Genomic DNA, 113,464 nt, shown 5'->3' with positions numbered 1-113,464 from the left:
TCATTGATGCCATCCGTACGCCTTTTGGTCGTTATGCCGGTGGTTTAGCCCCTGTCCGTGCGGATGACTTAGGTGCAGTGCCATTAAAAGCGTTAATGGAACGTAACCCTTCTGTGGATTGGAATGTCGTCGATGACGTTTTATTTGGCTGTGCCAACCAAGCCGGTGAAGATAATCGTAACGTCGGTCGTATGTCGGCGCTTTTAGCAGGTATTCCTTATACAGTACCTGCAACCACAGTCAACCGTTTATGTGGTTCATCACTCGATACTGTGGCAATGGCCGCGCGTGCCATTAAAGCTGGTGAGGCTGACGTGATTGTGGCAGGTGGTGTTGAATCTATGTCACGTGCCCCATTTGTGATGGGTAAATCTGAGAGTGCATTTGGTCGTAGTCAAAAGATTGAAGACACCACCATGGGCTGGCGTTTTATCAACCCGAAGCTTAAAGAAATGTATGGTGTTGAAACCATGCCGCAAACGGCTGAAAACGTGGCTGAACAGTTCAACATTAGCCGCGCTGATCAAGACCAATTTGCTTTAACCAGCCAACAACGTACGGCTGCAGCGCAAGCACGCGGTTTCTTTGATCAAGAAATCGTGCCTGTGACTATTCCACAGCGTAAAGGTGATGCGGTTGTGGTGGCAAAAGATGAACATCCTCGTGCCTCAACCACTTTAGAAGCGTTAACCAAGTTAAAACCTGTTGTAAAAGCAGACGGTACAGTAACCGCAGGTAATGCATCAGGGATTAACGATGGTGCTGCTGCGATTCTGATTGCTTCTGATGCAGCTGTAGAAAAATATGGTTTAAAACCTCGTGGCAAAGTGATTGGTGCAACCACCGTTGGGGTTGAACCTCGCATTATGGGCTTTGGTCCGGCACCTGCGATTAAAAAGTTACTGGCTCAAACAGGTTTAACACTAGAGCAAATGGATGTGATTGAGCTGAACGAAGCGTTTGCAGCACAAGCATTGGCGTGTACACGTGACCTAGGTTTAGCCGACGATGATGCACGTGTAAACCCAAATGGTGGTGCAATTGCATTAGGTCATCCATTGGGTGCATCAGGTGCGCGTTTGGTGACGACTGCTCTCAACCAACTAGAGGCAACTGGTGGCAAATATGCATTGTGCTCTATGTGTATCGGTGTGGGTCAAGGTATCGCTTTAATTATTGAAAAAGTTTAACAGCAATTTTTGGAAAGACGCTTTATGGTGAAAAACATGATGAAGCGTAATAGGGATAAGTTATGAGTCAGTTATATGCAAGTTTGTTTTATCAGAATGATGTGAATATCATATTTAGTGATGAAGCACTCGTAAAATATATGTTGCGTGCAGAGGTTGTACTGGCTCAAGCTCAAGCTGAAGTTGGTGTTATTCCCTTAATTGCTGCTGAAACGATTCAACGTGTTGCAGCACAAGAAATTCATTCCATTATTAATTTTGATCATTTGGCACAGTCCAGTGGTCTCGCTGGCAATATTGCAATTCCATTCGTAAAGCAATTCACTGCTGCTGTAAAAAAAATCAATGAAGATGCTTCCCGTTATGTGCATTGGGGTGCGACCAGCCAAGATATCATTGATACGGCCTTTATGCTGCAAGCTCAAGATGCGTTACAGTTGATCGAAAAGCAACTTATTCAAGCTATTCAGGCAACTAAAAAACTGACGATTCAATACCGTGATCAGGTGATGATTGGACGTACATGGTTGCAACAAGGTTTACCGCTTACCTTTGGACATAAAACAGCACGGTGGCTCTCTAGTTTAGATCGAGATTTAAAGCGTGTTAAGCAGTTACAGCAACATGTCTTAACAGCGCAGTTAGGTGGTGCGGTAGGTACTTTAGCTTCATTAACTGGATATGGTTCGGCTGTAGTGAGTACCTATGCACAAAAACTTGGTTTAAATACACCCGTATGTACATGGCATGGGGAGCGAGATCGTGTAGCCGAAATTGCACATGTACTTGCAACGATTACAGGAAACTTGGGCAAGATGGCCCGTGACTGGTCACTCATGATGCAAACAGAAATTGCAGAAGTGTTTGAACCGAGTGGTGCTGGGCGTGGAGGATCATCGACGATGCCTCATAAGCGTAATCCTGTTGCAGCTGCTTCAATTCTAGCTGCTGCAAATCGCGTCCCTGCATTAATGTCAAGTATCTACCAAAGCTTAGTACAAGAACATGAACGAAGTTTAGGTGCATGGCATGCTGAATGGCTAGCGTTACCAGAGTTATTTCAACTGACGGCGGGTAGTTTAAGTAGAGCAATCGATGTATTTACGGGATTAGAAGTAGATCCTGAAAATATGTTAAGAAATTTAGAGTGCACGCAAGGATTAATCATGGCTGAAGCACTGATGATGTCACTCGCACCTCAGATGGGGCGATTGAATGCACATCATCTTGTGGAAGCTGCTTGTAAGCAAGCAGTTGCCGAACAACGACACTTACTCGATGTTGTACAAAATAATCCAGAAATATTAGCTATTTTTGATCTAGATCAACTCCGTCAGATTTTTAATCCGCAACATTATCTAGGAAATACTCAAGCACAAATAGATGCGGTACTAGAGAGCGTTCAAGGAAGTACACCATAATGATATTAATCAATAATCGTAATGGTCAGCAGCTTGCTGTCTATCGTTTTGGTGACGATACAAAACCAAGCATCATTTTTTCAAACTCACTGGGCACTGATCATGGCATGTGGCAAGCCCAAATTGATTATTTTTCCAAAGATTATGATGTGATTTGCTATGACACACGTGGTCATGGAAGAAGTAGTGTCATTGAAAATACTACAATCATTGATTTGGCCAATGATGTACTTGATGTACTCAATCATTTCTCTATAGAAAAAGCGCATTTTTGTGGTATCTCCATGGGGGGAGTTACTGGGATTCAATTAGGCATAATTGCACCAGAGCGTTTTAACTCTATTACGATTGCAAATTCAGCAGCAAAAATTGGAAATGCCGAGGCATGGTTGAGTCGTGCAGGTGCGGTTGAACAAAATGGTTTGGCTGATATCGTCAGTACTACACATACGCGTTGGTTTAGTGAACAGTTTGATTATTTACACGATGTGACAGCTCAAAAAACCATTCAGAGTTTGTCTGTCACTCAGCCTAAAGGCTATGCAGCCTCTTGTCGTGCTTTAGCTCAGACGGATTTACGCAATCAACTTGGAAAAATTATTGTGCCTTGTTTGGCATTATGTGGCGGCTTAGATCCTGTGACCACAGTGAATGATGGTGAGTTTTTAAAACAACATATACCTGACTGTCAACTTACAGTCATAGATGCATCGCATTTATCCAATATTGAGCGACCAGTTGAATTTAACCAAGCATTGCTTGCTTTTATTCAGTCTTAAGCACATCTGAACATCAAATAATTTCAATTTTAAAGAGGAACAACCTCATGAATGATGAAGAACGTTATAAGCAGGGGCTAGAAGTCCGTACTGAAGTCTTGGGTGAAGCTCATGTCGGGCGTTCACTTGAAAATTTAAATGAATTTAATGCTGATTTTCAAAACTTCATTAGTCGTTTTGCATGGGGTGAGGTTTGGTCACGACCAGGATTGCCAAGACATACACGTAGTTTGGTGACGATTGGAATCTTACTTGCATTGGGGCGTGAAGCAGAGCTCAGAATGCATATTCGTGCTTGTTTCAACAATGGCGTTACTAAAGATGATCTTAAAGAATTATTTTTGCATGCGTCTTTATATGCAGGACTTCCTGCAGCCAATGCTGCAATGCATATGGCAGAAGAAGTATTTGCAGAGTTAGGCATTTCGCCTGAGAAAATTAAATAAACGGACGATATTTTAAATTGAATAAGGAGAGATTCATGTCTCAAATTCTGATGGGTGCTTATGCACAGCGAAATACAGATGATCATCCACCAGCATATGCACCGGGATATAAAACCAGTGTATTACGTTCCCCGAAAAATGCACTGATTTCGATTGCGCAAACATTAACCGAGGTTACTGCACCTCACTTTAGCGCAGACTTATTGGGTCCTAAAGACAATGATTTAATTTTAAATTATGCAAAAGATGGTTTACCTGTTGGTGAACGCGTCATTATTCATGGTTATTTACGTGATCAATTTGGTCGTCCTGTCAAAAATGCTCTGATTGAAGTATGGCAAGCGAATGCCTCAGGACGTTATCGCCATCCAAATGATCAGTATGTGGGAGCTATGGACCCTAACTTTGGTGGTTGCGGTCGAATGCTCACAGATGAAAATGGATTCTTCATTTTTAGAACGATAAAACCAGGACCTTATCCGTGGCGTAACCGTATCAATGAGTGGCGTCCAGCACATATCCATTTTTCTGTGATGGCAGATGGCTGGGCACAGCGTTTGATTTCCCAGTTTTATTTTGAAGGCGATACATTAATTGATAGCTGTCCAATTTTAAAAACTGTTCCTTCAGAACAACAGCGAAGAGCTTTAATTGCGCTCGAAGACAAGAGCAACTTTATTGAAGCAGATAGTCGTTGCTATCGTTTTGACATTACTTTACGTGGTCGTCGTGCGACATATTTTGAAAATGATTTGACTTGATAGGGAGCATCAGGATGAATGGCTGGAAATTTGAAGAATTACATGAAACACCATCTCAAACAGGTGGTCCATATGTCCATATTGGATTAATGCCTAATCAAGCTGGTATAGAAGTATTTGAGCATAGCTTCAATAATCAAATGGTGAAAGATGGCACTCAAGGTGAACGTATTCGCCTCGAAGGGCAAGTTTTTGACGGTTTGGGTTTACCACTTCGCGATGTACTCGTAGAAATTTGGCAAGCTGATGCCAATGGTGTTTATCCAAGTCAGCAGGATACGCAAGGGAAGCAGCCAGATCCAAACTTTTTAGGTTGGGGTAGAGCGGGTGCGGATTTTGACACTGGTTTTTGGAGCTTCGATACGATCAAACCAGGTGCTGTTCCTGGACGTAAGGGTTCACAGCAAGCACCACATATCGCGCTGGTTATTTTTGCGCGTGGTATCAATTTAGGTTTACATACTCGAGTTTACTTCGAGGATGAAGCTGAAGCGAATGCGAAAGACCCAATTTTGAATGGTATTGAGTGGGCGCCACGTCGTCAAACACTCATTGCTAAGCGTGAAGAGCGTGATGGTCAGATCGTTTATCGTTTCGATATTCGTATTCAAGGTGAAAATGAAACTGTATTCTTTGATATTTAAACTTTGAACAAGAAATTAAAAAGGTCAGTGATTTCACTGACCTTTTGTTGTTTCTATCAATAGATTTTGATGAAACAACTTATCTTAAAAATACAAAGTTATATATCCGTGAGCATAAATTATTGAGGCTCTTTTTGTAAAACGACATATGGTGTATTTACTACGGATCTTTGTTTTAACTTATAGATGATCAAAATGGCAATAGCCGCTAAAACAAATGCAAAACCAAAATTTCCGTACAATTCTAAAGGCGAGTTCCCTAGGTCTAAAAAGTATCCCGCAATGATTGGAGAGAAAATACCACCAAAACGACCAACACCAGTTGCAATCCCCACGCCTGTTGATCGTACATCTGCCTCATAGAGCTGTGTAGAAATGGCATAGATTCCAGCTAAACAGCCATTAATAAAGAATCCTAGCGTTGTGGCAACGATAATTAATATATTTAAATTATCTGTATTGTTCACAAACAATAAAATACATACGTACGTGAGGATTAAAAAGGCAATTTGATTGATGTATACGCTGACTTTAGAACTAAGAACACCAATGATAAAACTACCTAAAATACCACCCACGCTGATCATCATGGCAGTTTTAATAGATAGTGAGTTATCTAGACCAGAGCTATTGAGAATTTTAGGTGTCCAGCCCATCACGAAATAAAAACCAAAAAGAATAAAGAATATAGAAACCCATAATACAAGGGATTTAACTAAATACTTGTGGTTAAATATTTCTACGTAAGAAGACTTTTGATTTTCTTTATATGCTTTAGGGAGTGTGAGAATTGGTTTTTTATGCATTTTAGAGAAAATTTGATTCAATTTTTCCAAAGCATGTTTTGGTTGTTTTAGTAATAAATAATCGATCGATTCTGGTAAAAATTTTAATGAGCAAAGAAAAGCAAATGTAGTAACGAATCCACCAATTAGAAATACTTGTCTCCAACCGATACTTTCTAAGCTATATACAGCAAGTAGTGCTCCGCTAATTGCTCCAATCCCATAACCGGCAGATAATATACCAACACTAAAACTTTTATATTTAGTCGGAGAATATTCACTGGCCAAAATCATAGCACTGATTTGAACACCACCAATACCAACACCAGTGAAAAATCTGCACAGAACCAATTGTTTAAAATCGGTGGCAAATGCAGATGCAAACATGCTCAGACCACAGATTAATAGACAAAGGTTAATTAAATTACGTCTACCGATTTTATCTGCGAGAGGTGCAAGTAAAAATGAACAGACGGTCATACCAATTAAACCAGCACTAATTAAAGTTCCTATATTAGTACCAGTTAATGAAAACTCATTGGCAACTGAACTTGCCAAATAAGCCATTATCATGAAATCGAATCCATCGATAATGTATAAAATAAAACAGAAAAAAACGACGAATTTTTGATATGAACTTATTTTGTCATTATCGACACAATCCTTTAATTTTAAGATATCCATTCTTTTTTAATCCTTATAGAACCATAAATGCAGCACTGGTTTTTGCCACTAACTTTCCATGCTGCCAAGCTTCACTCTCAAGGCTTAAAATTTTACGTCCTTCTTTAATGAACCACGCTTTTGCCAATACTTCACCAACTTCACATGGTCTGAAGAAATCAATTGTTAAATTAATTGTGGCAGCTGGTTTTTCTGTTTGATTTAAGGCAGCTAAAATTCCCATTGCATCATCAAGCATGGCGCAGATCATGCCTCCTTCAACACTTCCCCTAGGATTGGTAAAACTTTCAAGAGCAATATATTGAACTGAAATTACTCGCTTTTCCTTGTCCCACTGAAGTTGATGACCACCCAATAAATGATGAATAGGGGGTAAATTAGATAAAACTTGTTCGTCCATTGAAAAGTACTCCTTTTAATATTTATTTCACTGCAAATGCATCATAGATCACGGCTTTTCCGAGACGCATTGCGCTTCCAACTGCAATTGTCTGATTTAACCATGCATATTTTTCTGAGCTAGTTTCAAACTGCATGGTTAATTTGAAGTAATACTGAGTGGGATTAACATCTTCGCCACGACTTAATTGTTCTAGTACTTGTGGTGAAGCATGGCGATAACCTTTAGTTTGTAAATAAATCAGAGCACCATCATCAGTTTCTAATAAATAGCGCGTATCTATATATGCCAAACCTTTGCTATCGACCTTTTGCCAATCTGCACCATTGTTAAGAATACGCCCCTTCAAACTTGGTCCAGAAAAAGTTCCTCCAGTGATTGGGATTATGCGTCTTTGCCCTAAATCTGAAGTTTTACCTAATTCCCAAACTGGGGCTGTGAGTTCAACATTGAATGTCGCAAGGGGTTCAAGTTTTATGGGTTGTGGTGAATATTGGGTATTTGCCAAACTTAATGCACTGGTGGTATAGACCAATAAGCCGATTAAATATTTCATACTTATTATCCTTAGAGAGGGTAGGGTTCCTCAGTGAAGAACCCTTTTGTTATTATTTAAATTTCCACGTGTAATCAATATTGATACGAGTTTCATTGGCTGGCTTAATATTGGCGGTAATTGGCATATCATTATCGTAGATCGCGTAACGCGCGCGTAAACCTAAATTTTTTAGTGGACCATTTTGAACTGTGTAAGCCAGATCAAAATCCAATTCATCTTCCGAAAAATCTGTACCACCCAACTGTGGTGCGTAAATATTGCTACCATGGGTATAGCGGGTCATAAAACGAAGACCTGGAATATAGTCTTTAAAATCGTATTCATAACGCAGGCTATAAACACGCTCTTTCGCATTCAAAAACTCACCAGTCCAAGTATCAATTGCTAGTCCAGTTTCTCCTCCAGTTAAGTACGGAAAAGCAGTATCTCCAAAGTGGTGAAATGTAGAAAAGATAAACTTATGGTTTTGGTGTTGAAGTTCTGAATGGCTATGAAGTAAATTATTGTCAACTAAACCCGCTTTAGCAGTCCCATCTTCATCGCTAATGTAGTAACGCAACTGTGTTGTAAAAGTGGATTGATTTGAGATTGGATATTTATAGGTTATGCCTAACAACGATTGGCGATATAAGTCGTTAACATCCATATGAAATGCAGTCAACCGCAATGGATTATGAGTCAAGTCATAATGTCCACCTAAGTAATACAAATAATCTGTTTCTTCAGAAATATAACGACCATTTACTCCAGAGATCTTTATAGCTTCATAATTTGTAGAATCACGTTGATTGACTTCATCAATATAGGATGCTTGGAGATCCAGACCTTGAATATCTTTAGATTGAACTGCAACACCTCGATACGTTTGAGGTAAAAGTCGCGCTGGAGAGCCGACTAAAACAGGAGTCATGGGTTGAAGAGTCCCTATACGTACCTCGGTTTCAGAAACTTTAGCTTTTAAAGTGACTCCAACTTCACCATATTGATCTGCAGGCTCATTGGTTGCCAAGGAACGAATTAAGTTTCCTGTACCTCCATATTTAGCATCAGCATCCAGTTTAAAACCTGCGGTCGCTAATAGATCTAAACCAAAACCAATCGTTCCATCGGTGAATCCAGATTGCGCTTTAAAGATAAATCCTTGTGTCCAGTCTCTTAATGCGGGGTATCTATTCTCAACTTTAAAGTCACGGTCAAAGTAGAAGTTACGTGCAGTTAATTCGACTTTACTTTGGTCGATAAAATTATTTGCAAATGCTGGAGCGGTACATAATAGAAGTGGTGTGATCCATAATTTTTTCATCTTTATTTCATCCTGAAATAGTATTAATACATAGAGGTAATCTTTGTGTTATTTTCCTAAAAGTTCTCTTGCAACGATTTCTTTCATAATTTCATTGGTTCCCCCATAAATTTTTTGAACACGTGCATCGACATAAAATCGAGATATTGGATATTCCCGCATGTATCCATATCCCCCGAACAATTGCAGAAGTTGATCAATGACTTCACATTGGGTATCAGTGATGAAGCATTTCAATGCCGCAACTTCGCTTACATCCAATACTCCCTGTTGATAAAGCGACTTACATTTTTCGACAAAGGCTTCGGCTGCTAGAGTTTTAATTTTGGCTTGAGCGATTACAAAACGAGTATTTTGAAATTGTGCAATTGATTGTCCAAAAGCTTTACGTTCGAGGACATATTCTTGAGTAATTTCTAAAGCACCTTGCAAAGCGCCTAATGCCATGAGAGAAATACTCAAACGCTCACGTGGAAGTTCTTGCATGAGATAGCTAAAGCCTTGACCTTCCTGACCTAATAATTGGTCTTTAGGAACTCTGACTTGGTCAAAAAATAATTCGGCAGTGTCTTGAGATTGAAGTCCAATTTTTTTTAGACCACGACCTTTTTTTACTCCATCTAAATGAGCATCCACCAATAAAATCGAAATACCTTTAGCTCTTGCTTGAGGATCAGTTTTAGCAACTAAAACTATGAGATCTGCATGTTGACCATTCGATATAAACGTTTTTGAGCCATTTACCACATAATGATCGCCATCTAATAAGGCTTGAGTGCGGATGGCTTGTAGGTCTGAACCTGCATTGGCTTCAGTCATTGCAATAGCTGTAACAACTTCACCGGATACCATTTTAGGTAACCAATATTGTTTTTGATCTTCACTTCCAATATTCTGGATATAGGGTGAAACAAGTTCACTCTGACCACCGATTGCAACGGCTAACGCAGAGAAGCCCGCTCGAGCCGTTTCTTGAACGATCATTTGTGAATAATATATCGGTGCGCCGTAACCTCCATATTGTTCAGGCACATCGACGCATAAAAATCCATTTTGTCCAAGTTGATCCCAAACTTGTCGAGGCATGAGTCCTTGCTCTTCCCATGACTCATAATATGGGGCGACAAACTCTGCTAGGAAGCGTCGATAATTGTCCCGAAACAGCTCAAAATCACTATCTTTCTGCATAGCGTTATCCTAATTTTGAATGCAACTGTCTAAGCAGCGTTTGACTAAACGCTGCTGAATAAAAAAGTTGAGTTAATTTCTAAGGGTTGGAATGCGAATAATGAGTGGATTATTGATGTTTTTTTCGTATAACTCTTCCACCATTGCTATGCGACGTTTCAAGATACCACTTTGATTGAGATTGCCTTTATCAGTGGTTTCTCCTGCATCAAGAAGTGGAGGTTCAATCATGAGGTAAAGCATTGAAACAGTGTTTGAACTACCTGTCGCATCTTTGTTGAAATCAATTAAAAACTGCTTGAACCATTGTTGAACTTTAGGGTGTAGAAGCACCTCTTTAGCACCAACTAGACTTAAATCTAATCCTGCATACTCAGCGCAATCTGCAATTTTGGGAAATATTAAAAATCCAATCGCACTTAAATTAGAACCGGTGATACATACATCTTGAATAAGTCGATTACCTGTAATGAGAACTTTATTGCGTAAAGTTCCAACATTGACAAAGGTACCTGTATTCAACTTAAAATCTTCAGCTATACGGCCATCATACATGAGTCCTTGACTTGGATCGGATGGATCCACTAACTTCACAGCATCCCCGGTGCGGTAAAAGCCTTCATCATCAAAGATGTCAGCTTGTTGTTCTATAGGTAGACGCCAGTAATGTTTCATGACATTTTTACCACGAACACAAAACTCAAGTTTGTCACCATAAGGCACTAACTTCACTTCACAACCTGGAGCTGGATATCCAATGAACCCAGCCATTACTTTGGGACCAGTTGTAAACACACATGATGGTGCAGTCTCAGTCATCCCCAAACCGCTCATGATACGAATACGTTCTCCACAGTGTGACTGCGCGATTTGGTCAAGTCTGTTCCAACCAGCTTCTGATAGTGCAGCACCAGCAAAAAACAAAATTTTAACTCGACTAAAAAATTTTTCGCGTAACTCAGCATCTCGTTCAAGAGCTACGGTTATTTCTTCCCATCCTTTAGGAACGTTTAAATACACAGTAGGTGCAATTTCCTTAAGATTCCTGATGGTTTCTTCCATCTTTCCTGGAACTGGCTTGCCGTCATCAATATAAATTGTGCCGCCGTTATATAATGCGATTCCTACATTATGACTGCCACCAAAAGTATGATGCCATGCTAACCAATCAACTAATACTGGGGGGGTCTCTTCAAACTCAGGGAAGGTCTGAAGCAGCATCTGTTGATTGGTACATAGCATTAGATGCGTTGTAGGTACCGCTTTCGGCATTTTAGTTGAGCCAGATGTAAATAGAAATTTCGCTATTTGATGTTCATCAATGGTCTCATAATGATCTTTAATATCACTAATTTCAGAGGAGAGGAATGAAGAGAAAGCAAGGCAATTTTTCTCACCAAATTTTCCAGAATTCGTAACTATCACAATATCATCTGTATCGCAGCAATGTTCAATCGCTTTAGCAAAAGCTTGACCATCATTAGCAAAAACCAAACCTGGTGTTAGAACATCAAACACATGTTTGAGCTTGCCAAAATCTTTAGAAATAAGTGAATAGGCAGGAGAAATTGCAGAGAATGGAATTCCTGCAAGCATTGCTCCCATTGACAAAGTAAGATGCTCTAGATCATTTCCAGATAGAATGACAATAGGACGTTCAGTTGAAAGATGTGAATATTGTTTCAAACTTTGTGCAATACGCCATGCTCGATCTAATGTTTCTGCGTATGTAAGCTTAATCCATTCATCATCATGACCACGTTTTGCTGCGAATACACGATCGGGATGTGTTTGAGCATATTGAATTAAACGGTCAGTAATTTTTTGTGGGTATGGTTTAAGTTGTTCTTTTGGGGAAATATACAAAGTGCCATTTTTAGATTGAAACTCAATCTCGTGACTGCCTAATTTAACAAATCGCTCAGGATATTTATGCGTATGAACCGTCATATTCGACATTGTTTTCACTCCATGTATTTTTAGCTATTCTTTTCCAACGAAAAGAGCTGACTTCATGTCAACTCTTTGAAATATTCGTTAAATAGGGTAGTGACGAGTTTTGGTTTGCATGGTGATCCAACGCAGCTCAGTGAACTCTGCAACTGAGACTTTACTCCCAAATCGTCCATAACCACTTTGTTTCACGCCACCAAAAGGCATTTGCGCTTCATCATGAACGGTAGCACCATTAATATGACAAATACCTGATTCGATACGTTTAGCAACATCTAGAGCTAGGGATAAATCTTGACTAAAAACTGCTGCAGATAATCCAAATTCTGAGTCATTTGCTAAATCGATTGCTTCATCAACAGTTTTAAAACGTTGAACGGTGCACACAGGACCAAAAGACTCTTCGGCATAAATCTGCATATCTTTTGTGACGTCAACTACGATAGTAGGTTGCATCATAGCACCATCAATGCTTAAACCTAGTGGTAAATATGCACCTTTTTCACGTGCATCTTCAATTAAATTTTTGATTCTTGTTGCAGCTTTTAAACTTTCTAGAACGCCCAGGGGTTCTTGACTCTCAAGTGGATTTCCTGCTCTGATATTCTGAACTTTATTGATCAATTTTTCGATGAATTGGTCTGCAATTTTTTCATCCACAAGAACACGCTCTGTCGACATACAGATCTGTCCCTGATTGAAAAAAGCGCCGAAACTGATGGCATTAACGGCTTCGTCCAGGTCCGCTTGCTCCAATACAATGACCGGTGCTTTGCCACCAAGTTCCAGCAACACTGGTTTGAGGTATTTCGCTGCAGTTTGTGCAATTATTCGTCCTACATGCGTTGAACCTGTAAAATTAATTCTTTTAGTCAATGGATGACTGATTAAACGCTCTACAATCTGTGGAGCATCTTGCGGAGCATGAGTAATGACATTGACAACACCATCGCCAATACCTGCTTCATGAAGTACTTCCCCAATTAATCGATGTGTTGCAGGGCAAGCTTCAGATGCTTTAAGTACGACTGTATTCCCACAAGCCAGAGGCATCGCTAAGGCACGAGTGGCTAAGATAACAGGAGCATTCCACGGCGCCATACCAACGATGACACCACATGGAACGCGAACACCCATAGCGATATTGCCAGGAACATCTGATGGAATAATATTTCCATCAATTTGTGTAGTCATGGCTGCCGCTTCTCTCAGCATATTGGCAGCAAGATGGACATTAAAGCCATACCACGTCGCAGTTGAACCTATTTCATGTATTGCAGTTTGAATAAACTGTTCAGTTTTTTGATCCATCAAATCTGCAGCTTTAAGCAATTTTAAACGTCGGTCTGTTGGTGATAGAACAGACCAAGTTTTGAATGCTTCATGCGCTGACTCAATTGCACGATCAACATCGCTTAAAGTCGCTGCTGCACTCGTTGATGCGATTGAGCCATTAATTGGACTGATTCTTTGAAAAGTTTGTCCTGAACTTGCTGCAACAGATTGGCCGTGAATAAGTAACTGTACGTTTTGCATGGTGAATGTTTCCTTACATGTCCATCATGACGAAAAAAGTAGATTCTGCTTAAGCAGGACGTTTATAAGTTTGAAGACCTGGTTTGATTGTTTTGTCATCCAAGAATTGCTTCATACCTTGTGCACGACCACCTTCATCATCACGGTAGTTGCATTGATCCAGTTTGGCGTATAAGTAATCTTCGTTTTGCTCCCAAGTCAGCTCACGACAGCGCTTAAAACCATTCTTCGCTGTACGCAGTACAACTGGATTCTTTTCAAGCAAATTATTTGCCAATTCAGTTACTTCTGCACGTAATTGAGCAAGTGGAACACTCTTGTTCACTAAGCCCATATTTGCAGCTTCAACACCAGAGAAGGTTTTGCCTGTCATGATGTAGTACATAGAAGCACGATGACCGACTGTATCAGCCATAGCTTTGCTCACTAAGTTACCTGGAGGAATTCCCCAATTCACTTCAGACAAGCCAAATGTAGCTTCATCTGCTGCAATGGCTAGATCACATGCGACTAGTGGTGAGAATCCACCACCGAAGCACCAGCCGTTTACCATTGCAATCGTTGGTTTTGAATAAAAACGAAGTAAATGCCATTGCCAACGTGATGCATCACGACGAATTCGCTCTTGGAAAATTTCTGGCTGGCTGTCAACCTCACGGAAGTACTCTTTCAAGTCCATACCTGCTGTCCAAGAATCCCCAGCACCAGTGAGTACCAAAACACCTGCTTCTGGATCGAGTTCAAGCGTTTCAAGTACATCAATCATTTCTTTATTTAAGGTTGGACTCATCGCATTTTTCTTTTCTGGGCGATTTAAAGTGACCCAAGCAATGCCAGCTTCAACTTTTACATCTACAGTGGACCAGCGATTTTGATAAGACATGATAAGCTCCTTAGTGTTTGTTTTATGTCCTGTTGGAATTAAGATAATATCAGTTAAACTTACATACAAGTGTTTTTTTGAATTTTTTATAAAATTTTTATAATCTATTGATATTTAATAAAATAATATTTTAAATGAATTTTATTTAAAAAAAAATATTGATTATTTTATAAGTTTAGGTGATATTTTTTGAGTTGCCTGGACGGAGGCAATACATAGGATGTGTATTTTTTTAAAAGTATTTTAAAAGCTCTAAAAGGGACAATAAAAAATGGAACAAAGTGTAAGTAGTAAGACTAAAGCTACGCTTACACTCGTACTGTGTTTCGCTATCGCTGTATTTGAAGGTTTCGATCTTCAATCAATGGGCGTAGCAGCACCACGGATGCGAGCAGAGTTTGGCTTAGATAATACTCAAATGGCATGGGCATTTAGCGCGGCAATCTTGGGTACTTTACCTGGTGCATTATTAGGAGGTCGTTTCGCTGATAAAATTGGGCGTAAGGCAGTTCTATTGACCAGTATTTTAATTTTTGGAGTGATGTCAGTTCTAACGGCATATGCTTCTGATTATACACTGCTTTTAATCATTCGTTTCTTAACTGGCTTAGGGATGGGTGGCGCTTTACCAATGATGATCACCATGGCATCTGAGGCAGTATCAGAGAAACATAAAGGCATTGCAGTCAGTATTATGTATAGCGGTATTCCATTTGGTGGAATGTTGACATCATTCGTGGCAATGGGTTTAGCTGGTGATGCGCAATGGAGACATATCTTCTACATTGGTGGCTTCGCTCCAATTCTTTTAATCCCTTTGCTAATGAAGTATTTGCCGGAGTCTAAAGACTATTTAACAGCGACGAAGAATAAAACTTCTACCCCATTCTTTGAAGTGTTGTTTGCAAAAGAACGGCGTTTTTCCACGATTCAAATTTGGATCAGTTTTTTCTTTACGTTAGTTGTTTTATATTTTTTACTCAACTGGTTGCCACTATTGATGGGTGCACAAGGTTTAGGAAAAACAGAAGCGAACTATGTTCAAATTGGTTACAACATCGGTGGTATCTTCGGGTCGATTCTCATGGGAACTTTACTTGATAAGATTCGCATGAGTACTGTAATTAAATTTATATATATTGGCATCTTGTTATCACTGTGCTGTCTTGCAATCTCTCCAACTGTTGCTTTACTTGTATTGTCTGCTGTGGGTTGTGGTCTATTTATTGTAGGTGGCCAATCAGCGCTCTATGGATTGGCAGCGATGTTCTATCCAACAGAAATGCGTGGCACGGGTGTAGGCGCTGCAGTCGCAGTAGGGCGTATAGGATCTTTTGCAGGGCCCCTATTTGCTGGCATGCTACTGTCGTTAGGTTCTAGTTCAGCAATGGTCATTGGTGCAAGTATTCCCCTGATTTTATTTGCAGCTGTTGCGGCATTAATGCTTGTACGCAAGCCACGAGCAGAGCAGTCTGATGCTGTTCTAAATATAACTACACGTTAAACATATGTTAAAAGTATGATTACGACAGTAGTCATACTTTTGTTCATCTATTAAGGAATATAAAATGTCAGAAGTTAATCATTCGATTCCGACACTGAGCTATATAATTGCAAGGGTTGATCGTATTGTGAGTAAACTTTTAACTGAACGTTTAAAAGACTTAGATATCACCTTATCTCAGTTTACAGCATTGTCAGTTATCGCTGCGAAAGGCAATCTATCTAATGCAAAACTTGCAGAACGTTCATTTATTAAACCGCAATCTACCAATAAAATTCTACAAGATTTACAAAACCAGGATTGGATCAGTAGAGCTTCAGATCCCTCACATGGACGAAGAATTTTAATTAATGTAACGCCTAAAGGATTTGAAAAACTCGAACAATGTCGAAACATTGTTAATGAGATAGAACAAAAAATGTTAGATGGGGTAGATATCCATTTAGCTTATTTAATTCGAAACAATCTAGAGTTAATGGCAACCAATCTTCAAAAAATAAATATTGATGATACGAACTCATAATCACCTCAGTTATCAAAAATAGAATAGTGAATTTCCGGCCTAAAAGAGTCCTTTAAGTCAACAGAGATTGATATTCCAAATCTGACTCGTTAGGATCAATCATGATCAAAAAAATTGAGTAGTTATATGTCTTCAGGGCAGCAAGTGTTAATTGAACTTCGAAAAATGATTATTTCTGGGGAGATTGCAGGAGGTTCTCGTTTGGCTGAAATTCCGACTGCTGAAATGCTAGGTGTATCTCGTCAACCTATTCGAATGGCTTTTCGGCTTTTAGAGCAAGAAGGCTTACTCGTTAAAAATCCAACTCGAGGCTATACTGTTCGAGAAATTTCATCCAAATTAGTTCATGATGCGTTGCATGTACGTGGCGTTTTAGAAGGTCTTGCTGCAAAAACGCTTGCTGAAAAAGGCATGACGTTAGATCAACATCAAACACTTTTGAATTGTATTACGCAAATTGATTCCATATTCAATAAACCAGAATTAACAAGCGATGATTTAGAAACCTACCATCATTACAACACTATTTTTCACAATACTATTATTCAAGGCTCGGATAATGTCGCAATTGTGCAAGCACTCAGTAAAAACAATCAGTTACCTATGGCATCTGCACAAGCACTGACTTATGATAAAAATAATGCGCTGTCTGAAATTCGTCGTTTGCAATATGCGCATATCCAACACTGCTCAATATTCAATGCATTAAAGCAACAAGACTCAGCACGCGCTGAAAGTTTAATGCGTGAGCATAGTCATGTGGTTACTTTAGGGGAGACTATGCGTTCAATATTTCATACAGATGGGTCTATATAAAAAACCCTTCAATTAATGAAGGGCTACACTTGAAAATCTATCGATCCAAATTAAACATCAATGATAATTCGTTGAGATTTGGCTCTTGAGCAACAAGGTGTGAATTGATCATTTGCAGCTTGTTCCTCTTCAGTTAAATACATATCTCTGTGATCAATTTCACCTTCAACTACATTTACTAAGCAAGTGCCACAAATACCTTGTTCACAAGATAAAGGGATACAGATTCCAGCATGTTCTAAAGCTTGTGCTGCAGATTGATCAGCTGCGACATGAATACGTTGCCCTGTTTTTAAAATCTCAATTTCAAAACTCCCATCTTGACTGGTATCAATATCTTGTGCGCTGAAATGCTCTTTATGTACTTGATGACTAGGCCAAGAGAGCGTATCTGCGGTATGGATCACATAGTTCATAAAACCATCTGGGCCACATACATAAATATGATGATCGATATGAGGAGAGGCAAAGACTGTATTCAAAAGAATATGTGTTTCAGGTTCATCATCAATATGGATGTGGACGGAATCTCCTAGAGCCTCTAAATCTTGTTGGAATGCAATAGAAGCTCTCGTTTTCACAAAATACAGTAATTGGAAGGGCTGATTATTGCGTTTAAGCTCTTTAGCCATTGCTAAGATAGGAGTGATACCGATTCCACCTGCACACAAATATGCATATTCTGTCTCAGGAACCAAGGCAAACAAATTTCGTGGTTCACTAATCTTGAGCTGCTGACCCTCACGAAGTTGTTCATGAATAAATTTAGAACCACCACGTGATAAAGGATCATTCAGGACACCAATGACGTAACGGTGCTGCTCTGAACTACAATTTGCCAAAGAATACTGTCTAATTAATTGATTACCTAAGTGCACATCAATATGTGCACCGGCTTGAAAAGCTGGTAATAATTCACCATGGGTGTTTACCAGTTCGAAAGATAAAATGTGTTCATTATGACGATAAATCTTCTGAATAGTCACATCCATGTGAGTATCACTCCTTGGTAAAATGAAAAACTGATAAAATGTGGGTTTACTTTAAACAACATTCAAAGTTGTAATTTTCTGCTCATCATTCGTTTGCTCTAAGCTGATCAAGCGGTCTATTACTTTTCGAGATTGAACACCGCCTGCATCAATATTCAGCATCAGCAATTTACGATCAGGATGTCTCAATAAATTCTGTTGCTGTTGTTCAAGCATATCTAAATCTTCCGAGAAAATTTTGCCCTGTCCCTCACGAATTTGGTTAGTTAATTCGATGTTGTCAGGTTGGAAGTGTCGAGCCATTCCCCAGAAATACCAGTGAGACGTTTCCGTTTCAGGGGTAATAAAATCTACAACGATTGAAGACACTTTTTTATTTTCCGGTGCGTTGTAACCACCATGTCCTGCGTGGGCAACACCAACTTCAATATGAACATTGCTAGGTGCATGAAAGTGACAAATTTGCCAACGGTCTACTAGAACATCTGCAGCGAGATTATTACCTTTTAGAGCCATTTGCCAAAATGGAGGTGCATAAATGTTTTCCATATGACGTTCAGTCACAACGTGGTCACCATCAACACGAGTGGTTGGTGCAGCTTCATCGATTTCTTTTTGACCAATGCTGTTTGCATGAACATATGTTTCATGGGTGAGATCCATTAAGTTATCAATCATCAAGCGGTAATCACAGTTGATGTGGAATAGTCCACCACCATAGGCCCATTCTGGATTTTCAGCCCACTCTAAAGTTGGGAGTTGATCTTCACTTACAAGCGATTGGTCTCCTGGCCATACCCAAATAAAGCCAAATTTTTCAATTGCGCGATAGCTTTTATTGCAAGGAAAGCCACGTACACGTTGCCCAGGCATTGAAACCGTTTTGCCGTCACATCCCATCACTAACCCATGATAACCACAGACCAGTTGACCATCTTCAACAAAGCCTAATGACAAAGGTGCACCGCGATGTGGGCAAAAATCTTCAACGGCATGTATTTGGTTTTCTTTTCCACGATAAAAAACCATTTTTTCACCGCAAATTTGTCTTCCTAGAGGCTTATCTTGTACTTCTTCAGGTCGTGCCGCCACATACCAAGCATTTTTTACAAACATGAGTTGATCTCCTTATCAATTGGATCCAATAATTCTATTTTTTAGATAGAAAGTCAATAATAATCTTTAAAAATAAATATTTTGGATCCATTTTTGAGAGAGCATTTAAATAATAATTATTTTTGAGCAAAAATGATGGCAAATCACCATCCAAGAATATGGCGAAATTGATTCATTGTCAGAGAGGGCACGAGGGTTAATTTATTAAACAAAAAATGCTTAAACTTGATCGATTATTGGGATTTAATTTTTAGCTTCATTAGAAAATTAAAATTGACCTAATTTTTTCATTTGACGACGACGTCTCGTGAGCCCCAAGATTTCTTGGCGATCTTGAATTTCTTGAGCAGAATAAGGAAGCGTCTGTTGCAATGCTTCGAGTTGAAGATGACTGTTTTCAATGAGGAAGCAATCATGCTCAACTGGCCATGCACTGGTAATGGGTTTGCGTTTACGGGAATAGTTCATGGTTAAATTATAAAATTTGAGAAAAGAATAGTGTAGATGCGTATCAAGTTAAACGACAAAAAATGTCGTAATGATTTAGAACACTAAGATTTTAAACCCTATTTTAATGAGAATCTTTCAACGTACTTTTAAGTCATATTAATTGAATAAAATTACCTAGATTTACACGGTTTACATAACATGTGGATTTTGAAATGAGTTGTTACGTTTCGTGCCATCCCTCTACTGGTTTTTAAGTTAATATTTTAAAAGTTAAAACTTAATAACACCAAGAAAATTAACAATAAAAATAAAGAAATAATCATTTCTGTAATGAACGATTCAATGAATAATCATCGGAATGAGTAAAAAATATGATGCTAATCGTGGTGTGTTTTGCTTTGGTCAGTTGCTATGCCGTATGGCGACTATTATTACAACCTAAATTGATTATGGGGAATACGCAGAGGCACTTTGATTTAACAAAACTCCTCAAGCCTACTGATCTCAGCCAGCCGGCGCGCTTGGTGTATGATACGGATTCTGTCGAAGATATTCGTATGTTTGATGAGGTTGCAAAATTACTGTTTGAGAAACGTGTAAATCATCGTGATATCAAGTTTGCTCAGCAAATTCAATATGAGTTTTTGAACAAGATGCCATCACGAACTTTATGTCAGATCAATCAATTTGATTTAGGTGAGTGGTCGATTTTATGGGAATATCGTAATCAATCCCTTGAATACTATGTGAGTCAATATGGCATCATGTATCGACATACTGACGCACAAGGGGTAGAGCATCAATCTGACTTTATTCAGTAATTTAGAATTTAATCATCAACTAAATTGAGATAATTTTGGAGCATGTCATCCCAAATTTTTTCTGCGCCTTTTTTGAAATATCCCATGTGTCCAATTGCAGGCATTTGATACTGTTTGGCTGTGATATCAATGTAGCGCATATCAGCAGAACGATAATGTTGCATAAAGGCTTGCCTCGAATTTGGGAGAGCCCAATCATCATCTAATGCTGAAACAGCATAAATTTTGGTTTTAACACTTGCATATTGTGCTTTTAAATCTTGTTGCTCGGGGTCAGCGAAAAAATATAACGGATTTTTGCACCAACGACGCCACTGTTGATATACCCCTAAAGGCAGATCAGAGCCCATATTGAATTTACTCCAAGGTAAATAACCTGTGACTGCGACAATGGGTGGAAACACAATACTCCACATCACGGATACTTTGAATCTTTCTTTGAACGGCATATATCCTGCCCAACCTGCACCTGTACCGTAGCAACACATGGCACTGACTTGATGATGATTAGGGGTAAGTCCCAAGGCTTGACCACCATAAGAGTGTGCAGTCACAAATAAGGGGAAAGTATCGCTAGAAAAGTATTCAATGGCACCAGCGAGATCAAGTTTCCCCCAATCCAAATAACTCATTTTAAAACCTTTGAGTTGTGCTGGAGATGATGCCCCCACACCACGATAATCAAAGGTTAGCACTTCAAAACCACGTTCTGCAGCATACTCTGCAAATCTGCGATAAAAAGGTTGGGGAACCGCTGTCGCTGAAGCCACAATAATACGTGCAACAGTCTTCACACCAGATGATAGGTAGCGAGTGCCGGTGAGCATATAGTTATCTAAGGCAGGAAACTGAACTTGAGTTTTATTGATGCTTCTTGGCATCTGGTTCACATTTGGAATAGCTTGCATGTCTATATTTCCCGATATTGAACTATTGACCTTTAAAGCGAGGTTGACGTTTTTCGCTCATTGCTCGCATACCTTCGACTGCATCTTCAGATTGTATTAGTGGAAGAAGATGAGTCTTTAACTGATTAAAAGCGTACTGCTCATCATGTGAAATCGCTTCGTGAGCAGCCGTCAAGGTGGCTTGAACAGCGAGTGGAGCAGCTGAAGCGATGGATTCGGCGAGTTCAATAGCACGGTCAAGCGGATCTTGTTCTGTTACTTCGGTAATTAAATGAAGTCGATATGCAGTTGCAGCATCAAAAAAATCCCCCGTCAATAAGTAGCGCATTGCATTAGACCAACCTGCAGTTTTAACGAAGCGTGAAGTTGCTCCGCCAAAGGGGAGGATGCCACGTTGCACTTCAAGTTGAGTAAATTGGGTATTTTGATGGGCAATACAGATATCGGCATTCAACATCAATTCTATTCCAGCAGTAAAACAATACCCCTTCACAGCGACAACGACTGGTTTTTTTCGTTTACGACCAGTCGTGCCCCATGGGTTAATCAGATTCATATCTTCCGAAAATATACCATCTGACATACGCGGCTGAAGCTCAACCAGATCTAATCCTGCCGTGAAGTGCTCTCCATGTGCATAAATCACAGCACAGCGTAAATCGGACTGGTCTTCATAGGTGGTAAGTGCTTGTGAAAGTTCATCAATCATATGACTGTCGAATGCATTGCGCTTCGCAGCACGGTTTAAACCAATCAGCATCAGATGATTACGAATTTCAATAGTTATTCTGGTCATTTGAGTTGTATTCATCATTATTATTTTCCATTGAGGATATTCTATTTTTAGAGGAGTTTAATGGTTAGGTCAAAACTGTGCAGTTCAAATTGAACAGCGCTAAGTCGTGTTCGTTAAGAATCATGTATGGTGCCATTCAATATACGTTAGGATAGACGTATTGAATAAACCACGATCATTTTAAGTAGTGTATGAGCCTTTTAGAAATTATTTCAGTATTGATGAGTGTATTGGGTGTAACCCTCACGATTCGTCGTAATATATGGTGTTGGCCTGTGAATCTCGTGGCTTATGGCTTATATGCAAAGTTATTTTATGACTATCAACTCTATGGTGAAACGATATTGCAATGCGTGTTTATCGGTTTAGGACTGTATGGTTGGTGGATATGGAAAGCTCAGTTTAAACAACAAGAGCAACTTGCCATCAATCGTATTCAAGGGTTGAGAATTATCAAACATGTGTTTTTTACGATGTTGGCAGGATTTATTTTTGGTTTAGGTCTGGATTATTTTACGGATGCTTCCATTCCTTATTTAGATGCTCAATTGGCAAGTTTAAGTCTGCTCATTACATATTGGACGTCTAAACGATATTTGGAAATTTGGCCTGCTTGGATCGCGGTGGATATCATCTATGTGATGATGTTTATGTATAAAGATCTATACTTGACGGCTGGTCTTTATGGCGCATTTATTGTTTTAGCCTTATTAGGTTATCTTCAGTGGAAGAAAAAATATCAAGTTCAACAGCAAACCGTCTACTCACTCTGAAAAATTTACATCCTTGGACATTGATTTGAATGATTCGATCTGCAAAATAAAGCAGATCGACGTAACAATGAAATTGAATTTAACCAGTAGACTTTAAATGTATGATTATCCACTTTTGGGAAGCTCGATTTCTGCAATTTGTAAAATCATTACAACAGCATCCTCATCGTTATCTTAACTTTGAATCCGTTGCCGATTTTTATCAAAGTCAGTGGTTAAAAACGCTTCCTCCTCATACTGAATATTTTTGTACTGGATTAGACGATGGTGCAGAGCAATTTGATATTTTGATTCAATATTTGCATCATCAAGTCAGTATTCACATTGCACAAGAAATTAAAGTTATTTATCGAGAACTCGATCTCTAAGAGTTAGGAGTGTGCTTAGCAATTTTTAGCTGAGTCAAATTAAAATGCTTGAGCGTATCCTTAGCTGGATTTAAGCAAAAAAAGCTTTAAAAAAAAATAGAATAAATGGTAAAAAAACCTTGATAAATCCTAATCTTAAGGTTAGATTGTGATAATAAGTGCAATTATAATAAAAAATATGTGATTTTATTCACTATATTTTGTAGGGGTGAAATAGATTTAATGATTACAGAGTTAAATGAAAATATAGTTTATTTTGATGAGCTGTTTCAATTGAGTTAGTTCATTATGTTAAGACTATTCAATCGAATTTTTCGCCCCTATACACTTCATTCATTTATGAATCAAAGTGTGTTGATGAATTGGAGTAACTTAAATAAATGTATTCTGGTCATGGTATTGGGCGGGCTTGCACATATCACCTGGATTACATGGTATTTATTTTCATTTCATCATCCTGCATTACATCATTGGCTCAATCCTGATTATTATTATTTTCACCTATCACGGATGTTGCTGTGCTGTGTATTACAGTTTTTGCTGATCATTCCTTGTGTCATATGGCGTCATAAAGAATGGGTGAGACAATATTTACCTTACTTTATTATTTTGGTATTTTCCGTAAGCTTTATTTATGGTGGCTATTCGGTTGGTATCAGTAGTCCTGCTACCGTTGCGGGATTTATCAGTATTTTAACAGTTGGTCTGGTTTTATTTGAACGCAAGATTGTATATCTGCTTTTTTTACCAGTCACTGTATATATGCTCATTGCAATTGTCAGTAGTGCATTGGGTTACATGACCTACGCACCGGTCTTTAGTGATCAGCTCAATTATTCAGTCATGGTATTTAATGAATTCTGGGTTTATTCACAACTTTATTTTTACGTGCCTATTTTTTTTGCGACTTTTGTATTGTTTGAGATTTTGTTGACGCAATGGAGAAATCGAGAAAAACAAATTAATTTAATGAGTCAAATGGACCCGCTTACGGGGATTTATAACCGTCGAAAAATAGGTTTAGAACTCAATGAAATTCAATTACAAGAACGAAAATTTGCTCTCATTCTGTTAGATCTTGATCATTTTAAGAGTATTAATGATAACTATGGTCATGATATCGGAGACAACGTCTTAAAGCGTGTTGCCAATGTACTACGTCAAAATATACGTGATACAGATATTGTCGGGCGATTTGGTGGTGAAGAGTTTGTGATGCTGTTGCAGAATAAAAACCTCAGAGCTGCGATGGAGGTCGCAGAGCGGTGTCGCAAAGAAATTGAAAATGAGCTCTTTTATATCGATGAACGTACGACGATCAGAGTGACAGCAAGCTTTGGTATAGCCATTTCTGAATTTAATTTAAATAAAGAAGCGGTGATTCGTCATGCAGATCAAGCATTATATCTGGCAAAAAAACGTGGTCGTAATCAGGTTAGACACTACTACGAACTTCAGGATGCTGATGTCATACAAAAAAGTGAAACTTGAGCCGTAAAATTATCAGGTCACAAATTCGTCATTTAAATCAGTTTTACTTCATCTTGAAATGCTTTAAGATTGGTTGACTATTAATCAAATATTTGATTTAAAATTTAAAAAATTATGAAGATCAAATTCTTATCATAATTGAGATGAACGTATTATGACGATACTACCCGTTGCTCAAAAAGGTGAAGTGATCCTTGAATTGGTTGCATCGCCGGTAAGTGAACTTGAGTTTAGTAGTAGCTGGTTAACGCATCTGGTTGAAGCAATGAATTTTACGATGCAACAGCGCAATGGTGTCGGTATTGCTGCACCACAAGTTTATGTCTCTAAAAGGATTATTATCGTCGCTTCAAAACCCAATATACGGTATCCCGATGCGCCTGAGATGGAGCCTATTTACATGATTAATCCTGAAATATTGGAGCGTTCTGATCATGTTGTTTTAGGAGAAGAGGGATGTTTAAGTGTAGAGAATCGACGTGCGGAAGTAGCTCGAGCTTCATCAATCCGTGTCCGTTATCGTAATATGCAAGGACAGGAAATTACTGAGACTTTTTCAGGATTCCCTGCACGAATTATTCAACACGAAATTGACCATCTTGATGGGATCTTGTTTGTAGAGCGAGTTCACGCTGCTTAAAAAGACAATATAAAAGATAAAAGGACAGAATGAAGTTAATCAGGAAGATTCAACATATGATTAAGCGATTGTATCGTATGGCCAATACGTACATCCTTGATCCTCAAAATATGCTGATCAATTGGAGTGATTTTAAAAAGGGACGGCTTATCCTCTTTTTTGGAATTCTAAGCCAACTTGAGGTCGCTCGCTGGTTAATTGTGGCTTTTTATACCCCTGAAAAAGCACAGTGGTTAAATCCTGACTATTTTGAATTACGTGTTACCCAATTGTTGGTGACCTCCGTGATTTATCTTGTCCTGTTTTGGAGTTGTTTCAAGTTTCAGCATATCGCTAAGTTTCAAACCTTCATTGCTTACTTTGCCCCTAGTTTCTTTGGAATGACCATGATTTATTCAGGGTATTCGATTGGAATTTATAGCCCTGCAACGATGGCAGGGTTCATCAGTATTGTATTGGTCGGGTTGGTATTTTATAGCCGTAAAATTATTTATGGGATTGCAATTCCAATTACGATATACACGTTATTAACGTGTTACTTGACGCATATCGATCGAATTCGTTATGCACCTATGTTTAGTGATGAGTTGAATAAAAGTATCGTTTACCAAAATGATTTTTGGGTCATGAGCATGGTACAGCTCTACGTGCCTATTTTACTTATGAGTGTTTTATTCTTTGAGATTTTACTCACTCAATGGCGCAGTCGTGAAAAACAATTCGAAACCAGCAGTAAATTTGATGCGCTGACGAACGTTTATAACCGTCGTCAGATCAATGAAGTGTTATCACATTTTCAGCAGGATCGTGCTGATTATGCTGTGATCTTATTGGATTTGGATCATTTTAAACAAATTAATGATCAATATGGTCATGCAGCAGGAGATGAAGTCCTGAAACAGGTGGCGACGCGTTTGGAATATCATGTTCGTATTGGTGATACGGTTGGACGTTATGGCGGTGAAGAATTTATATTAATTCTGGACAATCTCAGTCGTGATCAAGCGGTTGATATCGCAGAACGTTGCCGTAACGCGATTGCACAGCAGCCGATTGTGCTGGATGATGGAACCTCGTTAAATGTGACGGCAAGCTTTGGTATTGCACTATCCCATGAGTTATCTGATCAAGACGTCATTACGCATTGTGCAGATCACGCTTTATATATTGCCAAAGAAAGCGGACGAAATCAGGTACAGTTATATCAGCCAGCTTAGTTGAATGATTAAATTTCGGTTTTGGTACTACTAACTATAGAGAAACATACGCTTAGGTTTTTTTTATAGCAATGCTTTTGTTTTGGTCAGTGATCATCAAATTCATACCATAAATTGATCTGAACGATAAAGCAGTCTTTTTAATGCTTAAAGCGCATTGACATGATCGCTGAATACATCCAAATTTTAATAAAAATAAATATGAATATTCGATAATACAATTAGATGATGACTCGAGAGAATGAAGTACAACAACAGCGCAGTTTATTGCAAGCTATCAAATATGTCTTGTTAGAATCTGATCGTTCTATTATTAACTGGTCCAACTTTAATAAAGGGATTCTGTTACTTATATTTGGGCTGTTGATGCTCATTGGTCATTGGTTGTGGTACTACCTAACTTTCAATTCAGAATATCAAATTTGGTTAGATCCAGAATATTATCCTCATCGGACATTGACCACATGTTTACAAGTGATTTTGACCACGTGTTTTCTGATAATCGCTTTAATGCTTCGAAAAAATGCTACTGCTCGCCGAATCTTGGGCTATTTAATCCCCTTATTTTATGGATTGCTTGTCATTTTTTCGGGATACACGGTTGGGATTTATAGTCCTGCGGTGATGGCGGGAACGGTCAATATTGTATTAATTGGTTTTGTGTTATATGAACAGCGCATCATCTATAGCGTCTCTTTTATTATTGCTTGTATTATCGTGTGGTTGGCAGTACTGACGGCCAATGGTCAACTGACTTATGCACCATTATTTAGTGATGCACTGAATCAATCTAATTTGTATGCCAATCCTTTTTGGCTGAAAAGTATGGCGGTACTATATTTACCCATACTGTTGTGCTCAGCAGTTTTTTTTGAGTTGATCTTGTCACAGTGGAGACGACGGGAGCGTAAGATTGAAATACTAAGTCAGAAAGATGCGTTAACCAACCTCTATAACCGTCGTTACATCAATCAGTTTACTAGTAAGTTAATTCAACAAAATCGCAGCTTTGCTTTCATCCTCTTAGATCTCGATTTCTTCAAGCAGATTAATGACAATTATGGTCATGATGTTGGTGATCTTGTACTTAAACGTATTGCTCTCGTTTTAAAACAGCAAACACGAGAAGAGGATATAGTGGGACGACTCGGTGGTGAAGAGTTTGTTCTAGTACTTAAAGATGGTGATATCGACGAAGCATTAATCATCGCAGAACGCTGCCGTCGAACGATCGAAAGTGAAAAAATTGAGATTAGCCCAGCGACTTTTATTCAAGTGACCGCAAGCTTTGGCGTGGCGATGTCACAAAATTTACCATATCTACCCACAGACGAAGTAAAGCAAAGGATTTATAGTGCAGCGGATAGAGCACTATATATTGCAAAGCAAAATGGCCGTAATCAAGTCAAATGTGACACGATATCGACAGCTGAATTTAACATTTGAGATCTTATTTTGGGTCTCCATTGATCACCAAGAGAATAAAAATGAAGACACCTATACCTGATTATCTTGCCCATGTATTGGACCAATGTCATGCGAATACCGAAGGAGCATTGGCTGACTATATTCCAGAACTGGCAGCTGCCAATCCAAATCGTATCGCTTTAGCACTTTCAACCATTGATGGTACGATTTATTCTTCAGGGGATGATGAGGTTGAGTTCACGATTCAATCAATGTCTAAACCATTTGCTTATGCGTTAGCGATTCAAGAACATGGTTTGGCTCAGGTATTAGAAAAAGTTGGTGTTGAACCTTCGGGGGAAGCATTTAATCAAATCTCATTAGAAAAAGAACGATCGATTCCCAAGAACCCAATGATTAACTCGGGTGCGATTACGACACATTCTTTATTACCTCATAAAAAGACTGTTTCTCGTGCAGAACATTTACGACGTTTCTTAAGTGAACTGTGTGGGCGTGAATTAACCTTTGATGAGCAAGTCTATCAATCTGAACTCAAAACAGCATTTCGTAATCTTTCGATTGGATATATGTTGCGTACCGTCGGCGTGCTAGAAGAAGACCCAGAGCATATTGTTCATGGTTATATTCTACAGTGTGCGATTAAAGTCACCGTGAAAGATTTAGCGCGAATGGGCAGTGTATTAGCGAATGGCGGAAAAGACCCTGTTACGGGAAAATGTATTTTAGATCGTCAGGTATGTCGTCAGGTACTTAGTGTCATGATGACGTGTGGTATGTACGATGCAGCTGGAGATTGGTTGACCACCGTTGGTATTCCTGCCAAAAGTGGTGTGGCAGGGGGGATCATTGGTGTCTTGCCAGGTCAGGTTGGAATTGCGGTTTTTTCGCCTAAATTAGACAGCCACGGCAATAGTGTTCGAGGTGTGGAAATCTTTGAACGTCTATCAAGTGATATGGGATTACATTTAATGGAGGGAACCCCTTCAGCACAAACCATTATCCAAAGTCGCCGTGAGTATGATGATGGCATGGTGGTGTATGAGCTACGTGGTGTCTTGCAATTTACAGAGACTGAAATGTTCTTGCGTGAGTTACAGAATGAGCCTGTAGGTAAAAATAAAGTAGTGCTTGATCTTACACATCTGACCTTAATCCATGATGTCGGTGCTCGAATGTTATTTGAAGGTGTGAAACGTCTACAGGATGATGGTCACAAAGTGGTGGTCTTAGATGCGGAATCATTGTTATCGGAACAACAAAGTAAAGGACACAAACGCGTCATTGTCCAACAGCATTTGCATGATTATTTAAAGTGATCAGCAAAGATGATGCACTTTAAGATGCGTGTATAATATTGAAAATTGTATACCGTTTTTTGGGAATGTTATGAAGTCTGAAGTCCAGCAAGGAAAAATTAAAATTTATCATGCCGATAAAGGTTTTGGTTTTATTGGTGGTGCAGGTGAGGATATTTTTTTCCACATTTCTGACTTTCCTGCAGATGAAGGTGAGCCAAAACGCAATGACCGAGTCAAATTTCAGGTTGTTGAAAATCAAGGTAAATTAAAAGCAGTCAAAATTCAACGTGTAGCTGACCAGTCAGCGAAAGCGAAGAAGTCTCGTGTGGCATCACATAATCAGGCGATTACCAGCGCATTATTATCAAGTTTTAAAAAATAAAAAGCAAAAAAAGCCCTGAATCATCAGGGCTTTTTTGTAGAACAGATCAATCATTCATGTCATGTTTAGATGTTATTTTAGATGATCGGCAATATCGGTAAAAATCACACCTAAACCATATGCACCTGCATCAGGATAGCCTAAGCTACGATCCCCGACAGTACCTGCACGACCCATACGTGCAACAATCTCTTTGGTCGATTCTGCGCCTTGAACAGCAGCTTGAGCACCTAAGATAAAGTTTTCCTTAAAGCTTTTGTCGGTGTTGTTTGACCATGAATCTGCGCATGGCACTAAAGCATCGATCAACGTTTTATCACCGACAACAGCGCCACGTCCAAATGAACGTTCGCCTGTAGTTTGAATACCTTTTACTGCGGCTTGCAGCATATCGGCAAAATCCACCACGCTTAACGTGGTTTTACCTTGAATGGCTTTACTTGCGGCACGGAATGCAGAACCCCAGATGGGACCCGAAGCACCGCCACAATGTTCCATAATGATCATGGAGCTATTGAGCAAGAATTCATCCATCTGCTGTGCTTGGATCAAGCTTTGCCATTCTTTCTTGAGTTGTTTAAAGCCTTTAGCCACACTCATGCCGAAGTCGCCGTCACCTGCGTGCGCGTCTAACTCACAAAATAGCACTTCATTTTTAATAATACAGGCAGCCATGACATCGACCACATAGCGCATGTTTTCAATGGTAAATTGCTCATTTTGAATTTCAGCATGTTCTGCTGCAGTTTCAACTTGGCTGTTGCCTTGATGTTGGGTAGCCGTATCTTTTATCGCAAACTCAATGGCTAAAGCAGGTGAACCATCAAGTTTAAAGGCAGGGGTGTTGGCTTCAGCATCTAAGTATGTTTTGAGTTCATCATCCAATTCAAGTAATGAAATGGATGCACCATTCATGTCGATACTGGTCATGTAGTTGCCGACAAAAGTACGGTAAATTTTGATGCCCTTATGTGCAAGGTGTTCACATACATCATGATTAAACAGATACAGTTCTTGCATTGGGGTAGAACCAAAGCCATTGATCAATACTGCAACTTCTTTCATGTCTGGACGATCTAAAAACAGGTCATCGACCATACGTTGTGCCAGTTCTTTTGCTGGCAAGATTTTTTCACGACGGATGCCTGGTTCACCATGAATACCGACGCCGTATTCCATTTCATCATCGGCAAGGGTAAAAGTTGGTGTACCTTTGGCGGGAACAGTACATGAGCTATAGGCAAAACCTAAACTGATGACATTGGCTGCGGCTTTCTGTGCCACCGCTTTAACTTCACTCAGCTCTAAGCCTTTTGATGCGGCAGCCCCTGCAATTTTATGTACAAAGACTGTGCCTGCCACACCACGACGACCGACAGTATAGAGGCTGTCTTTCACCGCTATATCATCTGCAACTTTCACAAAGTCGACTTGAATCCCGTCTTCAGTGGCTAAAGCTGCACCATTCTGGAAATTCATCATATCGCCAGAATAGTTTTTGATGATCATCAACACGCCTTTGTCGGTTGCGACGTGTTGTAATGCTTTATAGACCTGAATTTGTGACGGTGATGCAAAGACATCGCCACACACAGCAGCGTCTAACATGCCTTGACCTACAAAGCCCGCATGTGCAGGTTCGTGACCGCTACCGCCACCACTGATGAGAGCAACATTATTATGTTTTTCTTTTCTTGAAATAATTTTATGTGACTCAGTAAATGCGAGTTCAGGGTGAGCAAGGACAAAGCCTTTGCACATGTCGACAACCAAGTTTTCAGGGTGGTTGATGAGTTTTTTCATGGAAATATCAAACTTTTGGTAATTTCATTAATAAGTTTTAATTATTCACTAAACTTGAAATATTTGCTGATCTAAAAATGTTAAAACGGATGATTTGGGGGGGGCTATTTTCACCTCTCCCTAACCCTCTCCTAGAAGGAGAGGGTATTTTCTTTATCGAATTTATAGTGGTTTTAACTTCACAATGAATGCTCCGTCTCCTATTGGGATGTGAAGCAATGCTTCGCAAGGGGGGAGGGGAGTCAAGAAAATCAATTTAGGTTATTAAGTATTCAAAAAATTAAGTTATATTATTGTTTTAAAATTATAAAATTGGGGCTATGAAAAGTACAATTTACACAGAACTTCAAAATTTTTTCTTAGATACTCCTTTTGTGTTATTTGGTACAGGTACCTCTTGTGCACTTGATACTCGTTTCGGTATGGGAGCATTACAACAATATTTAGAAAATGAGTTTAGTACTCTATCGGGTGTAATGTTAGAAGAATGGCAGGCTGTTCTTGATAAACTTAATAGTGGAATAGATTTTGAAAATTCTATGAATGAAGTTAATTCAACTGAATTAATTAATAGGATAGTTGAAAATACAGCTAATTTTGTAGCCTCAATAGATAAAGAATATTCAACTCAAATTTTGGATGGCAAAGTTTCATGGAGCTTAAGAAAAATAATTAATAAATTATTTAATTCTATTGGCGAAAATCAAGTCTTGAATGTGGCAACCCCTAACTATGATTTACTTTGTGAATATAGTCTAGTATCAGACAATATTGCTTATTGCACCGGATTTAGCGGAGGTGTTATTAAATATCTAGATTGGGAAAAGTCTTGCAATCATCATCAGCATATTACTCCGTCAACTGGTCGCAGACCACCGAGAAAAGCCTTAAAAAAGCATATTAAGTTTTATAAGCCTCACGGGTCTCTTAATACTTTTTTATATAAGGATAAAGTTGTTGAGAGTGATATTTGGACACATTCGAAGCCTCTTACAGTTGAGCGTATATTGGTAACACCTGGTTTATCAAAATATGAAAAATTACATGAGCATAGAACTTCATTGTTAAGTGCTTATGATGCTGCAGTAAATGGGTCAAGTTCATTTTTATTTTTGGGTTTTGGATTTAATGATATGCAGTTAGTAAATGGGACAATAAAGAATAAAATTCAAAATAATAAGAATAATGCTTTAGTTATTACAAGAGATTTAAATGAAAGAATTGAAGAGTGGATGAATAGCTCTGAAAATATGTGGGTAATTTGCAAACAAGATTCAAATGATAATGCAAGAGTCTTTAATAAAAAACTTGGTAGTTGGTATGAGCTTGATATTAATTTATGGGAATTTTCAGTTTTTAGTAAAGAAATTTTAGGGACATAATTATGTTTTCGTTTGATGAATCTTATTATCTAGGTGATGTTAGAGAAGTAGATACTAGAAAAGTATCAATATTAGTAGAAGACAGTAATAATTTAAAAAAAGCACGAGTAAATCAATTAATCGCTGCTAAATTAAATATTGCTTACGATTATTGGCTGATTGGTATGATAGATAAAGTTATTAAATCTATTGTAGTAAGTCCAACTAGTATAACGGAAGAGGAAGAAGAATTAGAATATTTGGAAGAAACGATAGTTAATACGGTTAAAGTAACTTTGATGGGTGCTCTAAAATGGGATGCGAGTAAACAAAAAAATATATTTACTAGATCAGTAGATCATGTGCCTGAAATTGATACTCAATGTTTTGTATTAAAAGATGCAAATTTAGAAGTTTTTATGGGTCATTTATCTGATGGTAAAGATTCAAAAAGCTTACTAGAGTTAGGGGTTTTCAAATTAGATGATAAGGCGAAAGCGTTATTAGATGGAAATAAACTGTTTCAACGTCATGCTGCTATATTAGGAAGTACAGGTTCAGGGAAATCTTGGACAGTCGCTACTTTACTAGAAAATACCTCCAAATTACCCTCCTCTAATATCATTGTTTATGATTTGCATAGTGAATATAAAAGTCTAGCCTATGCTAAGCAACTTAGAATTCCTGGTCCAGAAGATGATATTTCTTCACTAGAAAATATATATTTGCCTTATTGGTTACTTAATAATGATGAAATTCAGACACTTTTTGTAGATGGTAGTGAGTTTACTGCTCATAACCAAGTTGTTTTAGTTCAAAATACTATTTTGGAGTTAAAGAAAAATTTTTTAGAAGATAATAATAAAGGTGATCTTATAGAAACTTTAACATTTGACAGCCCTATTCCTTATAGAATTGAAGACTTATTAGATCGATTAGAATATTTAAATACAGAAAGAGTTCCGGGTGCTAATAATAAAGATAAAAATGGTCCCTATCATGGAGAATTAACAAGGTTACTTGTAAGGATAAAAAGTCGTGTTAATGACAAAAGATACTCCTTTCTGTTTCAAAATGATTCCTCATATCTTCAATACGAATCCTTATATCATATTGTTGCAAAATTAATGTCATTTGCTGAAAGAAATATAAAAGTTGTTGATTTTTCTGATGTGCCTGCTGATATTTTGCCAACTATTATCGGATTGGTTTCTCGACTAACGTATCAAGTACAATTTTGGAGTGATTCTGCTAGTAGAAGACCTTTAGCTTTTGTATGTGACGAAGCACATCTATATTTACCAAACTATCCTAATAGCCCATTAGAAAAACGAGCAGTTGCAACTTTTGAAAAGATTGCTAAAGAAGGACGAAAATATGGTGTTGCTTTATTAATTGTGAGTCAACGGCCTTCTGATGTTAGTACTACGATATTAAGCCAATGCAATAATATTATCTCGTTAAGATTAACAAATTCTGATGATCAGAGTGCTGTGAGAAGTGTTTTGCCTGAAAGTTATGCCAGTTTATTAGAGCAATTACCATTGCTGGATGTGGGTGAGGCAATGGTTGTTGGTGATGCGGTATTACTTCCTAGTCGTATTAAAATTCATGAACCAACTCAGAAACCACTCAGTGCTACGATTGATTTTTGGACAAAATGGTCTGAGGAGGTTAAAGAAACAAACTTTGAAAAATCAATCGAGAATATGAGAAGACAAAACAGAAATTAATATTTCAATAAAAAATCCCCTCACTCGAGGGGATTATTTTTTCTAAACTACGAGATTCTTAAACAATAGAATCATCCAAATTCGGCGCTAACCAACGTTTCGCTTCATCCAACGTCCAACCTTTACGCTTCGCATAATCTTCCAACTGATCGCCAGAGATTTTACCCACGTTAAAGTATTCAGTTTCAGGGTTGGCGTAGTAGAAACCGCTCACTGATGAAGGTGGCCACATTGCAAAGCTACTAGTTAAGTAAGTTCCAATCTTTTCAGTCGTACCTAACCAATCAAACAACGGCGCTTTTTCAGAATGTTCAGGACAAGCAGGGTAGCCCGGTGCAGGACGAATACCCACATACTTCTCTTTGATCAACTCTTCATTCGAAAGCTGTTCATCGGTTTGGTAGCCCCAGAACTCTTTACGAATACGTTGGTGCAAGTGTTCAGCAAATGCTTCTGCAAAACGGTCACCCAAGGCTTGAACCATAATCGCGTTATAGTCATCACCTTTGGCTTTGTATTCTTGCGAAAGTTCTTCCGCACCAAAGATCGATACAGTGAAACCACCCAAATAATCTTGCGCCACGTCTTTCGGCGCTACAAAGTCAGCCAGTGAGAAATTCGCTTTGCCTGTCACTTTGTCAGACTGCTGACGAATATGCTCAAAGGTATGCGTCACATTGCCATTTTCATCAGTTACCGCAACAGTGTCTGCTGCAACACGGTTGGCAGGGTAAAGACTGAAAGTAGCGCGCGCATCGAAACGTTTATTTTCGATGATGTCTTTGAGCATCGCTTGTGCTTGTTCAAACAAATCACGTGCAGCTTCACCCACAACTTCATCTTCAAGGATTTTCGGGTATTTACCCGCCAAACTCCAAGAAATAAAGAATGGTGTCCAGTCGAAGTATTCCACCAAAGTTTCTAAAGGATAGTTGGTGAATGTTTCAGAACCAATAAAGTTTGGTTTTACAGGTGCATGCTTTTCAAAGTCAATTTTGAAGCCATTTTCAACTGATTCAGCATAAGACAGTTTTGCAGCTTTCGGTTGCTTATTCGCTAGACGTGTACGGATTTTTTCATAATCCGCTGCATAGTCCGCTGCCAATTGAGGCTTCATATCAGCAGATAAAAGTTGCGTTGCAACACCGACTGCACGAGAGGCATCAGCAGTGTAGTACACGCCATCATTGTGATATTGCGGCGCAATTTTCACGGCAGTATGCGCTTTCGATGTTGTTGCACCACCAATCATGAGTGGAATGTTAAAGCCTTTACGTTGCATTTCTTTCGCAACAAAGACCATTTCATCGAGTGATGGTGTAATCAAACCTGACAAACCGATGATATCAACTTTCTCATCAATCGCAGTTTGTAGAATTTTCTCACACGGTACCATCACGCCAAGGTCAACGATGTCATAACCGTTACAGCCAAGTACCACACCCACGATGTTTTTACCGATGTCGTGTACGTCGCCTTTAACAGTAGCAAGCAAGATTTTACCTTTGGCTTCGCCTTGGGTTTTTTCTGCTTCAATAAATGGGTTCAACCAAGCCACGGCTTGTTTCATCACACGTGCAGATTTCACCACTTGTGGTAAGAACATTTTGCCGGCACCGAACAGGTCACCCACCACGTTCATCCCTGCCATGAGTGGACCTTCGATCACATCAAGTGGACGAGCTGATTTTAAACGTGCTTCTTCAGTATCTTCATCGATATAAGTCGTAATACCTTTAACTAACGCGTATTCAAGACGTTTTTCTACAGGTTCATTGCGCCATTCAAGGTTTTCTTCAGCCTTTTGCGCACCCGCTTGACCACGATATTTTTCCGCAACAGCGAGTAATTTTTCAGTCGCTTCTTGACCGCTTGCGCCTTGGTTACGGTTCAGTACCACATCTTCAACAGCTTCTTTTAGCTCAGCATCGATATCATCATAAATTGCAAGCTGACCTGCGTTGACGATCCCCATGGTTAAGCCTTGTTGAATGCCGTGATACAAGAACACCGCATGGATCGCTTCACGAACAGGCTCATTACCACGGAATGAGAACGATACGTTTGAGATCCCGCCTGACACCATGGCATTTGGCAGGTTTTGCTTAATCCAACCTGTTGCTTCAATGAAGTCCACACCGTAGTTGTTGTGTTCTTCAATACCTGTTGCGACCGCAAACACGTTCGGGTCAAAAATAATATCTTCAGATGGGAAACCCACTTCGTTGACTAAGACATCGTAAGAGCGCTTACAGATTTCCTTTTTACGTTCAGCTGTATCCGCTTGACCATTTTCATCAAACGCCATGACAATGACTGCCGCACCGTACTGACGGCAGAGGCGAGCACGTTCTACAAACTCGTCATAACCTTCTTTTAAGGAAATTGAGTTTACAACCGCTTTACCTTGGACGCATTTCAAACCTGCTTCAATGATCTCCCATTTAGAAGAGTCAAGCATGATTGGCACACGTGAAATATCAGGCTCAGATGCGATCAGATTCAGGAAATGCACCATCGCTTCTTGCGAATCCAGCATCCCTTCATCCATGTTGATGTCGATGATTTGCGCACCGGCTTCAACTTGTTGGCGAGCAACATCTAAAGCTTCAGTGAAGTTACCTTCTTTAATCAGGCGTAAGAATTTTTTAGAACCTGTCACGTTGGTACGTTCACCGACGTTCACAAACAATGAATCTTTAGTAATGTTAAATGGCTCTAAACCACTTAAACGACATGCAGGTTCAATTTCAGGGATTTGACGCGGTGCAATACCTTCAACTGCTTGCGCAATCGCACGAATATGATCCGGCGTCGTACCACAACAACCACCCGTAATGTTAATTAAGCCACTTTCAGCAAATTCTTTAATAAATGCTGCAGTTTCTTCAGGAGTTTCATCATAACCACCGAAGGCATTTGGTAAGCCTGCGTTTGGATGCGCTGAAACAAAAGTATCCGCAACGTCAGACACGGTTTTGACGTGTGGACGCATCGCATCTGCACCCAGTGCACAGTTAAAGCCAATCGATAAAGGCTCTGCATGGCGCATTGAGTTCCAGAATGCTTCTGCGGTTTGACCTGTGAGTGTACGCCCAGATGCATCGGTAATGGTGCCCGAAATCATAATTGGCAGTTCGTAACCAATTTCTTTAAACACTTCTTTCACTGCAAAGATCGCAGCTTTGGCATTTAGGGTATCGAAGACCGTTTCAATCAAGATGATGTCTGCACCACCTTCAATCAATGCCTTAGTCGCTTCAATGTAGTTAACTTTTAACTCATCAAAGGTGATGTTACGGAATGCCGGATCATTTACATTTGGTGAAATTGAAGTGGTACGTGACGTTGGTCCTAATACGCCTGCGACAAAACGTGGCTTTTCAGGTGTTGAGTATTTTTTACATGCTTCTTTGGCAATTCGAGCTGCTTCACGGTTAATCTCAGGAACCAAATCTTCCATATGGTAGTCAGACATTGAAACACGCGTTCCATTGAACGAGTTGGTTTCAATAATATCTGCACCAGCTTCAAGATAAGCTTCATGAATGCCTTGAATAATCTGTGGCTGAGTTAGAACCAATAAGTCGTTATTACCCTTAAGGTCGTAGGCCCAATCCTCAAAACGTTCACCACGGTAATCAGCTTCTTCCAATTTGTGGCGTTGGATCATGGTACCCATTGCACCATCAATAATCAGGATACGTTTGGCAAGAAGCGCTTTTAAGGTGGCGAGGGTAGACATCAAATGACTCTCACAAAAATCTGCACAAATAATGGTGCAATATTTTAGCAGAGTTACGTCCACTTTTCTGATAAATAAAAATTTATGAACCTATTCCCAAAAAATTAAGGATGAATTTCATCCATCAACTACGATGATCAATCTATCAAAACTGAAACTGACTATATTTCATCATGTTGTCATAATCTAATGTAATAATAACTGCCGTTGTAACAAATGTGACAGTGATGTCATCTTTATTTCATCTATTTAATTACCGATTGAAATAAAGATTAAAGACGAGGGTTTTGTATTAACTATTTGATTATTATTGTTAAATTTTGAATATTGGTTGTTTTTAAAGTTTAATTTTCTTAAATAAGTGTCATTTGGATGACTTATATGACAGCTCTTTGTCATATAATTGTAATAATTAAATTGAACAATAGAGGGGATATTTATCCTCTTTCTCTGCTTGCATGAATTCTAATCAAACTCCAGTTTCAGATTCAGCACAATCGTCAACGCCTATGCAGTCGACGAATGTTCACGTGCCAACGCCGAAATTCTTTATGCCAGTGTTCCTTACACTGATTGTTTCAACCTTGATTTACATTGGTTTTCAGTTGGCTGCTGATTTATCTCATGTGCCTGCTTTAAATCTTTATGCTGTGATCATGTTGGCCACGGCATTGTTTATCGCATTGGGTTTCGAGTTCGTTAACGGTTTCCATGACACGGCAAATGCTGTGGCAACAGTTATTTATACCAACGCTTTATCTGCACCTGTCGCTGTAATGTGGGCAGGCTTCTGTAACTTCCTTGGCGTAATGGTCGCAAGTGGTGCAGTTGCCTACGGTATTATCGCGCTATTGCCTGTTGAATTGATTATGAACGTCGGTTCAGGTGCTGGTTTTGCCATGGTCTTTGCCATGTTGATTGCCGCAATCGTATGGAACTTAGGAACTTGGTTCCTCGGTATCCCTGCTTCTAGCTCTCATACACTGATCGGTTCGATTTTAGGTGTGGGCATCATGAACTACATCTTAAACGCAGGTAATGGTGCGTCAGGTGTAGACATGGAACAGGTGATGAAAGTGGGTAAAGCACTTTTATTCTCACCATTAATCGGTTTTGCATTTGCGGCTGTATTGTTCTTATTGGTTAAAAAAATCTTTAAGAAACAAGTGGAATTATTCCAACCACCAGAAGGGAATAAACCGCCGCCGCCACTTATTCGTGCCATTTTGATTTTCACGTGTACCGGTGTAAGTTTTGCACACGGCTCAAATGATGGTCAAAAAGGTATGGGTCTGATTATGTTGATTCTGATCGGGATCGTGCCATTGGCATACTCTTTAAACAAGAGTCTAGATCAACAACATATCCAAACGTTTGGTCAGTTATCTGCTCAAACTGCTGATTTGATTTATCCAAATCACCAAGATATTCCAGATGAAAAAGCGCGTGAAATTATCACGTCATATATCCAAACCAAAGAAATCACGCCTGAAGTTGTACCAGCTTTGGCAAGTTTAACGGATCATTTAGGTGAAAAAGTAGGAAGCTACACATCCATTAAAGATGTTCCTGAAGATCAAGTGGCTGAATTCCGTAATGATATGTACCTCAGCACGACTGCATTCAAGCGTTTAGATAAAGCAGAAGCTTTACCTGCCATGACTGAAGCGCAAGAAAAAACAGTGGACAACTACCGTGATAACTTAGATTCATTCCTTCAATACATTCCAACATGGGTGAAAGTTGCGACTGCATTGGCATTAGGTCTAGGGACGATGGTAGGCTGGAAACGTATTGTTGTTACCGTTGGTGAGCGTATTGGTAAACAACACATGACTTATGGTCAGGGGATGTCTGCAGAGTTAGTTGCAATGTCAACGATTGCTGCTGCTGATGGCTTTGGTATGCCAGTGTCAACAACACACGTTTTAAACTCTGCTGTAGCAGGTACGATGGTTGCGAATAAGTCGGGCTTAAACTTCCAAATGGTTCGCACAATCTTATCAGCGTGGATTTTCACACTGCCAGCAACAATCTGTTTATCAGGTGGTTTATTCTGGTTGTTCCTTCAGTTCACCTGATGGAATTCAATACTTAAAGACTAAAAAAGCGCTGAACAATCAGCGCTTTTTTTATGATCAATTGTTTATGACGCTTATTTTTGGAATTTAGACCAAAGTTTTTTCAAGGGGAGTTTTTCCTCAGCAAAACCATATAATGCGGCAAATGGTAGGGCGGTGCGTGCGAGATATGCTACACGCCATAATCCACCATGATTAGCACCATGCATGATTAAGTCTAATGGATGATTGAGGGCGATGTCAGGATTGGCAACCGACTGTGGGTTTCTCAAATCATGAATCCACAACGCAGCCATAATCGCATTGGTCGTCGCGGGTTCAAATGCTTCAACATCAAACAAATTGGCACCATTGAAAGCAGCTTTTAATAATGGGTTTTTGGTTACCGAATGTGTAGTGGTCGATGGAGCAATATTAATGCTGACACGTTGACCTTGTGACCGTGCTAACGTAGCGCGCCATTGTTGAATCCTTTTCGCCAACGCATAATTTGGACCTTGTTCAACCACAAGACAGTCGCAGATCCCATACTGTTTATCATGACATTGGAATAAGCGTTCTTCATTTTGTTTGAAAAAATAATCACGAGAGACAGTCGAAATACTCTTGGACAGAATATTTTCAAGTTTAGAGCGTGATTTAAACTTATCTAATCCACCTTGAATAACTTCCTGTGGTACAGCGTAGACGTCAGTGGGCGTACACATATACATTAAACTGGTATTGGATTTTTGTTGGCTGACATGTTGCATAATGGCATCCATCGCCATAGAAACACGAACGTGCTTTTCGCCATCTAAATACGCAATCGCGGCAAGATCTAAGTCTCGATCAAACTGGGTGAGCCAATGTGCAATCTCAGGGGTATCTGTTAATAAGTTAACGCCTAAACGCTCTGCAGCTTCACGTATAGATGCAGATGAATCTATTGATTCGACACTTGGAGCGTATAAGGTCGCATTGCCTTGCAGAACAGTATTCAAAATCTTTGTCCATACTCGCTCATGATTTAAATCAAGCGCCACGATATTGGCTTTCCATTTCGCCAGCCAAGGTAAAGGTCCTGCTTCAGAAGCTGCACCAAACAGCACCATTGTTCGATCTGAAAGGTCAAACCACTCTGGATGCTGCACACACGCTTGTAGTGCCTGTGCATGTGATGCTTCTATAATACCTCGGTCTAACCAAAGTTGAATTTGGTCGAGTAGGGCTTGACCTTCTAAATTTTTACCCTGATAAGGTACAAACCATTGTGGCTCAGCATTAGAGTTTCCTTGAAGTGTGTAGGTATTTAAATCTTTTGATTTAAGATTCATCACTTCATTCAATGCATGTGTATGTTGATCACGTTGAAAACTAAACTCTTCATAAGCTTGTTGAAGTCCATCTTGAGCGATGCGCAGCGCAGCTTCAGGTGATGAGAGCCCACATTCTACCAACCGTTTAAAATGAATCGGATAGGATTTTCGCCAATTCTTTTCATTGATAACTGCATCAGCGTATTCTGGCTGAATCTGTTGTAATGCCGCACTGACGATGCGTTGGCCTGATTTTGAACTGCTGGGTTTAGAGGACGTGTTAGAGGAAAATTGTAAACCATCAGGTTGATTAGACATGCAAAAAATCTCAAAAAAAAATGAATAAATTCGCGGATGCCTACATTATCCTGACAAAATTAATGATCTAGGTGGCATTAATTACCAGATATTGATTGAATTATTACGAGATATTTCTAAAAAAAGGAAGCCGAAGACTTCCTTTATAAACAAAATCAATTATTTAGTATTTTTTATACCATTGATCAATTCTTCTAACATAAATGCAGTGTTATCTAAGCCAGCGCCCGTTAAATACCAGGCATCGGCATCAACAAAGATGACACGATTCTCTTTGACTGCTTGACTATTCTTGAGTAATGGATGTGATTGAATATGTTGTTTCGCAGCATAGTTTTGCGTGTTTACAGCACCACGGTCTAACACAATGATGAAATCAGGATTTTGTTTTATTGCATGTGCTAGACGCTCTAAATTGCGTTGCGCGGCAGCAAGCGCTTCTGGTGAGTTTGGAGCAGGTCGAGCACTTGAGGCTTGAGGTGCTGCAGACGGCACCACTGACTTTAAGCCAGAAATATCATAGGCAAATCCAAATCTTTCATTCTTTGCATGCGGTATAAAATTATCACCCATGGCAAAAAGCATCAGGCCGGATTTGCCTTTAGTGAGTTGTTTAAGTTGTGCTTGAAGGGCATAGACATGATCTAATTTAGATTGTGCGAGTTGTTCCTTATTAAACATTTTTGCTAAAAAAAGTGTGCGATTTTTCAGGTCTTGATTGAAGTTTTGAGTATCAGGCCAGAGGTTGATTGCAGGTGCAATTTTTTTGACCTCATTTAATTTTGCAGCAGAACGCCCGCCGACAATGATGAGATCTGGCTTTTGTTCTTTTAATAAGGTTTGGTTGGGTTCAAATAAAGATCCAGCTTTTACATATTGTTTGTCATTAAATTTTTTCAAAGCACCAACAAAAGTAGTTTCGGGTACGATTGATGCTTGAATACCCAAAGCATTCAGTGTATCCAACGCGGATAGTTCGTAAACAGCCAGCTTCTGTGGCGTATTTTGAAGTTGAATAGTTTGATCTTGATAAGTGAATTGAACAGGTTGAGCATATGAAACAAAGGCGCTGAATGAAAGAATGAGTGCCAATGGAAGTTTAATGTAAGTCATATCAATACCTCGAGGTTTGATAAAAGCTTAACATGAATATATAAATGATAATCATTATCATTGTTGAATTTGTGTTTTTGATTTATTTACCAGCATCAACTTTGAATTTAAGGGTATTTGTGCGGAGTGTTTTAAGCCCCCGCAATGATCAAAGAATTAGAGCGGTAGTTGAAACAACTTGCTGAAGAAATGTGGAATAATTTGAGGTTCAATCAATATCGTAACCACGACACCGTAGGCTGCACCCCATAAATGTGCACTGTGGTTGATGTTACTGTTTCCACGTTTACCTGACCAAATACTATAAGCAACATAAAGCACGGCAAAAATAATGGCTGGAACTGGAATAAAGAAGACAAATATCAGTTTCCATGGTTGAAATAAAATATAAGCAAACAAGACTGCTGATACTGCTCCAGAGGCACCTAGACTTGCCCAGCGGTGATCATTTTTATGTTTTAAATAGCTTGGAATAATTGCCGCGATTAAACCGCCTAAATAGAACAGAACAAATCCGAGTTCATATAAGTATTGTCGATAAAAACTCTCAATTACACTTCCAAAGAAAAAGAGTGTGATCATATTGAACAGTAGATGTGTTCCATCTGCATGTATAAAACCATGCGTGATAAATCGATCGTATTGACCTTTCTGCATGGCTGGAGGCCAAAAAATCAAACGATTCATAATATTTTGATTGGAAAATGCAACCAGTGAAATGGCAACCGTAATTAAAACGATGGTGACAGTATGATTAAAAGGTAAATCAAGCATATGGATAAGATTGAGTAAATTGCTTTAATTCTGTTCATCATGCCATTTTTTTAAATTTAATTGTTATTAATATAATAATTCTGACAAATTTAGTTGAATTTTAAATATTACCCCCGATCTTCAGTTAAAATAGAGTCTTCAGCTTGAGGAAAAATTGTTATGTCGACTGAGAACACCAGCACTGCAGTTGCTGAAGAAATTCCAAATTTATTAATTACACCAACTGCGCAAGAGTATTTGTTTGAACTTTTAGAAAAGCAAAATACTCCTGGTATCGCGGTACGTGTTTTCGTAGAACATCCGGGTACACCACGTGCTGAATGCTGCATGGCATATAGTGCACCAGATGAAGTCGTTCCAACCGACTATAAACAAGAATATCCAAAATTTGCTGCATATATTGATACACCATCAATCCCATACTTATTGGATGCAGTGATTGATTACAACAAAGATCGCTTTGGTGGTCAGTTGACTTTCCGTGCACCTAACTCGAAAGTGCCACGTGTAGGTCCAGATGCATCGATTGAAGAACGTATAACCTATGTATTACAGTCAGAAATTAACCCTGGTTTAGCAGGGCATGGTGGAAGCTGTGCATTGGTTGAAGTGGTTGAAGATGCTGAGCATGGTTTAACAGCGGTCTTGAAATTTGGTGGTGGCTGTCAAGGGTGTTCAGCGATTGATGTGACACTTAAACAAGGTGTTGAAGTTACGCTAAAACAGCATATTCCAGAGTTACAACGTGTCGTGGATCAAACAGACCACAGTCAATCTGACGGCGCTTATATGAAATAAGTCGCATTTAAATTTACAAAAGCAGATTTGAAAAGCTCCCATTAAAAGGGGGCTTTTTTTTATTGAAAACTGAATAAAATGAGTAATATCAATAAAATTGAAATGTAAAAACAAAACTATAAATGAGAATAGTTATCATAATCTATTGCAAAGTGATTATCATTTGTTACAATGCGACACAATTCGAACAAGATCTCTCCACACATTCTTTGGTAATTACACAATGCAAAAGACATTTTTAAAATCTAAGTTAGCGTTTGCTGTCTTAACCACCATGTCGGTTTCAAGTTTTGCACAAGAGCAAATTGATCAAGATACTAATGCAAAACAAGATACAACTAAGTTAAAAACAATTGTCGTAACTTCAGCGAGTGGTTATGAGCAAAATATAGCGGATGCTGCTGCTACGATTTCAGTGATTACTGCCGAAGAATTAGAAAAAAAATCTTATAGTGATGTAACTGATGCATTGAAAAATGTTCCAGGTGTATTTGTACAAGGCGGTGGAACGAACCAGACGATCTCCATTCGGGGTATGGGATCAGCTTATACCTTATTTTTAGTAGATGGACGTCCAATGAATGATGGTAGTCTTTTAACAACTAATGGGGGGGTTCAAGGAGCATCAGTAAATTTCTTACCGCCAATAGAATCAATTGAACGTATTGAAGTGATTCGAGGCCCGTCATCCTCTCTATATGGTTCTGATGCAATGGGTGGTGTAATTAATATCATTACTAAAAAGCATCAAGATCGTTTGACTGCAAGTATTCGAACAGAATATATCAAAGCTAGTAAATCGAATGACGTTAACAACGACGCAACCAATACCAGCTTGTATGTAAATGCACCATTAATTGATAAGCTTCTTTCGGTCCAAGTTACAGCTGGTCTTCAAACGATTGAAGAAAGTTCATTACAAAAAAATACAGCCGAAACAGGTGAGAGTGAACCAGATTTTCAAAAAACAAATCTAGGTACAAAGTTTGTTTTTACACCAGATGAAAAAAACACACTCACTGCTGAATATGTAAGAACTCAACAAGAGCGTACACACAACCCAGGTAAAAGTTATACCCAGTATGTTTCAGTAACGGGTCCTAAAGTTGATATTGATGGTAAAGATTTCGTTCTATCTAATGGAAATTATTATCCAGCATATAATACGAATAATCGTAATGATGATGGTGAACTAATCTATCGTTCAGATGTCGTACCGAATACAGGGACTTACTCAGAATTAGAAAAAAATAATTTTAGCCTTACTCATGATGGCGAGTACGACAATCTAAAACTCACTTCTTACTTGCAATATGATAAAGATAAAAATAATGCAATTACAGGGCGTACTGTGGGTAAAGTTCAAAATCCAGGGGGGATTTTATTTGAGACTATCACAGCCAATACACAAGGAACCTACTTTTTCGAAGATCATAGTCTGACCATTGGTGGGCGATATTTAAAAGAAAATCTTGAAGATGGTACAAGTAACCAAAATGCAGCGATGGCTGGTAAAGTCACTAAAATGGATCGATATCAATGGTCTATTTTTGCAGAAGATACTTGGAATGTCAGTGATAAGTTAGCACTAACCTTAAGCGGTCGTTTCGATGAAAATGAGTTTTTTGGTGATAATTTCAGTCCAAAGGCATATGCAGTTTATAAAGCTACAGACAACGTGACTTTAAAAGGAGGGGTAATCTCAGGTTATAAAGCGCCAAGCTTACGTAACTCTTCTCCAGATTACATGCTGAACTCAATGGGCGGGGCAATTATGCCAAACCCAAATTTAAAGCCAGAAACCAGTTTAACGTATGAAACAGGTTTTGCATTCACTCATCCTGAATTGGGTTTATCTGCAAGTCTTATGGTCTATCAAACTGACTTTAACGATAAAATTACTCGATCTGGTCGTTTAGATGGTAGTCGACTTCCCCCAAAAAATGACGGTGAGCCGCCTTACACTCAATCTGAAATTAATGATTTCGTTGATAGTAGTGCTTTTTATCAGTCCAACCCTAATCTGCCATATAACGCAAATGGTTATACACTCAACTATAACATTGATAAGGCCGAAATTAGAGGACTTGAACTGACCACAGATTACAACATCACAGATTACTTAAAATATAGACACTCTTATACATTCACAGATAGTGAGCAAAAATCTGGACAGTATGAAGGTAAACCATTGAATAATTTGCCTAAACATATGTTTAATGCAGGCTTAGATTGGGACTTTAGTGATCAATTGTATTTATGGACTCAATTGAATTATCGTGGCAAAACAGTGGGTGATACCGATGGAGATAAAACACCAGCTTATACATTTGTAGATGTTGGAGCTGTGTATAAGTATAGTGACCAATTCCAGCTATCTACTGGTGTATATAATGTTGCAAACAAAAATGTACTGAAAGATGGAAATGATTGGGTGCTTGATGGTCGACGTTACAGCTTTGCCTTGAATTATAAGTTTTAATGTCTTGTGCTTGGAGTGAGAGCGAGAATCTCACTCCAAGCTTTGAATAGTCGAGTTTAGAAGGAAAATAATGAAGCGCGTTGATGGCTATGTGGTTGACACCATCTATCCTATGTTTTTTTATCCAGAGATGCAGCCAATTTGGCTGAGTACAATCAGCCAATTTCAAGGTTATATAGCGCCAGATATATCTCAAAATTTTCGATATTTAGAGTTAGGTTGTGGTTGTGGTCTTAACTTGATTGTGGCAGCAATTGCAAATCCGCACGCTGAGTTTGTCGGAGTGGATTTTAATGACAAACACATACAACGAGCTACAGAGCTTGCTCAATCCTTACAGTTAAGCAATATAAGATTCTTAAATATAGACTTTGAAAAATTTAACAAAAATAATAATGAAGTGTTTGATTTCATTGTCTGTCATGGAGTGTATTCTTGGGTTTCTGAACACAATCAATATTTTATTAGGCAGATTCTAGATAAATCTTTAAAGGACCAAGGGCTATTCTATTTACACTATATGTGCTTTCCTGGATCCGCTACTTTACAGCCTATTCAAAAAATCTTTAACTTGGTTGATAAAAATACTTCTCAGCAATCTGCTCAAAGTATTGGATTGTCTACAGTACTAGTGAGTGAATTAAATCGGAGAGGCGCTTTTATTGGATATGACAAAATACAAGGAATTGTGAATACATTAAAAAATGATACCAATTATCTCGCTCACGAACTTTTAACTGATTATTGGCAACCCCTTTATAGTGTAGATGTACATGAGATTTTAAAGATCGAAGCTGATCTATCATATATTGGGAGTGCAGTTCCAACTGAAAACTTAGATTCGCTTAGCATTCCAGTCGACTTGCAACAGTTGATATCAGATGTGAATATTTCGAATACAAAAGAGTATCTAAAAGATATTGCTCGGGATTCAAAGCAGCGTATGGATTTGTTTCAAAAAAAATCAGTGAATTACCGTTTTGAAGACCATTTAGGAATTTTACATAAGATTAGATTAGATCTTATTCTTAACAATCAGCGATTGGATAATATTAATTTAAAAACATCAATTGGCCCAATTCAAGCTCCGAAGGAGGTGATCAGTGCCATTATTGAAAGTTTAAGAAAAGGTTCTAAAACTTTTCAACAGTTACATCACCTTCCTTGTTTTCAGCAAAATTTAAAACTACTTGTTGAGAGTATATTTTTATTGATGAATTGCCATTATATCTACCCTATAAGCGAGCATAGAAAATCAAAGGACCTACGTAAAATAGAATGTCTCAATTCATGGCTGAGTGAGCATCAAATTGAGATTCAAATTCCGACGACATATTTCTAATAAACCGCTCTAAGGAGCGGTTTTCTAATTAAGATGTGAGAATACTTAGTGCTGGATCAGAATAGTAGAATTTTTCAAGATATACACGTGCACGTTGTTTAAGGTGTTCACTAGAAATCATATGCTTAATTACGGGGCAGAGTAGAGCAGTTAATTCATTTTGAACAAGGCTTTCGTTGATATTGATATCTTGCATGATCTGATCAAAAGAGCGGTCTTGATTATGGCAATACCACGTGTAAATACCATCGTGTAATTGTTGCTTTAGGTATTCAGTTTGACGGAGGTTGTCCCAAATATCATGTCCCATTGCCACAGTATTTGGTAGATCATTGATCTCTACATAGTTTTTAACAGCAGAGAGTGGGACTTGCTTTATTTTGTGCCAAAGATTGGCTTGGAAGTGGTATAGCTTATTGTCAGCAAAGTGTTGGTTAATCACTTGTTCGCTAATTTGACTGATCTTGATAATATTTTTTTGAAGATAATGTTTGACCGTATCATCAAGATTTGAATCAGTGACACTTTCAAGAACTGATTTGCCCATTTTCATAAAGCGGCCGACACCGGGTACTTTTTTATTCATCACTGAATTATCAATATAATCCTGAATTGAATGATGGATTAACTCGGTGAGCATACTCGAAAATGCGGGATTGTTCACAATACGTTTAATTAGAGCTTGGCGGTGAGCACTTTTAGATGAAATATAAAGTGCAATTCGATCAATGGTGTGAACCGAGATAATATCTTCGATTTGAGTCGTTTCATTAAGCGGGTGAACCAACGCAAATCGAATATGTTCCGCAATCTGTTGAACGAGAGAATCAGTTGCAGGTGTATTTAGAATTTGTTTTTGAAGCAGTGCATTAATCGCCTCGAAAGACCAAATTTGCTTTAAAGGTTGTTTTCGAAACCATTGATAAAAATATAAAAATTCATTTTCAATGGTGTCGTCTTGAGAAAATTCATGATCAAGAAATGCCAAATGTGCCTCAATCAACTGTTCGATTTTAGGATTTTTTTCCATGAAAATTCTCAATATCCTTAATTTGATGATGACGTTTTAACGGTGTTCATCTTATTTAAAAAACTTAAGTAATGTTGCGCCACAAGATCAGGTGTTTCTACGATAGGTGTATGACCAATTTGATCTAATAAAATAGGGGGATGTGCTTTTTTTAAGGCGGTCCCTAATTCATGTGCAACTTCAACATTTACTATCTGATCTTGTTTTCCCCACAAAATCAATGTTTCAACCTCAATATTTTTTAACAATTGAGCAAATGATTCAACGGTGTACTGTTGATTGAGTTTTACAAGCTGATGAATCAGCTCAGATGTATCCGCCGCGCGTTGAATAAGTGCTTGCTCTTGTTGTTTCTTGATTAAACTGGGTACGAAGGGAGCTTTATGCATGACTCTCCTAGAAACATAATTCAAGTCTCCAGGTTGTGAGATTAAAAGCTGCTTTAAATAAATTGGGTTATTGAGGAAGAATGTTTTGTTGCTTCTGAATAATCCACCGGCACTGATCAGAAATAAACTTTTCATTTCTTGAGGATATTTAGCAGCATACATCAGTCCGATTGATCCACCGACAGAGTGACCCGCTAGATTAAGCTGGTTTTCAATGCGTAATGCTTCTGCAAAACGACGTAACTGTTCAGTCAGATGAGGAAGTGATAAGTCAAATCCCTTAGGCGTTAGCGTTTGTCCACTTCCAGGCAAGTCAACAATAATGACACGATATTGCTGTGTGAGATTCCGAGCGACATGATTCCAACTGTCTCGATTCATGCCTATACCATGAATGAGCAATAAGGCAGGTCGATCAGCAGGACCACCTTCGCTATAAGACCACACAACATCTCCGACGCGAATCGTTTTATTGGATAGTCCTGACCAAGCACGTTCTTCATTTAAAACTTTTTGATAGTCGATAAATTCAACAGTATTTGCTCGAGTAGATGAGATACCGAGGCTGAGCATTAACGCGAGTAAAATGGAAAATAAATGTTGATGCTTTAATATGGGTAAAGGAAGATGAACAAACATGCAGGTGAAATCCCTTAAAACAGGGCGACATTATAATCAAGTGACTTTTATAAAGTAGTAGTTAAAAGTAAAAAAATAAATCCTATTTTTGTGATAATTGGTTCTCGATTTATATAAGTTTTACTTCATAAACATAAATTTAAGCGCTGAATCAGCTGCTAAAGTGTTTCAGTAAGGAATGATCATAATCATCAGATTTGAAGAAATTGAAGATATTTTTAGCAATTAACAAAAATTGTAACAGAGTTTAAATTTTGTCAGTGACAATCAAAAAGCACAGTATTAAAATTACCTCAAACCTTGATAAACCATGGATACAAGATGCTAACTGCACAAGAAGCTTTAGAACGTTTAAAAATTGGTAATCAACGTTTTGTTGAAGGTCAAACCAAGCATCAACGATTATTGACGCATCATGAGCGTGCTCAGATGGCTGAAACTCAAGAGCCATTTGCGATTGTATTAGGATGTTCTGATTCACGTGTTCCAGCTGAAATGGTTTTTGATCAGGGCTTAGGTGATTTATTTGTTATTCGTGTAGCAGGCAATATCGTAGCTCCATCTCAAGTTGGAAGTGTGGAGTTTGCAGCCGAAAGTTTTAATTGTCCTTTAGTGATTGTATTGGGTCATACACATTGCGGCGCAATCGACTCAACGATTGAAGCATTACGTAATCCTCAACAACCGCCATCTGTTAATTTGATGTCTATTGTCAATCGCGTACGTCCATCAGTCGAAATTTTAATGCAAACTGAGTTAAAAGATGATTTGAAAAAGCTTTCAGTACACGCGGTTCGCTCAAATGTTTTTGCTTCAGTTAACCAGTTGCGCCATGGTTCTGCGGTGTTGGAAAACTTGATTGCACAAGGTAAATTAAAAGTTGTAGGTGCAGAATACTCACTTGAAACAGGTGAAGTTACATTCTTTGACTTCTAATATCAGCATTTTAAAAAAGCCAGCTTAAGCTGGCTTTTTTATTGATTGGGATTTATGGATCTCTATGTCTATAACTTTATAGAGCGCCTTTAATGTAAGGATATGCATTATTTAAGAGTTTAGGTTGAGCTTGTTCATTAGGATGAATCAGATCTTTTTGCATGAGTTTATTATTTCCAGCAACACCTTCTAGAAAAAAAGGGAGCAACTTCACATTAAATTGCTGGCTCACAACTTTATAATTATTTTCAAAGGCTTTGCTATACGCTGAGCCATAGTTTGGAGGAATCTTCATGCCAAATATGAGTACTTTGGCATTAGATTTTTGGCTCAATTGAACTAATCGAGTTAGGTTTTGTTGAATCATTTTTGGAGGTTGACCTCGTAAACCGTCATTACCTCCCAATTCAATTACGACAATATCTGGTTTGTGTGTTTGTAGCAATTTAGGCAAACGTGCTAATGCACCACTGCTTGTTTCACCGCTGACACTTGCATTGACCACTCGATGTTGTTTCGGATACTGTTGATCAAGACGTTTTTGCAAAAGATTGACCCAACCTTTCTCGGTGGGTACGCCGTAACCAGCACTTAAACTATCACCAAGAATAAGGATAGTTTTTGCAAAGCTATTGATCGGTAAAAGAAACAGACAACTGCAGATAAATAAAAAGGCAGTTTTTCTCAACGTAACAATATTTAAACTTTGACTGATTTGCATAAAGGCTTTCTATGGTTCGTAATGACTCAACTTCTTCAATCATGCCACAAGCGTTAATTTCTGCACAGCAATTGACACAAACGATACAGATCCAACAAAAAAAGTTGACGATTTTTGAGAATCTAAATCTACAAATTTATCCTGGCGAGCAAGTCGCAATCACAGGCAGATCGGGTTCTGGAAAATCTACACTGTTGGGAATTCTGGCGACATTAGATCAGCCAAGTTCAGGAACATTGTCGATTAATGGTATAGCAGTTGAGCAATTAAGCGAAGAGCAACGCGCTCAAATTAGACTTGAAAATATTGGTTTTGTATTTCAATCCTTTCAGCTTTTACCTTCTTTATCTGCGCTTGAAAATGTCATGTTACCGCTGAGAATTCAAAAGAATTTTGATTATGCCAAAGCAGAACAACAAGCCCTTTATTGGTTGAATAAAGTGGGTTTAGATCGTCAAAGTACTCAAACACCTAAAGTACTGTCTGGGGGAGAACAACAACGCGTAGCAATTGCACGCGCTTTAATTGCTGAGCCCAAAATTGTATTTGCGGATGAACCAACGGGAAATTTAGATGGGACGACAGCCCAGGAGACTGAACAGCTTTTATTTGATTTGAATCGGGAGCTGGGCACTACATTGGTTTTAGTCACCCATGATCAAAAGCTAGCACAAAAATGTGAGACGCATTATGAATTGATCAATGGTCAATTACAAAAAGTACAAGGTGCTTCAAGATCTGGAGAGCGTGTATGAGTGCGCTATTTAAACCTTTGTTGAAGCAAAGTTTTGCTAGCACAGGGATTTATTTGCTCATTTTTGCATTGAGTCTCGCGATTAGTGCGACAACCGCTTTAAAGTTCAGTAATGATCAGATTCAACAAGCTGTTTCATTGCAGGCTGCTAAGCTTCAAGCTGCAGATCTAGTGTTGAGTGATCAATATCCGCTCAATGAAAAATTTAAACAGAAGGCAAGTCAATTCAATCTACAACAGTCCCAAGTGACAGTTTTTGGTTCAATGGCACATACTGATGAACAATTTGTCATGGTGAATGTCAAAGCGATTGAGTCCAATTTTCCGCTACGTGGTGAACTCATTATTCAACCTGATCAGACTGCTATTCGGTCAGGAGAGGTATGGCTGAGTCAACGTGCTTTAGATTTATTAAATGTTAAAATAGGGGAGAGGGTTCAAATCGCAGATGCGAGTTTTACAGTCACAGGAGTCATTGAAAAGGATTCTAACCAAGAACTCGGATTTTCAGCCTTTTCACCTACAGTGATCATTTCACAATCTGATGTTGCGGCAACCAATGCGATTCAGCCTGGTAGTCGTATCGAATATCGTCTGCTTATGTCTGGTGAGCCGAATAGACTTAATGAGTTTACGGCTTATTTTGATCAGCTCCATCCTAAAAAAATGATTGAACCAAATGCAGATGATCAGCAAGCAATGGAAACCCAAAGCTCAATTCGCTTGAGAACTGCGGATGAGGCGAATACCCGCTTGATGCGTCCAATTGAAAATCTAGATACTTTTTTACAGCTTGCAAACATTCTTACAATTTTACTGTGCAGTATTGCAATTGCGTTGACCAGTCAACGGTACGTTCAACAAAATCAAGATCATGTTGCTTTAATGAGATGTATGGGGGCTGCAAAGTTCCAAATTCTTAAGAACTATATTGCATTGCTTATGATTGCCGTCGCAATTTCGATGTTCATCGGTACTGGATTAGGGATTGGTCTAGGCTATATTTTATTACAGTTTATGTTACAACTGATTCCGCATTTAGACATCCAATTTAGCTTGTTTGATTTGGTTCTGGGTCCTTTGCCGATTGCAATATTCACCAGTGTCATTGTGATGTTTGGATTTATTGTCCCAAGTTTGATGCAGCTCTTAAATACGCCTCCAATTCGAGTTATCCGTGAGGATGTTAAATCTACGCGTTCTCTCTTGACCTTATTGGGAGCGGGAGCTGTAAGTCTTATTTTATTTTGTATTTTGCTCACTCAAAATATACAGCTCTCATTGCTCGTCATCGGTACGATCCTCGCATTGTGTGCAAGTATGTTCAGCTTGGTTTGGTTGCTCTTAAAGATGATCAAATCTTTGAAAAATAGATGGTCAGCCTATGTGCGTGTACCTAATCAAACAGCACTTCAAATTACTGCACTTGCATTAGGTCTGAGCCTGATTACAGTTCTTGTGGTATTAAGGACGGATTTATTAGATCGTTGGCAGCAACAGTTACCTGAAGGTACGCCAAATCAATTTATCTATGGTCTTCCTCCATTTGAAGTTGAGCAATTTAAAGCTCAGATCGAAAAAGAAGGTTGGCCAAGTACCCCATTGTATCCGAATGTCCGCGGACGCCTAATTAAACATAATGGTCAGCCATTTTCAGAATCATTAAGAGCGCAAAATAACTCACTCAGACGAGAGTTGAATTTGACTCAAGCTCAAGGCTATCCAGAAGATAATGTCATTGTCAGTGGGCAGCCGCAATTGCAGCAGGTGGGAGATGTTTCTGTAGAGGCAAATCTTGCTGAAGAGTTAGGAATAAAAGTGGGTGATCAACTCAGTTTTAGCTTGCCAGAAGGGGAACTTCAAGCCAATGTTGTAAATTTAAGAACAGTCGAGTGGGAAAGCTTCAGTCCAAACTTTTTCTTCATTTTTTCACCGAATACGATGGATGAAAATGCTGGAAGTTATTTAGGAAGTTTTTTTGTACCTCAATATGAAAAATCCAAGTTAGTCAATCTAATTCAGCAGTTCTCAAATACTGTATTTATCGATGTTTCCTTAATTTTAGAGGAAATTAAAAACTTAGTATCTGTTCTGGTTCAGATTATTACCATTCTTGCGCTTCTCGTCAGTGTTTCAGGCTTTTTGGTGTTGATTGCTTGCATTAATTTATTGATGGATGAGCGAAAGCGAGAAGTCGCGATTTTAAGATCATTTGGCAGCTCAAAATCCAATTTGAAAAATATGCTGAGTTTAGAAATTGGATTTATCGGCTTTATGGCTGGCTTAGTATCGTGTTTTTTTGCTGAGGTCATCAGTGCGATCGCCAGTTATAAAATGGAGCTCGCAATACAACCGCATTGGGAAATCTGGGTGATTCTACCCATGAGCATGATGATCTTATGTGCGCTGATTGGTCGTTATCGTTTAAGCTACCTAACTGAGATTCCTCCATTAAAAAGCTTGCGCGAACTCAATCAATCATAAAATTTATGAGGTCTAAAAAATGCAATTGGAATTAATACGCCAATTGCATTTTCATTTGCTGCAAAATTTCAGCCCAAATGGGTTGTATTCCGCTCACTAAGCCTAAGTTATATTGATACATGAGCCAACATAAGAAGATGCCTAGAGGAAGTACCACGATGGTGGTGGTGAAGCCTAGTCTAAATCGTTGACCGATGTACCAACATAAAGCCATGACTGCACCCATCAACATTCCGCCAATATGCGCTGCATTATTTATTCCAGGGATCATGAATCCCATAGCAATATTTAATGCCAAGATGATCAGCAGCGATTTACGATCAAAGAGAAATTGTTGTTGTGGTAAAGGGGGAAAAAGAGATAAGAGTGTTAAAGCACCACCTAAACCCATAACGGCACCTGATGCACCTGCGGATACACGTGGAAATAAATCATGATTGACATGCTCCAATAGCTCGTAACTATTCCGAATATCAATCAGCCCACTGACCAAGCTTCCCATAATGCCTGCTAATAGATACAAGCCTAAAAAATAAACGTGTCCAAGTGTTTTCTCAGCGACATTGCCAAAGATATACAATGCCCACATATTGAGCATTAAATGAATAAGACCAAAATGAAAAAATGTACTGCTGAAGATTCGGAGGGGTTCCTCTAAATAAGTCAGCGGTGCATAATCAGCACCCCAGCGCAAAGCATCTATTGTTGCTGGGTTTGATACATCCACCCCGCTAAAGATTTGCCAGATAAAAAGTCCAACATTCAGTGTAATGAGTAAAAACGTAATCTGACTTAACGGTAGACGTGATTGGCTTTGAAATTGGGGTGGTTGCATTTCAGTCATGTCATTGTATTCTGTGATAGTGATATGGATTAAGGTCAAGCATGTACTACGCTAACAAAAGGAGCAACACACTGACATGAAAGCATTTATTGTTCGAACTTTATTGGTCATTGTCAGTATCATCCTTGTAATTCAACTATGGATTTTTTCAAGTCTTGCATGGTGGAGAACCAATGCTGTTGATACAACGATGCTCATGCGTTGGACATATTGGACCGACAGTTCGAAGCCTATTCAGCATCAATGGCGTGATTATGAGAATATCAGTGATCATCTGAAACGTGCGATTATTGCAGCTGAAGATGCGAAATTTATGCAACATCATGGTTTTGATTTTGATGGCATAAAACATGCTTTGGAAAGAAATAAAGAAAAAGAACAAGTGGTTGCGGGTGGATCTACTATTTCCCAACAGTTGTCCAAAAATCTATTTTTATTTAATAAGCGTTCTTTTTTGCGTAAAGGACAAGAGGCTGTCGCCACTGTCATGATGGAGCGTATGTGGTCAAAACAACGCATTCTTGAGGTATACATGAACTCCATTGAATTTGGAGATCATATCTTTGGTGTGGAAGCTGCAGCACGTCATTATTTTGGAAAATCTGCAAGCAGTCTAACACGTGAGCAAGCCGCATTTTTGGCAGCGATCCTGCCAAATCCGCGTTATTATCAACATCACCGACAAGATCGCAAACTCAAAAATAAACAGCGTATTATTTTGCGTTACATGAATGCTTCAAGAATTCCGTGAGATGTAATTGTCTAAAAAACTTTCGTGAGATCAAAAATGCACAGTGATCATGCGCATTTTTTATGAAATTGTCATAAATTTGAAGCATACTTAAGAAAGATCTTTAGCATGCAGGTTTTGTGGTATGAATACCGCGATGACAAATACTCCAACTGAATATACTTATAATGAACGATATATCAATCGTGAACTTTCGATTTTAGATTTTCATCTTCGTGTTTTAGAACAAGCGGTTGATCCATTGCATCCATTGCTTGAGCGAATGAATTTCTTATTGATTTTTTCAAGAAATATGGACGAATTCTTTGAAATTCGTGTTGCGGGTGTTATGGAGCAATTGGAGCTCGGTAATGAAAGCCGTAGTCCAGATGGGTTAACACCAAAGCAAGTTCTTGAGAAAATTTCACAGACTGCGCATGCTGCAATAGAGCGCCAATATCGTATTTTGAATGATGAAATTTTTCCAAAATTACGTGAAGAAGATATCTGCTTCTTACGTCGTGGAGAGTTAACACCTGCTCAATCCCAATGGATTAAAAAATATTTTCAGGAACAAGTAGCGCCAGTACTTACTCCAATTAGTTTAGATCCAGCTCATCCATTCCCGCGTTTAGTCAATAAATCACTCAACTTTATCGTCACGCTAGAAGGTAAAGATGCTTTCGGACGACAGATTGATTTAGCTGTTGTTCCTGCGCCACGTTCTTTACCACGTGTGGTTCGTTTACCTGACGAGTTAACCGATGGTAAAGAACACCACGTGATGCTGTCAGCGATTATTCATGAGCATGTCTCTGATTTATTCCCAGGAATGACTGCGACAGGTTGCTATCAATTCCGTGTGACGCGAAATGCGGATTTAGCCCTTAATGAAGATGTCGAAGATTTGGCAAAAGCATTAAAAGGGGAGTTAAACTCTCGTCGATTTGGACGTGCTGTCCGTTTAGAAGTGACAGAAAATTGTCCAAAACATATTTATGATTATCTTCTCAACGAATTCGACTTACATGAAGAACAATTATATAAAGTTGATGGACCTGTAAACTTGGCGCGTTTAGTGTCTAATTTTAAACGTCCACATTTAAGATATGACTCCCATACGCCGGTCATTCCTAAAGTATTAAAGAAGTCTGAAAATGTTTTTTCTGCAATGAAGAAACAGGACATTCTTTTACATCATCCATTTGAATCATTTGCTCCAGTTATTAATTTATTACGTGAGGCAGCACGAGATCCACAAGTTTTAGCGATTAAGCAAACATTATATCGAAGTGGACCTGATTCTGAGATTGTTCAAGTGTTGGCTGAAGCTGCACGTAATGGTAAAGAAGTCACAGCTGTCATTGAACTTCGAGCGCGATTCGATGAAGAGTCAAATATTGCGGTAGCAAATGTTTTGCAAGAGGCTGGTGCTGTGGTGGTTTATGGCATCGTAGGCTATAAAACACATGCAAAAATGATTCTCGTTGTGCGCCGTGAAAATAATAAATTGGTTCGTTATGTGCACTTAGGTACAGGGAATTATCATGCAACCAATGCCCGGATCTATACCGATTACGGATTGATGACAACGGACAAAGAGCTTTGTGAAGATGTGCATCGTATATTCCAAGAGTTGACTGGAATGGGCAAAATGGCAAAATTGAAGAAATTACTTCATGCGCCATTTACGTTGCATACACAGTTAATTAGTTATATTGATGAAGAGATTGCTCACGCCAAAGCGGGCAAGCCAGCTCAGATTATCGTAAAAGTGAATGCGCTGACTGAAGTGCAACTGATTAATAAACTTTATGAAGCATCACAAGCTGGTGTGCAGATTGATTTAATCATACGTTCAATTTGTTGCTTAAGACCGGGTTTACCAGGTCTTTCTGAGAATATCCGTGTGCGCTCTATTGTTGGACGATTCTTAGAGCACACACGTGTGTATTATTTTGGAAATGCAGGGCAACCACGACTGTATTGTTCAAGCGCAGACTGGATGGATCGTAATTTATTTAATCGTGTTGAAGTTTGTTTCCCTGTTGAGGATCCAACTTTGAGAAAGCATATTTATCAACATGGTTTATTAAATTATATGAAAGATAATCAACAAGCTTGGTTGTTAAATGGTGATGGAACTTGGTCACGTGCGCAATGCGATGAAGGTGAGACTCCTCATAATGCGCAACATAAATTGCTTGAACTTTTTAAATCTTAAATGATTTTTATAAAAAAAGGAGCCAAATGGCTCCTTTTTTGTGATGGCTTATTAGCAAATATCAGCAGTAATGCGCTGTAGAATTTGTAAAAGGACATCAAATTCGCTTTGCAATGGCGTACTTTTACGCGTCACTAATGACAGAATGCGTGAAGGGGCATTCTCAATTGGTCGGATCACCAATTGATCATTATTTTTCAGCATATGTGTATTTACCGCAATCTGAGGTAGTAATGTAAAGCCCAGATTAGAACTCACCATTTCAACCAAGGTTGGTAATGAGCTCGCTTTAAGACGATGATCATTTTTGCGTTCACCGATAGGGCATACACTTAAAGTATGGTCTCTTAAGCAATGACCTTCTTCAAGTAACATGAGGTGTGTCAAATCAAGGTCTTCTAGAGATTTAGCTTGCGACGTTTTGTGGTCAGCTTTATTTGCAACTAAGTACAAACTCTCTTTCGCAACTTCAGCGACTTTTAAGCCACGTGTGTCGAATGGGAGCGCTAACATGATCATGTCTAAATTGCCATGTTCTAGCTTTTCAACCAAATGTTCACTCTGTGCTTCATGAAGATGTAGTTGAATTTTAGGCAGCTCTTTATGAACTTCTTCTAACAATTGCGACAAAATAAATGGTGCAATCGTTGGAATAATTCCTAAATGAAGATCACCAGTAAGTGGTTCGCTCATCTCACGGCTCAGTCGCATGAGATCTTGAGCATCAGCAAGAAGGACACGTGCTCGTGCAACCACTTGCTCACCGAGAGGGGTTAAACGTACATTTTGGCGATCACGTTCAACGAGAACGCCACCCAATAAACGCTCGAGCTCCATAATCCCGCCAGAAAGCGTAGACTGAGTAACGAATGAGCGACGTGCTGCTTCTGTAAAATGCAACGTCTCAGACAGAGTCACGAGATATGACAGCTGTCTTAGGGATGGTAATGCAGCCATAGTGTCCTAGTGTTTATCATTTAAAATGTTTTGCAAACAAACCACTCAGTTGTGGGATGAAATGCGCAGGAATATCATGCCCCATTCCTTCGATTAATTCAAACTTTGCGCCTGATATTGCTTTTGATACTGCCTTGCCGTGGCTAAAAGGGAGTAGACGATCCTTTGAACCATGTACAACCAGTGTTGGCTTTTGAATTTGCTTATCGATAGAAACTAATGAGCCTGTACATAATATTGCTAAAAACTGTTGAAGTACACCCGCTGGATGATAACTACGCTTATATAATTTACGCGCGTTTTGAATAACTTCCAATTGATTGACGTAACCAGGTGAACCAATCGTCTGAATGACTTTAATACTATGATTTACAATACCATCTTCATCATTCGATGCAGGGCGACCAATAAGACTAAATAATTGTTTTGGAAATGGTGGCGGAAGAAATGGCTGATTATTACTGGTAAATAATAATCCTAGTTTATCCACTTTTTCTGGATATTTTGCTGCCAAAATCTGTGCGATCATTCCCCCCATTGATGCACCAATAATATGCGCTTTTTCAAGACCTAATCGTTCAATGAGTAACGCTACATCTTCAGCCATATCATATAAATTGTAAGGAGAGCCTTGATTTCCTAAACCAAAAGCAAATCGACCCATAAGTTTAAATGTATTGAGGCGAGGTCCCTTGTGCTTAATTTTTGTTGAGAGCCCAATATCTCGGTTATCGAAACGAATGACTCTGAAACCTTGATCTATTAATGATTTGCAAAAAAAATCTGGCCAAAAAAGCATCTGTGCACCCAGTCCCATGATGAGAATAATCGTAGGATGTTCAGCCTTGCCACCAACTTCAATATGAAGGTCGATCCCATTGCCTAGACTTACTTTACTTTCTTGCATGAATGGAGCATAAGGTGAAACTTGATATTCTAGTGCGTTATTCATTTTTATTGTGTCCAAACTGAAAGGGTACTTTCATTTGAAAATACCCTAAATCTTTGAATAATTAAACGGCAGCTGGAATTAAATCCGGAACCAGTTTGGTCAATGTTAAACGTTGCTTCGCTGCTGTTGGTCCAAGTAGCACAAATCCACGAAGCGTTGATTCTTGGTCAAGTGCTTTAGCAATAATTCCGTCATCGAGTTCTTCAGTTTCCCAAGTTGCTTCTACACCTTGAGGTATAGGTAATACAGTCAGTGGTGCCGCAGGGGTTTTCACTGCGACTGGCATCGCTGGATAATGAACTTGTGTATTTTCACCAGACAATGTTTTAGCTAAAGCACGTGCTTGTTGCATAATTGGCATGACATACGGAAGCAGTAAACCATTTACTTCTGCACAATCACCTAATGCATAAATATCGGTCTTATTGGTTTCCATTAAAGTGTTAGTCACAATTCCACGGCTGGTATGGATTCCTGCTTCTTGTGCAACTGATGTATTTGGTTGCAGGCCAACAGCGGAAAGAACAACGTCAGCTGTAAAGCTCTGTCCATTTGCAAGCGTTACGGTATAGCTTTCGTCTGAATTTTTACTTACACGATCTACAGTGGTGCTTAATGCAAACTGAATACCTGTTTCTTCAAGATTTTGCTGGAAAGCATATGCAACGTGTTCTGGTAGAAGGCGACCCAAAGGTTGTGGGGCAAGATCAATCACAGTCGCTTGATGACCAGTGTTCTGTAAATCGTTGGCAAACTCACACCCAATGAGGCCTGCACCTAAAATGACAACACGCTTGTCTTGTTTAAGGTCGAGCTTAGAGCGAAATTCACGATAATCAATCAGTGAGTTAACTACATGAATATCATCAGCGCCATCACCTGAAATGGCTAAACGAATAGGGTTAGCACCTACAGCTAATATTAATTTGCTGTATATAAGGTTTTCAACTTGTCCATTTTTTGTGTAGGTCAATTGATGTTGATCTGCAGAAATTGAAGTTACAGTCGCATGGTGAATAATTTGCATATTCAATTGCGCAGACATTTTCTCAGCATCACCTAAGGCAATTTGCTCTGGCGCTTTTTTACCTACAAGTGCATTAGATAAAGTTGGTTTTGCATAGTTCACCGCATCATCTGAGCAAATCATAACAAGTGCTTGTTCAGCATTCAGTTTGCGAAACTCTCGCGCTAATGTGTAACCTGCCATGCCAGAGCCAACAATGATGATCGGTTGCATAGTACTCTCCAATACTGATAATTTTTTTAGTAAATAAGAAAAAAGACCATATCAAAATGGTCTTTAAAGGAAATCTGTATTAGATTTCAATCATTTCAAAATCTGCTTTTGATACGCCGCAATCTGGGCAAGTCCAATCATCTGGAATATCTTCCCATTTAGTGCCTGCAGCAATGCCATCTTGTGGCCAGCCTTCTGCTTCGTCATAAATCCATCCACAAACGATGCATTGATATTTTTTCATTTGATTCTCCAAAAATACTGACAATTCCATTTATTGGTGTCAGCCAAAATCTTTCTCACACCTAGACTCAAGTGATATGAATTTTTATCGTTCATATTCAAGCAAATTTTTACGCAGTTCGAGGTGGAAAGTAAAGTAAATAACGGAGTTTAGCTGACTAAAAGAGAAGCTGAATGGCAGATTAGGACAAAACGCATGCTAATTATGCTAATGCATGATAAGACTGAACATTAAATCTTTGAAATATTTGCCAAAATTTTATGTATTATGATTTAAAAAAAATTGTCAGACTTTTGTCGCGTATTGATTTACCAGCTATTCATATAAAATTTATACTGTTTGTGTTTTATACTTGTTATTTAATTAAAAAATGGTTTATTAAAAATCAATAAGTTATATTGGTTGGGTTTTTTTTTTAGCTCATGTTTGCTATATTTTTTGTCAATAATTCGTTAAAATTCACGCATTCTTTTGTCTAATTTTTATCTCCTATGTCTACTTCTTTGTCTACATCATTGTGGTCACACATTCGTACGGTCCAAGATTTTCCAAAACCAGGAATTTGTTTCTTTGATTTAACTCCTTTGTTCATGCAGAGCATTGCACCTTTAACTGATGCCTTAATCGAAAGTATTCCTGCGGAACAATTGGCAGAGGTAGAGAGTTTCGTTGCGGTTGAAGCACGTGGGTTTGTTTTGGCGAGTTTGTTGGCGCAACGTACTGGCAAGGGGTTGTTGTTGGTTCGTAAAGCTGGAAAATTACCACCACCAGTAATTGGTGTGGGCTATAGCCTTGAGTATGGCATGGACCGTTTAGAAATGTCTGCGGATGTACAGGCTCAAAAAGTGATTATTGTTGATGATGTATTGGCCACAGGTGGTACATTAAAAGCAGTTAAGCAATTGATGGATAAATGTCAGCACACTGTTTTAGGGGCGAGTATTTTCCTTGATTTACCAGACTTACACGCGGATTTAGGAATGAATATTTGGTCTGTTTTGGACGATAAATCAAAACCTCAAATTTAAGTCGAAATGCCTTGTGATTCACAAGGCTTTTTTAATGTGATTGATGATTTGAGTGGCTGACTAATCCGATCAGGTAATTCAGACGATCAGGGTTTTCCAGTTGATGACGACCACCAATAATACTTTCAACGTACATGTATGGCTCTAATAAGTCAGAGGTACTATGCATATCAATCAGTTCATCACCAAGTTCGATATAAGCGATTTGAGATGAGGTTTTGGATTGAAGCTCCTCAATTGTAATCGCTGGATAATCAGGATCAAAAGATGGCATTAGGCTCGGATTTGCAATCACAGCAGGAAGTTGAAATCGATTTGACATCTTTAATGCCCAGTAACCACCTAGACTATGTCCTACTAAAATGTCTGGTTTAATTTTCTCGATCATATCGATATAAAAACGTTCAACAGCAGCGTATTTTAAATTTCGATAATCAACATTAATGCAATATTTATTTTTAGAAAGAATTGCCTGAAACTTGGTAGATTCTCTTGAAGAATCTAATCCATGCATAAACAATACTTTAGGCTCTTGAGTGTTCATAAGTCATCATTAAATCCATTCTATTTTTTATGATTGTTGAAAGTATACTTTTCCACAATTTATAGGATGATTGTAGAGTGCTGTATTGAAAGTACAACTTAGCTTTTGGTCTAAGAAATGTTCAGACCTAGACTTTAGTAGATGAAATTAAGCGTTTTTCAAATGGCTGATTATTTTTTCTAATGCTCAAGTACTTTGAATTCTGCTATGCTATGCAACTTCTTTTTTAAATAAAATTACGAGGCAGAGATGACGCAACAAAACGCTCAATCGACTTCTGAACAAGCCATTTCCGAAAACGATTTAATCGCACAGCGTCATGCCAAGTTAAAACAGATTCAAGATAAGGCTCAAGAGCAGGGTACGAGCCCTTGGCCAAACACGTTTAAGCGTGAACATTATGCACAAGACCTTCAGGATCAGTTTGCTGATAAATCAAAAGAAGAAATTGAAGGCAGTGAAAAAGTTTATGTCAAAGTTGCGGGTCGAGTGATGTTGAACCGCGGTTCGTTCATGGTGATCCAAGACATGACCGGCCGTATTCAGCTTTATGTTGCACGTAAAGAATTATCTGCAGAGACTTTAGACATTATTAAAGGTCTTGATCTAGGTGATATTATTGCCGTTGAAGGTTACATTGGACGTTCAGGCAAAGGTGATCTTTATGTGCATATTGAACATTTTGAACTCCTCACTAAATCACTCCGTCCTCTTCCAGATAAGTTCCACGGTCTAACAGATACAGAAGTTAAATACCGTAAACGTTATCTTGATCTGATCGTGAACGAAGAAACGCGTAAGACTTTTGAAATTCGAGCAAAAGTAGTTGCTGGTATTCGTAACTTCTTGACTGAAAAACGTTATATGGAAGTTGAAACGCCAATGATGCATGTGATTCCAGGTGGTGCTTCTGCGCGTCCATTTGAAACGCATCACAATGCCTTAGACATGCCATTATTCTTACGTATTGCACCAGAACTTTACTTAAAGCGTTTGGTTGTAGGTGGTTTTGAACGTGTGTTTGAGATTAACCGTAACTTCCGTAATGAAGGTGTGTCTACACGTCACAACCCAGAATTCACCATGATCGAATTCTACCAAGCTTATGCAGACTACAAAGACTTGATGGAACTGACAGAGCAAATGCTAGAAAAACTAGCAATTGATATCTTAGGTTCGACAGATGTACCTTATGGCGAAGAAGTGTATAGCTTCAAAGGTCCATTCAAGAAAATCTCAATGTTTGATGCAATTCTTGAACATAACCCACAATTTACACCTGAAAATGTAAATGATCGCGAGTTCTTAGCTGAGTTTGTTAAGAATGAACTTAAAGAGCAAGTGAAGCCAGGTTTTGGTCTAGGTAAGCTTCAAACGATTGTATTTGAAGAAACTGTTGAAACGAAACTTCGTCAACCGACCTTCATTACTGAATATCCTGCGGAAACCTCTCCATTGGCACGTCGTAACGATGACAACCCGCACATTACTGACCGTTTTGAATTCTTCATTGGTGGTCGTGAGCTTGCAAATGGCTTCTCAGAGTTAAATGACCCATTTGACCAGGCTGAGCGTTTCCAAGCACAGGTAGCTGAAAAAGATGCGGGTGATGATGAAGCAATGCACTATGATGCCGACTTTGTTGAGGCGCTTGAATATGGTTTACCTCCTACAGCAGGTGAAGGGATTGGTATTGATCGTCTGGTAATGCTATTTGCCAATGAGCCAAGTATTCGCGATGTGATCTTATTCCCACATATGCGTCACAAAAATGCGTAATAGTGAAATTAAAAAAGCCCTTCTTTGAAGGGCTTTTTTAATTTTTCTTAACATAAAATTAAATTTAAATGTTTTTTAGTGTGAGTGTATTTTGAGGTTTTAATCACAAAATATTTAATTAAGGTGATAAAAAATATAGAAAATTATCATTAAAGCTAATCTGTTTAACCAGCTGTATGTTTATCCAAATATTTACACAATGTTATTAAATGTATCTAATTAAATACTTAATGTAAAGTTAATGGATTTATAAATTAAAAATTCAAATAATCAATAAGATATAATCCTAAATTGATTTGTGATGAACCCGAATAGACTTATAAAAATCCTTTCATCGAGCTTACTATTTTCTAGTCCACTGGTCTTCGCCAATGGTATTCTCCTCAACGATGAAAACCTAAGAAATGATTTAAATTGGCTGAATCAACAAGGTGTGATTCAAATAAGCACTTCGACATGGCCGCTAAGTGGTGATGAAGTCCAACGTGCCCTCAACAATGCTAAAATTAACTCCATCGAACAACAAAAGGTTATTCAGGAAGTTGAAAGAGCGATTCAGCAGCAAAATGAAACATTAAAAGTTGATGCTTTCGCGGAGAGTGATCAAAAGAAAATTCCACAATCTTTTGCCGATTATCAAAAAGCACAATACGCGCTTGGTGCAGAGTTAAATCTTGGGGGGCAAAATTGGGATGCGAAGCTCAAAGTTAGAGGTGAAAAAGACCCTCAGATAGACAATGGGCAAGACATTAACTTAGAAGGCTCATATCTTGCGGGTAAACTTTGGAATCAATGGCTCATTGCTGGTCAGATTCCAACCTACTGGGGGCCTGGACACGATGGTAGTTTGATACGTGGAGATGCAAGTCGACCAGTATATGGTTTCACTCTACAGCGTGCTGAACAGTCTGCTTTTGATCATAAATGGCTCTCATGGATCGGGCCTTGGCAATACCAAGCTTTTGGCGGCCAGTTAGATGATTATAAAGCAGTTCCTGATGCTAAAATTATTGGTTTACGTTTGACCGCACAACCACTACCTTATTTAGAGTTCGGTGCATCACGCATTATTCAATGGGGTGGTGAAGGTCGCCCTGAGGATTTAGGAACTCTCTGGGATGCTTGGATTGGTAAGGATAATGTTTACGGGGATACTGTTAATCCATCTAACCAGATTGCTGGATTTGATGCGCGTTTGAATCTAAGCTATTTATTGAACCTGCCAATCGGCGTCTATGCTCAATACGTGGGGGAAGATGAAGCAGGTGGCTTACCTGCTAAGAAAATGTATCAGGCTGGGGTGGATTATTCTTCATCTTTAAAAAAAATGCCTTATCAAGTTTATGCTGAGTGGGTAGACACCACTACAAATGGGAAGGCCCAAGGAATATCTTATAATCACAGTGTTTATACAGATGGATATTATCAACATGGCTATCCTCTTGCACATGCGATTGGAGGAGATGGTGAGATGATTTCTTTGGGTGGAAATATTCGTTTTGATGCCATGAATAGACTTTCAGGTCGCGTATTATTTTCAAAAGTAAATCAATCAAATCGAGATACCAATGCTGCATTTTCCGAAGAAGATGATATCCAAGCATTAGATTTAACTTGGACGCATTTTGTGAAGCCGAATTTGCCATTAAAGATTAATGGTTGGATTGCAGATTCAGATCGTCATGGTAATGATGCAGGTGCTTCTGTTGGTATTGAAATACCTTTAGATGTCAAAAAACTGGGACGTTAATATTCTTAGATTAGCATTTGAAAAAGCCACCTAAAAAGGTGGCTTTTTTTACATGAGACTTGTTTGTATCCGAACTTTCATTTCTAAGCTAAGTTGCGCGATATAATCCTTCATCCATGGGTAATTCTGTCCCATTGGATTTACTTTAGTGGCTGTGTCTAAAAAACTAAGCTCAGGCTGACTGAATAATTGCTTTTCTAAGCAGTCTTTAAATTGCTCAGCGTTCGCATATAAATCTGTTTCAACTACAAAAAAATGTTTTGGATAATTGTAAAAGGCGTAGCACAAATTAAAAGCTTTTTGATTGCCTTTTAAATGACCAATACTAATTTCACTTCTATGATCTTGATTGCTATGTGTAACGCCAATCAAGAACTTTAGTTTTTGATCAGTATGTTCAACAGCAAACTGTAAGCCAATTTGATCAGCAGTTAACTCGTGCTGAACAAAAATATTTAAAGCAGAACCATTTTCAGTAAACGGTTCTTGTAACACTAGAATTTGATGATGCTGATAAATATGACCAGCAATTTGAGCTCGCTCTAAATGTTGTTTAAGAGATTCAAGGCTAAGCATGGGAGATAAAAATAACTAATTTAGAGATTTTTTATATTGAATGAATCCCGTTTCGGTTGCAACACGATTATACAAAAGTCTAGCATTATCATTGCTTTTATGGGTTAACCAATATACTCTATCATAATTATTTTTACATTCGTCATAGCTAAATTCTATTAATTTCCTGGCTAAGCCCTGATTCCTGTAATTTGCATCAATAAACAAATCTTGGAGATAACAATAAGGGAGTTTAGTCCAAGTGCTTGCGTGAGAAATGAGATGTACAATTCCGACGACGTTTTGATTTTTTATAATGGCATAGCCAAACATATCGGTTTGCGACGCATCAGATAATCGTTTGAAAGTCAGAGCCGCTTGTTGAGGATTCAATTCGGTCTTGTAGAATTCAAGGTAAGCTGACCAAAGGGTTAACCATTCTTGGTATTTTATATTTGAAAGGCCTGTAATTGTTATCATAATTAGATTGTCTCTTTGCTTATATTCTATTTGAGTATATTAATATAAAAAAACGAGATAAAGCTCTGTTGTCTAAATCACTATAATGAATATAAATTTTCAAAAGTGTCATAAGTACACATATTCTAGCTGGTGTTGTCCATGTCATTAAATGAGGAAAGACTTACTCATCTTAAACAGCTTGAAGCTGAGAGTATTCATATCATTCGCGAAGTTGCTGCAGAATTCGAAAATCCAGTCATGCTTTATTCGATTGGTAAGGACTCGGCAGTTATGCTGCATTTAGCGCTTAAAGCATTCTATCCTGCAAAACTCCCTTTTCCACTGTTACATGTAGATACAGGTTGGAAATTTAAGGACATGATTGCTTTCCGCGACAATATGGCTAAGCAACACGGTTTCGATCTTATCGTCCACCAAAATAAAGAAGGTAAGGATGCTGGGATTAACCCATTTGATCATGGTAGTTCGAAATATACTGATATCATGAAAACTCAGGGTTTAAAACAGGCATTAGATAAATACAAGTTCGATGCTGCATTTGGTGGTGCTCGCCGTGATGAAGAAAAATCACGTGCCAAAGAACGTGTGTATTCATTCCGTGATGATAAACATCGTTGGGATCCTAAAAACCAACGTCCAGAACTTTGGAATCTTTACAATGGTAAAGTGAATAAAGGCGAAAGTATCCGTGTGTTCCCATTGTCGAACTGGACTGAGCTTGATATTTGGCAATATATTTACTTAGAAAGTATTCCACTTGTTCCATTGTACTTGGCGGCAGAACGACCTGTTGTTGAGCGTAGTGGTACATTAATTATGGTGGATGATGAGCGTATGCCTTTAAAAGAAGGTGAAGTTCCACAAATAAAATCGGTTCGTTTCCGTACTTTGGGGTGTTACCCATTGACAGGTGCGGTGGAGTCAACTGCTAACACCTTGCCAGAAATTATCCAAGAAATGTTGCTTGCAACGAGTTCTGAGCGCCAAGGTCGAATGATTGACCATGATGAAGCGGGCTCGATGGAAAAGAAAAAGCAAGAAGGTTACTTCTAGAATCTCTCTGCCGCAGCAGTGCTGCTCCTCTCTTTGTAAAAGAGAGGAGTCATCCTCCTTTTTCAAAGGGGGAACGAGGGGGATTCAAATACACCGATTTCAACATATTTGTGGAGCTATGAGCCATGTCTCATCAATCAGATTTGATTAGCCAAGATATCTTGGGTTATTTAAAACAACACGAAAATAAAGACTTATTACGCTTTTTGACTTGCGGTAACGTAGATGATGGTAAATCAACTTTAATTGGTCGTTTACTTTACGATTCAAAATTGATTTATGAAGATCAATTGCAAGCAGTGACACGTGACTCTAAAAAAGTCGGTACAACAGGGGATGCACCTGACTTAGCGCTACTTGTAGATGGTTTACAAGCAGAGCGTGAGCAAGGTATTACTATTGATGTAGCTTACCGTTATTTCTCTACAGAAAAACGTAAGTTTATTATTGCCGACACTCCGGGGCATGAACAATACACACGTAACATGGCTACAGGTGCGTCTACGTGTGATCTTGCGATCATTTTAATTGATGCGCGTTACGGTGTTCAGACACAAACACGTCGTCATACGTATATTGCAAGCTTACTTGGTATTAAGAACATTATTGTTGCGATCAACAAAATGGACTTGGTTGAATTCTCTGAAGCACGCTTCAATGAGATTCAAACTGAATATGCAGGCTTTGTTGCACAATTGGGTGACCGTAAACCATCTAACATCATCTTTACGCCGATTTCTGCGTTAAATGGTGATAACGTTGTAAACAAATCTCCAAATACGCCGTGGTACACAGGCGAAACTTTGATGGGTACGCTTGAATCTGTAGAGATTAATCGTACTTCAGCTAAAGCTGACTTCCGCTTCCCTGTACAGTATGTGAACCGTCCTAACCTCGATTTCCGTGGTTTCTGCGGTACGATCGCACTAGGTGATATCAACGTTGGAGATACAATTACTGCGTTGCCATCAGGTAAATCATCTACAGTTAAAGAAATCGTTACTTTTGACGGTAACTTAGAGCGTGCAGTTGCTGGTCAAGCAGTGACATTAACGTTAAACGACGAGATTGATATTTCCCGTGGTAACGTACTTGTACGTGCAGACCAAGAAGTACCTGCAATTTCTCGTTCTGTTCAAGCGACTGTTGTATGGATGGCTGACCAACCGCTTGCGATTGGTAAGTTATATAACGTGAAGATTGGTACGCAAACTGTTCCTGCTAAGGTAACAGCAATTAACTTCCGTACAAACGTAAATACGCTTGAAAAAGTTCAAGTTGAAAACTTGGAGCTGAATGCGATTGCGAATGTAACGATAGAATTTGATGCACCAGTCGTATTTGACCGTTATCAAGATAGCCGTTACACAGGTTCATTTATCTTTATTGACCGCTTAAGCAACGTAACTGTTGGTGCAGGTATGGTTGAAGAGGCTGTTGAGTGGACTGCACATAATGAGCCTGTAACAGCAGAAGCACGTGCGGCACGTTTGGGTCAAAAACCTGCTGCGGTAACTGTATCAAATGCTGCAATTGCGAATGCGCAAGTATTAGAAAGCTTATTGATCCAACAAGGTGTTGTTGCGATTGCTAAAGCGGACTTAACTGCTGAACACGTTGCATTATTACGTGAAACTGGTGTGGTAGTGATTACCGATACTGCAACAGGTACTGATGCAAGTTTTGAAGTAGAAGCTGCTGAAGAATTGGCTGAGAAGATTGTGGAATTGGTTCGTCTTTAAGATTGACTGATTTAAACAAAACCCGCCTGATGGCGGGTTTTTTTATTTAAAATTCAATAACGATCACACTAGTCTTAATGAGCTATGATAGGGTGAACATTAACCATAAATTAGAGATATTATGAAAATAGTAGCGTATTTGCTTTTGATGTTCTTGACGGCGTGTATGAATGCTCCGATACAACAAAAACACCCTAGTAAAGCTTGTTTAGAATACCAACAAATGATGACAGCGCCTATGCCTAGAGAAGCTATGCAAAAACTGCAAAAAAAATGCTTCGAATCTAAAGAATAGAGATTAACGGTAAAATTGAACTAAAAACTTAAAACATTTTCGTAGAGTAGAAAAGCTAAAAAATAAAATCATCGTTTAAAGTTAAATATTTTTTATCGCTCAAGAGTCTTGATTAAGATGGAAACTAATCCATTCTATTTAATATTCATTTGCTAAGAAAAATTATTAAATCATGTCTCAAGGTTCAAAATTTTAACGATATTGGATTAGTTTTATGTACTTGAAACTTGAAAAATATAGGAATAGTGATTGCTTTGGTGCTAAATTAAATGAGATGAAATGATTAGGCGCTACAATGAATAAAGCACTCCCAAAATTTCACCCCAAACATCTCAATTGGCTGATGCCGTTAATTTTGTCATGTTTGATGAGTGGTTCAATTTCTTTAATTAATATTGTAATGAATCGTGGATTTTTTGATGGGATCTGGGTGGTCTGGATAAAGACATGGGCAATGTCTTGGTTAATCGCATTTCCATTGATCTTAATATTTTTACCTGTGGTAAGAAAAATCTTAATGCGTTTTGTAAAAACTATGCCATAGCCCTTGAATGAAAGGTTTGATTAGCATTTAAAACAACAATTATAAAATTCTATGATCTTGCAACTGTTAAAAAATCGGGATAATTTTGCAAGTCGATAAAAACTACAACCTAAGGATTGGCATGACATATAACTCAGTATTCAAGGAAAACTTATTTCAGAATCAGGTCATCATTGTGACAGGAGGTGGTTCTGGTATTGGACGTTGTACAGCTCATGAGCTTGCATCATTGGGTGCACAAGTGATTATTACAGGGCGTACCCAAGAAAAACTCGATAAAGTTGTTGCTGAAATCATGGAAGATGGTGGCAGAGCCTATGGCATCGTTTGTGATAATCGTGATGAAGCACAAGTGAAAGCCATGATTAGCGAAGTAATTGAAAAATTCGGACGAATTGATGGCTTGGTGAATAATGCAGGTGGACAATTTCCAGCGCATTTAGAAAAAATCTCAGCCAATGGATTTGATGCTGTCATTCGAAACAATCTACACGCTACATTCTATCTTATGCGCGAATCTTACAATCAATGGATGAATAAGCATGGTGGAAGTATTGTCAACATGACTGCTGATATGTGGGGAGGTATGCCGAATATGGGACATTCAGGCGCAGCCCGTGCAGGGGTTGATAATCTGACCAAGACAGCTGCTGTCGAATGGGGCAAATATGGAGTTCGTGTGAATGCCGTAGCACCTGGATGGATTTTGTCATCAGGTATGGATACATATACTGGTGAAATGGCTGAAAAAGTGATTCCAAGTATGGCGGAGAAAGTTCCTTTGCAACGCATGGGAACAGAAGCTGAGGTGTCATCAGCGATCGTCTATTTATTGTCTGAAGCGTCTAAATTTATATCGGGTGTCACGATACGGATTGATGGCGCAGCTTCTCAAGGCACACGTATATTTCCATTAAGTCCGGCTGAGAATAATCAAGCCTATGATGGATTTCACCGTTCTTTTTTACCCGAAGTGATTCAAAATTTAAAAAAATAAGAAATGCCCAATTGAAGCTTCAAACTTAACAATTGGGCATGTAAATTTAAAGTTTCTTACTGAATCGTGACTGTCACGGGTTTACCGTACAAAGTGTAGCTATAATTCGGAGCAATCGTGTATTGATAGCTCGGCATGACATAGGCTTTGCCTTTTTCACTAAATGTAATCGACTGACCATTTTTACTATATTTGGCAGAACCAGGCAGAACAATCATTGAATTAAAGTTTTGTGCTGAAGCCTTACCTATTTGAGTAACTTTTTCTCCACTAAAAACAACAGGCTGTCCCACTTTTGCAGTGATTTGACGTGGAGTATTGATTTTTGTGACTAAATCAGAAGATTCATGAGCATAATCGGTGGTTAAGCCATGTGTTCCTTTTACATACATACGATTAAAATCATCTTTATTGGTACGGAAAGTCCAAGGCCAGAAAGTCACGCCACGTAAGCTTGCCATTGACATTAACTCTTTGCTTAATCCTGCAAAAGATGGGTTAAATGTAGAAGAATATTTTTGAGTCGCGTCTAATATTCGCCGTGTGTTTACAATATTGCTTTGTGCGTTCGGCGTACTCGTTAAGAAGCCTGTAGAAACACCCGGTAAGGTATTTTTCATCTGTAAGATTTGATCACCATTAAAACTAATAACAATCGATTGATCATAGGCATTATGCTTATCTAAAAGCTCTTTAATCTTCGCTACAATTTCAGGCTTAGCACTTTTAATTTCGATGAAATTGGTCACATGGGGGTATTTTTTGACTGCAGCCAAAACCTCATCCATGGTTGGAACTGGGCGACCATTGGGAATCGTACGTAACTGACGAATTTCAGCTAAGGTAAGATCTTCAGTATTTCTATTATCACCTGTGGTACGAGTTAATGTTCCATCATGCATCAGGAAAACATGACCATCTTTCGATAGATAAACATCATATTCAACTGCGTCAGCACCCACCTCAATAGCTTTAATTGTTCCTTCTAAAGTATTTTCATCCTCTAAAGCTGGAATGCCACGATGGCCTGTGATGAGGGGTTTTCTTAACAGGGTATTCGGTGCCATCTGCTTCATAATGTTTTGGAAAACATCTGGCTGTTGTGTATAGATCCCATTAATCCCAGTGCTTAAAATATCAGCTGCTTTGAATGCATCAATGCCATCTTTTTGATCTGGATGAAGTGTGCTTGCCCAAGGTGTAATTAATAAGCGTTGTAGATGATATACGACTTCTGATTGCACTAAGTGCGGCGGTAAAATGACAATTTTTGATAAAGAAGAATTGGTATTATGAGCAATTTTTACAATATCTGATTTACTATTGGTTAAACCAGATTGTTTTGAATAGTCGAGTGCTGTACGCAATACAGGGATTTCAACACGAGCTTTACGTAAGAGTTCAGGCTGATCCGACACCAAGGTGATATCAGCGAGATCATAGTTTTCTGTCAACGTTTTCAGATTACGAATTGTTTTTTCTGAATTGATCGTTAATAGCGGAATATGACGTCGTGTTGAATCATTTAAATAATCTTTTAAATGAGTAATTTTCTTTTGATCTTGGTTAAGAAGATTGAGTTGCTCATCCAGTTGGTAGGCAACATGAGTTGCTAATGGAGCTGAGTTCAGTGTAGTTGCGCCAGCAGGCTGAGCGAGTGCTGGTGCCATAGAGACTGGCAATTGCTGATCGATTAGATCTGTAACTCGATTAGACTCTGGTAGGGCTTCAAGTTGCTCAGTCACTTTAATTGAATCTACACGCATCAAAGCGCCAGCTGTAGAAATGCCAATGCCACCCTGATTTAAATTGTAAGGTAGCGTGCTATCGAGTACGAGTTCATCATTAATATAATGGCGTACGCGTTGGCCATGTACGATGACTGTTGCTTTGTAGGTTTTATTTAACTCAAAATTCTCTTTATATGCAGATTTCTGTAAAACATTCCATGTGTTGTTAGGTTGACGCATAGACAGTTCAAGACCACTTGCAGCGGTTGCATCAACACGAAATGCGAATTGATAGTATGGAGTAAAAGCTGGATCAGCATATTGATCAGCGGCACGATAGATGATGCTACCCCAACGCCCGCCATTGTTATTTTCTAAGAAAGCAAAATCCATATCGATACGATAATTACGATGTTGCTGTAGTTCGGTTGGCAACATGATGGTCGTCATTTGTGTATCGTGCGCCGTACCATTGATGAGTAGTGCTCCATCTTTAACTTCAATATTACCTGGATTGCTACGAAGTTGAGTCCAATTGTTTGGAATAGTAGTTAAAGCATTGAAATTTTCTTCAAAAAGTATTTCGGGTACAGGTACTTCAATGTCTGGTGTTTCTGGTTCAGGAGATGGATTAGGATTTTCCGTTTGATCTGGATTTGATACAGCATTTTTTTGATCATCATCGGAGCAAGCCGTTAAGCTTAATGTTAATAATATTGCTGACGTCAGTGTTGTAAATTTCATCATTAAAAAGTACTCGAAAAGTATGTCCCTAAGCGAGACACAATCTAAGTACATAAAATGACAATTCTATGGATTTGTCATAAAGTAAAAAAAATATTACATATTAAATATTTATGAAATTCATCAGTTTTAAATACTGTCGTGTTTAAGCGGTGAATATCATTAAAAGTCCAGTTGAAATCTTATGAAAAGATAAGGGAAAATGCGATTTTCGAAAAAAACCAACTCAGCGAACTGAATTGGTCTTCGAATATCAATGTGGATTTTTTATTGAATGGTCACAGTCACGGGTTTTGCATAGATGGTATAGGTGAAATTGGGTGCTATGGTGTATTGGTAGCTTGGCATGACATAGGCAGTACCACGTTCACTAAAACTCACAGATTGACCATTTAGACTATATTTTGCAGAGCCTGGTAGTACGAGCATCGTATTGAAGCTTTGGTAACTAGATTGACCCAGTTGCGTTAATTTTTGCCCAGTGATTTGTAAAGGTTGACCAACAGTTGCTGATATTTGTCGTGAAGTTTCAATTTTGACCACAAAATTTGATGCATCTTGTGCATAATCTGTGGTCAACCCATGTGTACCTTGAATGTACATACGATAGAAATCATTTTTTATTAAACGGAACGTCCAAGGCCAGAAGGTTACACCACGTAAACTTGCCAGATACATGACGTCCTGATTCAAACCACTATAATTCGGATTAAATGTTGAAGAAAATTGTCGTGTTGTTTCCAAAATTCTTCGAACGTTTAGAAAAGTAGTTTGTTCCTTTGGTGGATATACCAATAAACCCGTTGATACACCTTTTAGAGTGTTCTTCATTTCAAGAATTTGTTGCCCATCAAAACTTATGACAATCACTTGACCATATGCATCATATTTATCAAGTAAATCTTTAATTTTTGAAATTATTTCGGGTTTTGCACTCTTAATCTCGATAAAATTGGTGACATGTGGGTATTTTTCAACTACTGCAGCCAATACTTCATCCATCGTCGGTATGGCAAGTCGCTGCCCGGTCGTTTTTAGTTTACGAACTTCTTCGAGCGTCATGTTCTCAATATTTTTTGCGATACCCGTCGTGCGTAAAACCGATTTATCATGCATTAAAACGACATGGTCATCTTTCGTCAGATATACATCATATTCCACGGCGTCAGCACCAACTTCTATCGCCTTAAGAATACCTTCAAGGGTATTTTCATCAACTTGAGATGGAATTCCACGATGACCTGTAATGAGTGGTTTACGAAGTAGGGTGTTGGGCGCCATTGAGCGCATGATGGAATGAAATAATTCAGGCTGATGCGTATAAATGCCATTTACTCCTGTTGTTAATATCTCAGCGGCTTGATAGGCATCAAGCTTAGGACTGGTCTGTCCATAAGTATTGTGGGTAAAACCTGCCCAAGGTGTGATCAATAAACGTTGCAAGTGTGCAACTACATGAGACTGAACCAAATGGGCTGGTAAAATCACAATTTTAGAAAGTGCTGTATTGGTTGCCCGTGCAATTTTCACAACACTATTTTGATCTGAAATCAAATTGTACTTTTCAGACCAATCCAATGCTGTACGGATTTCTGGAATCTCCACACGCGCTTTTCTTAATAGATATGGATCATCAGAGACTAGCGTGACATCACTAAAATCATAATCTGAAGACAAAGATCTTAATTCAGCCAGTGTGTTTTCAGAGTCGATATGCAGAAGAGGAAGTGTTCTTTTGGTTTGATCAGAAAGTAGACTTCTGAGGTGCATCGAGGTCTTATTTTCGAAATCTTTTAAAAATAATTGTTCATCAAGTTGATAAGCAATATAAGTGGCGGTATGAGCGTTATCATTTGTTAATGAGTCGGCTGGTTGTGCTAAAGCAGGCGCCATTGCAACTGGATATTTGTGATCAATGACATCTGTGATTCGATCTTGAGTAGGGAGAGCATCAAGTTGTTCAATCACCCGTATTGTATTGACCTTCATCAGCAATCCTGCTGCTGAAAGTCCAATGGCACCTTGGTTTAGGTTATTGGGTAATTCACCATCAAATACCAATTGATCATTCAAGTAATGACGAACACGTTGATTATGAACAACAACTGTAGCCTTATAAGGCGTATTTAGAGCGATGTTTGATTCGAATTTGGATGTATTGATGACACTCCATGTGTTATTCGAACGTCTAAGTGCGAGTTCTAGACCATTATAAGCAGATGCATCTGCGCGAATAGCAAATTGGTAATATGGTGTATATTCAGGTTGAGCAAACACATCTGAAGCTCGATAAATAATACTTCCCCAACGAGTACCGTTATTACGCTCAAGGTATTCGAATTCTAACTCGATTTTATAGTTGCGAAGCTTTTGAAAATCCGAACTTAACATGATCGTGGTGGGTTTGATTAAATCTTTGCGACCATCAATCAGTAAGGCACCTTCTTTAAATTGAATGCTACCTGGATTTGAAGGCAGAATATTCCAATCAGAAGGTATTGAATAAATTTCAGTAAAATCCAGATTTAAATACGTTTTTGGTTGTGGAACATTGATCGGTCTTTCAGGTTCGAGATCCGGTGGTAGAGATGGTTCTGGATCTTCAGGCTGAATTGGTATGGTTGGTTCAGGGGCACTTGGTGTGGTTAATTTAGGTTTATCTTCCCCAGAGCATCCTGCTAAACCGAGCATGAGCGATAGTATGACAACTAGAGTCTGCTTTTTCATGTTAAAAATTCTCGAGTGTACGATCCATGACGACCTTAAAATTTAAGACATTAAGGTTACAATTCCGTTGTAAATCAAAAAAATACGAAGCTTTGTTTGTATTATTGAGTTATTTTAATATTCGTGTCTGAGGCAAGGTTTAAAATAAAAGATTTAAAACTTGCCATCCACCAATAATGACACGAATGATCCCCAAAGCGACGAACAATATCATTTCAAAAAAACAGAAAACTAAAAAAGTCCAACCTGCTGCACCATCCACTTTGCTCGCATCGTATTCAATGTATAGCAATAACAATACCAGCCCAATTTGGAAGTAGATCATCGCAATTACTGCTGAATCCCATGGAAAACTTAACAAAAAAGTCCAACAGATGATGACCAAGGCAGCAAAACTGCATGGCAAAAAAAATTGCAGCAAGTAACGCATATTATTTTCCCCAAAAAATAATGATTCGTTTTCATCCTTATACATAAGTAATACAGGACTTTATCAATGTGATCAACTATGATGAAATTGAATGAAATGAATGAAAAGTATTGTAAATAAAGGATTTGATTATGGCACAAAGCATGCAACACGTGATCATTACTGAACCAGGCGGCGTTGAGAAGTTGGCTTATGAAACGGTTGATATTCCGCAACCTAAAGACAATGAAGTCTTGGTGAAAGTACATGCTTTCGGCATTAACCGTCCTGATATTTTACAACGCCAAGGTTTATATCCAATGCCTAAAGGGGTCACGCCTGTACCTGGGTTAGAGGTATCAGGGGAAGTCGTTGCAGTAGGGGCTGAGGTAAACGCCTATCAGGTGGGGGATCAAGTGTGTGGACTCACCAATGGTGGTGGTTATGCCGAATACTGTGTGGTGCCTGAATCTCAGCTGATTAATATTCCTGCAGGGGTGAGTCATATTCAAGCTGCTGCAATTCCAGAAACATTTTTTACCGTTTGGGCGAATATTTTTCAAATGGGCAAAGCTAAAGCGGGGGAAACGGCTTTAATTCATGGCGGAACCAGTGGGATTGGAACAACGGCATTGATGTTGTGTAACGCATTTGGCTTAAAAACTTTTGCGACTGTTGGCTCAGATGAGAAAGTAAAAGCAATTCGAGATTTGACGCATGCAATTAATTATAAAACGGAAGACTTTGAACAGGTCATTCAGCAAGCGACTGAAGAAAATGGCGTAGATATTGTCTTAGATATGGTTGGAGCGCCTTATTTAGCTCAAAACTTGAATATACTACGTCGTGATGGACGTTTGGTTTATATCGCATTTCTTGGAGGAGCTAAAGCCGACGGCGTAAAATTAGGTCAAATCATGATGAAGCGTTTAACCATTACTGGTTCAACCATGCGTGCACGTACCACAGCAGAAAAAGCCAAAATCGCTCAAGATTTAAAGACACATGTTGCGCCGTTATGGGCAAAAGGTGAATGTCTACCGATGATCTATAAAACTTTTAATTTTGATGAGATTCAAGCGGCTCATTTGGCAATGGATGCAGGTGATCACATTGGTAAAATTGTGGTGAAAGTGTTGGATTAATCTCAACCACGTATGTGCGATTGAGTCAGCGCTGAGGATGAATAATCTACTTCGTCTCTACAGACTTTAGATTATTCATCTGCTAACCAATTCTTAGACTGTTGATTGCTTGTGTCCAATCTTGGCAAGAACAGCGCGGACAATCTTGAAGTGGTTGATGAAGTTCAGTACAGAATCCACAATGTGTACACGCATATATTACGCTAGGTTTTACCTTGTATATTGATTGAGCTTGATCTGGAAAAATAGGTAAGCCATATTTAACTTGTTCATCGGGATAAAACAAAATACTGAAATTCCCATCGGACTCTAATAGACCGACTCGAATTTGACCTAAATGCTCAACGGATTGACGACGCATTTCCGAAAAGAACTCATCATGCGACATATTACCTCGCTTGAATGCTTCAAGGACGAGCATGCCATCTTTAACGATGTAGCAGGATTTACCTTCGACTAAGTCTTCGAAAGGCTGATATTTCATCATTAACCACGTTGTGGTGCGGTAAAGTAAGATGATCACACTCATGACGACTACGGCTTGAATTAAGGGTAAATCCTCCGTAAACATTGGATCTCCAGCAATTGATCCAAGACAAAGAATAATGGCAACTTCAAAGATGGAGAGTTGTCTAACCCCTCGCTTGCCTGTCAAACGAAGAAAAAGAATGATCAGTAAATACATCACCACACATCGGATTAAAATCTCGAAAACAAATGCCCATGTGGTGTCGTAAAAAAAGATAGAAGCAAAATCCATTTGTTCCTCAATTTTCTAGGTGATTCAACTTAAGCTATCAAGCGCCAAAAAAAAGAAATACAGAATTATTGTCGAATTATTATGACTTTATGTAGATGTGGTGCGTGAATTGAACATTAAATCATGTTGTTTAAAAGATAGGGAGTGGAATTACAGTTGTTAATGTTAATCAGGATTCTGAATATATGAGATAAGGTTGGCATTTTTTATTCATTACAATGAGCTGAAATGTTTGTTATGTATTTGTAATATTCTGTTATATTCTTATGGTTGCATGTTTCGGTGTTTAACCAAGAGTTAAGGTGTATTTTGGATTCATTCCGTAATCGCGTTCTGTTCATATTTGCTGGGTTAACCATTATCCTTGGGATATGCGTATCGCTGTATATTGGAAATATCGCATCTCAGCACTTGGCTAAAGCCAGTGGACAGACCCTACATGTCGCAGCAAAAAATATCAGTAATGCCTTGGCAACTTCTCTTGCCGAACGCGAGCGCGAAATGGTGCTGCTCAGCCAATCTCCATTCTTTTCAGAAGCAAATCTAGATGATCCACGTGTTCGTACACGCTTGGAACAAGTCAAAAATGCGTATGTCTATTATGCTTGGATGGGGGTAACGGATTTAAACGGTGATGTTCAAATCGCTGCGGATGGTATTCTTGAAGGTGAAAATGTTTCTTCACGGCCATGGTTTAAGGCAGGTTTACAGGGTACGTACTTAGGTGATGTGCATGAAGCTGTGTTATTGGCAAAAAAAATTCAAGCTTTAAATCCTCATGAACCGATGCGTTTCATTGATTTCGCAACACCAATCTATGATCCAAATACTCAAAAATTAAAAGGAGTGTTAGCTGCACATGCAGATTGGGAGTGGGCACGTCATATTCTCAACAAAGCCTTATCTCAAACAGCATCTCAGCGTGGCATAGAAGTCTTTATCCTAAATAAACAGGGTGAACTGCTGTATCCATTTAAAAGTATTGGACGAGTCCAGCCACCTCAACTTCAAGTCAACGATGCACTTTATTATATTGATGATTGGAATGAAGGGCAGGATTTCTTAACCGCAAATATTGCGGTGGAGTCCGAGACTAAAAGTGATATTGGTTGGCATGTGGTAATTCGTCAACCTTTGGCGATTGCTTTGGCAGATATGCGTGATTTGCAATTCAAAATCTTCCTGATTGGTTTATTCGTCTCGCTGTTTATCTTTTATGTGATTTATCAACTTGCCAATAAATTGAGCAGACCCATTGAGGCTTTAGCCAAATCGGCTTATGCGGTCGAACAGGGAGACGTGCATACGGCATTTCATAGTCAAAGCAGCATCCGTGAAATCCAAGGATTATCACATTCTCTACAAAGCATGACGCAAACCTTACTGGAACAGAAACAACAATTACTTGATGCAAACCAATCACTAGAGCTGAAGGTTCAAGAGCGTACTCGAGCACTTGAATTGGCTAATCTTGAGTTGATTCGATTGTCACGACATGACGCATTAACAGGTTTACACAATCGCCGTGCTTTAAACGAACAACTTGAATACTGGTTTGCTCAACATAAAAGAAATCAAATTGGCTATGCAGCACTTATATTGGATGTCGATTATTTTAAGCAAGTCAACGATCAATATGGTCATGATCAAGGGGATCAAGTGTTACAGCAAGTAGCAAAAATCATTGATCAAGCAACACGTGAAACCGATTTTGTGGCACGTTATGGTGGTGAAGAGTTTGTAATTTTATTGCCTGCAACACATCTGATGGGTGCGCAAATTTTGGCAGAGAAAATTCGTACATTGGTGGAACAAGCTGTTATTTTGGTAGAGAAAACTTTGACTGTCAGTATTGGAGTTAGTGTGATTGATCTCAATGATGCTGATGCTTATGCCATTCTTAAACGATCAGATCGACATCTTTATCAAGCAAAAGCCAATGGTCGAAATCAAACTGTGATCGATGCTTAAAATAAAGCATCCACATTTTGTTAAACTCATTATTCTCTCATTGGACTAAACACCTGACGTGACTTCATTCGAAATTCAATCCAGTTCTTTTGCACAACTTGTGCAAGTTCCTCAAGATCATAAGTTGAGGATTTTGATTGATCAGATTGAACAACAAAAATTACAATTATCCGCATGGCAACACGCGCAAGAAGAAATTCGTACCTGCACGCAGAAGAAACTTATTCCTGTCTATCGTGATGTTTATCAAGTGCTGTTTCAGCAATTACAAAGTCTATGGAATAGCCTAAGTCAAATTGATTTAAATAAGTCGTCTCAAAAGATTGTGGAAGAGAAGTGTTTTAACTTGACCCAAATGTTGAGCAAATCAAATATGCTCAATGAAACTCAAATTGAGACAGTTGAAAAATTACATATTTATTTCGAACAGGTGTTTGCTCAACCACGAAATAAGCAAGATAAAAAGAACAACTTAGAATCTAGTCAAGCACCAGATGCTCATGGTGAACAAAATGATTCAACGATTGATGACGATTCGTTATGGGACAAAGCGCAATATCAACAAGCAAGGCAGCAAGCCAAGCTCAAACGACAGCAGGATAAGCAAGCCCAAGCCGAAAAGATGGTAAATCAATCACTCAAAACGGTCTATTTAAAAATTGCCTCGATCATTCACCCTGACCGTGAGCCTGATGAGTCGAAAAAAGTGGAAAAGACCGAGCTGTTACAGCGTGCTAATGAAGCCTATGAACAGGAAGATTTGTTCTATTTATTGAAACTTCAGCTTGAAGTTGAGCAAAGTAAAAATGGTTCAAATAAAGGTTTAACAGCGGAGCAAGTTAAGTTTTATCAGCAAGCTTTGGAAGCACAAAGCCAAGCATTAAAAAAGCAAATTCAGGAATTGATTGACTCGCTTGTGTGGTCAAATAAAGCCAAAATTGCGGTGAGGAAGTCGAAAGGGCAATTGAATATTACGGACTTATATAAGCAGATTGATGCGGATGTGTCTGCGGTGAAGCAACAGCTTAAAGCTGAAAAGCAAAGGTTGATGTATATGGGGAAAGAGAGTGGGTTGAAGATGTTGTTGGAGCATGGGGTTTTATAGTTATTAATAAAATAGTAAAAGGGATTAATCTTTTATAAGAAAAATATCATATTCCTCTTCAAAACATATTTTATTATTACGAGAATGATTGGAAAAATTTATAAAATCATTATTCTCAAAAAAATCAGGTAGGAAATCATTTTTAAAAAAATCATTCATAATTTTATGAAAGAAACAAAACGGAGAAACAATATATTTTGAAGTTAATCGGAAATCATTTATTCCCCCAAATTGTAAATGACATTTTGAGTGTGAAGTCACTTTTGAATCATAATCAAATCTTAGATGAGAATTATTAAAAATAGATCTATCATTTTGAACCATATCCATCATTACTTCATAATAAAATTCAGCTAACCATTCATTGCAATTTTCACTATAAGATTCAAAATCTTGTATGGATTCATCTGAGAATTTTGGAGTTGGATAATAGGCTAATCTACAACTTTTAAGTTTATTATTAGTATCAAATTCATAATAGAATTGAATAAAAGAATTATCTTTTAATAAGAAGGAGTATTGACCATGATCTAATAAAATTTGAAACTCTCTTGGGTAGGAAAGATTTTTTAAAATTCCTGATTTGTAGTTATTCCAAGAAATGCAATTTCCAAATTGATGGTAATTACTGGTTAATATAACTTTAGAGAATAAAGAATCGATATTTTTTAGACTCTGATGAATCTGTCTAATATTCACTGTAATCCCTCACTAATATACTTCATTAGATCAGGATTATTTTTTAATTCTTGTAATAAAAGTTCAGGATTCTCTTTAAGTTTTTCAAAGGATTTTTCTAACTCTTTAATTTCCTTACTAGAAGTATGAATAAGTTTATTGACAGAAGCTATTTTCTTATCATCTGGGCGAATAAAATTAAAGAAAGGAAAATCATTTTTTATCGCTTCAATCTCATTCTTTAGAATATCCATTGAAGATGAATTTCCTGTAATATAACACCAGCCTCTTGATCTTGTTAAAGATGCAAAAAAAGCATTACGAGCAGTTAAAGATGAGTCATTAATAACTTTTTGAGAATTGAAAACAAAAACTATATTAGATTCATTTCCTTTGGCTCTAAATGGAGTAGACAAAGTTACACATCCATCTACCTTAAATATATCATTACTTTCAACATATCCTGGAGTTACAGCACGTATATGATAGCTATTTAGTAGTGACCTCAACTCCGAAAGTTCTTCTGCAGATTGTTTTTTATTATTAATATTTACAACAATAATTTCTTCAGGTGAAACATTCTCGGAAGTAATTAAATTTTTAATTTTTACAGCTATCCACTGTATTTCTTCATGAATATCATTAAAAGATTTACATAAAACTAAATCTGTTGGTTGATAGCCTGCATCTTTAATAATCTTTTCAAGTTTATTTTTTGAATTTTCAAATGGACGAGTTAATTGCACCTGATCGCCTTCGACAATTTTATCTTTTATAGGCGTTAGCATTTCGTAGCCGATTGCTTTCCAGTCTTCACGATCATCATATGGTTGCATAATTTTATCTTTATTATATAGTCCCATCGCTATTCCATGAGCGGTCATTAAAACAGGTCTTGGGGTTCTATAACAATTAGGCAATACGAAATCTTTATCAATTTCTCCGTAATATTTACCTTGTAGCATATCCATAGATATATTAGGCAAACCTGTTTCTAGATTTTTACCAAATAATATATCTGGTTCTTTAATTTTCATTGCCCGTAATGATTGAAAATCATCATAGGCCCAGATGATTCTCTTAGGATCTTTAGTAATTTTGTAGACAGTTTCAAATAAGGCTGGTGGTAAATCCTGAGCTTCATCGATTAAAACCATATCGTAAACAGGTTCTAATAAGCTTCCTACCTTGTTCAAAAGGTCTCTATAAATAAATTCTAATGGATCATTATAATGCTTAGCTTCCATAAAAGTTTTTGGTACCAAACCTAAACGGCTGCATAAATCAGAATATAATCCGGCTCTATTTTTTCCACCCCAAGCATGAAGAATTTTCAATTTATTTTCAAAATCGGGTGCTTTTTTTGCTTCAGCTACATAATATTTACTTATATGTTGAGTAATTGTTCCATATAAACTTTGTGTATTGAATAAATATAATATTTTATACTCAGGAAGTCTTTTATGTGTAATGGCAGCTTTTAAAGATAAGACAATCGTTTTTCCTGTGCCAGCCAGTCCTCGAATTCTTTGAGGGCCATCAGGAATTTGCATAGAAATGATACGTTGTGCTTCATCTTGTTTAAATGTTCTTTGAAGTGACTCTTCAATAAAATCATTAATTGTTTCTAATTTTTTATCTTCTTTTATTTTATACTTATCTTCAAAAACATAAGTCCCCTCTAAGAGACTAATTACCTTATCGAATTCATCATCACTCAAATTAAATGGTACTAAATCAGATTTAATGTTATCTAATGCAGGAGTTAACTCATCAGAAGCTAATGTAGAAGCAAAAAGCTCATCATTAAATAGATTTTGAATTTCGGATTTTGTATTAGAAGAGAAAATAAGCCATGAATGTAGAGGAATAGTAATATCTTTTTTCTTTCTTGAATAAAAAGAAGGCTCATTCTTTAATCTACTTTTAATTTCGTCACAAAATAAATCAACAAAATAATCTTTTGAAACATTTTTTTCATTATTTTCATGAACCCATATTTCCAGTTCATTTTGTTCTTCAACTTGCTGTACTTTACTATCAACTATATCAATTAAAATAATACCATATTGTTTAGTAAGAATAATAAACGCAGGGATTTCTTCATCACTATCTCTGCCTAGAGAAGTTAACTTATAACCAAAATACCCATCACAGTCTTCAAAAGTATTCTGGATATAAGGGACTAAAGTTTTAGCATGGATATTATCTTCTAGATCAATACTACCAGGAAGAAATTGAAACTTAGGCATGAGAAAACTCTTAATTATTATTGACTTAAAATAATGAATAGTTGCTATAAAAGCAACTATTCATTTGGATTTACTAAAGCGCCGCAATCTGCTCCATATTGGCTTTAATCTTCGCTAACTGATCAGCAAACTCAGCAAGTTTCACTTTCTCGCCCTCAACCACAGCAGCAGGTGCTTTCGCCACAAAACCTTCGTTAGAAAGTTTGTTGGCAATTTGGTCATGCTGTTTCTGAACTTTGTCTAAGTCTTTTTGCAAACGACCCAATTCCGCTTTAGGGTCAATTAAGCCCTTCATTGGAACGAATACAGACACATGACCTACAACAGAAGAAGATGACAATGGCGGTTGTTCAGCATCGCTTAGGAAGGTAATGCTTTCAACTTTAGCCAATGCTTTAAACAACGGTTCAATACGTGCGATTTGCGCTTTCTCGCTATCCGTCGTGTTTTGAAGCAGAACAGGCAACAAGCGAGCATTACCTAAGCCCATTTCACCACGAATATTACGTACCGCACCAATCAAACCTTGAAGCCATTGCATATCTGCTTCAGCTTGCTCGTTAATTAATGCTTGGTCAGCAACAGGGTACTGTGCAAGCATAATTGTTTCGCCAACAATGTTCAGTTTCGGCGCAAGTGTTTGCCAGATTTCTTCTGTTAAATATGGCATTAATGGATGAGCCAAACGTAAAGATGCTTCCATCACAGAAAGAAGAACACGACGCACTTCAGCTTTACGCTCAACCGATACGTTTTCATCATTCAGAACAGGCTTAGTCAGCTCTACATACCAGTCACAGTATTCATTCCAAATGAACTCATAAATCGCTTGTGCAGCCAAGTCTAAACGGTAGGTTGCAAATGCTGTTTGCACTGCTTGTTCCGCTTTTTGTAGACGGCTCACAATCCACTGTTCAGGCAATTCCCAAAGATCTTGACGCACCTCTTGACCAATCACTTGCTCTTCACAGTTCATCATCACGAAACGGGTAGCGTTCCAGATTTTATTCGCAAAGTTACGGTAACCTTCAACACGTTTCATGTCGAATTTAATGTCACGACCCGTGTTTGCAAGCGCACAGAATGTGAAACGAACTGCGTCTGTACCGTAAGATTGAATACCTTCTGGGAATTCTTTACGGGTTGATTTTTCAATCTTCGCTGCTTGTTTCGGGTTCATCAAACCTGTTGTACGTTTTTGTACTAAAGTTTCAAGATCAACACCGTCAATCAAATCTAGTGGGTCAAGCACGTTGCCCTTAGATTTAGACATCTTCTGACCTTCGCCATCACGAACCAAACCGTGCACATACACAGTTTTAAACGGCACTTGAGGTGTACCATCTGCATTTTTCATGAAGTGCATCGTAAGCATAATCATACGAGCAACCCAGAAGAAAATGATGTCGAAACCTGTTACAAGAACATCAGTCGGGTGGAACGTATTTAAGAAGTAGTTTTCTTTATCTTTCGCTTCGTCACCCGTCCAACCTAAAGTTGAGAACGTCCAAAGACCTGAAGAGAACCATGTATCCAATACATCTTCGTCTTGGTTCAATTCAACTTCAGGTGAAATACTGTTTTTCGCACGAACTTCTTCTTCGTTACGACCTACGTAAACATTGCCTTCCGCATCGTACCAAGCAGGGATACGGTGACCCCACCACAATTGACGCGAGATACACCAGTCTTGAATGTTGTTCATCCAAGCCATGTACATGTTGCTGTACTGCTCAGGTACAAATTTGATGTCGCCATCTTTCACTGCTTTGATTGCAGGTTCAGCAAGCGGTGCAATTTTCACATACCATTGATCCGTCAATAACGGCTCAACGATCACACCTGAACGGTCACCGCGAGGTGGTTTCAATGTGTATGGTTGAATTTGGTCTAACCAGCCTTCAGCTTCAGCTTGTTCTACTAACTTTTTACGTGCTTCAAAACGCTCTAAACCAATGTAGTCTGCTGGTGCAGGAATGGTTTTAGAAATTTGCTCGCCCGCTTTTTCGATGTATTCAAACTCAGCAAGTACTTCAGCATTTTTGTTGAAGATGTTGATGATTGGTAATTCGCAGCGTTTACCTACTTCGTAGTCATTGAAGTCATGCGCAGGGGTGATTTTTACACAGCCTGTACCGAATTCTTTATCAACATATTCATCTTTAACGATAGGAACAGCACGACCTGTAATTGGTAGGATGATGTTTTGACCTACAAGATGCGCATAACGTTCATCATCAAGTGCAACCGCAACGGCTGTATCACCTAACAATGTTTCAGGACGAGTCGTTGCCACAACAATGTGATCTTTACCATCGTGCGTGCGAAGTGACTTGTCTTCAAAGAAGTATTTGAAGTGCCAAAGTGAACCTTGTTCTTCTTTATCAGACTCAACTTCTAAGTCAGAAAGGGCAGTTTGTAATTTTGGATCCCAGTTTACAAGGCGTTTACCACGGTAGATCAAACCATCTTCGTGAAGTTTTACAAACACTTCTTTAACAGCGTTTGATAAACCTTCATCCATGGTAAAGCGTTCACGTGACCAATCAACAGAAGAACCTAAACGACGAATTTGACGGGTAATATTACCGCCAGATTGTTCTTTCCATTCCCATACTTTTTCGATGAATTTATCACGCCCCAAGTCATGACGGCTTACGCCTTGTGCACCTAACTGACGCTCTACAACCATTTGCGTTGCAATACCTGCGTGGTCAGTACCCGGTTGCCAAAGCGTGTTGAAGCCAGACATACGTTTATGACGTGTCAAAGCATCCATGATGGCATTGTTAAAACCATGACCCATGTGCAAGCTACCAGTGACGTTTGGTGGCGGAATCATGATACAGAAAGACTCGCCTTTTTCAGACGGCTTAAAGTAACCGCGTTCTTCCCAAGTTTGGTACCATTTTTTCTCGATCTCGGTCGGATCGTAGGTTGTAGCAATATTTTGCGCTGAATCAGTCATAGTTCGAACAGATCAAAAGTAGATAAAAAATTGCATCTATTGTAGCAAAAAAAATGCATGGAGAGGCACGTTAAGCAAATGCATTCTCGTTTCAAATCCCACACAATCGAACAGTAATTGATTTTGAATAACACTAAAGCCAGCGTCAACTCGCGGAATCGGCCTGACAATAAAGGATAACAATCGCATGACCTATACTATTTCTTTGCGCTTACAACCTGAAACTTATCAGCAATATCAAACCATTCACCAAAAACTCAATGCAGGAGATCGTGAAGCGCAAGCTAAAATTCTTGGAGATAATCTGTCCAAAATTGCTTGTGAGATTATTGATCAAGCCTTTGGCACACTGGTCAAAGATTCTAATGCAAAGGATCAAGACTCAGCAAAAGTATTGAAACAAGTGCAAGATGCAATCTTGAAATACATGCCTTGGTCAGTATCTTTTTTTGGTAATGATCGCTTAACGCCTATGGTGAATCATGTACAAAGTTTGATGTATGAACAAGATGGAAAATACTATATTTCATACCCAGTTGAAAAAGTTATTGTGAATGAGTTACTGGGCTGTGCAGAACGTATGCGTGAAGGTCAAAATCAATATGTTGCTCCTGGCTTAAAAGCCTTCACTAAAGTGGTTGATCAAGGCGTTACGAGCTTAATTCGTGAACCTAAAAAAATGCTGAAATTTAATATGGTGGTGGATAAAACCTTAAATGGTGTGATCAGTTTGACCACAGGATTAGGGTATAAGCGATTTGAAAATTTAAGCAAAATTCATGATGCACAAAGTATCGTGAAGTACTTTGACCATTTTTTGGTTTTTCTTGATAATGAAGGACAGCAAAAAGCAAAATTAAATGCTTAAACCATAAGGATAAAGGGAATGGCAAAGTTGGAACAGCTTGATCAGAAAGTGGTGTGGATTACAGGTGCATCATCGGGTCTTGGTAAAGCGTTGGCTGCTGAATGTGCCAGTTTAGGGGCACAGGTTATTTTGACGGCTCGTCGTTTTGAAGAGCTGGAAACGGTAAGGCAGTCTTTGGCACACCCAGAACGACATATTTCCATTAAAGCGGATATCACGGATGAATCACAAGTTCGTCATGCTTATGAACAAGTCCTCCAACAAAAGGGACGTATTGATTGGTTAATCAATAATGCAGGTCTATCACAACGTGCATTAATTAAAGACACGACCATGCAAACTGAACGTGCGATCATGGAAGTTGACTATTTCTCTCAAGTCTTTTTAACCAAAACGGTTTTGCCGACTTTTCAGCAACAGAAGTCAGGACGAATTGCCTTTATCTCAAGTGTAGCTGGTTTATTGGGTACACAATATCGTGCGACTTATTCGGCAGCTAAAGGTGCGATCCATATGTGGGCGAATAGCTTACGTGCAGAAGTTGCGCAAGATGGTGTGGGTGTCTCGGTGATTTTCCCGGGATTTGTGAAAACCAATGTGTCCTTTAACGCGTTAAACGGTGAAGGAAAGCCCCAAGGTTATCAAGATGAGGCCATTGAAAATGGTTTAGAAGCAGAGGAATTTGCTAAACAAACCGTACAGGCATTATTGAAAGGGGATGAGTATATTGTCGTGGGTGGTGCAAAAGAAAAATTAGGCGTTTTTATTTCACGGTTATCACCAGCAATACTGTATCGAATGATCCGAAAAATGAAAGTGAAGTAAACTTTAATGATCATGCGCATATCGATGAGAAAAATTTAATCATATATGTTTGCATTTCTATCTCAATGATCATGCGAGTGATAAGGGATTTAAAGACTCCTCAAGTAAAGTGTACGGCTTGAGTGACTACTACATACCTGTAAAGAAAAAGAGAGACTTTTAGTCTCTCTTTTGTATCGCAGTTCCGTAAGCGAATACTTCAACCATTCCACCTTGAAGACCTAAATCTGTGGTGCTGAGTCTTAATCCTAAGATTTCAGTTGCACCTATTTTTTCTGCTTCAAGTTTAAGTCTAACGATAGCTTCACGTCTTGCACGTTCAACAATACTTTCATAACTGCGTAAACGTCCACCAAAGAAATTTTGGATTTGCGCAAGTACAAACTTAAAATAATCATGCGAAATCACCACATTACTGCTGATCATTTGTCCGTGGTTTTCAGAAGTTTTAAAACGCTGACTATCTAACTTGATATAAGCTAAGCGCGCTTCTTGTTCATCAAGTTGCTTAAAATGCTTTTGTTCATTATAGCGACCAAATCCAAATCCAATACTAAATAGGATGAGAAAGATGACCACCTGAAAAATGATACCATCCATAACGAATCCTTAAGAGGTGAATGGATCAGGAATCTTAGGTGCATTCGGTGTGACATACACAGCTGTGCCATAAACAAATAATTCGGAAGCACCTTGGGTAATATTGGAAGTTGAGAAACGAATCCCGACAATCGCATTCGCCCCTAAGGCACGTGCTTTATCAATCATACGGTTCATTGCTTCTTGACGAGACTCTTCAAGTAATTCCGTGTATGCGGTGAGTTCTCCACCGACGATATTCTTAAGTCCTGCGAGTAAATCACGTCCAACGTGTTTACTTCTGACGGTACTACCATATACCACGTCAAATTGTTGTTGAATTTGATGACCAGGTACAGATTCTAAATTACTTAACAGCATGTGATTGAAGTCGTTATAAAAAGGATAATTAATGACAAAATATCAGTATTTGGGACAATAAAAAAGCCCACCGAGGTGAGCTTTGTTCAAACAAAAAATTACTTCTTGTCGTATTTTAAATCTGAGCTTGAAGGCTGATAAATCACCTGATCCGTAGTATTGGTTTTTAAGCCACCACCGAGTGATTTATAGAGCTCGATTTGGTTGTTAAGGTTCGCTTGTTCAAGCAGCAATAAACCTTGCTCAGCACTATATGATGTACGTTGTGCATCTAATACAGTTAAGAAACTGTCAATACCAGCGCGGAAGCGGGCATTTGAGAGTTTGTAGGTTGTATTGGTCGCATCAACTAAACGGCGTTGTGCAGTTAAACGTTCACCGATATTTTGACGCACTGCCAAAGCATCATTCACTTCACGGAACGCAGATTGAATTGATTTTTCATAATCAGACAATGCGATCTGTTGCTGTGTTTCAGAGACTTTAATATTGGCACGACGTGTACCCCAGTCAAAGATTGGAATATCTAGACTAGGACCAACAGACCAAACAAAAGCGCCAGACTTAAATAAATCACTTAAGTCTGTTGATGCATAACCTGCTGAACCTGTGAGGCTAATGGTTGGGAATAAACGCGCTTTTGCAGCACCGATATTCGCACCAGCCGCACTCAGCTGATATTCAGCCGCTTTAACATCTGGACGGTTGTTGAGTAGATCACTTGGCAAACCAGCCGCAAAAGCAGTGGTTAATGTCACACGTGTGATTCTCTCTTTAGGCAATAAATTGTCAGGTAGCGGTTGACCTACAAGGAGGTTTAACGCATTAACCGCTTGTGCAATTTGAGTCTTGTATTCAGCAACATCGCCACGTGCGGTTTCAACAGAAACTTGAGCCTGACGAAGCGGAACTTCACTGTCGATTCCCACATCAAAACGTTTTTTGTTGAGATTGTAAGATTCAAGTTGAGCTTTCAGCGTTTGTTCAGCGAGCTTAAGATTTGCTTGTGCATATGAGTAAGCCAACCAAGCTTGAGCTGTTTGGCTAATCAAGGCAATTTGAGTGGCATCACGTGCGCTTGCAGTTGAAAGGTAAGTGTCTAGGGCATTGTCTTTCAAGCTTCTAACACGACCCCAAAAATCAATTTCATAAGCCGTTAAACCTAAACCTACATTATAGGTTGTTGCTGGGCTTGGCGAATTGATCGTGTCTTGTCGTAAAACACCACCACTTGCACCAATCGTAGGCAATTGATTGTTTTGGCTGATTTGAAATTGTTGACGTGCTAATTCGATATTTAGCGTTGCTTTACGAAGATCACGGTTATTTGCCAAGGCTAAATCCAAAACTTGGATTAAGCGTTGATCTGCAAAAAATTCCTTATAACCTTGCTCCGCAATAGATGGACCAGAAGCATTGCCAAGATAACTTCCTGGAATATTGGCTTGAGTGACCGGTTCTGGACCACGCATGCTTTGACATGCTGTCAAAGCAAGCGCAATTGCAGATACCGCAATGCTACGACCTGTAATAGACCATACGTTTTGCATCACGAAATTTGCTCCTGTTTATTTTGTTTTGGTTTTGTTTTAAAGATACTTCGGATCCATACATAGAACACTGGAATAAAGAAGATCCCTAAAAGTGTTGAGCTGATTACACCACCAAGTACACCATAACCCACGGAATGTTGACTTCCTGCACCTGCGCCAGAAGCGAGAGCTAGTGGAAGAACACCAAAACCGAAAGCCAATGTGGTCATAATGATTGGACGTAAACGCATTTTCGCGGCATGTAAGGTTGCTTCGAAGAGTTCTTCACCTTGATCTTGAAGCTCTTTCGCAAATTCTACAATCAAGATCGCATTCTTCGCGGACAAACCAATCACGGCAATAATCGCCACTTGGAAGTAGATGTTATTTGAAAGGTTTGGATCTTTCAAAATAATCATTCCCAGGAATGTTAAGGCAAGTGCACCAACAATACCCAATGGCACAACCATGAGTACAGAGAATGGGATAGACCAACTTTCATATAAGGCTGCCAAGCAAAGGAAGACAATCAATAACGAAAGAGCATAAAGGAAAGGTGCTTGTGCGCCAGACTCACGTTCTTCGAGAGATAAACCAGTCCATTCGTAATCGAAACCTTGCAAGCCCATTGAAGGAAGCTTCGCAATGATTTCTTCAACTGCAGCCATCGCATCACCCGAACTCACACCTGGAGCTGGAGTACCTGTGATGTTCATGGAAGAAACACCATTATAACGTTCTAAACGTGGTGAACCATAAGTCCATTCACCTGTTGCGAACGCTGAGAATGGAACCATCGTACCTTGGTTATTGCGGACATACCACTTGTCTAAGTCTTCAGGCATCATACGAGAGCTCGCTTCACCTTGGACATACACTTTTTTCACTCGACCACGATCGATGAAGTCATTAATGTATGAACCACCCCATGCCATACCCATCGTACTATTGATTTCAGCAATGCTGACTCCCATAGCACCTGCTTGAGCATGATCGACGATGACACGATATTGAGGCGTATCTTCTTGTCCGTTAGGACGAACACCTGTTAAGCGCTGATCTTGAGAAGCTAAGCCGAGTACAGCATTACGTGCTGCTAATAATTGCTCGTGACTTTGACCTGCAGCTGCTTTTAACTGTAGGTTAAAGCCTGCACTCACGCCCAACTCCGGCATTGCTGGAAGTTGAAGAGGCATGATATAGCTGGCATCTTTCACAATCATATTCAGTGCCATACCACGTTGGATAATTGCACCGACCTGAGATTCAGGAGAGGTACGGTCTTTCCAGTCTTTCAACTTAATGAAGGCAAGACCTGCATTTTGACCAATACCCGTGAACGAGAAACCAGCAACACTAAATACAGATTCAACATGTTCTTTCTCGTTATTGAGGAAGAAGCCTGTCATTTGATCAATTGTTTTACCAGTGCGTTCAAGCGTTGCATTTGGTGGTAGCTGAACGAGAGTCATCACCACACCTTGGTCTTCATCTGGTAAGAATGAAGAAGGAAGGTTGACAAATAACCAGCCCATCACAGCAATCACAACACCATAGACCAATCCTGCAAATAGCTTGGCATGTGTTAAACGGTTTACGCCGTTTTGATATTTCACCGAAATTTTGTCAAAACCATTGTTAAACCAACGGAAGAAACGGGCAAAAATGTTATTGCTTTGAGGTTTGTTGGCATCATGTTTTTTCAACATGGTCGCACACAATGCAGGGGTAAAGGTTAATGCAACAATCAATGAAAGAATCATTGCTGTAACGAGTGTGATAGAGAACTGACGATAAATTACACCTGTCGTACCCCCCATGAATGCCATAGGTACGAATACTGCAGTTAAGACAGAGGTAATACCAATCAATGCACCAGAGATCTGTCCCATCGACTTTTCAGTCGCTTCCACAGGCTCAAGATGCTCTTCTGCCATCACACGTTCAACGTTTTCTACGACGACAATCGCATCATCCACCAGAAGACCAATGGCGAGAACCATAGCGAACATGGTTAATGTGTTGATCGAGAATCCGAACATGTTGATCACGGCAAATGTACCCAATACAACCACTGGAACAGCCATTGTTGGAATAATGGTTGCACGCCAGTTTTGTAGGAACAAGAACATGACCAAGAATACGAGGATAATCGCTTCAATTAAGGTTTTCACAACACTTTTAATTGAGAGCTCAATAAATGGTGTTGTGTCAAAAGCAAGTTTGTCCACCATACCTGTTGGATAGTTTGGACGTAATTCTTTTAAACGATCTTCAATCGCTTGGGCTGTATCTAATGCGTTTGCACCCGTTGCCAAACGAATCGCTACACCACCTGCAGGTTGACCATTAAATTTAGAGTCAAATGCATAGTTGTCTGCACCTAATTCAATTTTAGCGACATCACCTAAACGAACTTGTGCACCATTCGGTGAGTTCTTAAGGAAAATATTTGAAAATTGTTCAGGTGTTTGTAAAAGACTTTGAGCAGTTACAGTCGCATTTAAAACTTGACCTTGTACAGAAGGTGCACCACCTAACTGACCTACCGCCACTTGCGCATTCTGAGTTCTTAATGCATTTGCAATATCACTCGGTGTAACTTGCAAGTTGGCCATTTTGGATGGGTCCATCCAAATTCGCATAGCATATGAACCACCAAATACTTGCACTTCACCAACACCAGTCACACGGCTAAGTGGTTCAGAGATATTTGAGTTTACATAGTCTTTAATGTCATTTGCATCTAATGCATCTGACTCAGAATAAAACGCAATAACTTGTAAGAAGCTTGCGCCAGACTTGGTAACTTTTAAACCTTGACGTTGTACGTCTTCAGGCAAAAGTGCAGTCGCTGATTGAAGTTTATTTTGAACTTGTACCTGAGCAATATCAGGATCGATACCTTGTTCAAAGTTTAGTGTAATGGAAGCTTGTCCATTACCCGCACTGTTAGATGAGATGTAACGCAACCCATCCAAGCCATTCATTTGTTGTTCAATAATTTGCGTTACTGTGTTTTCAACAGTTTCAGCAGATGCACCCGGATATGTTGCAGAAATCGATACCGTTGGTGGTGCAATCGTTGGGTATTGGGCAATTGGCATCTTGGTGAGGGATAAAATACCCGCCAACATGATGACCAATGCAATCACCCAAGCGAAAATTGGGCGATGGATAAAAAAGTGAGCCATTCAGTCTACTCCTTATGCATTTGAAGTAGCTTTTTGTTCAGATTGAGCTGCTGGCTTTGCTTGTTGACCATCTTTGCCGGCTTGAGGTGCTGCAGCTTGAGGTTGGTAAGGTTTAGCTACAACTTGTTGTTCAGGTTTAACTTTCGCCACACCATCTACAATGACCTTGTCACCTGTATTTAGACCTTTGGTCACAATCCAATCTTTACCTTGAACACCTGCTGTCTCAATTGGACGTACTTCAACTGCACCTTTCGCATTCACGATCATCGCAGTCGCTTGACCTGTTGGTGTACGGGTCACAGCCGCTTGAGGCACTAAAATCGCATTAGGAATTACACCTTGCACAATTTGAGCATTAGTGAACATTCCTGGCAATAATAATTGGTTCGGATTTGAGAACACAGCACGAAGGGTAACTGTCCCTGTTTCTGGATTTACACTTGCATCAGAGAATGCAAGATTACCTTCAATAGGGTAAATGCTGCCATCTTCAAGTTTTAAACGAACTTTAGTATTGTTGCTGCGGTCGATGCTGCCTTGACTCAACTGTTGACGTAAGCGAAGAAGCTCTGCACTTGATTGGTTGATATCAACATAGATTGGATCAAGCTGTTGGATTGTCACCAATGCTTCAGGTTGATTAGCCGTTACTAATGCACCTGCAGTCACACTAGAGCGACCTGATTGCCCTGAAATTGGTGAACGAACAGTAGAATAACCTAAGTTAATCTGCGCATTTTTCACCGCTGCTTCTGAAGCTGCAACATCTGCTTGTGCCAATTTTACTTGTGCTTGTAGATCATCAAATTCTTGCTTAGATACAGCATTGATACCGACAAGTTGGCGATAACGGTCAGCTTTAACTTGAAGCGCATTGAGATTGGCTTTTTGACGAACTAAGGCTGCTTTTGCACTGTCTAAGTTCGCACGGTTGGTATTTGCGTCAATTTCGTACAGAGGTTGTCCTTCACGCACAAAACTACCTTCAGCAAACAGACGCTTTAAAATCACACCGCTTGCTTGCGGACGTACTTCAGAAATTTGATAGGCTGAAGTTCGACCCGAAAGCTCGACAGTTTGTTCAACACTTTGTGGTTGAGCAACGATGACACCAACTTCAGTTGGTGGCATTTGCTGTTGTGCAGCGGCTTGCTCTGCATCTTTTGGATCTTTGCTACAACCCACAAGTGCAATACTTGTTGCAAGAGCACAAGCAGTGAGGGCAGGGGCCCAAAGCTTTGCCGACATCATTATTCCACCTCGTTAGATTTTTCTCTAAAAATAATTGTTTGCTTTGCTATCCGTTGTGATAGGACTAACCACAGTATAGTCAGCCATATCAACGCAATACTCCAACCTGCAACAACATCTGTCGGGTAATGAGCACCGAGATAAACCCGTGAAAAACCCATGCCAACAAACCATATACAGGCAGCGACAAAAATGATTCTACTTTGATGATGGTTTCGAAAGATCATGATCATCAAACCAGCAATCACTGCTGCATAGAGACTATGTGCGCTTGGAAATGCGGCTCCATAAGTTTCAACGATTTGATAAATTGCATTTGGACGAGGTCGGTCGAAAGCATATTTGAGTAACCAGCCAAGACAGGCACCACCAACGAGACCAAGTGAGATAAATAGACAGTTAGCATATTGTTTTAATCGCCATTGCTGTAAGGTCAAAATCGCCACGCACATCAGCATGATCGGTAAACCGCCAACATGAGACAATAAAACCGCAATTCCATCTATGAGGGGATTGCGGTGTTGACTCATCCATGAAACAGCAGTGAGATCGAGCTGTTGTATCGTTGGAATATAGATTCCTATACTACTTATCGTTATTCCTAAACAACCTATTAAAATCAGTAAGTAAGGCATATAAAATAACCTGAGTTATATTATAGTCGCATACATTTATTGCATGAATGCGTCAAAGTGTACTCGCCAGTACACTTTTTTTCAAGTCAGTGTAAAAGCATAATTTATAGTAATTTCATTACAATGTGCATCTTATTTTTAGCACAAAAAATAACACAAATATCTAATGAGAAGATTTCTTTGGTGAAATTGGATCTTCGACCTCTAAAGGTTGTTTTGGGGGCCAGAAAAAGTCCATTGGTCGTGTAACAAAGTGAGTAAATACTAATTTTGCCAGAGGTTTCCATTGTTCAAAACGAACACGTCGTGCGCGTAATGCCACGATAATAGTGAGACTAAAGCTGACAAATAAGTTGGTCAAACCAATTAATAATACACCAAGGAATGAAACAATAATGAGCCCTATTTCAGGCGTGCCATTGATACTCAATAGGCCCTGCATAAAGTTTGCTGAAGCAAAGGCAATATGACGAATATCTAAAGGCAGACCAAGAATAAAGCCAATTGTCCCCATGCTGCCTAGCATGATTCCGAACAGGAAATTCCCGGCTAGTGCGCCTAAATTACGTTCAATATAGTTTGCAAACTTTTCTAGTCTGTCAGCACCTAGCCAGTTTTTTAGACGATGATGTGCTTTTAAGCGAGGTCCGACTTTACGATACACTGCCATGTTGTCGAAGTAACCTGCGATCAAACCAGATAAAAATAGACATACACCTGCAATAGCTGCATGTGGGACTGCGAGGGATGTAAAAGGATTCAAACTATGCAGTAAATATGTTGCTTTACTGTGATTGAGTAATTGTTCACCCAGAATCAACGGCCACATCATGGTGATCAATGCTGCAACCGGAATTGCAATGGAAATATTGCCGAGAATAGCGACAAACTGCGTACGGATAATATTGATAATCAGTGCAGCAAGTTCTGCAATTTGTGCAGTTCGAGACCCTTTCTTTTGTTGAACTGTCGCGGCTAGGGCAGCTGCAGTCATAGCAGGTTGTTTGGTTGCAACGGTAAAATGCAGTACATGGATCAACATGAAACCTAATGCATAGTTCATGCTATACGCGAAGGCTTGCATGATAGGTGCCATGGCGATGCGCGCAGTGAGAATCTTCAAGGTCGCCATGATAGCAATAATGACGCCTGCTCCTGCGGCTGATTTGTACATACTGAAGAAACCAGCTTTATTGGTACTTACATAATGTTCGCCTGTTTTACTGGCATTTTCAGTGACTTGTAATGCGATTAATTCACTGTTTGTTTTTAAAAGCTCTCGAACACTTCGCTCCTCATAGTGAGCCGCAACTAAATCTTGACATAACTCAGCGAGTGCTAAGTATTGAACTTTTCCAGTTTCAGTCAATAAGTTCAGTAATAGTTCAATACGATCTAAACATTGCTCAAGCAAAGACAATAAATAAGTGAGACTTAAACTCACCCCAATTCTTTTCGTAGCACGACGAATCTTCAAAACGACATCGCGGCACTGCTCGATCATCACCAAAGCTTGGTTGGCGTCGGGTACGACCATTTCAGTAAGATCATCAGCTTCACTATAATGTTTTTTGTATAACTCAATAAATTCAATGATTTCACGATTCTGCACCAAAAAAGGTGACTCATATTCAGTCAGTTCTGGTTGTGCATTAATAAACTCAGGATAAAGTCCAATACCGCTGATACGGTAAGATAAAACTGTAATCGCTTTAATCATGTCGCGTTTGATGCCAAATTTTGCATCTAAGCTGCCATTACTTTGATTGACAATCTGAAAAAACTGAATCCATTGCTGATCTTCAATATTTTCTAGCCAATATTTATCGCTACGTAAATGAAAGACACGGAAGACTAAATCTTTTAGATCAGTTTCATCGGTCAAAAGGGGAAGAACATGCGCTCCCATTCGTTGACCCAACTGATTCCAAAAACCATCTAGAGAAAGAATCCCACTGTCCGCATAAATAGTGGTTTGTTTATAGCGATTGATCAGATGAACGATATAGGCTTGAAAAGTGGTGGCTGCAGTCGGCGTAATTAATAACGCTTGTATCAACGCCTGAAATTTTTGATTAATTTCTTCTAGGTTATAACTGTCTGATGGACGGATGCGATTAACGAGTTCAATGAGTATGTTTTCGTCTGGAGCAGCTTGATGATGGTCAAGTTGCTCCTGCATTTGTTTAAAAAGATCATTAAAGTTTATATGCATACGCAAATTTTTTTAGTTGAAGTTTATTGGATTCGATCTAATGCTAATTGCGCCAAATTATCAAGCGCTTGACGATAAATACTTTCAGGCAGTTGTAACAATGCCTCACGAGCTGCTGTAGTTTCTTCAACAGCACGTTCGCGACAGTAATCTAGTGCACCAGAGTTTTGAACAATCTGAATCACTTGATCCAAATGTTCAGTACCACCTGTAGTGATGCTACGACGGATAATATCGTGCTCTGCACCAGAAGTTTTTTGTAGAGCAGCAATCAGTGGCAGTGTTGGCTTACCTTCCATTAAGTCATCGCCAATATTTTTACCAAGTGTTTCTGCGTCAGAGGTGTAATCGAGTATGTCATCTATGATTTGAAATGCATTCCCGAAATGACCTGCGTATTTTCTGAGTGCTTCACGATATTGATGTTGATTGGCAAGAATCGCAGCGCCTTCAGTCGCCAATTCAAACAAACGAGATGTTTTGCCGTGAATAATGTCTAAATACGTCGCTTCAGTGGTTTCAGGCTGATGTTGAGATTGCAGTTGAAGTACTTCTCCTTCAGCAATTTCACATGTTCCTGTTGAGAAGTCTTTTAATAACACCATATTGTTCAAATCTACGAGCAAATCGAACGCTCTAGAAATGAGGAAGTCTCCAACGAGGACAGCGGTTTGGTTGTTCCATGTTGCATTCGCTGTAGGACGACCACGGCGTAACCCAGACTCATCTACGACATCATCATGTACCAGTGTAGCGGTATGCAGCATTTCAATAATTGCAGCTAACTTTTGGGCATGCTCTAGGTTGGTTTCACCGCAAGCGCGAGCAGCCAATAAACACATAATAGGACGCATGCGTTTACCACCTGCCTCAACCACATGTTTGCTGACTGACATCACCAAAGCAACTTTAGAGCTGATTCCTTCATTAATAAGTTGGTCCATCGCAGCAAAGTCTGTAGCAACAGGTGCGAGAATGTCTTGCTTAAAATCGATGGCCATAACAATGAAGTCCTTATACAAACAGTAGATGTTACTCAGCTAGTGTAACAATTTAAGTGAAAGTTTTGGTCGCTTTGCCACATGAATATGCATGATTTTCTTAATGTTGTTCAGTTTCTATTCATGTTTGTGATTTAATCTTCATAATACCAATAAAACTTGATATGTCATTTGATATTCGAAGTAGTTCATTTTGTGAATAAATATAGTTTAATCAATCAGCAAATTGTTATTTTCATGTAAGAAATAGATATTTCGGGATGAAAGTTAACTTTTAGACAAAAGACCTTGTTGTTTATTTCATTATCACTTAAAATCCTTGCCCTTGAATAACCCCCAGTGGCGTTCGTTTTAAGATCGATATATTCCTTTATCGGCACGACGACACGGGCCTGTTGGAGTACATTATGTACGCAGTAATCCAAAGCGGTGGTAAACAACACCGTGTTGTTGAGGGTGAAACCCTTAAAGTTGAATTATTGAAAGCTGAAACTGGTTCTACTATTACGTTTGATGACGTATTAATGTTAGTGAACGGTGATAGCATTCAAATTGGTGCTCCAGTTGTTGCTGGTGCTAAAGTAACTGCTGAAGTAGTTAGCCATGGTCGTCACGACAAAATCCGCATCATCAAAATGCGTCGTCGTAAACACTATCGTAAACAACAAGGTCACCGTCAATGGTTCACTGAGTTGAAAATTACAGCTATTTCAGGCTAATTACGAGGAGTAAATAGACATGGCAACTAAAAAAGCCGGTGGTTCGACACGTAACGGTCGTGACTCAAATCCTAAAATGTTAGGTGTTAAAATGTTCGGTGGTCAAGCTGTGACTGCTGGTAACATCATCGTTCGTCAACGTGGTACAGAGTTCCACGCTGGTGCTAACGTTGGTATGGGTCGTGACCATACTTTATTTGCTACCGCTGATGGCGTGATCAAATTCGAAGTTAAAGGTCAATTTGGCCGTCGTTATGTATCTGTTGAAACTGTATAAGTTTTATCAGGCATAACCAAAAAACCCACTCTTGAGTGGGTTTTTTTATATCTGAAAGAAAGTTTTTGAACTGAAGTGAATCTTCATCATGATGAAGTATTCTCAACAATTTAGCTAAATAACAATACAAAAGTTCTTATTTTCTCAATTATTAGCGATCAAATTTGGTTTAAGATGACTCCATATCAAATGATGATCAATAACAAAAGGTGGGATCATGACAATGCTTCGTAAAACGATTGGTGCAATTACAATGAGTGCTGCAATGATGGCACCAGTCGCAAGCACTCAAGTTTTCGCAGCGCCAGTGGCTGCTTCGGAGCAACAAGCGACCGCAAACTTGGTTCGTCAATTAAACGGAATAAAAAGTTTAACGGCAAATTTTGAACAAACAACGAAAGCAACTAAATCTAGTAAAGCACCACAAAAACAAGGTTTGAGTGCTCAACATATGAATCAGACTTTCACTGGGGTGATGAAAGTTGCTCGTCCAGGTAAGTTCTATTGGGAAACTACAGCACCAGCAAAACAAACAATTGTGACTTCTGGAAAGATGATTTGGATCTATGACCCAGATCTACAGCAGGCAATTCGTCAAAATATGGATGAGCAAGTTGCCAATACTCCAGCATTATTATTGTCTGGTAACACTAACCAAATTATGCAGTCATATCGTGTAACACAGCCCAATAAAGCTAAAACTTATTACACGTTATATCCTAAGCAGAAAGATGGAGCCTTTCAGAGTCTGACCATTAGTTTCGGTGCAAATAAAGCGCCAAGCTTAATGATTTTAGAAGATTCATTAGGACAAACTACACACGTTAAATTTAGTAATGTGAAAGTGAATGCAGGTATTCCGGATTCGACATTTAACTTTACACCGCCTAAAGGCACAGACATTATTGACCAATAATATAAAAGCAGCGTTCATCGCTGCTTTTTTTTAACTACAAATTTCAACTGAATTCATGTCAGCTAGAATTTATAGTCTCTGTGTTAAACACTCATTTTTATTGGAGGCTATATGCTAAAACACATGAATCGGTTTGGAAAAGTGAGTGTTATTTGTGCATCAATGATCATGTTAGGCGCTTGTCAGCCTAAATCTGATGCAGAAACTAAAAAAAGCAATGAGACTGCTGCGCAAGTAAAACAATCAGAATCTTGGTATATCGAATCGAAGAATGTCGAATTAAAGCCTAAACAGAAGCAAGTATGCGATGAGGCAGGGTGTACAGAATATTCATTCCAAACGGTTGAAACTAATCATCCCTGGATTAATACGTATTTTAAAAATCGAATTGAAAAAGCAGACCCTATCCCATTTCAATCGGCTACTAAGAACTCAGAGACAAAAACTGTTGATCCGCTGAAGTTGAGTCAAAGTCAGACTGTGGTACGTTATTTAAGTCAACATCAGAATATTGCGAGTTTTGAATATCTGAGCTATGTATATCCTGCTGGTGCAGCACATGGGATGTACCACAAAGAATATGTTCATTTCGATTTAAAAACTAAAAAAAGAATAGCACTACAAGATTTAATTGTGAAAGGTCAAAATAAAAAGCTATTAGAAACACTTTATAGTGCTAATAGTATGTGGCTTACAGATCACAATATTGAACAAGATAAACTCGAATTAAGTGACAATTTCTATTACGGAATTGATGGTATCGTCTTTGTTTATCCGCTGTATGAGCTCGCGTCCTATGCTGAAGGAATGTCTGAACTCACTTTACCTTATGTGAGTGTGAATGGTTTGATACAGTCAGAATATCTTCCAAATCTACCCAAACTCACTGCTGAGTAATTGACTCTATTTTAATTTGATTCAATAAGCTTCAGCTGTCAGCGCTTCGACTGTATTTTTTTCAACGAAGCGCTTACACTATAGGCAGTTTTTTTCCCTGAAAAGATTAACCATGATCGACCCGAAATTACTTAGAAATAATATAGAGGCTGTAAATTTAGCCTTAGCTAAACGTGGCGTGCAACTCAACGTAGAAGAATGGGCATCTTTAGAGGCTCGTCGTAAAGAAATTCAGTCTAAGACTGAAGCTTTACAAGCAGAACGTAATTCGGGTGCTAAACAAGTTGGTCAAATCAAAAAAGCAGGTGGTGATGCCTCTGAAATCATGGCTCGTATGAGCGCGATCGGAGATGAAATTAAAGCTGCTGAGCTTGCATTAACAGAACTACAAGCTGAAATTGAAGCAAAATCACTTTCTATTCCAAACCTACCTGATGAGTCGGTGCCAGAGGGCAAAGATGAGAATGACAACGTTGAAATTTTAAAATGGGGTACGCCTCGTGAATTCAACTTTGAAATTAAAGATCACACTGATCTTGGTGAGTGGATGGGTGGACTCGAGTTTGAAACAGCGACTAAGTTAACAGGTACTCGTTTCAGTGTGCTCAAGGGCCCGCTTGCACGTTTACAACGTGCACTAACGCAGTTCATGTTAGATACACATACATTGAAAAATGGCTATACAGAAGCTTATGTACCGTATTTAGTAAATGCTGATTCATTACGTGGAACTGGTCAGTTGCCTAAATTTGAAGAAGATTTGTTCAAGCTTCAAGGTGACAAAGAATATTACTTGATCCCAACTGCTGAAGTACCTGTGACTAACTTTGTGCGTGATGAGATTATTGATCCTGAGCGTCTACCGTTAAAATATGCTGCTCATACACCTTGTTTCCGTAGTGAAGCTGGTTCTTATGGTCGTGATACACGCGGTTTGATTCGTCAGCACCAATTTGACAAAGTAGAAATGGTTCAAATTGTTAAACCTGAAGACTCTATGCAAGCATTGGAAGAGTTGACAGGGCATGCTGAGGGTATTTTACAGGCGCTTGGATTGCCATATCGTAAAATCATCCTATGCGGTGGTGATATGGGCTTTGGTGCAACGAAGACTTATGACTTAGAAGTTTGGGTACCAAGCCAAAATACCTATCGTGAAATTTCATCGTGTTCAAACATGGGGGATTTCCAGGCTCGTCGTATGAAAGCTCGTTACCGTGCTGATCAAAAGAAAACAGAGTTTGTTCATACTTTGAATGGTTCAGGTTTAGCAGTTGGTCGTACTTTGCTCGCGGTGATGGAAAACTATCAACGTGAAGATGGTTCGATTGAGATTCCTGAAGTCTTACGTCCTTATATGGGTGGACAAAATTTTATCGATTAATCGATAAAACACAAAAAAGCTAACTCAATTGAGTTAGCTTTTTTTTAGTGTTTTAATGAATGAGTTGAGCACTGCCTGTTTGCCTTTCAATAATTTTTTTTAAGGTCTCACTCGGTTTTTCCCCAAATGCATCTTTATACTCAAGTGAAAAACGACCTAAATGTGTAACACCCCATTTATAAGCAATTTCAGTAATATTAATTTTATGCGTAGACTGTGAAATTTCATTATAAATACATTTAAGTCGGTAATGGCGTATATAAGCATTTGGACTGCATTTTAAATATTTTTTGAAAATTGTATTCAGCTTTTTTTTGCTTAATCCAGATGCATATTCTAAATCTGAAATTTCAATTTTTTGATGTATATTTTTTTGTATGAATTCTAACAAGCGAGTAAAGAAGTCAGGATAATCTAAAGTATTTTTATAAATTAAATCACTATAGTTATTGGGTTGAGATAATAATAATGACTTCACGATAATATATTCAAAATCTGAGCGCATTTCTTGAAAAAATGAAGTATTGGTAAAATTGTTTGTGAAATTTTTAATACTGTCTATTAAATCCCACCATGCTTTAATTTTCGGGTTGTTTTGATCCATCACATTTTGAAATACCAAAGATTCGGTAACTGGTTGAGAGATTAAATCTGAAAGTATTTTTTCAACAAAAGTCTTTGAAAAAGAAATGAATGTTTGCACACAGTCTTTGTCAATAATTAGTTCAAATTTATCTTCAGGTGAAACAATGGATGCTTGATCATAACAGGCGTAAAAAGTTTGACCATCTTTTTTAAATAATGGTCGCCCATTTTTAGGGCGCGTTATACAAAAGTGGTTCATATTTTCATGCGTATGCGTTTTGAAAATTACATCTTTACCATATGTTAAATCCCCAATAATCATACGACCGATTTGCGATCCATTAAAACTAAAATCCAATGGTTCATATTGATTAAAATCGACTAAATCATGTGGGCCAATGATTAAATCAAGACAATGGTTGGCATCATGAATATTCTGCGTATGTGATTGAATCGTAGAAATAGACCTATGTTGCTGGCTATACATAAATACCTCTATCCTTAGCTTGCTTATCATTACTTATGCAAAAATCAATCCATGATTTTGCTTTTTTTGTTTTATCTCAAATAAATAAATTAATCTAAAATAGCAGAATATAAAAATACTCTTTTGGTACTAAATTAGATTAATTTGATATGTTATTTAAAAGTGGTAAGCAACACGTAACATAGGGCTACTCGCGGTCGCTCCTGAACCAGCGACACCAGATGCATCATTACCATATTTATTTTTCCAGTATTGATAAGCAATCCCAGCTTTCAATTTTGGTTGATTGGCAGATTTATCTTTAAGTAAAGAATACATTAAAGACATGTCTACAAAGATTTCGCTGGCGGTAGGCTCACCAAAAGGATCTTTCCCTTTGGTGCTCATCCAGACACCTATGCCTTGATAATTCCAATTCGATTGCATAATAGGAAAATCCCAAAGCACTTGAAGTGCTAAGTAAGGATCGTAGGTATATTTTTTACTCAGTACATTAGCATCATTGCTCTCGTAATAACCTAGCAAACTGAGATTAAGATAGCCTGGTGTATTTAATGTAACACTTGGACCAGCAACATACATTTGTCGATTTGAACCATAATCATCATTCTTTGTATTCCAGTCAAAACCTACTGTAAAACCATATGTCTTGAACCAACTAGAATCATTCAGTTTGTGTTGCGTGATACTTGGGATATCTAAGGTATGACGATAAATTGCATATGCCTCTTGAGCTCCTCGACCAGAAGCTTTGTTTGCATTTGGTTCAGCTGAGGATTGATGCATATTGAGTTGAAAAAAATTGGTGCCATATTTATAGCCGCTTAGGTGTACAAGACTAAAAATATACTTGTCAAAATCACCGTCTTTAAATGGTTCTGAGAAATCTTGACCATAACTGACAGCCAGTGAAGTATCACTCCAATTTGCCGCTTGAACTGCAGTGCCTAATGCAAAGCAGATTGATCCAGTGAATAACCCCTTTAAAATATAATTCACAGCTAAATTCCCTCTTAAAATAAATAAGCCGACAGTGAAACTGTCGGCTTAAGTGGTGGATTAACGAATATTATGCTTTTCCAAAATTGGTAAAACATGATCACGGAAATACGGAAATTCGCGGCTATAATCGAGGAATGAAAGAGTCGTTCCTCTAAAACCAGCTTCATGTAAATCTAAAATACCTTGCGCGACTTGTTCAGGTGTACCGACTAATGGAAAGCCACCATGGCCTACACTCATTGCATCACGAATGGATTGTTGAACTTCTTTTGGGAAACTTTGAGCATGTGCAAACATTAAGCTCATCAGATTGTCAACGGCAACAGTATCAGCATTGTTTAATTGACGATCCCATTCTGCTTTGGCTTCCTCTTGTGTAGGTCTGCAAATGACATGGGAGAAGGTCATCACATTGACTTCTCGGTTTACGTCGCGACCTGCTTGTTTAAGCTCATCAATTTCAATCTTGCTTCTGCCCAAGTCTGAAGCTGGTGTAAAAAGAAAGTCCGCATTATTAACGGCAAATTCACGTCCATTTTTTGAACCAGCAGCATTGAAGATAGGCGGATGTACAAGTGGTTTTGGTTTTCCATAAGTTCCTTTGGTTTTGAAAAACTTACTTTCAAAATCAAATTTTTCTTCACTGGTCCATACTTTTTTAATCAGGTCATACCAGTCTTGTGCATAACCATAACGAGTTTCGTGATCATCAGGTAAATGTAGACCGAGTGCTTCATATTCAGGTTTATTCCAACCTGCAACGATGTTGAGTCCAATACGACCTTGACTAATCTCAGATAGCGTTGCAATCTGCTTGGCAACTACAACTGGATGATTGGGGACGGTCTGAATTGTCGCAAAAACTGTAATGTCTTTGGTTAAAGCCAATAATGCGGCCGCCCAAGTCATGGTCTCTAAAATTGTTCCCTGAAAGTCTGTTTCACCGCCATAGCCTGTAAAGCGAGCAATCGGTAACATGAAGTCGATACCAGCTTCATCTAGCATTTTTCCAAGTTCGAGATTCTTTTCCCAGCTCGCACTCCATCGATCTTCAAGAGTTGAAATGGTCATTCCACCTGAGCAGTTAGAAGCAAATGAGCCGAGTAGAAAGCGATTATCATTGAAAAAGTGATGTTGATTCATTTTAAAAATCCTTAAATTTCGTGAATTCGCTATACACCAGCAAATGCTTGATGAAGATTTGCTTGTTTATATTGCCCGTTATGGAACACCAATGGATTTCCAAGCTGATTACGGCAGGCTTCAATTTGTCCCACAATAATGTAGTGATCCCCAGCTTCATGAAGCTCATACTGACGACAAACAAAAGTGGTTAAGGATTTATTTAGAATGGGGATGCCCATATACTCATCAACGTCATCTAAGCCTTCGAATTTGTCATCAGAAGATTTTGAGAAATGCTTAGACTCTTGATACTGATCTTCACTCAAGATATTGATGGCAAAATATTCTGCCTGTTTGAAATCTTCGAAATGTGTCGCAGATTTTGCGATGTTCCATAAAATTAAAGGTGGATCAAGCGATACAGAAGTAAATGAGTTCGCTGTCATTCCAATTTTTTTATGATTTGAATCTAATGCAGTTACCACTGTAATCCCAGTTGCATACTGACCTAAGAGTTGGCGTAACGAGCGTTGCTCCAACTGTATTACAGGTGTCATTTCATTTAACATGATCATAATCCTTCATCTTAATTCTGATTGTCAGAATGAGTTCCTTTATTCGCCAATCGGTTTATTTTCACTGGATGGCCAAGTTGGCATCAGTTCATTTGAGGGTAAAGTTTCATCTAAAAGTTTCTTGGCAGTTTCAACACCTGCAACAGGTAGTCCAGTTGGATCTAATACGCCAATTTGCACCAGTAAACTTGCCTGATCCCAATAGATATGCTCATGACATAGTTTCGGTCCACGGAACTTGATAATGCCGAGCATTGGAATCTCTACATATTTTCCCGTCGGTTTAATTCCAGGAATTAACCAATCAATTTCCTCATCATGAGTAAAACTCATAATGAATTCATCAACGACTTGAGTTGCGCCTACAGTTCGTGAAATAGGCGTCAGTTTCATATCTTTTGGATTGTTATGAACAAAATGGTATTGATAGAAGCGAGCTAATTGTTTGTAGCCGACGCCACCTGTCAATGTTGGAATGTGATTGACATAAGGCTCTGCCACCATTGTTGCCATCGTGTCTGGAACATTTCGAGTGTCAAATTCAAATCGAACATGCTCTTCCCATAGCGCAGCAAGGTCGTAATTTGGTCCTATTGCTTTGCGTAAAGCTGTAATGGTTCTTTCATGTGCCATGAGTGCACTAGGCTTGTGATAATGCATACTCTGTGGGCGAGCAAAGGCATGATCGACATCTGGATAAATATATGTTTCGACTTTTGAGTTGTTTTGCAGAGCAAGTAGGATTTGATCACGAGTGTTAGAATCACAGAATTGATCTTGTTCAGCAAAATGAAGAACCAGTTTGGATTGAATGTTGACTGCTTCTTCTAGGTTTTGCTCGATTCCTACACCATAGTAAGAAACAGAACAATTTAAATCTGGAATGCGGCAAGCTGCGAGATATGCCAATTTACCGCCTAGGCAGTATCCGACCAATCCAGTACCTGCATCTTGATCAACTGTTTCAAGGGATTTGAGTTTTTCAATTGTAGATTTGATATCTTCAATACCCAGATCTTGATTAAATTGAGTATATAAGTCATATGCTTTTTGAAAGTCTTCTTCGGTATAACCGAGTTCTACATTAGGTTGAATACGCCAAAATAAATCAGGAACAATAACGGTATAACCTTCTTCAGCCAAAAAATCTGCCTTTTGACGCATAACTTCATTAACACCGAAAATTTCCTGACATAACACAAGACCAGGACCTTTACCTACCTCAGGTACTGAAAGATATGCTTTAAACGAACCTGCTGATGAATGTACATCAATATATGAACCAGCCATCTCGATAATCTCCTTTACTGTTGAACTTATCATCGGCATCAGCAGGATTTTTGACTATCCAAATAGAGTTCAAGTTTTATCCGTTTTAGGTCCCTTCATCGATATGCATCTGTTAAAAAAGCTACCACTTGCTTACTTTTAAGCAGCTTGAGTAGTGGAGAAGGTGCTAAAATAGAGTGGGCATATGAGGATCGATTCAGTGGATATTTTTCCAATTTCATTAAAATTGCAGCAGCAACCTTGTTTGATTGTCGGTGGAGGGCATATTGCATATCGCAAAGCACTGTTACTGCAAAAATCAGGAGCAAAAATTTCGGTTATTTCACCTGAGATTGAGGCGCAACTTTTAGAGATTGTCGAGAAAAGCTCTGGTCAATACATTCAAGCTCATTTTGAAGATCACGATTTAAAATTAAACGATTACCGTTTAGTGATTGCTGCCACAGATCAGCCTTTAGTGAATCAACAAGTTTTTGAAGAATGTGAAATCTTAAATGTATTGGTGAATAGTGTTGATGATCCACCACATTGCCGATTTATGGTCCCTGCAATTGTTGATCGCTCTCCACTTGTTATTTCAATTGCGAGTAATGGTGCATCCCCAGTATTGTCCAGACAGATTAGAACTCAACTTGAGACTGTTATCCCGCATGGAATGGGAGCATTAGCTAAAATCTCTGGTGAATGGCGACAACGTGTAAAACAAAAAATTGAAAATCCTGATGAACGCCGTATCTTTTGGGAAGAGCTGTATGCTGGACCTTTCAAAGAGCGTGTATTTAATAATAATCTGGCTGAAGCAGAAAAAATTATTCATCAATCTTTAATAGAATGGAACAAACCTAAAGGTGAAGTTTATTTAGTTGGGGCAGGTCCAGGTGATCCCGAGCTTCTCACACTCAAAGCTTTAAGGTTGATGCAACAAGCAGATGTTGTGATTTATGACCGTTTAGTTTCTGGTGCTATTATGGAGTTATGCCGCCGGGATGCTGAAAAAATCTATGTGGGTAAAGCAAGGTCAAATCATGCTGTTCCACAAGAAGGTATTAATGCTTTACTCGTGAAATATGCGAATGAAGGCAAACGTGTCTGCCGTTTAAAAGGAGGAGATCCTTTTATTTTTGGGCGAGGTGGTGAGGAAATTCAAGAACTCTATGAGGCAGGAATTTCATTTCAGGTCGTTCCCGGAATTACCGCAGCATCAGGGTGTTCAGCCTATGCGGGTATCCCTTTAACTCATCGTGATTACGCACAAAGTGTTCGCTTCTTGACTGGACATTTGAAGGAAGGTTCTCCTGAACTTCCGTGGAATGAACTCGTGTATGAACACCAAACATTGGTACTGTACATGGGGCTTGTTGGATTAGAAAAAATCTGTGAAAAGCTTATTCAACATGGTCAACGAGCAGACATG

97 protein-coding genes (1 of these 97 cut by a window edge) are annotated in these 113,464 nt (G+C 38.8%); 48 read left to right on the top strand and 49 right to left on the bottom strand.

The window, feature by feature from the left end; genetic code table 11:
- The first annotated feature begins 2 nt into the window (after nucleotides 1-2).
- From pcaF to pcaG, 6 genes are all read left to right on the top strand, one after another.
- Nucleotides 3-1,190 carry a 3-oxoadipyl-CoA thiolase gene (gene pcaF / locus AC1M9P_RS01530; RefSeq protein WP_481586550.1) on the top strand — a complete coding sequence of 396 codons (1,188 nt, stop codon included), beginning with the start codon at nucleotides 3-5 and terminating at the stop codon, nucleotides 1,188-1,190.
- Between the two features lie 62 nt (nucleotides 1,191-1,252).
- Nucleotides 1,253-2,611: a 3-carboxy-cis,cis-muconate cycloisomerase gene (gene pcaB / locus AC1M9P_RS01525; protein ID WP_481586549.1), complete on the top strand. Its 1,359-nt coding sequence runs from the start codon at nucleotides 1,253-1,255 to the stop codon at nucleotides 2,609-2,611.
- Nucleotides 2,608-3,390 carry an alpha/beta fold hydrolase gene (locus tag AC1M9P_RS01520; protein ID WP_481586556.1) on the top strand — a complete coding sequence of 261 codons (783 nt, stop codon included), beginning with the start codon at nucleotides 2,608-2,610 and terminating at the stop codon, nucleotides 3,388-3,390. Before pcaB ends, AC1M9P_RS01520 begins: the two co-directional genes overlap by 4 nt.
- A 47-nt stretch (nucleotides 3,391-3,437) precedes the next feature.
- Nucleotides 3,438-3,836: a 4-carboxymuconolactone decarboxylase gene (gene pcaC, locus AC1M9P_RS01515; RefSeq protein ID WP_035269644.1), complete on the top strand. Its 399-nt coding sequence runs from the start codon at nucleotides 3,438-3,440 to the stop codon at nucleotides 3,834-3,836.
- Between the two features lie 35 nt (nucleotides 3,837-3,871).
- A complete protein-coding gene (pcaH, locus tag AC1M9P_RS01510) occupies nucleotides 3,872-4,597 on the top strand; it encodes a protocatechuate 3,4-dioxygenase subunit beta (protein WP_092766916.1) in 726 nt (241 codons plus the stop codon).
- A gap of 14 nt (nucleotides 4,598-4,611) precedes the next feature.
- Nucleotides 4,612-5,241 carry a protocatechuate 3,4-dioxygenase subunit alpha gene (gene pcaG / locus AC1M9P_RS01505; protein WP_092766915.1) on the top strand — a complete coding sequence of 210 codons (630 nt, stop codon included), beginning with the start codon at nucleotides 4,612-4,614 and terminating at the stop codon, nucleotides 5,239-5,241.
- 119 nt (nucleotides 5,242-5,360) lie between these two features.
- On the opposite strand, the gene AC1M9P_RS01500 is transcribed toward pcaG, so the two are convergent.
- From AC1M9P_RS01500 to AC1M9P_RS01465, 8 genes are all read right to left on the bottom strand, one after another.
- Nucleotides 5,361-6,710: an MFS transporter gene (locus AC1M9P_RS01500; RefSeq protein WP_481586548.1), complete on the bottom strand. Its 1,350-nt coding sequence runs from the start codon at nucleotides 6,708-6,710 to the stop codon at nucleotides 5,361-5,363.
- A gap of 13 nt (nucleotides 6,711-6,723) precedes the next feature.
- Nucleotides 6,724-7,110 carry a PaaI family thioesterase gene (locus AC1M9P_RS01495; RefSeq protein WP_481586547.1) on the bottom strand — a complete coding sequence of 129 codons (387 nt, stop codon included), beginning with the start codon at nucleotides 7,108-7,110 and terminating at the stop codon, nucleotides 6,724-6,726.
- 22 nt (nucleotides 7,111-7,132) lie between these two features.
- Entirely contained in the window at nucleotides 7,133-7,666 is a 534-nt protein-coding gene (locus AC1M9P_RS01490; protein WP_481586546.1) for a DUF3237 domain-containing protein, read from the bottom strand.
- Nucleotides 7,667-7,718: 52 nt separating this feature from the next.
- Nucleotides 7,719-8,972: an OprD family outer membrane porin gene (locus tag AC1M9P_RS01485; protein WP_481586545.1), complete on the bottom strand. Its 1,254-nt coding sequence runs from the start codon at nucleotides 8,970-8,972 to the stop codon at nucleotides 7,719-7,721.
- 48 nt (nucleotides 8,973-9,020) lie between these two features.
- Complete coding sequence (locus tag AC1M9P_RS01480) at nucleotides 9,021-10,160, bottom strand: acyl-CoA dehydrogenase family protein (protein ID WP_035270077.1); 1,140 nt, start codon at nucleotides 10,158-10,160, stop codon at nucleotides 9,021-9,023.
- A gap of 72 nt (nucleotides 10,161-10,232) precedes the next feature.
- On the bottom strand, nucleotides 10,233-12,110 hold the full coding sequence (locus AC1M9P_RS01475) for a feruloyl-CoA synthase (RefSeq protein ID WP_481586555.1): 1,878 nt from the start codon (nucleotides 12,108-12,110) through the stop codon (nucleotides 10,233-10,235).
- An 87-nt stretch (nucleotides 12,111-12,197) separates the two neighbouring features.
- A complete protein-coding gene (locus AC1M9P_RS01470; RefSeq protein ID WP_481586544.1) occupies nucleotides 12,198-13,649 on the bottom strand; it encodes an aldehyde dehydrogenase in 1,452 nt (483 codons plus the stop codon).
- Between the two features lie 49 nt (nucleotides 13,650-13,698).
- Nucleotides 13,699-14,532: a p-hydroxycinnamoyl CoA hydratase/lyase gene (locus AC1M9P_RS01465; protein WP_035270071.1), complete on the bottom strand. Its 834-nt coding sequence runs from the start codon at nucleotides 14,530-14,532 to the stop codon at nucleotides 13,699-13,701.
- Between the two features lie 271 nt (nucleotides 14,533-14,803).
- On the opposite strand from AC1M9P_RS01465, the gene mhpT reads away from it, so the two are divergent.
- The 3 genes from mhpT to AC1M9P_RS01450 all read left to right on the top strand — a co-directional run bounded on the left by mhpT (nucleotide 14,804) and on the right by AC1M9P_RS01450 (nucleotide 17,375).
- Complete coding sequence (gene mhpT / locus AC1M9P_RS01460; RefSeq protein WP_092766908.1) at nucleotides 14,804-16,036, top strand: 3-(3-hydroxy-phenyl)propionate transporter MhpT; 1,233 nt, start codon at nucleotides 14,804-14,806, stop codon at nucleotides 16,034-16,036.
- Between the two features lie 64 nt (nucleotides 16,037-16,100).
- Complete coding sequence (locus AC1M9P_RS01455) at nucleotides 16,101-16,559, top strand: MarR family winged helix-turn-helix transcriptional regulator (RefSeq protein WP_092766907.1); 459 nt, start codon at nucleotides 16,101-16,103, stop codon at nucleotides 16,557-16,559.
- A 126-nt stretch (nucleotides 16,560-16,685) separates the two neighbouring features.
- A complete protein-coding gene (locus AC1M9P_RS01450) occupies nucleotides 16,686-17,375 on the top strand; it encodes a GntR family transcriptional regulator (protein WP_035269117.1) in 690 nt (229 codons plus the stop codon).
- 50 nt (nucleotides 17,376-17,425) lie between these two features.
- On the opposite strand, the gene AC1M9P_RS01445 is transcribed toward AC1M9P_RS01450, so the two are convergent.
- The 3 genes from AC1M9P_RS01445 to AC1M9P_RS01435 form a co-directional block, all read right to left on the bottom strand.
- Entirely contained in the window at nucleotides 17,426-18,367 is a 942-nt protein-coding gene (locus AC1M9P_RS01445; RefSeq protein ID WP_481586543.1) for a PDR/VanB family oxidoreductase, read from the bottom strand.
- Nucleotides 18,368-18,418: 51 nt separating this feature from the next.
- Complete coding sequence (locus AC1M9P_RS01440) at nucleotides 18,419-19,483, bottom strand: aromatic ring-hydroxylating dioxygenase subunit alpha (RefSeq protein ID WP_481586542.1); 1,065 nt, start codon at nucleotides 19,481-19,483, stop codon at nucleotides 18,419-18,421.
- Between the two features lie 267 nt (nucleotides 19,484-19,750).
- Nucleotides 19,751-19,951, bottom strand: a complete 201-nt coding sequence (locus AC1M9P_RS01435) for a hypothetical protein (protein WP_035269110.1) — start codon at nucleotides 19,949-19,951, stop codon at nucleotides 19,751-19,753.
- A 353-nt stretch (nucleotides 19,952-20,304) separates the two neighbouring features.
- On the opposite strand from AC1M9P_RS01435, the gene AC1M9P_RS01430 reads away from it, so the two are divergent.
- Complete coding sequence (locus AC1M9P_RS01430; protein WP_051586611.1) at nucleotides 20,305-20,754, top strand: hypothetical protein; 450 nt, start codon at nucleotides 20,305-20,307, stop codon at nucleotides 20,752-20,754.
- Nucleotides 20,755-20,762: 8 nt separating this feature from the next.
- Here the strand turns inward: AC1M9P_RS01430 and AC1M9P_RS01425 are convergent, their stop codons facing one another.
- Together AC1M9P_RS01425 and AC1M9P_RS01420 are read right to left on the bottom strand one after the other, a co-directional pair.
- The gene (locus tag AC1M9P_RS01425) at nucleotides 20,763-21,662 is read right to left on the bottom strand and encodes an alpha/beta hydrolase family protein (RefSeq protein ID WP_092766904.1); all 900 of its coding nucleotides are present in this window, start codon (nucleotides 21,660-21,662) and stop codon (nucleotides 20,763-20,765) included.
- Between the two features lie 22 nt (nucleotides 21,663-21,684).
- Nucleotides 21,685-22,476, bottom strand: a complete 792-nt coding sequence (locus AC1M9P_RS01420; protein WP_481586541.1) for a crotonase/enoyl-CoA hydratase family protein — start codon at nucleotides 22,474-22,476, stop codon at nucleotides 21,685-21,687.
- A gap of 173 nt (nucleotides 22,477-22,649) precedes the next feature.
- On the opposite strand from AC1M9P_RS01420, the gene pnuC reads away from it, so the two are divergent.
- The 8 genes from pnuC (at nucleotide 22,650) to AC1M9P_RS01380 (ending at nucleotide 30,058) form a co-directional block, all read left to right on the top strand.
- Nucleotides 22,650-23,231 carry a nicotinamide riboside transporter PnuC gene (gene pnuC, locus AC1M9P_RS01415; protein WP_481586540.1) on the top strand — a complete coding sequence of 194 codons (582 nt, stop codon included), beginning with the start codon at nucleotides 22,650-22,652 and terminating at the stop codon, nucleotides 23,229-23,231.
- A 101-nt stretch (nucleotides 23,232-23,332) separates the two neighbouring features.
- Nucleotides 23,333-23,599: a hypothetical protein gene (locus AC1M9P_RS01410; protein WP_092766902.1), complete on the top strand. Its 267-nt coding sequence runs from the start codon at nucleotides 23,333-23,335 to the stop codon at nucleotides 23,597-23,599.
- Between the two features lie 357 nt (nucleotides 23,600-23,956).
- Nucleotides 23,957-25,090 carry a GGDEF domain-containing protein gene (locus tag AC1M9P_RS01405; protein WP_481586539.1) on the top strand — a complete coding sequence of 378 codons (1,134 nt, stop codon included), beginning with the start codon at nucleotides 23,957-23,959 and terminating at the stop codon, nucleotides 25,088-25,090.
- Between the two features lie 151 nt (nucleotides 25,091-25,241).
- On the top strand, nucleotides 25,242-25,730 hold the full coding sequence (def, locus tag AC1M9P_RS01400) for a peptide deformylase (protein WP_481586554.1): 489 nt from the start codon (nucleotides 25,242-25,244) through the stop codon (nucleotides 25,728-25,730).
- A 56-nt stretch (nucleotides 25,731-25,786) separates the two neighbouring features.
- Nucleotides 25,787-26,947 (top strand): GGDEF domain-containing protein, encoded by a 1,161-nt coding sequence (locus AC1M9P_RS01395; protein WP_171076794.1) that lies wholly within the window; start codon nucleotides 25,787-25,789, stop codon nucleotides 26,945-26,947.
- Between the two features lie 225 nt (nucleotides 26,948-27,172).
- Nucleotides 27,173-28,393 carry a GGDEF domain-containing protein gene (locus tag AC1M9P_RS01390; protein ID WP_481586538.1) on the top strand — a complete coding sequence of 407 codons (1,221 nt, stop codon included), beginning with the start codon at nucleotides 27,173-27,175 and terminating at the stop codon, nucleotides 28,391-28,393.
- 41 nt (nucleotides 28,394-28,434) lie between these two features.
- Entirely contained in the window at nucleotides 28,435-29,694 is a 1,260-nt protein-coding gene (locus AC1M9P_RS01385) for a glutaminase (RefSeq protein ID WP_481586537.1), read from the top strand.
- Nucleotides 29,695-29,764: 70 nt separating this feature from the next.
- Entirely contained in the window at nucleotides 29,765-30,058 is a 294-nt protein-coding gene (locus tag AC1M9P_RS01380; RefSeq protein WP_481586536.1) for a cold shock domain-containing protein, read from the top strand.
- 72 nt (nucleotides 30,059-30,130) lie between these two features.
- Here the strand turns inward: AC1M9P_RS01380 and dhaK are convergent, their stop codons facing one another.
- Nucleotides 30,131-31,861, bottom strand: a complete 1,731-nt coding sequence (gene dhaK, locus AC1M9P_RS01375; protein ID WP_481586535.1) for a dihydroxyacetone kinase subunit DhaK — start codon at nucleotides 31,859-31,861, stop codon at nucleotides 30,131-30,133.
- Between the two features lie 320 nt (nucleotides 31,862-32,181).
- Between dhaK and AC1M9P_RS01370 the strand changes: the two genes are divergently transcribed.
- Together AC1M9P_RS01370 and AC1M9P_RS01365 are read left to right on the top strand one after the other, a co-directional pair.
- On the top strand, nucleotides 32,182-33,243 hold the full coding sequence (locus AC1M9P_RS01370; RefSeq protein ID WP_481586534.1) for an SIR2 family protein: 1,062 nt from the start codon (nucleotides 32,182-32,184) through the stop codon (nucleotides 33,241-33,243).
- A 2-nt stretch (nucleotides 33,244-33,245) separates the two neighbouring features.
- Nucleotides 33,246-34,955: an ATP-binding protein gene (locus AC1M9P_RS01365; protein WP_481586533.1), complete on the top strand. Its 1,710-nt coding sequence runs from the start codon at nucleotides 33,246-33,248 to the stop codon at nucleotides 34,953-34,955.
- A 58-nt stretch (nucleotides 34,956-35,013) separates the two neighbouring features.
- Here the strand turns inward: AC1M9P_RS01365 and metH are convergent, their stop codons facing one another.
- Nucleotides 35,014-38,700, bottom strand: a complete 3,687-nt coding sequence (gene metH, locus AC1M9P_RS01360; protein ID WP_481586532.1) for a methionine synthase — start codon at nucleotides 38,698-38,700, stop codon at nucleotides 35,014-35,016.
- Between the two features lie 458 nt (nucleotides 38,701-39,158).
- On the opposite strand from metH, the gene AC1M9P_RS01355 reads away from it, so the two are divergent.
- The gene (locus tag AC1M9P_RS01355) at nucleotides 39,159-40,781 is read left to right on the top strand and encodes an inorganic phosphate transporter (protein WP_035269616.1); all 1,623 of its coding nucleotides are present in this window, start codon (nucleotides 39,159-39,161) and stop codon (nucleotides 40,779-40,781) included.
- Between the two features lie 74 nt (nucleotides 40,782-40,855).
- Here the strand turns inward: AC1M9P_RS01355 and AC1M9P_RS01350 are convergent, their stop codons facing one another.
- The 3 genes from AC1M9P_RS01350 to AC1M9P_RS01340 all read right to left on the bottom strand — a co-directional run bounded on the left by AC1M9P_RS01350 (nucleotide 40,856) and on the right by AC1M9P_RS01340 (nucleotide 44,284).
- The gene (locus AC1M9P_RS01350; protein ID WP_481586531.1) at nucleotides 40,856-42,397 is read right to left on the bottom strand and encodes a hypothetical protein; all 1,542 of its coding nucleotides are present in this window, start codon (nucleotides 42,395-42,397) and stop codon (nucleotides 40,856-40,858) included.
- A 159-nt stretch (nucleotides 42,398-42,556) separates the two neighbouring features.
- On the bottom strand, nucleotides 42,557-43,510 hold the full coding sequence (locus tag AC1M9P_RS01345; protein WP_481586530.1) for an ABC transporter substrate-binding protein: 954 nt from the start codon (nucleotides 43,508-43,510) through the stop codon (nucleotides 42,557-42,559).
- A gap of 156 nt (nucleotides 43,511-43,666) precedes the next feature.
- Nucleotides 43,667-44,284, bottom strand: coding sequence for a rhomboid family intramembrane serine protease (locus tag AC1M9P_RS01340; RefSeq protein ID WP_481586529.1), 618 nt, complete (start codon nucleotides 44,282-44,284; stop codon nucleotides 43,667-43,669).
- A 159-nt stretch (nucleotides 44,285-44,443) separates the two neighbouring features.
- On the opposite strand from AC1M9P_RS01340, the gene nfuA reads away from it, so the two are divergent.
- The 3 genes from nfuA (at nucleotide 44,444) to AC1M9P_RS01325 (ending at nucleotide 48,906) form a co-directional block, all read left to right on the top strand.
- Complete coding sequence (gene nfuA / locus AC1M9P_RS01335; protein WP_481586528.1) at nucleotides 44,444-45,082, top strand: Fe-S biogenesis protein NfuA; 639 nt, start codon at nucleotides 44,444-44,446, stop codon at nucleotides 45,080-45,082.
- 223 nt (nucleotides 45,083-45,305) lie between these two features.
- A complete protein-coding gene (locus tag AC1M9P_RS01330; protein WP_481586527.1) occupies nucleotides 45,306-47,564 on the top strand; it encodes a TonB-dependent receptor domain-containing protein in 2,259 nt (752 codons plus the stop codon).
- 70 nt (nucleotides 47,565-47,634) lie between these two features.
- Nucleotides 47,635-48,906, top strand: coding sequence for a class I SAM-dependent methyltransferase (locus AC1M9P_RS01325; protein WP_481586526.1), 1,272 nt, complete (start codon nucleotides 47,635-47,637; stop codon nucleotides 48,904-48,906).
- Nucleotides 48,907-48,934: 28 nt separating this feature from the next.
- Here the strand turns inward: AC1M9P_RS01325 and AC1M9P_RS01320 are convergent, their stop codons facing one another.
- A complete protein-coding gene (locus tag AC1M9P_RS01320; protein WP_481586525.1) occupies nucleotides 48,935-49,936 on the bottom strand; it encodes a hypothetical protein in 1,002 nt (333 codons plus the stop codon).
- A gap of 17 nt (nucleotides 49,937-49,953) precedes the next feature.
- A complete protein-coding gene (locus AC1M9P_RS01315) occupies nucleotides 49,954-50,964 on the bottom strand; it encodes an alpha/beta fold hydrolase (RefSeq protein WP_481586524.1) in 1,011 nt (336 codons plus the stop codon).
- 321 nt (nucleotides 50,965-51,285) lie between these two features.
- Here AC1M9P_RS01315 and AC1M9P_RS01310 point away from each other — a divergent pair, with 321 nt between their 5' ends.
- Nucleotides 51,286-51,900, top strand: a complete 615-nt coding sequence (locus AC1M9P_RS01310) for a carbonic anhydrase (protein ID WP_035266649.1) — start codon at nucleotides 51,286-51,288, stop codon at nucleotides 51,898-51,900.
- A 76-nt stretch (nucleotides 51,901-51,976) separates the two neighbouring features.
- Here AC1M9P_RS01310 and AC1M9P_RS01305 read toward each other — a convergent pair whose 3' ends face one another.
- On the bottom strand, nucleotides 51,977-52,621 hold the full coding sequence (locus tag AC1M9P_RS01305) for an arylesterase (RefSeq protein ID WP_481586523.1): 645 nt from the start codon (nucleotides 52,619-52,621) through the stop codon (nucleotides 51,977-51,979).
- Nucleotides 52,622-52,662: 41 nt separating this feature from the next.
- Here AC1M9P_RS01305 and AC1M9P_RS01300 point away from each other — a divergent pair, with 41 nt between their 5' ends.
- Together AC1M9P_RS01300 and AC1M9P_RS01295 are read left to right on the top strand one after the other, a co-directional pair.
- Complete coding sequence (locus AC1M9P_RS01300) at nucleotides 52,663-53,376, top strand: ABC transporter ATP-binding protein (protein ID WP_481586553.1); 714 nt, start codon at nucleotides 52,663-52,665, stop codon at nucleotides 53,374-53,376.
- The gene (locus tag AC1M9P_RS01295) at nucleotides 53,373-55,859 is read left to right on the top strand and encodes an ABC transporter permease (RefSeq protein ID WP_481586522.1); all 2,487 of its coding nucleotides are present in this window, start codon (nucleotides 53,373-53,375) and stop codon (nucleotides 55,857-55,859) included. Before AC1M9P_RS01300 ends, AC1M9P_RS01295 begins: the two co-directional genes overlap by 4 nt.
- 31 nt (nucleotides 55,860-55,890) lie before the next feature.
- Here AC1M9P_RS01295 and AC1M9P_RS01290 read toward each other — a convergent pair whose 3' ends face one another.
- The gene (locus tag AC1M9P_RS01290) at nucleotides 55,891-56,703 is read right to left on the bottom strand and encodes a rhomboid family intramembrane serine protease (protein WP_481586521.1); all 813 of its coding nucleotides are present in this window, start codon (nucleotides 56,701-56,703) and stop codon (nucleotides 55,891-55,893) included.
- A gap of 76 nt (nucleotides 56,704-56,779) precedes the next feature.
- Here AC1M9P_RS01290 and mtgA point away from each other — a divergent pair, with 76 nt between their 5' ends.
- The gene (gene mtgA, locus AC1M9P_RS01285; RefSeq protein ID WP_035266660.1) at nucleotides 56,780-57,454 is read left to right on the top strand and encodes a monofunctional biosynthetic peptidoglycan transglycosylase; all 675 of its coding nucleotides are present in this window, start codon (nucleotides 56,780-56,782) and stop codon (nucleotides 57,452-57,454) included.
- A 124-nt stretch (nucleotides 57,455-57,578) separates the two neighbouring features.
- The gene (gene ppk1 / locus AC1M9P_RS01280) at nucleotides 57,579-59,657 is read left to right on the top strand and encodes a polyphosphate kinase 1 (RefSeq protein WP_035266707.1); all 2,079 of its coding nucleotides are present in this window, start codon (nucleotides 57,579-57,581) and stop codon (nucleotides 59,655-59,657) included.
- 51 nt (nucleotides 59,658-59,708) lie between these two features.
- Here the strand turns inward: ppk1 and oxyR are convergent, their stop codons facing one another.
- From oxyR to rubA, 4 genes are all read right to left on the bottom strand, one after another.
- On the bottom strand, nucleotides 59,709-60,614 hold the full coding sequence (gene oxyR, locus AC1M9P_RS01275; RefSeq protein WP_179997701.1) for a LysR family transcriptional regulator OxyR: 906 nt from the start codon (nucleotides 60,612-60,614) through the stop codon (nucleotides 59,709-59,711).
- 16 nt (nucleotides 60,615-60,630) lie between these two features.
- Nucleotides 60,631-61,566 carry an alpha/beta fold hydrolase gene (locus tag AC1M9P_RS01270; RefSeq protein WP_092766881.1) on the bottom strand — a complete coding sequence of 312 codons (936 nt, stop codon included), beginning with the start codon at nucleotides 61,564-61,566 and terminating at the stop codon, nucleotides 60,631-60,633.
- Nucleotides 61,567-61,627: 61 nt separating this feature from the next.
- The gene (locus tag AC1M9P_RS01265; protein ID WP_481586520.1) at nucleotides 61,628-62,806 is read right to left on the bottom strand and encodes an NAD(P)/FAD-dependent oxidoreductase; all 1,179 of its coding nucleotides are present in this window, start codon (nucleotides 62,804-62,806) and stop codon (nucleotides 61,628-61,630) included.
- A gap of 79 nt (nucleotides 62,807-62,885) precedes the next feature.
- A complete protein-coding gene (gene rubA / locus AC1M9P_RS01260) occupies nucleotides 62,886-63,050 on the bottom strand; it encodes a rubredoxin RubA (protein ID WP_000760495.1) in 165 nt (54 codons plus the stop codon).
- Nucleotides 63,051-63,541: 491 nt separating this feature from the next.
- On the opposite strand from rubA, the gene AC1M9P_RS01255 reads away from it, so the two are divergent.
- Nucleotides 63,542-64,078, top strand: coding sequence for an adenine phosphoribosyltransferase (locus AC1M9P_RS01255; protein ID WP_035266671.1), 537 nt, complete (start codon nucleotides 63,542-63,544; stop codon nucleotides 64,076-64,078).
- Between the two features lie 31 nt (nucleotides 64,079-64,109).
- Here the strand turns inward: AC1M9P_RS01255 and AC1M9P_RS01250 are convergent, their stop codons facing one another.
- A complete protein-coding gene (locus AC1M9P_RS01250; RefSeq protein WP_179997703.1) occupies nucleotides 64,110-64,622 on the bottom strand; it encodes a YqiA/YcfP family alpha/beta fold hydrolase in 513 nt (170 codons plus the stop codon).
- Nucleotides 64,623-64,871: 249 nt separating this feature from the next.
- On the opposite strand from AC1M9P_RS01250, the gene lysS reads away from it, so the two are divergent.
- Nucleotides 64,872-66,401, top strand: coding sequence for a lysine--tRNA ligase (gene lysS / locus AC1M9P_RS01245; RefSeq protein ID WP_481586519.1), 1,530 nt, complete (start codon nucleotides 64,872-64,874; stop codon nucleotides 66,399-66,401).
- 301 nt (nucleotides 66,402-66,702) lie between these two features.
- Nucleotides 66,703-68,151: a capsule assembly Wzi family protein gene (locus tag AC1M9P_RS01240; protein WP_481586518.1), complete on the top strand. Its 1,449-nt coding sequence runs from the start codon at nucleotides 66,703-66,705 to the stop codon at nucleotides 68,149-68,151.
- A 48-nt stretch (nucleotides 68,152-68,199) separates the two neighbouring features.
- Here the strand turns inward: AC1M9P_RS01240 and AC1M9P_RS01235 are convergent, their stop codons facing one another.
- Both AC1M9P_RS01235 and AC1M9P_RS01230 read right to left on the bottom strand, forming a co-directional pair.
- A complete protein-coding gene (locus tag AC1M9P_RS01235; protein ID WP_481586517.1) occupies nucleotides 68,200-68,727 on the bottom strand; it encodes a hypothetical protein in 528 nt (175 codons plus the stop codon).
- A 15-nt stretch (nucleotides 68,728-68,742) separates the two neighbouring features.
- Nucleotides 68,743-69,186, bottom strand: coding sequence for a GNAT family N-acetyltransferase (locus tag AC1M9P_RS01230; protein WP_035266682.1), 444 nt, complete (start codon nucleotides 69,184-69,186; stop codon nucleotides 68,743-68,745).
- Between the two features lie 141 nt (nucleotides 69,187-69,327).
- On the opposite strand from AC1M9P_RS01230, the gene cysD reads away from it, so the two are divergent.
- The 5 genes from cysD (at nucleotide 69,328) to AC1M9P_RS01205 (ending at nucleotide 73,820) form a co-directional block, all read left to right on the top strand.
- Complete coding sequence (gene cysD, locus AC1M9P_RS01225; protein ID WP_481586516.1) at nucleotides 69,328-70,242, top strand: sulfate adenylyltransferase subunit CysD; 915 nt, start codon at nucleotides 69,328-69,330, stop codon at nucleotides 70,240-70,242.
- Nucleotides 70,243-70,367: 125 nt separating this feature from the next.
- Complete coding sequence (gene cysN / locus AC1M9P_RS01220) at nucleotides 70,368-71,984, top strand: sulfate adenylyltransferase subunit CysN (RefSeq protein WP_035266688.1); 1,617 nt, start codon at nucleotides 70,368-70,370, stop codon at nucleotides 71,982-71,984.
- A gap of 121 nt (nucleotides 71,985-72,105) precedes the next feature.
- Complete coding sequence (locus tag AC1M9P_RS01215) at nucleotides 72,106-72,279, top strand: hypothetical protein (RefSeq protein WP_481586515.1); 174 nt, start codon at nucleotides 72,106-72,108, stop codon at nucleotides 72,277-72,279.
- A 295-nt stretch (nucleotides 72,280-72,574) separates the two neighbouring features.
- Entirely contained in the window at nucleotides 72,575-72,823 is a 249-nt protein-coding gene (locus AC1M9P_RS01210; protein WP_481586514.1) for a DUF2798 domain-containing protein, read from the top strand.
- A gap of 121 nt (nucleotides 72,824-72,944) precedes the next feature.
- Nucleotides 72,945-73,820 (top strand): SDR family oxidoreductase, encoded by an 876-nt coding sequence (locus AC1M9P_RS01205; RefSeq protein WP_481586513.1) that lies wholly within the window; start codon nucleotides 72,945-72,947, stop codon nucleotides 73,818-73,820.
- A 56-nt stretch (nucleotides 73,821-73,876) separates the two neighbouring features.
- Here AC1M9P_RS01205 and AC1M9P_RS01200 read toward each other — a convergent pair whose 3' ends face one another.
- From AC1M9P_RS01200 to AC1M9P_RS01190, 3 genes are all read right to left on the bottom strand, one after another.
- Complete coding sequence (locus tag AC1M9P_RS01200) at nucleotides 73,877-76,297, bottom strand: glycerophosphodiester phosphodiesterase family protein (protein WP_481586512.1); 2,421 nt, start codon at nucleotides 76,295-76,297, stop codon at nucleotides 73,877-73,879.
- Between the two features lie 264 nt (nucleotides 76,298-76,561).
- Complete coding sequence (locus tag AC1M9P_RS01195) at nucleotides 76,562-79,021, bottom strand: glycerophosphodiester phosphodiesterase family protein (RefSeq protein WP_481586511.1); 2,460 nt, start codon at nucleotides 79,019-79,021, stop codon at nucleotides 76,562-76,564.
- Nucleotides 79,022-79,160: 139 nt separating this feature from the next.
- Complete coding sequence (locus tag AC1M9P_RS01190) at nucleotides 79,161-79,451, bottom strand: hypothetical protein (RefSeq protein ID WP_481586510.1); 291 nt, start codon at nucleotides 79,449-79,451, stop codon at nucleotides 79,161-79,163.
- Nucleotides 79,452-79,582: 131 nt separating this feature from the next.
- On the opposite strand from AC1M9P_RS01190, the gene AC1M9P_RS01185 reads away from it, so the two are divergent.
- Nucleotides 79,583-80,575: an NAD(P)H-quinone oxidoreductase gene (locus AC1M9P_RS01185; RefSeq protein WP_481586509.1), complete on the top strand. Its 993-nt coding sequence runs from the start codon at nucleotides 79,583-79,585 to the stop codon at nucleotides 80,573-80,575.
- An 82-nt stretch (nucleotides 80,576-80,657) separates the two neighbouring features.
- Here AC1M9P_RS01185 and AC1M9P_RS01180 read toward each other — a convergent pair whose 3' ends face one another.
- The gene (locus tag AC1M9P_RS01180) at nucleotides 80,658-81,335 is read right to left on the bottom strand and encodes a DUF421 domain-containing protein (protein WP_481586508.1); all 678 of its coding nucleotides are present in this window, start codon (nucleotides 81,333-81,335) and stop codon (nucleotides 80,658-80,660) included.
- A gap of 309 nt (nucleotides 81,336-81,644) precedes the next feature.
- On the opposite strand from AC1M9P_RS01180, the gene AC1M9P_RS01175 reads away from it, so the two are divergent.
- Together AC1M9P_RS01175 and AC1M9P_RS01170 are read left to right on the top strand one after the other, a co-directional pair.
- On the top strand, nucleotides 81,645-83,306 hold the full coding sequence (locus tag AC1M9P_RS01175; RefSeq protein ID WP_481586507.1) for a sensor domain-containing diguanylate cyclase: 1,662 nt from the start codon (nucleotides 81,645-81,647) through the stop codon (nucleotides 83,304-83,306).
- 58 nt (nucleotides 83,307-83,364) lie between these two features.
- Nucleotides 83,365-84,411: a molecular chaperone DnaJ gene (locus AC1M9P_RS01170; RefSeq protein WP_481586506.1), complete on the top strand. Its 1,047-nt coding sequence runs from the start codon at nucleotides 83,365-83,367 to the stop codon at nucleotides 84,409-84,411.
- 24 nt (nucleotides 84,412-84,435) lie between these two features.
- On the opposite strand, the gene AC1M9P_RS01165 is transcribed toward AC1M9P_RS01170, so the two are convergent.
- The 3 genes from AC1M9P_RS01165 to AC1M9P_RS01155 form a co-directional block, all read right to left on the bottom strand.
- Nucleotides 84,436-85,110: a DUF2290 domain-containing protein gene (locus AC1M9P_RS01165; protein ID WP_481586505.1), complete on the bottom strand. Its 675-nt coding sequence runs from the start codon at nucleotides 85,108-85,110 to the stop codon at nucleotides 84,436-84,438.
- Nucleotides 85,107-87,341, bottom strand: coding sequence for a DEAD/DEAH box helicase (locus AC1M9P_RS01160; RefSeq protein WP_481586504.1), 2,235 nt, complete (start codon nucleotides 87,339-87,341; stop codon nucleotides 85,107-85,109). The genes AC1M9P_RS01165 and AC1M9P_RS01160 overlap by 4 nt, the downstream gene beginning before the upstream one ends.
- Before the next feature lie 73 nt (nucleotides 87,342-87,414).
- A complete protein-coding gene (locus AC1M9P_RS01155; RefSeq protein ID WP_481586503.1) occupies nucleotides 87,415-90,309 on the bottom strand; it encodes a valine--tRNA ligase in 2,895 nt (964 codons plus the stop codon).
- Between the two features lie 187 nt (nucleotides 90,310-90,496).
- Here AC1M9P_RS01155 and AC1M9P_RS01150 point away from each other — a divergent pair, with 187 nt between their 5' ends.
- Both AC1M9P_RS01150 and AC1M9P_RS01145 read left to right on the top strand, forming a co-directional pair.
- The gene (locus tag AC1M9P_RS01150; RefSeq protein ID WP_035266700.1) at nucleotides 90,497-91,177 is read left to right on the top strand and encodes a hypothetical protein; all 681 of its coding nucleotides are present in this window, start codon (nucleotides 90,497-90,499) and stop codon (nucleotides 91,175-91,177) included.
- 18 nt (nucleotides 91,178-91,195) lie between these two features.
- Nucleotides 91,196-92,002: an SDR family NAD(P)-dependent oxidoreductase gene (locus AC1M9P_RS01145; protein WP_035266703.1), complete on the top strand. Its 807-nt coding sequence runs from the start codon at nucleotides 91,196-91,198 to the stop codon at nucleotides 92,000-92,002.
- A gap of 159 nt (nucleotides 92,003-92,161) precedes the next feature.
- On the opposite strand, the gene AC1M9P_RS01140 is transcribed toward AC1M9P_RS01145, so the two are convergent.
- From AC1M9P_RS01140 to sdsA, 8 genes are all read right to left on the bottom strand, one after another.
- Nucleotides 92,162-92,602 carry a YbjQ family protein gene (locus AC1M9P_RS01140; RefSeq protein WP_481586502.1) on the bottom strand — a complete coding sequence of 147 codons (441 nt, stop codon included), beginning with the start codon at nucleotides 92,600-92,602 and terminating at the stop codon, nucleotides 92,162-92,164.
- 9 nt (nucleotides 92,603-92,611) lie between these two features.
- The gene (locus AC1M9P_RS01135) at nucleotides 92,612-92,962 is read right to left on the bottom strand and encodes a YbjQ family protein (RefSeq protein WP_180027966.1); all 351 of its coding nucleotides are present in this window, start codon (nucleotides 92,960-92,962) and stop codon (nucleotides 92,612-92,614) included.
- A gap of 98 nt (nucleotides 92,963-93,060) precedes the next feature.
- Nucleotides 93,061-94,512: a multidrug efflux RND transporter AdeIJK outer membrane channel subunit AdeK gene (gene adeK / locus AC1M9P_RS01130; protein WP_481586552.1), complete on the bottom strand. Its 1,452-nt coding sequence runs from the start codon at nucleotides 94,510-94,512 to the stop codon at nucleotides 93,061-93,063.
- Nucleotides 94,512-97,688, bottom strand: coding sequence for an efflux RND transporter permease subunit (locus AC1M9P_RS01125; RefSeq protein WP_035267851.1), 3,177 nt, complete (start codon nucleotides 97,686-97,688; stop codon nucleotides 94,512-94,514). The genes adeK and AC1M9P_RS01125 overlap by 1 nt, the downstream gene beginning before the upstream one ends.
- A 12-nt stretch (nucleotides 97,689-97,700) precedes the next feature.
- Nucleotides 97,701-98,942 carry an efflux RND transporter periplasmic adaptor subunit gene (locus AC1M9P_RS01120; protein WP_035267853.1) on the bottom strand — a complete coding sequence of 414 codons (1,242 nt, stop codon included), beginning with the start codon at nucleotides 98,940-98,942 and terminating at the stop codon, nucleotides 97,701-97,703.
- Nucleotides 98,942-99,577, bottom strand: a complete 636-nt coding sequence (locus AC1M9P_RS01115) for a phosphatase PAP2 family protein (protein WP_481586501.1) — start codon at nucleotides 99,575-99,577, stop codon at nucleotides 98,942-98,944. The genes AC1M9P_RS01120 and AC1M9P_RS01115 overlap by 1 nt, the downstream gene beginning before the upstream one ends.
- 163 nt (nucleotides 99,578-99,740) lie before the next feature.
- Entirely contained in the window at nucleotides 99,741-101,792 is a 2,052-nt protein-coding gene (locus AC1M9P_RS01110) for a site-specific recombinase (RefSeq protein ID WP_180027964.1), read from the bottom strand.
- Between the two features lie 23 nt (nucleotides 101,793-101,815).
- Nucleotides 101,816-102,793, bottom strand: a complete 978-nt coding sequence (sdsA, locus tag AC1M9P_RS01105) for an All-trans-nonaprenyl-diphosphate synthase (protein WP_035267858.1) — start codon at nucleotides 102,791-102,793, stop codon at nucleotides 101,816-101,818.
- Nucleotides 102,794-103,200: 407 nt separating this feature from the next.
- Here sdsA and rplU point away from each other — a divergent pair, with 407 nt between their 5' ends.
- The 5 genes from rplU (at nucleotide 103,201) to serS (ending at nucleotide 106,986) form a co-directional block, all read left to right on the top strand.
- Nucleotides 103,201-103,512 carry a 50S ribosomal protein L21 gene (rplU, locus tag AC1M9P_RS01100; protein ID WP_035267860.1) on the top strand — a complete coding sequence of 104 codons (312 nt, stop codon included), beginning with the start codon at nucleotides 103,201-103,203 and terminating at the stop codon, nucleotides 103,510-103,512.
- 19 nt (nucleotides 103,513-103,531) lie between these two features.
- Nucleotides 103,532-103,789 (top strand): 50S ribosomal protein L27, encoded by a 258-nt coding sequence (gene rpmA, locus AC1M9P_RS01095; RefSeq protein WP_035267862.1) that lies wholly within the window; start codon nucleotides 103,532-103,534, stop codon nucleotides 103,787-103,789.
- A gap of 217 nt (nucleotides 103,790-104,006) precedes the next feature.
- Complete coding sequence (gene lolA, locus AC1M9P_RS01090; protein WP_035267863.1) at nucleotides 104,007-104,705, top strand: outer membrane lipoprotein periplasmic chaperone LolA; 699 nt, start codon at nucleotides 104,007-104,009, stop codon at nucleotides 104,703-104,705.
- Nucleotides 104,706-104,816: 111 nt separating this feature from the next.
- Nucleotides 104,817-105,602, top strand: coding sequence for an RsiV family protein (locus AC1M9P_RS01085; RefSeq protein WP_481586500.1), 786 nt, complete (start codon nucleotides 104,817-104,819; stop codon nucleotides 105,600-105,602).
- A 112-nt stretch (nucleotides 105,603-105,714) separates the two neighbouring features.
- Complete coding sequence (serS, locus tag AC1M9P_RS01080; protein ID WP_481586499.1) at nucleotides 105,715-106,986, top strand: serine--tRNA ligase; 1,272 nt, start codon at nucleotides 105,715-105,717, stop codon at nucleotides 106,984-106,986.
- A 52-nt stretch (nucleotides 106,987-107,038) separates the two neighbouring features.
- On the opposite strand, the gene AC1M9P_RS01075 is transcribed toward serS, so the two are convergent.
- From AC1M9P_RS01075 to AC1M9P_RS01055, 5 genes are all read right to left on the bottom strand, one after another.
- Nucleotides 107,039-108,058, bottom strand: a complete 1,020-nt coding sequence (locus AC1M9P_RS01075) for an AraC family transcriptional regulator (RefSeq protein ID WP_481586498.1) — start codon at nucleotides 108,056-108,058, stop codon at nucleotides 107,039-107,041.
- Nucleotides 108,059-108,214: 156 nt separating this feature from the next.
- Nucleotides 108,215-109,057 carry a hypothetical protein gene (locus tag AC1M9P_RS01070; protein ID WP_257219853.1) on the bottom strand — a complete coding sequence of 281 codons (843 nt, stop codon included), beginning with the start codon at nucleotides 109,055-109,057 and terminating at the stop codon, nucleotides 108,215-108,217.
- 60 nt (nucleotides 109,058-109,117) lie between these two features.
- The gene (locus AC1M9P_RS01065; protein ID WP_179997731.1) at nucleotides 109,118-110,203 is read right to left on the bottom strand and encodes an LLM class flavin-dependent oxidoreductase; all 1,086 of its coding nucleotides are present in this window, start codon (nucleotides 110,201-110,203) and stop codon (nucleotides 109,118-109,120) included.
- A 29-nt stretch (nucleotides 110,204-110,232) separates the two neighbouring features.
- Nucleotides 110,233-110,754, bottom strand: a complete 522-nt coding sequence (locus tag AC1M9P_RS01060; protein ID WP_179997732.1) for a flavin reductase family protein — start codon at nucleotides 110,752-110,754, stop codon at nucleotides 110,233-110,235.
- A 45-nt stretch (nucleotides 110,755-110,799) separates the two neighbouring features.
- Nucleotides 110,800-112,050, bottom strand: coding sequence for a dienelactone hydrolase family protein (locus tag AC1M9P_RS01055; RefSeq protein WP_481586497.1), 1,251 nt, complete (start codon nucleotides 112,048-112,050; stop codon nucleotides 110,800-110,802).
- A gap of 199 nt (nucleotides 112,051-112,249) precedes the next feature.
- Between AC1M9P_RS01055 and cysG the strand changes: the two genes are divergently transcribed.
- Nucleotides 112,250-113,464, top strand: the 5' portion of a protein-coding gene (gene cysG, locus AC1M9P_RS01050) for a siroheme synthase CysG (RefSeq protein ID WP_481586496.1). The gene runs 171 nt beyond the window's last position; 1,215 of the gene's 1,386 nt are visible here — the first part of the coding sequence; it begins with the start codon at nucleotides 112,250-112,252; its stop codon lies off the right edge, out of view.

The sequence above is a fragment of the Acinetobacter sp. 25-47-122 genome (genome assembly GCF_056779695.1).
This window is presented reverse-complemented; position numbering and strand designations above follow the sequence as displayed.

What these genes read in the sequence shown, in the direction of transcription:
- AC1M9P_RS01250 (WP_179997703.1), bottom strand. Translation starts at nt 64,622, where the DNA reads ATGAACACTCAAGAGCCTAAAGTATTGTTTATGCATGGATTAGATTCT.
- pcaC (WP_035269644.1), top strand. Translation starts at nt 3,438, where the DNA reads ATGAATGATGAAGAACGTTATAAGCAGGGGCTAGAAGTCCGTACTGAA.
- AC1M9P_RS01205 (WP_481586513.1), top strand. Translation starts at nt 72,945, where the DNA reads ATGACATATAACTCAGTATTCAAGGAAAACTTATTTCAGAATCAGGTC.
- AC1M9P_RS01500 (WP_481586548.1), bottom strand. Translation starts at nt 6,710, where the DNA reads ATGGATATCTTAAAATTAAAGGATTGTGTCGATAATGACAAAATAAGT.
- AC1M9P_RS01370 (WP_481586534.1), top strand. Translation starts at nt 32,182, where the DNA reads ATGAAAAGTACAATTTACACAGAACTTCAAAATTTTTTCTTAGATACT.
- AC1M9P_RS01410 (WP_092766902.1), top strand. Translation starts at nt 23,333, where the DNA reads ATGATTATCCACTTTTGGGAAGCTCGATTTCTGCAATTTGTAAAATCA.
- AC1M9P_RS01140 (WP_481586502.1), bottom strand. Translation starts at nt 92,602, where the DNA reads ATGGATGGTATCATTTTTCAGGTGGTCATCTTTCTCATCCTATTTAGT.
- AC1M9P_RS01290 (WP_481586521.1), bottom strand. Translation starts at nt 56,703, where the DNA reads ATGACTGAAATGCAACCACCCCAATTTCAAAGCCAATCACGTCTACCG.
- AC1M9P_RS01355 (WP_035269616.1), top strand. Translation starts at nt 39,159, where the DNA reads ATGAATTCTAATCAAACTCCAGTTTCAGATTCAGCACAATCGTCAACG.
- AC1M9P_RS01310 (WP_035266649.1), top strand. Translation starts at nt 51,286, where the DNA reads ATGCTAACTGCACAAGAAGCTTTAGAACGTTTAAAAATTGGTAATCAA.
- AC1M9P_RS01145 (WP_035266703.1), top strand. Translation starts at nt 91,196, where the DNA reads ATGGCAAAGTTGGAACAGCTTGATCAGAAAGTGGTGTGGATTACAGGT.
- AC1M9P_RS01325 (WP_481586526.1), top strand. Translation starts at nt 47,635, where the DNA reads ATGAAGCGCGTTGATGGCTATGTGGTTGACACCATCTATCCTATGTTT.
- lysS (WP_481586519.1), top strand. Translation starts at nt 64,872, where the DNA reads ATGACGCAACAAAACGCTCAATCGACTTCTGAACAAGCCATTTCCGAA.
- AC1M9P_RS01300 (WP_481586553.1), top strand. Translation starts at nt 52,663, where the DNA reads ATGCCACAAGCGTTAATTTCTGCACAGCAATTGACACAAACGATACAG.
- AC1M9P_RS01085 (WP_481586500.1), top strand. Translation starts at nt 104,817, where the DNA reads ATGCTAAAACACATGAATCGGTTTGGAAAAGTGAGTGTTATTTGTGCA.
- AC1M9P_RS01425 (WP_092766904.1), bottom strand. Translation starts at nt 21,662, where the DNA reads ATGCAAGCTATTCCAAATGTGAACCAGATGCCAAGAAGCATCAATAAA.
- AC1M9P_RS01065 (WP_179997731.1), bottom strand. Translation starts at nt 110,203, where the DNA reads ATGAATCAACATCACTTTTTCAATGATAATCGCTTTCTACTCGGCTCA.
- AC1M9P_RS01315 (WP_481586524.1), bottom strand. Translation starts at nt 50,964, where the DNA reads ATGTTTGTTCATCTTCCTTTACCCATATTAAAGCATCAACATTTATTT.
- AC1M9P_RS01110 (WP_180027964.1), bottom strand. Translation starts at nt 101,792, where the DNA reads ATGCATATAAACTTTAATGATCTTTTTAAACAAATGCAGGAGCAACTT.
- AC1M9P_RS01230 (WP_035266682.1), bottom strand. Translation starts at nt 69,186, where the DNA reads ATGATAACAATTACAGGCCTTTCAAATATAAAATACCAAGAATGGTTA.
- AC1M9P_RS01160 (WP_481586504.1), bottom strand. Translation starts at nt 87,341, where the DNA reads ATGCCTAAGTTTCAATTTCTTCCTGGTAGTATTGATCTAGAAGATAAT.
- AC1M9P_RS01200 (WP_481586512.1), bottom strand. Translation starts at nt 76,297, where the DNA reads ATGATGAAATTTACAACACTGACGTCAGCAATATTATTAACATTAAGC.
- AC1M9P_RS01385 (WP_481586537.1), top strand. Translation starts at nt 28,435, where the DNA reads ATGAAGACACCTATACCTGATTATCTTGCCCATGTATTGGACCAATGT.
- ppk1 (WP_035266707.1), top strand. Translation starts at nt 57,579, where the DNA reads ATGAATACCGCGATGACAAATACTCCAACTGAATATACTTATAATGAA.
- pcaG (WP_092766915.1), top strand. Translation starts at nt 4,612, where the DNA reads ATGAATGGCTGGAAATTTGAAGAATTACATGAAACACCATCTCAAACA.
- AC1M9P_RS01395 (WP_171076794.1), top strand. Translation starts at nt 25,787, where the DNA reads ATGATTAAGCGATTGTATCGTATGGCCAATACGTACATCCTTGATCCT.
- AC1M9P_RS01235 (WP_481586517.1), bottom strand. Translation starts at nt 68,727, where the DNA reads ATGCTTAGCCTTGAATCTCTTAAACAACATTTAGAGCGAGCTCAAATT.
- rpmA (WP_035267862.1), top strand. Translation starts at nt 103,532, where the DNA reads ATGGCAACTAAAAAAGCCGGTGGTTCGACACGTAACGGTCGTGACTCA.
- AC1M9P_RS01305 (WP_481586523.1), bottom strand. Translation starts at nt 52,621, where the DNA reads ATGCAAATCAGTCAAAGTTTAAATATTGTTACGTTGAGAAAAACTGCC.
- AC1M9P_RS01470 (WP_481586544.1), bottom strand. Translation starts at nt 13,649, where the DNA reads ATGCAAAACGTACAGTTACTTATTCACGGCCAATCTGTTGCAGCAAGT.
- AC1M9P_RS01455 (WP_092766907.1), top strand. Translation starts at nt 16,101, where the DNA reads ATGTCAGAAGTTAATCATTCGATTCCGACACTGAGCTATATAATTGCA.
- AC1M9P_RS01120 (WP_035267853.1), bottom strand. Translation starts at nt 98,942, where the DNA reads ATGATGTCGGCAAAGCTTTGGGCCCCTGCCCTCACTGCTTGTGCTCTT.
- rplU (WP_035267860.1), top strand. Translation starts at nt 103,201, where the DNA reads ATGTACGCAGTAATCCAAAGCGGTGGTAAACAACACCGTGTTGTTGAG.
- AC1M9P_RS01445 (WP_481586543.1), bottom strand. Translation starts at nt 18,367, where the DNA reads ATGGATGTGACTATTCAGAAGATTTATCGTCATAATGAACACATTTTA.
- pcaH (WP_092766916.1), top strand. Translation starts at nt 3,872, where the DNA reads ATGTCTCAAATTCTGATGGGTGCTTATGCACAGCGAAATACAGATGAT.
- AC1M9P_RS01180 (WP_481586508.1), bottom strand. Translation starts at nt 81,335, where the DNA reads ATGGATTTTGCTTCTATCTTTTTTTACGACACCACATGGGCATTTGTT.
- AC1M9P_RS01440 (WP_481586542.1), bottom strand. Translation starts at nt 19,483, where the DNA reads ATGTTTGTAAAAAATGCTTGGTATGTGGCGGCACGACCTGAAGAAGTA.
- pcaB (WP_481586549.1), top strand. Translation starts at nt 1,253, where the DNA reads ATGAGTCAGTTATATGCAAGTTTGTTTTATCAGAATGATGTGAATATC.
- AC1M9P_RS01320 (WP_481586525.1), bottom strand. Translation starts at nt 49,936, where the DNA reads ATGGAAAAAAATCCTAAAATCGAACAGTTGATTGAGGCACATTTGGCA.
- AC1M9P_RS01475 (WP_481586555.1), bottom strand. Translation starts at nt 12,110, where the DNA reads ATGACGGTTCATACGCATAAATATCCTGAGCGATTTGTTAAATTAGGC.
- AC1M9P_RS01295 (WP_481586522.1), top strand. Translation starts at nt 53,373, where the DNA reads ATGAGTGCGCTATTTAAACCTTTGTTGAAGCAAAGTTTTGCTAGCACA.
- AC1M9P_RS01155 (WP_481586503.1), bottom strand. Translation starts at nt 90,309, where the DNA reads ATGACTGATTCAGCGCAAAATATTGCTACAACCTACGATCCGACCGAG.
- AC1M9P_RS01190 (WP_481586510.1), bottom strand. Translation starts at nt 79,451, where the DNA reads ATGCGTTACTTGCTGCAATTTTTTTTGCCATGCAGTTTTGCTGCCTTG.
- AC1M9P_RS01115 (WP_481586501.1), bottom strand. Translation starts at nt 99,577, where the DNA reads ATGCCTTACTTACTGATTTTAATAGGTTGTTTAGGAATAACGATAAGT.
- mtgA (WP_035266660.1), top strand. Translation starts at nt 56,780, where the DNA reads ATGAAAGCATTTATTGTTCGAACTTTATTGGTCATTGTCAGTATCATC.
- AC1M9P_RS01345 (WP_481586530.1), bottom strand. Translation starts at nt 43,510, where the DNA reads ATGACTTACATTAAACTTCCATTGGCACTCATTCTTTCATTCAGCGCC.
- AC1M9P_RS01405 (WP_481586539.1), top strand. Translation starts at nt 23,957, where the DNA reads ATGAATTGGAGTAACTTAAATAAATGTATTCTGGTCATGGTATTGGGC.
- AC1M9P_RS01450 (WP_035269117.1), top strand. Translation starts at nt 16,686, where the DNA reads ATGTCTTCAGGGCAGCAAGTGTTAATTGAACTTCGAAAAATGATTATT.
- AC1M9P_RS01365 (WP_481586533.1), top strand. Translation starts at nt 33,246, where the DNA reads ATGTTTTCGTTTGATGAATCTTATTATCTAGGTGATGTTAGAGAAGTA.
- cysD (WP_481586516.1), top strand. Translation starts at nt 69,328, where the DNA reads ATGTCATTAAATGAGGAAAGACTTACTCATCTTAAACAGCTTGAAGCT.
- AC1M9P_RS01215 (WP_481586515.1), top strand. Translation starts at nt 72,106, where the DNA reads ATGAAAATAGTAGCGTATTTGCTTTTGATGTTCTTGACGGCGTGTATG.
- AC1M9P_RS01330 (WP_481586527.1), top strand. Translation starts at nt 45,306, where the DNA reads ATGCAAAAGACATTTTTAAAATCTAAGTTAGCGTTTGCTGTCTTAACC.
- AC1M9P_RS01210 (WP_481586514.1), top strand. Translation starts at nt 72,575, where the DNA reads ATGAATAAAGCACTCCCAAAATTTCACCCCAAACATCTCAATTGGCTG.
- adeK (WP_481586552.1), bottom strand. Translation starts at nt 94,512, where the DNA reads ATGCAAAACGTATGGTCTATTACAGGTCGTAGCATTGCGGTATCTGCA.
- AC1M9P_RS01150 (WP_035266700.1), top strand. Translation starts at nt 90,497, where the DNA reads ATGACCTATACTATTTCTTTGCGCTTACAACCTGAAACTTATCAGCAA.
- AC1M9P_RS01350 (WP_481586531.1), bottom strand. Translation starts at nt 42,397, where the DNA reads ATGTCTAATCAACCTGATGGTTTACAATTTTCCTCTAACACGTCCTCT.
- AC1M9P_RS01240 (WP_481586518.1), top strand. Translation starts at nt 66,703, where the DNA reads ATGAACCCGAATAGACTTATAAAAATCCTTTCATCGAGCTTACTATTT.
- rubA (WP_000760495.1), bottom strand. Translation starts at nt 63,050, where the DNA reads ATGAAAAAATATCAATGCATCGTTTGTGGATGGATTTATGACGAAGCA.
- AC1M9P_RS01390 (WP_481586538.1), top strand. Translation starts at nt 27,173, where the DNA reads ATGATGACTCGAGAGAATGAAGTACAACAACAGCGCAGTTTATTGCAA.
- cysN (WP_035266688.1), top strand. Translation starts at nt 70,368, where the DNA reads ATGTCTCATCAATCAGATTTGATTAGCCAAGATATCTTGGGTTATTTA.
- AC1M9P_RS01435 (WP_035269110.1), bottom strand. Translation starts at nt 19,951, where the DNA reads ATGAACTATTCCCGTAAACGCAAACCCATTACCAGTGCATGGCCAGTT.
- AC1M9P_RS01420 (WP_481586541.1), bottom strand. Translation starts at nt 22,476, where the DNA reads ATGATGAATACAACTCAAATGACCAGAATAACTATTGAAATTCGTAAT.
- oxyR (WP_179997701.1), bottom strand. Translation starts at nt 60,614, where the DNA reads ATGGCTGCATTACCATCCCTAAGACAGCTGTCATATCTCGTGACTCTG.
- AC1M9P_RS01265 (WP_481586520.1), bottom strand. Translation starts at nt 62,806, where the DNA reads ATGCAACCGATCATCATTGTTGGCTCTGGCATGGCAGGTTACACATTA.
- AC1M9P_RS01075 (WP_481586498.1), bottom strand. Translation starts at nt 108,058, where the DNA reads ATGTATAGCCAGCAACATAGGTCTATTTCTACGATTCAATCACATACG.
- sdsA (WP_035267858.1), bottom strand. Translation starts at nt 102,793, where the DNA reads ATGGCCATCGATTTTAAGCAAGACATTCTCGCACCTGTTGCTACAGAC.
- AC1M9P_RS01480 (WP_035270077.1), bottom strand. Translation starts at nt 10,160, where the DNA reads ATGCAGAAAGATAGTGATTTTGAGCTGTTTCGGGACAATTATCGACGC.
- AC1M9P_RS01465 (WP_035270071.1), bottom strand. Translation starts at nt 14,532, where the DNA reads ATGTCTTATCAAAATCGCTGGTCCACTGTAGATGTAAAAGTTGAAGCT.
- AC1M9P_RS01125 (WP_035267851.1), bottom strand. Translation starts at nt 97,688, where the DNA reads ATGGCTCACTTTTTTATCCATCGCCCAATTTTCGCTTGGGTGATTGCA.
- pnuC (WP_481586540.1), top strand. Translation starts at nt 22,650, where the DNA reads ATGAGCCTTTTAGAAATTATTTCAGTATTGATGAGTGTATTGGGTGTA.
- mhpT (WP_092766908.1), top strand. Translation starts at nt 14,804, where the DNA reads ATGGAACAAAGTGTAAGTAGTAAGACTAAAGCTACGCTTACACTCGTA.
- AC1M9P_RS01485 (WP_481586545.1), bottom strand. Translation starts at nt 8,972, where the DNA reads ATGAAAAAATTATGGATCACACCACTTCTATTATGTACCGCTCCAGCA.
- AC1M9P_RS01060 (WP_179997732.1), bottom strand. Translation starts at nt 110,754, where the DNA reads ATGTTAAATGAAATGACACCTGTAATACAGTTGGAGCAACGCTCGTTA.
- AC1M9P_RS01135 (WP_180027966.1), bottom strand. Translation starts at nt 92,962, where the DNA reads ATGCTGTTAAGTAATTTAGAATCTGTACCTGGTCATCAAATTCAACAA.
- AC1M9P_RS01270 (WP_092766881.1), bottom strand. Translation starts at nt 61,566, where the DNA reads ATGAATAACGCACTAGAATATCAAGTTTCACCTTATGCTCCATTCATG.
- dhaK (WP_481586535.1), bottom strand. Translation starts at nt 31,861, where the DNA reads ATGAAAAAACTCATCAACCACCCTGAAAACTTGGTTGTCGACATGTGC.
- AC1M9P_RS01380 (WP_481586536.1), top strand. Translation starts at nt 29,765, where the DNA reads ATGAAGTCTGAAGTCCAGCAAGGAAAAATTAAAATTTATCATGCCGAT.
- AC1M9P_RS01055 (WP_481586497.1), bottom strand. Translation starts at nt 112,050, where the DNA reads ATGGCTGGTTCATATATTGATGTACATTCATCAGCAGGTTCGTTTAAA.
- AC1M9P_RS01430 (WP_051586611.1), top strand. Translation starts at nt 20,305, where the DNA reads ATGATGCTAATCGTGGTGTGTTTTGCTTTGGTCAGTTGCTATGCCGTA.
- serS (WP_481586499.1), top strand. Translation starts at nt 105,715, where the DNA reads ATGATCGACCCGAAATTACTTAGAAATAATATAGAGGCTGTAAATTTA.
- AC1M9P_RS01490 (WP_481586546.1), bottom strand. Translation starts at nt 7,666, where the DNA reads ATGAAATATTTAATCGGCTTATTGGTCTATACCACCAGTGCATTAAGT.
- nfuA (WP_481586528.1), top strand. Translation starts at nt 44,444, where the DNA reads ATGTCGACTGAGAACACCAGCACTGCAGTTGCTGAAGAAATTCCAAAT.
- AC1M9P_RS01185 (WP_481586509.1), top strand. Translation starts at nt 79,583, where the DNA reads ATGGCACAAAGCATGCAACACGTGATCATTACTGAACCAGGCGGCGTT.
- lolA (WP_035267863.1), top strand. Translation starts at nt 104,007, where the DNA reads ATGACAATGCTTCGTAAAACGATTGGTGCAATTACAATGAGTGCTGCA.
- AC1M9P_RS01195 (WP_481586511.1), bottom strand. Translation starts at nt 79,021, where the DNA reads ATGAAAAAGCAGACTCTAGTTGTCATACTATCGCTCATGCTCGGTTTA.
- AC1M9P_RS01495 (WP_481586547.1), bottom strand. Translation starts at nt 7,110, where the DNA reads ATGGACGAACAAGTTTTATCTAATTTACCCCCTATTCATCATTTATTG.
- AC1M9P_RS01255 (WP_035266671.1), top strand. Translation starts at nt 63,542, where the DNA reads ATGTCTACTTCTTTGTCTACATCATTGTGGTCACACATTCGTACGGTC.
- AC1M9P_RS01340 (WP_481586529.1), bottom strand. Translation starts at nt 44,284, where the DNA reads ATGCTTGATTTACCTTTTAATCATACTGTCACCATCGTTTTAATTACG.
- metH (WP_481586532.1), bottom strand. Translation starts at nt 38,700, where the DNA reads ATGTCTACCCTCGCCACCTTAAAAGCGCTTCTTGCCAAACGTATCCTG.